The organism is Nocardioides sp. NPDC006303 (assembly GCF_040613175.1).
Taxonomy (GTDB): Bacteria; Actinomycetota; Actinomycetes; order Propionibacteriales; family Nocardioidaceae; genus Nocardioides.
The window spans coordinates 1-81,005 of the sequence record NZ_JBEXRR010000028.1 but is presented as its reverse complement, the minus strand read 5'-3'; the positions used below and the strand labels follow the sequence as shown (position 1 = coordinate 81,005).

77 protein-coding genes and 1 pseudogene are annotated in these 81,005 nt (G+C 69.6%); 55 read left to right on the top strand and 23 right to left on the bottom strand.

What is annotated here, in order from left to right:
* From ABZY89_RS20290 to ABZY89_RS20250, 9 genes are all read left to right on the top strand, one after another.
* On the top strand, positions 1-189 hold a 189-nt coding region (locus ABZY89_RS20290), incomplete at its 5' end, for a hypothetical protein (RefSeq protein WP_355230084.1).
* Between the two features lie 130 nt (positions 190-319).
* Positions 320-997: a hypothetical protein gene (locus ABZY89_RS20285; protein WP_355230083.1), complete on the top strand. Its 678-nt coding sequence runs from the start codon at positions 320-322 to the stop codon at positions 995-997.
* Between the two features lie 65 nt (positions 998-1,062).
* On the top strand, positions 1,063-1,848 hold the full coding sequence (locus ABZY89_RS20280) for a DUF1684 domain-containing protein (RefSeq protein ID WP_355230081.1): 786 nt from the start codon (positions 1,063-1,065) through the stop codon (positions 1,846-1,848).
* A gap of 63 nt (positions 1,849-1,911) precedes the next feature.
* Positions 1,912-2,823 (top strand): GNAT family N-acetyltransferase, encoded by a 912-nt coding sequence (locus ABZY89_RS20275; protein WP_355230079.1) that lies wholly within the window; start codon positions 1,912-1,914, stop codon positions 2,821-2,823.
* A 127-nt stretch (positions 2,824-2,950) separates the two neighbouring features.
* Complete coding sequence (guaB, locus tag ABZY89_RS20270; RefSeq protein ID WP_091051815.1) at positions 2,951-4,450, top strand: IMP dehydrogenase; 1,500 nt, start codon at positions 2,951-2,953, stop codon at positions 4,448-4,450.
* Between the two features lie 137 nt (positions 4,451-4,587).
* Positions 4,588-5,559 (top strand): amino acid ABC transporter permease, encoded by a 972-nt coding sequence (locus ABZY89_RS20265; protein WP_355230077.1) that lies wholly within the window; start codon positions 4,588-4,590, stop codon positions 5,557-5,559.
* Positions 5,556-6,317, top strand: coding sequence for an amino acid ABC transporter ATP-binding protein (locus ABZY89_RS20260; protein ID WP_355230075.1), 762 nt, complete (start codon positions 5,556-5,558; stop codon positions 6,315-6,317). The genes ABZY89_RS20265 and ABZY89_RS20260 overlap by 4 nt, the downstream gene beginning before the upstream one ends.
* Positions 6,318-6,355: 38 nt before the next feature.
* Positions 6,356-7,309 carry a transporter substrate-binding domain-containing protein gene (locus ABZY89_RS20255; RefSeq protein ID WP_355230073.1) on the top strand — a complete coding sequence of 318 codons (954 nt, stop codon included), beginning with the start codon at positions 6,356-6,358 and terminating at the stop codon, positions 7,307-7,309.
* 17 nt (positions 7,310-7,326) lie between these two features.
* Complete coding sequence (locus ABZY89_RS20250) at positions 7,327-8,121, top strand: DUF1684 domain-containing protein (protein WP_355230071.1); 795 nt, start codon at positions 7,327-7,329, stop codon at positions 8,119-8,121.
* Between the two features lie 21 nt (positions 8,122-8,142).
* Here ABZY89_RS20250 and ABZY89_RS20245 read toward each other — a convergent pair whose 3' ends face one another.
* Genes ABZY89_RS20245 through ABZY89_RS20225 form a run of 5 tightly spaced genes read right to left on the bottom strand, consistent with a single transcriptional unit; the run spans position 8,143 to position 14,415 of the window.
* A complete protein-coding gene (locus ABZY89_RS20245) occupies positions 8,143-9,270 on the bottom strand; it encodes an LLM class flavin-dependent oxidoreductase (protein WP_355230069.1) in 1,128 nt (375 codons plus the stop codon).
* Positions 9,267-10,352: an LLM class flavin-dependent oxidoreductase gene (locus tag ABZY89_RS20240; protein ID WP_355230068.1), complete on the bottom strand. Its 1,086-nt coding sequence runs from the start codon at positions 10,350-10,352 to the stop codon at positions 9,267-9,269. Before ABZY89_RS20240 ends, ABZY89_RS20245 begins: the two co-directional genes overlap by 4 nt.
* The gene (locus ABZY89_RS20235; RefSeq protein WP_355230066.1) at positions 10,349-11,728 is read right to left on the bottom strand and encodes an NtaA/DmoA family FMN-dependent monooxygenase; all 1,380 of its coding nucleotides are present in this window, start codon (positions 11,726-11,728) and stop codon (positions 10,349-10,351) included. The genes ABZY89_RS20240 and ABZY89_RS20235 overlap by 4 nt, the downstream gene beginning before the upstream one ends.
* Positions 11,725-12,966, bottom strand: a complete 1,242-nt coding sequence (locus tag ABZY89_RS20230; protein ID WP_355230064.1) for an LLM class flavin-dependent oxidoreductase — start codon at positions 12,964-12,966, stop codon at positions 11,725-11,727. Before ABZY89_RS20230 ends, ABZY89_RS20235 begins: the two co-directional genes overlap by 4 nt.
* 27 nt (positions 12,967-12,993) lie before the next feature.
* Positions 12,994-14,415 carry an MFS transporter gene (locus ABZY89_RS20225; RefSeq protein WP_355230062.1) on the bottom strand — a complete coding sequence of 474 codons (1,422 nt, stop codon included), beginning with the start codon at positions 14,413-14,415 and terminating at the stop codon, positions 12,994-12,996.
* 118 nt (positions 14,416-14,533) lie between these two features.
* Here ABZY89_RS20225 and ABZY89_RS20220 point away from each other — a divergent pair, with 118 nt between their 5' ends.
* Positions 14,534-15,355: a helix-turn-helix transcriptional regulator gene (locus tag ABZY89_RS20220; RefSeq protein ID WP_355230060.1), complete on the top strand. Its 822-nt coding sequence runs from the start codon at positions 14,534-14,536 to the stop codon at positions 15,353-15,355.
* Here ABZY89_RS20220 and ABZY89_RS20215 read toward each other — a convergent pair.
* On the bottom strand, positions 15,352-16,149 hold the full coding sequence (locus ABZY89_RS20215; protein WP_355230058.1) for a helix-turn-helix domain-containing protein: 798 nt from the start codon (positions 16,147-16,149) through the stop codon (positions 15,352-15,354). The two genes, ABZY89_RS20220 and ABZY89_RS20215, sit on opposite strands and share 4 nt — an antisense overlap.
* Before the next feature lie 63 nt (positions 16,150-16,212).
* Between ABZY89_RS20215 and ABZY89_RS20210 the strand changes: the two genes are divergently transcribed.
* Complete coding sequence (locus ABZY89_RS20210; protein ID WP_350665545.1) at positions 16,213-16,686, top strand: DUF3224 domain-containing protein; 474 nt, start codon at positions 16,213-16,215, stop codon at positions 16,684-16,686.
* Here the strand turns inward: ABZY89_RS20210 and ABZY89_RS20205 are convergent.
* The gene (locus ABZY89_RS20205) at positions 16,671-17,348 is read right to left on the bottom strand and encodes a helix-turn-helix domain-containing protein (protein WP_355230056.1); all 678 of its coding nucleotides are present in this window, start codon (positions 17,346-17,348) and stop codon (positions 16,671-16,673) included. The two genes, ABZY89_RS20210 and ABZY89_RS20205, sit on opposite strands and share 16 nt — an antisense overlap.
* A 190-nt stretch (positions 17,349-17,538) precedes the next feature.
* On the opposite strand from ABZY89_RS20205, the gene ABZY89_RS20200 reads away from it, so the two are divergent.
* The 10 genes from ABZY89_RS20200 to ABZY89_RS20155 all read left to right on the top strand — a co-directional run bounded on the left by ABZY89_RS20200 (position 17,539) and on the right by ABZY89_RS20155 (position 27,536).
* A complete protein-coding gene (locus tag ABZY89_RS20200; protein ID WP_355230054.1) occupies positions 17,539-18,360 on the top strand; it encodes a methyltransferase domain-containing protein in 822 nt (273 codons plus the stop codon).
* 72 nt (positions 18,361-18,432) lie between these two features.
* Positions 18,433-19,539, top strand: coding sequence for a GuaB3 family IMP dehydrogenase-related protein (locus ABZY89_RS20195; RefSeq protein ID WP_091051839.1), 1,107 nt, complete (start codon positions 18,433-18,435; stop codon positions 19,537-19,539).
* Positions 19,540-19,844: 305 nt separating this feature from the next.
* Complete coding sequence (locus ABZY89_RS20190; protein ID WP_355230052.1) at positions 19,845-20,600, top strand: SDR family oxidoreductase; 756 nt, start codon at positions 19,845-19,847, stop codon at positions 20,598-20,600.
* Positions 20,600-21,376, top strand: coding sequence for an SDR family oxidoreductase (locus tag ABZY89_RS20185; protein WP_355230050.1), 777 nt, complete (start codon positions 20,600-20,602; stop codon positions 21,374-21,376). The genes ABZY89_RS20190 and ABZY89_RS20185 overlap by 1 nt, the downstream gene beginning before the upstream one ends.
* Positions 21,373-22,356 carry an NADPH:quinone oxidoreductase family protein gene (locus ABZY89_RS20180; RefSeq protein WP_355230048.1) on the top strand — a complete coding sequence of 328 codons (984 nt, stop codon included), beginning with the start codon at positions 21,373-21,375 and terminating at the stop codon, positions 22,354-22,356. Before ABZY89_RS20185 ends, ABZY89_RS20180 begins: the two co-directional genes overlap by 4 nt.
* Positions 22,353-22,988, top strand: a complete 636-nt coding sequence (locus ABZY89_RS20175; RefSeq protein WP_355230046.1) for an HAD family phosphatase — start codon at positions 22,353-22,355, stop codon at positions 22,986-22,988. The genes ABZY89_RS20180 and ABZY89_RS20175 overlap by 4 nt, the downstream gene beginning before the upstream one ends.
* A complete protein-coding gene (locus ABZY89_RS20170; protein ID WP_355230044.1) occupies positions 22,985-24,019 on the top strand; it encodes a phosphotransferase family protein in 1,035 nt (344 codons plus the stop codon). Before ABZY89_RS20175 ends, ABZY89_RS20170 begins: the two co-directional genes overlap by 4 nt.
* A 3-nt stretch (positions 24,020-24,022) precedes the next feature.
* On the top strand, positions 24,023-25,255 hold the full coding sequence (locus ABZY89_RS20165) for an acyl-CoA dehydrogenase family protein (RefSeq protein WP_355230043.1): 1,233 nt from the start codon (positions 24,023-24,025) through the stop codon (positions 25,253-25,255).
* A complete protein-coding gene (locus ABZY89_RS20160; RefSeq protein WP_355230042.1) occupies positions 25,252-26,439 on the top strand; it encodes an acyl-CoA dehydrogenase family protein in 1,188 nt (395 codons plus the stop codon). The genes ABZY89_RS20165 and ABZY89_RS20160 overlap by 4 nt, the downstream gene beginning before the upstream one ends.
* Positions 26,436-27,536, top strand: coding sequence for an acyl-CoA dehydrogenase family protein (locus ABZY89_RS20155; RefSeq protein WP_355230041.1), 1,101 nt, complete (start codon positions 26,436-26,438; stop codon positions 27,534-27,536). Before ABZY89_RS20160 ends, ABZY89_RS20155 begins: the two co-directional genes overlap by 4 nt.
* A 72-nt stretch (positions 27,537-27,608) precedes the next feature.
* Here the strand turns inward: ABZY89_RS20155 and ABZY89_RS20150 are convergent, their stop codons facing one another.
* On the bottom strand, positions 27,609-28,823 hold the full coding sequence (locus ABZY89_RS20150) for a helix-turn-helix domain-containing protein (RefSeq protein WP_355230039.1): 1,215 nt from the start codon (positions 28,821-28,823) through the stop codon (positions 27,609-27,611).
* 146 nt (positions 28,824-28,969) lie between these two features.
* On the opposite strand from ABZY89_RS20150, the gene ABZY89_RS20145 reads away from it, so the two are divergent.
* From ABZY89_RS20145 to ABZY89_RS20050, 20 genes are all read left to right on the top strand, one after another.
* Positions 28,970-29,797, top strand: coding sequence for an ABC transporter ATP-binding protein (locus ABZY89_RS20145; RefSeq protein WP_355230038.1), 828 nt, complete (start codon positions 28,970-28,972; stop codon positions 29,795-29,797).
* Complete coding sequence (locus tag ABZY89_RS20140) at positions 29,797-30,501, top strand: ABC transporter ATP-binding protein (RefSeq protein ID WP_355230037.1); 705 nt, start codon at positions 29,797-29,799, stop codon at positions 30,499-30,501. The genes ABZY89_RS20145 and ABZY89_RS20140 overlap by 1 nt, the downstream gene beginning before the upstream one ends.
* Before the next feature lie 9 nt (positions 30,502-30,510).
* A complete protein-coding gene (locus tag ABZY89_RS20135) occupies positions 30,511-31,389 on the top strand; it encodes a branched-chain amino acid ABC transporter permease (RefSeq protein WP_355230035.1) in 879 nt (292 codons plus the stop codon).
* Positions 31,390-31,392: 3 nt separating this feature from the next.
* Positions 31,393-32,475 carry a branched-chain amino acid ABC transporter permease gene (locus ABZY89_RS20130; RefSeq protein WP_355230033.1) on the top strand — a complete coding sequence of 361 codons (1,083 nt, stop codon included), beginning with the start codon at positions 31,393-31,395 and terminating at the stop codon, positions 32,473-32,475.
* Entirely contained in the window at positions 32,472-33,800 is a 1,329-nt protein-coding gene (locus ABZY89_RS20125; protein WP_355230032.1) for an ABC transporter substrate-binding protein, read from the top strand. The genes ABZY89_RS20130 and ABZY89_RS20125 overlap by 4 nt, the downstream gene beginning before the upstream one ends.
* A 116-nt stretch (positions 33,801-33,916) precedes the next feature.
* Positions 33,917-34,696: an SDR family NAD(P)-dependent oxidoreductase gene (locus ABZY89_RS20120; RefSeq protein ID WP_355230030.1), complete on the top strand. Its 780-nt coding sequence runs from the start codon at positions 33,917-33,919 to the stop codon at positions 34,694-34,696.
* A gap of 10 nt (positions 34,697-34,706) precedes the next feature.
* On the top strand, positions 34,707-35,477 hold the full coding sequence (locus tag ABZY89_RS20115) for a serine hydrolase (RefSeq protein WP_355230028.1): 771 nt from the start codon (positions 34,707-34,709) through the stop codon (positions 35,475-35,477).
* A complete protein-coding gene (locus ABZY89_RS20110; protein ID WP_355230027.1) occupies positions 35,474-36,634 on the top strand; it encodes a dipeptide epimerase in 1,161 nt (386 codons plus the stop codon). Before ABZY89_RS20115 ends, ABZY89_RS20110 begins: the two co-directional genes overlap by 4 nt.
* Complete coding sequence (locus tag ABZY89_RS20105) at positions 36,631-37,212, top strand: C40 family peptidase (protein WP_355230026.1); 582 nt, start codon at positions 36,631-36,633, stop codon at positions 37,210-37,212. Before ABZY89_RS20110 ends, ABZY89_RS20105 begins: the two co-directional genes overlap by 4 nt.
* 98 nt (positions 37,213-37,310) lie before the next feature.
* On the top strand, positions 37,311-39,050 hold the full coding sequence (locus tag ABZY89_RS20100) for a glycerol-3-phosphate dehydrogenase/oxidase (protein ID WP_355020753.1): 1,740 nt from the start codon (positions 37,311-37,313) through the stop codon (positions 39,048-39,050).
* Between the two features lie 43 nt (positions 39,051-39,093).
* On the top strand, positions 39,094-39,693 hold the full coding sequence (locus ABZY89_RS20095) for a hypothetical protein (RefSeq protein ID WP_355020754.1): 600 nt from the start codon (positions 39,094-39,096) through the stop codon (positions 39,691-39,693).
* A 48-nt stretch (positions 39,694-39,741) separates the two neighbouring features.
* Entirely contained in the window at positions 39,742-41,364 is a 1,623-nt protein-coding gene (locus ABZY89_RS20090) for a succinic semialdehyde dehydrogenase (protein ID WP_355230024.1), read from the top strand.
* Positions 41,361-43,079 carry a GMC family oxidoreductase gene (locus tag ABZY89_RS20085; protein ID WP_355230023.1) on the top strand — a complete coding sequence of 573 codons (1,719 nt, stop codon included), beginning with the start codon at positions 41,361-41,363 and terminating at the stop codon, positions 43,077-43,079. The genes ABZY89_RS20090 and ABZY89_RS20085 overlap by 4 nt, the downstream gene beginning before the upstream one ends.
* Positions 43,080-43,326: 247 nt before the next feature.
* Entirely contained in the window at positions 43,327-44,901 is a 1,575-nt protein-coding gene (guaA, locus tag ABZY89_RS20080) for a glutamine-hydrolyzing GMP synthase (protein ID WP_350665591.1), read from the top strand.
* Between the two features lie 36 nt (positions 44,902-44,937).
* Entirely contained in the window at positions 44,938-45,969 is a 1,032-nt protein-coding gene (locus ABZY89_RS20075) for a hypothetical protein (protein ID WP_355230022.1), read from the top strand.
* Positions 45,970-46,036: 67 nt separating this feature from the next.
* Positions 46,037-46,378: a DUF3140 domain-containing protein gene (locus ABZY89_RS20070; RefSeq protein ID WP_355020758.1), complete on the top strand. Its 342-nt coding sequence runs from the start codon at positions 46,037-46,039 to the stop codon at positions 46,376-46,378.
* 7 nt (positions 46,379-46,385) lie between these two features.
* A complete protein-coding gene (locus ABZY89_RS20065; RefSeq protein WP_355230020.1) occupies positions 46,386-47,021 on the top strand; it encodes a UdgX family uracil-DNA binding protein in 636 nt (211 codons plus the stop codon).
* Between the two features lie 76 nt (positions 47,022-47,097).
* A complete protein-coding gene (locus tag ABZY89_RS20060; RefSeq protein WP_355230018.1) occupies positions 47,098-47,469 on the top strand; it encodes a DoxX family protein in 372 nt (123 codons plus the stop codon).
* Between the two features lie 184 nt (positions 47,470-47,653).
* Complete coding sequence (locus ABZY89_RS20055) at positions 47,654-47,926, top strand: EndoU domain-containing protein (protein WP_328527303.1); 273 nt, start codon at positions 47,654-47,656, stop codon at positions 47,924-47,926.
* A gap of 10 nt (positions 47,927-47,936) precedes the next feature.
* On the top strand, positions 47,937-48,200 hold the full coding sequence (locus tag ABZY89_RS20050) for a hypothetical protein (RefSeq protein ID WP_328527302.1): 264 nt from the start codon (positions 47,937-47,939) through the stop codon (positions 48,198-48,200).
* A gap of 30 nt (positions 48,201-48,230) precedes the next feature.
* On the opposite strand, the gene ABZY89_RS20045 is transcribed toward ABZY89_RS20050, so the two are convergent.
* Positions 48,231-48,872, bottom strand: coding sequence for a GntR family transcriptional regulator (locus tag ABZY89_RS20045; protein WP_355230016.1), 642 nt, complete (start codon positions 48,870-48,872; stop codon positions 48,231-48,233).
* A gap of 143 nt (positions 48,873-49,015) precedes the next feature.
* Between ABZY89_RS20045 and ABZY89_RS20040 the strand changes: the two genes are divergently transcribed.
* The 6 genes and pseudogenes from ABZY89_RS20040 (at position 49,016) to ABZY89_RS20015 (ending at position 55,178) form a co-directional block, all read left to right on the top strand.
* A complete protein-coding gene (locus ABZY89_RS20040) occupies positions 49,016-50,272 on the top strand; it encodes an NRAMP family divalent metal transporter (protein WP_355230014.1) in 1,257 nt (418 codons plus the stop codon).
* A gap of 14 nt (positions 50,273-50,286) precedes the next feature.
* Positions 50,287-51,060 carry a 5-oxoprolinase subunit PxpA gene (locus ABZY89_RS20035; RefSeq protein WP_355230013.1) on the top strand — a complete coding sequence of 258 codons (774 nt, stop codon included), beginning with the start codon at positions 50,287-50,289 and terminating at the stop codon, positions 51,058-51,060.
* Positions 51,057-51,851 (top strand): putative hydro-lyase, encoded by a 795-nt coding sequence (locus tag ABZY89_RS20030; RefSeq protein WP_355230012.1) that lies wholly within the window; start codon positions 51,057-51,059, stop codon positions 51,849-51,851. Before ABZY89_RS20035 ends, ABZY89_RS20030 begins: the two co-directional genes overlap by 4 nt.
* Positions 51,848-52,459 (top strand): annotated as a pseudogene (locus tag ABZY89_RS20025) (allophanate hydrolase subunit 1); the annotation flags it as partial. The gene ABZY89_RS20030 and the pseudogene ABZY89_RS20025, both read left to right, overlap by 4 nt.
* Entirely contained in the window at positions 52,433-53,452 is a 1,020-nt protein-coding gene (locus ABZY89_RS20020) for a biotin-dependent carboxyltransferase family protein (RefSeq protein WP_355230086.1), read from the top strand. The pseudogene ABZY89_RS20025 and the gene ABZY89_RS20020, both read left to right, overlap by 27 nt.
* Position 53,453: 1 nt before the next feature.
* On the top strand, positions 53,454-55,178 hold the full coding sequence (locus ABZY89_RS20015; protein ID WP_355230010.1) for a biotin carboxylase N-terminal domain-containing protein: 1,725 nt from the start codon (positions 53,454-53,456) through the stop codon (positions 55,176-55,178).
* On the opposite strand, the gene ABZY89_RS20010 is transcribed toward ABZY89_RS20015, so the two are convergent.
* From ABZY89_RS20010 to ABZY89_RS20000, 3 genes are all read right to left on the bottom strand, one after another.
* On the bottom strand, positions 55,175-56,026 hold the full coding sequence (locus tag ABZY89_RS20010; RefSeq protein ID WP_355230009.1) for an alpha/beta hydrolase: 852 nt from the start codon (positions 56,024-56,026) through the stop codon (positions 55,175-55,177). The two genes, ABZY89_RS20015 and ABZY89_RS20010, sit on opposite strands and share 4 nt — an antisense overlap.
* A gap of 10 nt (positions 56,027-56,036) precedes the next feature.
* Positions 56,037-57,089, bottom strand: coding sequence for an adenosine deaminase (locus ABZY89_RS20005; protein WP_355230007.1), 1,053 nt, complete (start codon positions 57,087-57,089; stop codon positions 56,037-56,039).
* Between the two features lie 188 nt (positions 57,090-57,277).
* Complete coding sequence (locus tag ABZY89_RS20000; RefSeq protein ID WP_355230005.1) at positions 57,278-57,511, bottom strand: hypothetical protein; 234 nt, start codon at positions 57,509-57,511, stop codon at positions 57,278-57,280.
* 67 nt (positions 57,512-57,578) lie between these two features.
* Between ABZY89_RS20000 and ABZY89_RS19995 the strand changes: the two genes are divergently transcribed.
* The gene (locus tag ABZY89_RS19995; RefSeq protein WP_355230004.1) at positions 57,579-57,974 is read left to right on the top strand and encodes a VOC family protein; all 396 of its coding nucleotides are present in this window, start codon (positions 57,579-57,581) and stop codon (positions 57,972-57,974) included.
* Here ABZY89_RS19995 and ABZY89_RS19990 read toward each other — a convergent pair.
* On the bottom strand, positions 57,971-58,432 hold the full coding sequence (locus tag ABZY89_RS19990) for a DUF5709 domain-containing protein (protein WP_355230002.1): 462 nt from the start codon (positions 58,430-58,432) through the stop codon (positions 57,971-57,973). The two genes, ABZY89_RS19995 and ABZY89_RS19990, sit on opposite strands and share 4 nt — an antisense overlap.
* A gap of 127 nt (positions 58,433-58,559) precedes the next feature.
* Between ABZY89_RS19990 and ABZY89_RS19985 the strand changes: the two genes are divergently transcribed.
* Positions 58,560-60,101 (top strand): sulfatase-like hydrolase/transferase, encoded by a 1,542-nt coding sequence (locus tag ABZY89_RS19985; protein WP_355230000.1) that lies wholly within the window; start codon positions 58,560-58,562, stop codon positions 60,099-60,101.
* Here ABZY89_RS19985 and ABZY89_RS19980 read toward each other — a convergent pair.
* From ABZY89_RS19980 to ABZY89_RS19945, 8 genes are all read right to left on the bottom strand, one after another.
* Positions 60,086-61,051, bottom strand: a complete 966-nt coding sequence (locus ABZY89_RS19980; RefSeq protein WP_355229998.1) for a formylglycine-generating enzyme family protein — start codon at positions 61,049-61,051, stop codon at positions 60,086-60,088. The two genes, ABZY89_RS19985 and ABZY89_RS19980, sit on opposite strands and share 16 nt — an antisense overlap.
* Positions 61,052-61,060: 9 nt before the next feature.
* On the bottom strand, positions 61,061-62,278 hold the full coding sequence (locus ABZY89_RS19975; protein WP_355229997.1) for a hypothetical protein: 1,218 nt from the start codon (positions 62,276-62,278) through the stop codon (positions 61,061-61,063).
* 97 nt (positions 62,279-62,375) lie between these two features.
* Positions 62,376-62,912 (bottom strand): DUF1697 domain-containing protein, encoded by a 537-nt coding sequence (locus ABZY89_RS19970; RefSeq protein ID WP_355229996.1) that lies wholly within the window; start codon positions 62,910-62,912, stop codon positions 62,376-62,378.
* 4 nt (positions 62,913-62,916) lie between these two features.
* A complete protein-coding gene (locus ABZY89_RS19965; protein WP_355229994.1) occupies positions 62,917-65,442 on the bottom strand; it encodes a bifunctional FO biosynthesis protein CofGH in 2,526 nt (841 codons plus the stop codon).
* Between the two features lie 37 nt (positions 65,443-65,479).
* Positions 65,480-67,756 (bottom strand): protein kinase, encoded by a 2,277-nt coding sequence (locus tag ABZY89_RS19960; RefSeq protein ID WP_355229992.1) that lies wholly within the window; start codon positions 67,754-67,756, stop codon positions 65,480-65,482.
* Between the two features lie 114 nt (positions 67,757-67,870).
* The gene (locus ABZY89_RS19955; RefSeq protein WP_355229991.1) at positions 67,871-69,055 is read right to left on the bottom strand and encodes a hypothetical protein; all 1,185 of its coding nucleotides are present in this window, start codon (positions 69,053-69,055) and stop codon (positions 67,871-67,873) included.
* A gap of 332 nt (positions 69,056-69,387) precedes the next feature.
* A complete protein-coding gene (locus ABZY89_RS19950) occupies positions 69,388-71,685 on the bottom strand; it encodes an MMPL family transporter (RefSeq protein WP_355229989.1) in 2,298 nt (765 codons plus the stop codon).
* Positions 71,686-71,777: 92 nt separating this feature from the next.
* Entirely contained in the window at positions 71,778-72,818 is a 1,041-nt protein-coding gene (locus tag ABZY89_RS19945) for an LLM class F420-dependent oxidoreductase (protein WP_355229987.1), read from the bottom strand.
* Between the two features lie 23 nt (positions 72,819-72,841).
* On the opposite strand from ABZY89_RS19945, the gene fgd reads away from it, so the two are divergent.
* The 4 genes from fgd to ABZY89_RS19925 all read left to right on the top strand — a co-directional run bounded on the left by fgd (position 72,842) and on the right by ABZY89_RS19925 (position 76,608).
* On the top strand, positions 72,842-73,846 hold the full coding sequence (gene fgd / locus ABZY89_RS19940; RefSeq protein ID WP_355229985.1) for a glucose-6-phosphate dehydrogenase (coenzyme-F420): 1,005 nt from the start codon (positions 72,842-72,844) through the stop codon (positions 73,844-73,846).
* 172 nt (positions 73,847-74,018) lie between these two features.
* Positions 74,019-74,981, top strand: a complete 963-nt coding sequence (locus ABZY89_RS19935) for an RNA polymerase subunit sigma-70 (protein WP_355229983.1) — start codon at positions 74,019-74,021, stop codon at positions 74,979-74,981.
* Between the two features lie 98 nt (positions 74,982-75,079).
* The gene (locus ABZY89_RS19930; RefSeq protein WP_355229981.1) at positions 75,080-75,862 is read left to right on the top strand and encodes an SDR family oxidoreductase; all 783 of its coding nucleotides are present in this window, start codon (positions 75,080-75,082) and stop codon (positions 75,860-75,862) included.
* 20 nt (positions 75,863-75,882) lie between these two features.
* Positions 75,883-76,608 carry a hypothetical protein gene (locus tag ABZY89_RS19925; RefSeq protein ID WP_355229980.1) on the top strand — a complete coding sequence of 242 codons (726 nt, stop codon included), beginning with the start codon at positions 75,883-75,885 and terminating at the stop codon, positions 76,606-76,608.
* A 16-nt stretch (positions 76,609-76,624) separates the two neighbouring features.
* Here ABZY89_RS19925 and ABZY89_RS19920 read toward each other — a convergent pair whose 3' ends face one another.
* The gene (locus tag ABZY89_RS19920; RefSeq protein ID WP_355229978.1) at positions 76,625-77,803 is read right to left on the bottom strand and encodes an alpha/beta fold hydrolase; all 1,179 of its coding nucleotides are present in this window, start codon (positions 77,801-77,803) and stop codon (positions 76,625-76,627) included.
* A gap of 128 nt (positions 77,804-77,931) precedes the next feature.
* Here ABZY89_RS19920 and ABZY89_RS19915 point away from each other — a divergent pair, with 128 nt between their 5' ends.
* On the top strand, positions 77,932-78,810 hold the full coding sequence (locus ABZY89_RS19915; protein WP_355229976.1) for a glycerophosphodiester phosphodiesterase family protein: 879 nt from the start codon (positions 77,932-77,934) through the stop codon (positions 78,808-78,810).
* A gap of 29 nt (positions 78,811-78,839) precedes the next feature.
* The gene (locus ABZY89_RS19910; protein ID WP_355229974.1) at positions 78,840-79,460 is read left to right on the top strand and encodes a helix-turn-helix domain-containing protein; all 621 of its coding nucleotides are present in this window, start codon (positions 78,840-78,842) and stop codon (positions 79,458-79,460) included.
* A 700-nt stretch (positions 79,461-80,160) separates the two neighbouring features.
* On the opposite strand, the gene ABZY89_RS19905 is transcribed toward ABZY89_RS19910, so the two are convergent.
* On the bottom strand, positions 80,161-81,005 hold an 845-nt coding region (locus ABZY89_RS19905; RefSeq protein WP_355229972.1), incomplete at its 5' end, for a DUF222 domain-containing protein.

The following is an 81,005-nucleotide window of genomic DNA, read 5'->3' as shown; positions in this document are numbered from 1 at the left end:
GGTGGTGGTGGTCTTACCGGCATCGATGTGCGCCATGATGCCGATGATGCGGACCACATTGAGGTCCGTGCGCCTCCCGGGGCGGGATGCGCCGACTCGGCGATTTCAGCGAATGACCAGCTCGCCGACACCTTCTGGTCATCGCACCAGGCCATGGTTCACCGCGATGACCGAGACCGCTGCCGATGACGACTGTGTTGGTCTCGACACGCTCGCTTCCCCTCGGGGTCTGAACGAAGTGGCCCCGACCGACGGGAACGCTGGTCGAGCCGCCGGAGCCGCTAGGCGGAGGCGTGTCGAGACCAACACGGTCGAATCGGTGATCGCTGCCCTCCTCGCCCTCCTTCTCCTGAGGCTCCTGTGGAGCCTGATGAGGAACGAGAACCTGCTTCCGGGCGCGGTGGTCGGCTATCTGCTCCACCCGGACGTCCTCGCCGGAGTCTGGCTCACGATCCGGCTGACCGTGCTGGTCTTCGCGGTGGCCTGGGCGATCGGGCTGGTCGCGATCTGGATGGAGAGGTCGGGCAACCCGGTCCTGGGCGGGATCGCGGCGGCGTACGTCTGGGTCTTCGGCAGCATCCCGGTGCTCGTCCAGCTGCTGCTGTGGAGCAACATCGCGCTGATCTTTCCCGACATCACCTTCGCGATCCCGGGGGTGCACATCGACGCGGTCCGGCTGGTCACGCCGGTCTACGCGGCGATCGCGGGGCTGGCGCTGGCGATGGGAGCGTACGCGGCGAAGGCTCTCCCGGGCGGTGACCGACTGACCGCGCTGGGGGATCTCCTGGTGACGACGCTCCAGATGACGAGCCTGGTCTCGGTGCTCTCGATCACCGACCTGCTCGGGGTCGTCCAGGCGCTCGAGGAGCGCAACCACCTGATCGTCCCGCTGCTGGTGGTGGCCGCGATCTGGTACCTCGTCCTGGTCACCACGGCCCGCGGCGCGATCCGGCTGGCCCGGTTCGCTCGCGTGAACGGTCAGGCGCGCCGACGGTAAATCCGAGGTAAAAGTCAGCGACCATTGCAAGACCTGGCAACGCAAGTCTTTGTAGAGTGCAGCGCGTGACTTTCGAGCGGGCTTGGCAACGGTGGCGCGATGAGCGGGAAGCCGACCTGAGAAGCCCCGAAGGTTTCCTGGCGATCACCGGTCTGCACTGGCTGGGCCGCAGGCCGGTGCGGTTCCCCGGCATCCCGGGTGTCTGGTCGACCGGTCCGGAGGGTGCGGTCGTCGAGCTCGGCGAGGGTGAGTGGCTCGAGCTCGGCGGCGCCAAGCTCGCCGGCCGGCACGTCTTCGGTCACGTGGACCCCGTCGGCGTGATCGCGACCTTCGACGGCGGGACGGTCGAGGTCGCCGACCGTTTCGGCACTCCGGTACTGCGGCCGCGGCAGCCCGACGGGCCGTTCCTGCGCGACTACACCGGCACACCGACGTACGCTCCGGACCCGGCTTGGCAGGTCAGGGCCTCCTTCACCGCCTACGAGACGAACCGCCCGATCTCGGTCGGCTCCGTGGTCGAGGGCCGATCGAGCGTCATCGACGCCGTGGGGGAGGTCGCGTTCGAGGTGGGTGGCCGCCCGCAGCGGCTGATCGCCTTCGACGGCGGCGACGGCGAGCTGTGGCTGCTGTTCACCGACGAGACCAGCGGCGTGACGACGTACGCCGCCTGCCGCCAGCTCGCCGTCGATCCGCCAGTCGACGGCACCGTCGTCCTCGACTTCAACCGCGCCAAGAACATGCCCTGCGCCTACACGATCCACGCCACCTGCCCGCTTCCGCCCGCGACCAACCACATCGACGTGCTCGTCGAAGCGGGCGAGCGGACCCCGCCGCGACCGCCCGCGGACTGACTGGGTCCAAGGTTTAACCGTCGGTAACGGACCAGAAACAGCGAAACAGGCAGACTAGGGCTCATGGTGGGGACGATGTTGTGGAGAGTGCGTACGACGCTGCCGGACCGACCGGGCACGCTGGCCGCGCTGGCGCAGCGCTGTGGTGAGGCCGGGGTCAACATCCTGGGGATGCAGATCTTCCCAGGGCTGGCGCAGGTCACCGACGAGTTCGTGCTGCGTACGCCCGAAGGCTGGGGCGAGAAGGAGATCTGCGACCTGATCTCCTCCGCAGGCGGCGGCGCGATCGTCATCCAGACCGCGACCGAGGCGGCTCTGGCCGACCAGCCGACGCGCTACGTGCAGGCGGCCCGGCACGTTCTGGAGCGGCCGATGTCGTTCCCGGAGGTGGTCGCCCAGCTCTTCGACGCCGAGGCCGAGGCCCCGCCCGGGGTCGTACACGACACCATGGAGCTACGGGTCGCCGACGTCGACGTCCAGCTGCACCGCACCGCCCCCTTCACCGCGACCGAGCACGCCCGCGGCTCCGCGATGGCCGACCTGGTCAACGACGTCCTCGACCGCAGCCGCGAGTCGGCGGCGATCGGCACCACCCCGCCCGTACGCCGCCTGGGCACCGGAAGCACCCCCGACCTCGTCGTCACCGGCGAGACCGTCAGCGCCCTGATCGACGGCGTCGCCGTCGGCATCGGCGAGGTCCTGGCCCCGACCGAGGACGACGAGAACGTACGCATCGTCAACCTGCGCGTCGACCCGGCCTGGCAGCGCCGCGGCATCGGCACCCGGCTGCTGGTCGACACCGCCAGGCTCGCGCACATGCTCGGCGCCGACGAGATCCTGCTCACCACCCAGTCCGACAACCAGGCCGTGCTGCCCATGGTTCTCGCCGCCGGGATGCGCGGCCGGATCCGGATGGCCGGTGACCTGCTGACCGTCAAGGTGCCGGTGCGGGATCTCAAGCCGCTGAGCAGGTAGGTAGGAATACCCGGTTAACCGGGTATTCCTGCACTTCTCTGGCGTTGCAACACCCGAGAAGTGCAGGAAAAGCCAGAGAAGTCTCGCCGTTTCGGCGATCTTCGGGGCCCGGCCGTAACATTTCTCCATGGAGATCCCGGAGAAGTTCGCGACGCTCGGCCTCACCTACGACGACGTACTCCTGATGCCTGGATACTCGGATCTGGCGCCGTCTGACATCGATACGACCTCCCGGCTGACCCGCGAGATCAACCTGCGGGTCCCGCTGATCTCCGCGGCGATGGACACCGTGACCGAGTCCCGGATGGCGATCGCGATGGCGCGCCAAGGCGGCATCGGCGTTCTCCACCGCAACCTGAGCATCGAGGATCAGGCCTACCAGGTCGACCTGGTCAAGCGCACCCAGACCGGCATCATCTCCAACCCGGTCACGATCGGCCCCGACGCGACGCTGGAGCAGCTCGACAAGCTCGCCGGTGAATACCGGATCTCCGGATTCCCCGTCGTCGACGTCGACCAGAAGCTGATCGGCATCATCACCAACCGCGACCTCCGGTTCACCCCGGTCGCGGAGTGGGCGACCACGAAGGTCAACGAGGTGATGACCTCGAAGGACCTGATCACCGGCCCCGCCGAGATCTCGCGCGAAGAGGCCACCAAGCTGCTGCGTCAGCACAAGCTCGAGCGGCTTCCGCTGGTCGACACCGACGGCCGCATCACCGGCCTGATCACCGTCAAGGACTTCGTGAAGTCCGAGCAGTTCCCCGACGCCTCCAAGGACGCTCAGGGCCGGCTGCTCGTCGGCGCCGCGATCGGCTACTTCGGCGACGCCTGGGAGCGGGCCACCACCCTGATCGAGGCCGGTGTCGACGTGCTGGTCGCGGACACGGCTCACGGCAACGTACGCATGCTGATCGACATGGTCCGCCGCCTCAAGACCGACCCGGCGACCAAGCACGTCCAGGTCATCGGCGGCAACGTCGCCACCAAGGAAGGCGCGCAGAGCTTCGTCGACGCGGGCGCCGACGCGGTCAAGGTCGGCGTCGGCCCGGGCTCGATCTGCACCACCCGCGTCGTCACCGGCGTCGGCGTGCCGCAGATCTCCGCGGTCTACGAGGCCTCCCTGGCCTGCAAGCCCGCCGGCGTCCCGGTGATCGCCGACGGCGGTCTGCGTTACTCGGGCGAGATCGGCAAGGCCATCGTCGCCGGCGCCGACACGGTGATGCTCGGCTCGATGCTCGCCGGCACCGAGGAGACCCCCGGCGACACGGTCCTGATCAACGGCAAGCAGTTCAAGGCCTACCGTGGCATGGGCTCCATGGGCGCGATGTCGAGCCGCGGCAAGAAGTCCTTCTCCAAGGACCGCTACTTCCAGGCCGAGGTCACCGACGACGACATGATCGTCCCCGAGGGTGTCGAGGGCCAGGTCGCCTACAAGGGCTCGCTGGCCACAGTCGCCCACCAGCTCACCGGCGGCCTGCACCAGACCATGTTCTACGTCGGCGCGCGCACCATCCCCGAGCTCCAGACCCAGGGCCGCTTCATGCGGATCACCTCCGCCTCGCTCAAGGAGTCGCACCCCCACGACGTCCAGGTCACCGCCGAGGCGCCGAACTACCACGTCTGACCGACCGACGCTCTCGCGCGTCGAGCCCCGAACCCATTGGGTTCGGGGCTCGTCCCATTTCTCGGATGCCTCACCCGGGAACATCCGCTACAGATAGAATGTTGAGCAAGTTACTCGACATATAGAGGTGGTCGCGCGTGAGTGTTGATGAGGCCGTACGTCGCCACCCCCTGCTCGCTCGCGACGGAGACGACGAGCTCCTCGCTGCCCGGCTCGTCGGGCGCCGCAAACCGGGACAGTGGATCTCGGCGGTGCTCGCGCTGCTGGTCGTCGCCGGGATCGTGAAGAGCCTGGTGACGAACCCGCGCTACCACTGGGACGTGGTCGGCGCGTTCTTCCTGCGCCCCTCGATCCTCGACGGGCTGGTGCTGACCCTGTGGCTGACCGCCGCGGTGCTCGTGAGCTCCTATCTGCTCGGCATCGTGCTCGCGGTCATGCGGCTCTCCTCGAACCCGGCGCTGAGCTCGGTCAGCGCGGTCTACATCTGGTTCTTCCGGAGCGTGCCGCCACTGCTGCAGCTGCTCTTCTGGTTCCAGATGGCCTCGCTGTATCCGCAGATCAGCCTGGGTATCCCGTTCCTGAAACCGTTTGTCACGATCGAGACGGCTCACCTGTTCAGCGGCCTGCTCGCGGCCTTCGTTGGGCTCACCTTCGACATCGCCGCGTTCGCCGCCGAGATCATCCGCGGCGGCCTGGTCTCGGTGGAAGCGGGCCAGACCGAGGCGGCCAAGGCGCTCGGTCTGTCCAGGGCGCGGATCTTCTGGCGGATCGTGCTGCCGCAGGCGATGCCGGCGATCATCCCGGCCTCCGGCAACCTGCTGATCGGGCTGCTCAAGGGCACCTCGATCGTCTCGGTGATCGCGGTGCAGGACCTGCTCTACTCGGTGCAGCTGATCTACGCGCAGAACTACCTGGTCATCCCGCTGCTCCTGGTCGCGACCATCTGGTACCTGATCCTGGTCACGATCCTGTCGACCATCCAGTTCTTCGTCGAGCGCTACTACGCCCGCGGCAAGGGTGCGCGCACAGGGTTCTGGCGGCTGTGGCGCAGTCAGCTCCCGCTCGTGCCGCGCTCGCCTCGGCGACGTGAGCTGGAGGTGCTCCGATGAGCGAGCCCCTCGTGCGGGTCCGCGGCCTGACCAAGCGGTTCGGCTCCAACACGGTCCTCGACGGCATCGACCTCGACGTCGCCCGGGGCTCGGTGGCGGTGGTCCTGGGGCCGTCGGGCTCGGGCAAGTCCACGTTGCTGCGTACGGTCAACCACCTGGAGAAGCCGGATGCCGGCTTCGTCGAGGTCGACGGCGAGATCATCGGCTACAAGCGTGACGGTCACCAGCTGCGGGAGCTCTCCGACCGGGCGATCACCCGGCAGCGCAGCCGGATCGGGATGGTCTTCCAGCAGTTCAACCTGTTCCCGCACAAGACCGCGCTGGAGAACATCCTGGAGGGGCAGCTGGCCGCAGGCGTACGCCGCCGGGCGGCCGAGGCGCGCGGGCGCGAGCTGCTCGACCGAGTCGGCCTCGCTGATCGGGAGCGGTCCTACCCGCGGCAGATGTCGGGTGGTCAGCAGCAGCGCGTGGCGATCGCCCGCGCGCTCGCGGTCGAACCCGACCTGATGCTCTTCGACGAGCCGACGTCCGCGCTCGACCCCGAGATGGTCGGCGAGGTGCTCGGCGTGATGAAGGACCTCGCCCAGACCGGGATGACGATGATCGTGGTCACCCACGAGATCGGCTTCGCGCGCGAGGTCGCCGACCAGGTCGTCTTCCTCGACGAGGGCCGGCTGGTCGAGGCCGGGGCACCCGGCGACGTACTCGTCTCTCCCACCCATGAGCGCGCTCGGGCGTTCCTCTCCGCTGTGTTGTGAGCCCCCAGACTGTGACCTCCCAGACAAGGAACCGATCCATGAAGCTCAAGCTCGTCCTGGTCGCGATCGCGGCCCTCGCCCTCGCCGGTTGCGGCAACGCCTCCGACACGCTCAGCGACGCCGAGCGCGGGATCGGGGCGGACGGTTCTGCCTCCGCCGAGCCGGCCGCGATCCCGACCCAGGACGTCGTCTCGGACGTCGAGGCGGACCCGGCTCTGACCGAGCGGCTGCCCGCCGACGTACGGAAGTCCAAGACGCTCGTCCTCGGCACCACCGAGGCGACCGGCGAGCAGGGGCTCCCACACGGCGGCTCTGACCAGTCCGGTGAGCAGATCGGTCTCGACATCGACCTGCGCGACGCGCTCGCGGCCAAGCTCGGTGTCACCTGGAAGACGGAGTTCGGCAGCTTCGAGACGATCGTCCCGGGCACCCAGAGCGGCAAGTACGACGTCGGCCAGGCCAACTTCGCGGTCACCTCCGAGCGGATCAGGGTCATCGACTACGCCACCTATCTGCTCGACGGGCAGTCGTTCGTCACCCGCGAGGACAGCGACCTCGACCAGGTCGAGACGCTGACCGACATCTGCGGGCACACGGTGGCGACCTCGCCGGGCTCCAGCTTCCAGCAGATCCTCGAGGACGGTGCCGCGGAGTGCGAGCAGGCGGGCCAGAAGGCTTACGAGGTCGAGTACTTCAAGGACAACGCCGCGATCCTGCTCGGTCTGCAGAACGGCAAGACCGACCTCTACTTCGGGCCGACCCTGTCGCTGAAGTACCTGGTCTCCCACCAGCCCGGTCTGAAGTACCTCGGCGAGCTCAGCCTCACCGACGTCGGCTTCGTCGTCGCCAAGAAGTCGCCGCTGGGCCAGGTTCTCGTCGACGCCGTCAATGCGCTCATCGCCGACGGGACTTACAACAAGATCTTCACGAAATGGGACGTTTCGGACATAAAGCTCGACAAGTCGGAGTTCAATCCGAAGCCGGCATTCTGAACCTTCCGGGAGGACCTATGACCGTCACCGACACCGACACCTTCGTCCAGGACTGGACCGCCTGGCACGAGGAGCACGAGAAGAAGCGCGCCTCGCCCCACGGGTTCCTCGCGATCACCTCGATCCGCTGGCTCGGCGAGGAGCCGGAGACGTACGACGACGTGCCGGGCGCCTGGTCGAGCGGCCCCGAGGGCATCGTGGTTTCGCTGGCACCGGGTGAGTCGCTGGTCGTCGACGGCATCGAGGTCACCGGCCGGCACTCCTTCGGCGTCATCGACGAGCGCGGCGGGATCACCGCCGAGTTCGGCGACGCGGTCGTCGAGATCGCCAAGCGCGGCGGCAACGACATCATCCGCCCCCGCCACCCGGACAATCCGGTCCTGACCGGCTACCAGGGGACCGAGTCGTACGCGCCCGACCCGAGCTGGGCCGTGCCCGGGCGCTTCGTCGCCTACGAGACGCCCGTGCCGACCACCGTCGGCTCGGTCGTCGACGGCCTCGAGCACGTCTACGAGGCCGTCGGCGAGATCGAGTTCGAGGTGGGCGGTGCCGTGCACAGCCTCATCGCCTTCCCCGGCTTCGCGCCCGGCTCCCTGCACGTGCTGTTCGTCGACGAGACCTCGGGCAAGACGACGTACGCCGCCAACCGTTCGCTCTCGGTCGGCGCTCCTGACGCGGACGGCAAGGTGGTGATCGACTTCAACCGCGCGACCAACCTGCCGTGCGCCTACACCGACCACGCCACCTGTCCGCTCCCGCCGGCCGGCAACCGGCTCCCGGTCGCGGTCGAGGCGGGGGAGAAGAAGCCCTGACGTACGCGGCCCGCCGCGGCCTCAGCGACCGCGGCGGGCCCACTCCTCGGCGATCAGCTCATAGGAGCGGACCCGGTCGGCGTGGTCGTGGGTGATGGTCGTGATGACCAGCTCGTCCGCCTCGACGGCGCGCTGGAGGATCTCGAGCTGATCGGCGACCTGCGCAGCGGTGCCGACGAACTGGGTGTCGAGGCGGTCCTGGACCAGGGCCCGGTCCTCCTCGCTCCACTCCCAGGCGCGGGCCTCGTCGGGGGTCGGGAACGGGATGGCTCCCTCGGCGGTGCGGATGGAGCGGACCCAGAGGCCGTAGCCGGTGGCGAGATCGCGGGCTTCCTGCTCGGTCTCGGCGACCACCACGTCGGCGGAGACCGCGACATGGGGCACGGTCAGGGTGTCGGAGGGAGCGAAGGCGGTGCGGTAGGAGCGCGCTGCCTCGAGGACGCCGGAGGGGTTGACGTGGTAGTTCGTCGCGAACCGGAGGCCGCGCTTGCCCGCCACCTCGGCGCTCTCCCCGCCGCTGCTCCCCAGCACCCACAGCTCGAGCTCGGCGCCCTCGCCGGGTACGGCCCGCGCCGGGGTGCCGGCGGCATCTCGGTAGGTGCCGTCGATGAAGGCGAGGATCGTGTCGATCTGCTCGCCGTAGTCGGCGGAGGTCGCCCCGGGCAGCTGCAGGAGCTCCTTCTGGAGCTGGAACCGCGGCGAGCCAAGCAGCCCGCGAGGATCGAACTTCGGCGGGACGAGCAGCCCCTCCGGGGTGCGTCCGTCGACCAGTTCCACCGGGATGACCGCCGGGCCAGAGGCCCCGGGCCTGCCGCCGGAGCGGCCCAGGCCGAGGTCGATCCGACCGGGGAAGGCGGCGTCGAGCAGCCCGAACTCCTCGATCGTCGACAGCGCCGTCCGGTGCCCCATCAGCACCGCGCCGGAGCCCAGCCGGATGCGCGAGGTCGCCGCGCCCAGCAGAGCCAGGACCACCGCCGGCGAAGTGCCGGCGACCCCGGGGTTGAGATGGTGCTCGGCGACCCAGTAGCGGTGGTAGCCGAAGGACTCGGTCGCCTGCGCGAGCGCGATGGCATTGCGTACGGCGTCGGGACCGGAGGCCCCGGAGGACACCGGCACGAGATCGAGGACTGACAGGGGAGTGCGGCTCATCGGTGTGCTCCGATCGTGGGGATGCTCTTGGCCGGGGAGCCCCAACCCCAGGGCGGGTCCGGGAGAGCGGTCCGCAGTGGGGCGGCGACCTCGGTGGCGAAGAGCTCCAGGCTGTCGCGGTGCTGCTGCTCGGTCAGGCCGCTGGCGTCCGCCTGGACGTGGACGACCTGGTGCCCGAAGCGCTCGTGGTAGCGGTGGATCTTCTCGATCACCTGCTGCGGCGAACCGACCAGCGCCGAGGATCTTTCGACGAAGTCCTCCAAGGTCGGGAAGACCGGCTCGAGCCCGAGGCCGGCCTGGAAGGCGAGCTGGCCCTCGAAGACCGGTCGATAGGCGGCGTACGCCTCCTGGCTCGTCCTTGCTACGTAGAGGCCGGCGGTCCCGGCGCCGATCGCGATGTCGGCAGGATCGTGTCCATAGGCGACCCAGCGCTCGCGGTAGTGGTCGACCAGCTCGCCGTAGGGCTCGATCGGGTTGGTGACGTTGGCCGAGAACAGCGGGTCGCCGTAGCGCGCGGCGAGGTCGACGGACTCCTTCGAGGTGGCACTCCCGTGCCACACGCGCACCGGCTGCTGCAGCGGCCGCGGCCAGACCTCCGCCTCGACCAGCTCAGGGCGGAAGCGAGGCGAGGCGGTCACGCGTTCCTGGCGCCACAGCTTGCGGAAGATCTCGTACGACTCCGCGTTCCGGTCCCACTGGTCCTCCGGCGTCACCCGGAACAGGTCACGCTGAGCGGAACCGTTGCCCTTGCCGATGATCAGCTCGAGCCGGCCGCCGGAGAGGTGGTCGAGGGTGGCGTAGTCCTCATAGGCGCGCACCGGGTCCAGCAGCGCCAGCGTCGTCACCGCAGTGAAGAGCCGGATGCGCTGCGTACGGGCGGCGAGGTGGGAGAGGACCACCGTCGGGGAGGAGGAGATGAACGGCCGTTCGTGGCGCTCGCCGACCCCGAACCCGTCGAAGCCGAGCTCCTCGGCGAGGACGGCGTTGGTGACGACCTCCTGGAACCTGTCGTACGTCGCCTTCTGCTGCCCCGTCACCGGATCGGGACGATGCACGATGAGCGTGATCGCCAGGAACCTCATCTGGTCGGCTCCCGCAGGCCGAGGTTCTCGCGGAGCGTGGTCCCTTCGTAGGCCGTGCGGAAGACGCCGCGCTCCTGGAGCAGCGGCACGACATGGTCCACGAAGGGCGCCAGACCGCCGGGGGTGATGTGGGAGACCAGGATGTAGCCGTCGGCGGCGTCGTTCTGCACGTAGGTGTCGATCGTGTCGGCGATCGTCTCCGCTGAGCCGATGAAGCTCTGCCGGCCGGTGACCTCGACGATCGTCTCGCGGGTGCTCAGGCCCTTCGCCTTGGAGATCGCCCGCCAGCGCTCGGCCTGCTCCAACCGGTCGCCGTGCGAACGGGCGCTGGCGCGGCCCTTGGCGATCAGGTCGTCGTCCTCGCTCGGGTCGACCGTGGGCAACGGGCCGTCGGGGTCATGGTCGGAGAGGTCGCGGTTCCACAGCTGCTCGAGCAGCTTGATCGCGGTCGCAGGGGAGACCTGCTGGAGCCTGATCTCGCGGGCCAGCTCGACGGCCTCGGCGTCGGTGTCGGCGAGGACGAAGGTGGCCGCGGGCAGGATCAGCAGGTCATCGTGGCGGCGCTCGTACTTCTCCAGGCGCCCCTTCACGTCGACGTAGAACCGCTGACCGTCCTCGAGATGGCTGTGCCGCGAGAAGATGGCGTCGGCCTTCTGCGCGGCGAACTCGCGACCCTCCTCGGAGTCGCCGGCCTGGAAGATCACCGGGCGCCCCTGCGGGCTGCGGGGGACGTTGAACCGGCCGCTGATGTCGAACTGCGAATCGTGGTGCTCGAACGCGCCCGGCGCCGGCGTCGAAAGCGATGCCGACAGGAAGGCTCCGGAGGCCTTGTCGGCGAGGATCTCGTCGCCCCTCCATGTGTCCCACAGCCGGATCGCGGCGTCGAGGAACGTCTTGGCCCGCTCGTAGCGCTCGCCCTGCGGCAGGTAGCCGCCACGCCGGAAGTTCTCGCCGGTGAACGCGTCCCAGGAGGTGACCACGTTCCAGGCTGCGCGCCCGTCGGAGAGGTGGTCCAGGGAGGCGAACTGGCGGGCCACCTCGTAGGGCTCGTTGAAGGTCGAGTTGATCGTGCCGGTCAGTCCGAGGTGGTCGGTGACCGCCGCGAGCGCGGCCAGGATCGTGAACGTGTCCGGTCGCCCGACCACGTCGAGGTCGTAGATCTTCCCGGCCTGCTCGCGCAGCCGCAGCCCCTCGGCGAGGAACATGAAGTCGAACAGCCCGCGCTCGGCGATCTGCGCGAACTCCACGAACGAGTCGAACTCGATGTGGCTGCCCGACGCCGGGTCGCTCCACACGGTGGTGTTGTTGACGCCGGGGAAGTGGGCGGCGAGGTGGATCTGCTTCTTCGGCCTCTCGTTGCTGCGCGGCGTGCTCATGCGGGCGTCCCCTCGGTGGTGGCGTAGCGGCTGGTGGGACGCGGCAGACCGAGCGCGCCCCGCAGGGTGGCTGCGTCGTACGCATCGTGGAAGAGCCCGCGCCTCTGCAGTTCGGGCACGAGCCGGCGGGTGATCTGCTCCAGGTCGTCGGGGAGCACCGCCGGCCGCAGCCGGAACCCGGAGAGCCCGGCGGCGTGCCAGGTCGCGAGCAGGTCGGCGAGGTCCTCCGGGGTGCCGGCGAAGACCAGGGCATCGGACTCGTACGCGGCACCGGCCGCCTCGTCCAAGCGAGCCAGCCGCTCCCGGGCAGCCTGCTCGGTCTCGTCGAGGAGGACGACGATGTCACCGAAGACGTGGACCGTGTCGGTGCCGCGTCCGGCGGCGTCCTGCGCGGCCCGGATCTCGGCGGTGATCGAGGCGATGTCGGCCGCAGTTCGAGGCGTCACGAACCCGATGTCGGCCGAGGTTCCGACCAGCTCGAACGGCACGCTCTTGAAGGGCGCAGTGCGGTGGGCGAGGGCGGCCACGACCGGCTGTCCCTGCGGTGGCCGCGGGGTGATCGAGGGCCCCTTCACATTGAAGTAGCGGCCCTCGAAGTCGATGTAATGGATCTTGTCCCGGTCGATGAACCGCCCGGTCGCGACGTCGCGGATCTCCGCGTCGTCCTCCCAGGAGTCCCAAAGCCGCCGCAGCACCTCGATGTAGTCGGCCGCCTCAGCGAACGCCTCCCGGATCAGCTCCTGCCCTTCGGGGGAGCCGAGGGCGGCGTACGAGATCTCCGGGAACTCGCGGCGGCCGAACAGCGCCGCATCCCGCGGCCGCGGCGCCACCTGCACACGTACGCCGGCCCGGCCGCGGCTCACGTAGTCCAGTGTCGCGATCGCCTTGCTGAGATGGAACGGCTCGGTGTGGGTGACGACGGCTGTCGGCACGATGCCGATGTGCCTGGTCAGCGGCGCAATCCGGGAGGCGATCAGCACCGCGTCGAGCCGTCCGCGCACCCGGTCGTTGCGGTCGTCGTCCTCGGTGCCGAACGGTGAGTCGGTCTGGATCGAGAGCGAGTCCTCGATCGTGACGAAGTCCAGCAGGCCGGCCTCGGCCTCCTGGACGAGACCGGCCCAATACCCGGGTTTGAGCAGATCACCGGGCCGGGCGTTCGGCTCCCGCCAGGCGGCCGGGTGCCACCCGGCGCCGTCGAGAGCCACGGCGAGTCGAAGACGAGATGGGGGCGCACTCATGAGTAAAAGTCTACTGACTTCATCAACTTAGTGTGGAGAGTTTCGGAGGATGGACCGCGCCCGGGGCAGCCCGACGGCCACGAGCAGCGCCGCGACCAGGACCAGGACCGCGTTGACCGCGATCGCCACCTGGAGTGCCCCGAGCGAGGCGACTCCGCCGGCGGCGGTGGCGACGGTGGACATGATCGGGATGCCGAGCGCGATCGCGACCTGCTGGGTCATCATCGCCAGCCCGGTGGCCAGGCCCTGCTCGTGGTCGGGGAGTCCGGAGGTCGCCGCGACCATGAACCCGACGATCGCGGCGACGTGGCCGATGGCGCCGATGAAGTTCATCAGGCCGATGAACCACAGCCAGCCGACCGAGGGCCCGATCAGCACGAGTGCGCCGGTCGTGACCGCCTGGATCGCGAGCCCGCCCGCCATGGTGTTGCGTACGCCGAAGGCCTCGATCACCCGCGAGCCGACGGATCCGCCGATGATCGCCCCGGCCCCCATCGCGACGAGCATCAGCCCGGTCTGCAGGGCGTCCAGGCCGAGGACGTGCTGGAGATACATCGTCAGCACGAAGACCAGCGACGACTCGAAGGCGAAGGTCGCGAAGCCGGCGATGTTGCCGAAGCCGATGGTGCGGCGGGTGAGGATGTGCAGCGGCACCAGCGGGTGCGGGTGCGTGGACTCGGCCCGCCAGAACGCGACCAGCAGCACCACCGCGACGCCGATCGCGGCCAGCCCCCACACGTCGGCGATGCCCGCCTCCCCCAGGCGGGTCGCGCCGTAGACCAGCGCGAGCAGCCCGGACGTCACCAGTACAGCGCCCGGAAGGTCGAGCCGCGACCGCTCCCGGTCGGCGGAGTCACGCAGCACGAACGGCGCGACGGCGACCACCAGCAACGCGATCGGCACGTTGACCAGGAACGCCCAGCGCCACGACAGCAGATCGGTGAGTACGCCACCCAGCACCGCCCCGGCGGTGAACCCGGTCGACATCACCACGCTGTTCAGCCCCAGAGCACGCTGGCGCAGCGGCCCCTCCGGGAAAGAGACGGTGAGCAAGGAGAGCGCCGCAGGGGTGACCGCAGCGGTCGCGAGACCCTGGGCGACCCGGGCCGTCAGCAGCAGCTCGGGTGAGGTGGCGACCCCGCCGAGCAGCGAGGCTGCGCCCAGCGCGACCATGCCGATCAGGAAGACCCGCCGCCGGCCGACGTAGTCGCCGATCCGGCCGAAGAGCAGCGTGAACCCGGCCGCGCACAGTGCGAAGGCGGTCGCGATCCACTGCACGTCGGCCTCGGCGAAGCCGAGGCTGGCGCCGACGGTCGGCAGCGCCACGTTGAGGATCGAGAAGTCGACGGTGAGGGTGAACTGGGAGGCGAGCAGCAGCAGGAGCACCAGCAGCTGTCCGCGAGTCATGGCGGCCGGGCGTACTGGCTCGGCCTGCGTAGTGAGGGTCATGACATCAACGCTCTGGCAGATGACGTACGCCAGCCAGACACCTGTCCTGCCACCCACCCGCGTGCCTGTCACTGACAGGGTCAGGAAGAAATCGCGGCGCGGCCGCACTATAGGAACCATGACGACCGAGCTCGGAGAGTTCCTGCGCAGCCGCCGGGCGGCGATCAGTCCCGAAGACGCCGGGCTGGTGTCCTACGGCGCCCGCCGTGTCCCAGGGCTGAGGCGTGAGGAACTCGCGATGCTGGCCGGCGTCTCGCCGACCTACTACACGCGGCTCGAGCAGGCCGACCACCACAACGCCTCCGACTCGGTGATCGACTCGCTCGCCCGGGCGCTGCGGCTGAGTGCGGAGGAGCACGACCACCTGCGTCGCCTGGCGCGCCCCGGGACCGCCGCGCCGGCCCGCTACCGCGTCGAGCGGCCCCGGCCGAGCACGGTGCGGCTGATCAATGCCACGCCCGGCCCGGCGCTGCTGATCGACCACCGCAACGACGTGCTCGCCTGGAACCGGCTCGGCCACCTGCTGATCGCTCCCGAGCTGCCTTACGAGCAGCCCGAGGACGTCGAGAACCGGCCCAACCTGACCCGGCGGTTCTTCCTCGAGCCCGGGGGTCGCGACCTGTGGGTGGAGCAGGCCGCCACCGCCTACTCCCACGTGGGCTTCATGCGCTACTCCTCCGGCCTCCACCCCGACGACCACCTGCTCAGCTGCCTGGTCGGCGAGCTGACCCAGAAGAGCGACGAGTTCGCCGAGCTGTGGGCGCAGCACCCGGTCAACGACTGCGGCTACGGCGTCAAGAAGTTCCAGCACCCGCTCGTCGGGCGCTTCGACCTCGAGTACGAGGCGCCGGTGATGCCCGAGACCAGCCACCGGATGTGCCTCTACCACGCCGAGCCGGGCAGCCCCGCGGCCGACGCTCTCGAGCTCCTAGCTCGCTAGAGGTCCTTCGCGTAGGTCGCCGGGGGAGCGCCGACGACGTCCCGGAACGTACGCACCAGGTGGGCCTGGTCGCTGAAGTCCAGCTCCGCGGCGACCGCGGCCCAGTCGACGTCGCCGGAATGGGCGCGGGCGGCGACCTCGAGCACGCGGAACCGCTGCACGACCCACTTCGGGCCGATCCCGACGTACTCGCTGAACAGGCGCTGCAGCGACCGAAGGCTCACGCCGGCACGGTCGGCGAGCTGCTCGGCCCGGGTGATCGAGCGGTCGTCCTCGGCGAGGGTCGCCCAGCGGCGTACGTCCTCGGCGACCGGGTCCGAGGGGAGGCCGACCTCCAGGAGGTAGGACTCCATCGCGGCAGCCATCTCCGCCGGGTCCGTCGAGGTGAGGATCCGCTCGGCCGCCGGCCGGTCGTCGAGATCGAGCAGGTCCTGAGCGGGGACGACCTGGTCGGCGATGGCGCTGACCCGGCTGCCGAGCACCGGGCGGAAGAGGCCGGGCAGGAACGAGACACCGAGCGTGTGGCCGCGGCCGGTCAGATGCCGGATGAACGGGCGCCGGCCGATCCCGTGCACCAGCAGCCGGCCCTGCTCGGCGGCGACGTGGATCCGCGGCTGCGGGATGACCTGCTGATCGTGCGGGTGCTCGAGCTCCCAGCCGACGTACCAGTGATAGTCCACGTGTCCCGCCAGCTCTGGTGAGACCGCGAACCGCTCGGTGTTGATCGTCCGGGCCGCCGTCACCGGGCGCACGATCGCGTCGGGATAGCCCCTGCCCTCGGTGTCGTCGGCCATGCCGCCAACGATATGGCGCGTTCCTTCAATCCCGCGTCCCTGTTTCCGGAGCAGGCTGGAGCCATGACCGAACAGACCACTGACAAGACCTACGGCAACAAGGCGAGCACCACGATGACCGTCGCGCGCTGGCACGAGGCGGCCTACGTCGACATCGACGGCGAGGGCACCAAGATGGGCGACGACGTCTACATCCCCCACCGCGGCCTGACCACCGCCGAGACCGACTACACCTACGCCGGCGAGATCCAGGGCACGGGCGTCGCGCGGATGATCGGCGCCTACGGCAACCCCGCCGGCGGCGCGGTCTTCGAGGCGTACGAGCAGTTCACCGGCTCCATCGCCGGCCAGGAGGGCTCGTGCGTGTGGCGGATCAGCGGGACGTACGCCGACGCCACCGTCCGCTCCCACCTCACCGTCATCCCCGGCCTCGGCACCGGCGGCCTCGAAGGCCTCGTCGGCGAGGCCGACATGGTCCTCTCCGAGGAGGGCGGCGGCGAGGCGTACGGCTTCGTCCTCTCCTACGACTGGAGCTGAACTCGTCCCGCGTCGACCCGGGGGCGGGGGACCCGGGCGGCGGAGGACTGGCCGAGCCAGGAGGGCAGGGCGTGGCGTACTTCCTGGGCGGCGGCGATGGAGACCATCTCGGTGCGGAGCGCCATCGGCCAGGCGAGGTCGCCACGCCAGATCTCGGTGAGCGTACGCAGGCTGGCGGTGAGCCGCGCGTCGACCTCGAACCCGGGGTCGAAGTCGCAGACCTCGGCCTGGTCGGCGGCCACCATCAGCCACCAGCGGGCGACCTTCGGGTCGACGTCGGTGAGCCGGAACTCGACCACCGTGCGCTGCTCCGGCCACACGTCGATCGGGATCGTGCGGCGCATGTCCCACAGGAGCAGGTGGGGATCGAGGTCGGCCTGGCCCAGCGAGCCGACCCAGCGCGCACCCCACTCGTTGAGCGCGGTGACGACCGTGGCGAGCTCCTCGCCGCTGGCGGTGAGGTGGTAGGAGGTCCGCTGCCCCTCGCCGCGCCGCTGGATGATGCCCGCTCGCTCCAGGGTCCGCAGGCGCTTGGAGAGCAGGGCGGGCGACATCTTGGGCACGCCCCGGCGCAGCTCGTTGAAGTGGGTACTGCCGAGCAGAAGCTCGCGTACGACGAGCAGCGTCCACCGCTCGTCGAGCACCTCCATGGCTTTCGCCATCGGACAGAACTGGCCGTATCCCGCCATTGGACCGCCTCCCCCTTGTGCAGCCCGAGATCCCTGTCCGTTCAGTAGACCCCTATCGGTGGCGGGCGGCAAGTACAGATAAGGAACTATCCGCGGTCGCGGCGCGGGGGCGATGCTGGAGGCTCCAGATCTCCTCTCGGGTCAGACGTCCGTGGAGGAAACCATGACCGCAACACCCGTCCAGCCAGACCTGAAGGCCCGCCACCGTGCGATGTGGGGCCTCGGGAACTATGCCCGGGTCGCCGACGAGCTCATTCCCGAGCTCGGCCAGGTGATCGTCGAGGCCTGCGAGATCGGGTCGGGCGACCGCGTACTCGACATCGCCGCCGGCACCGGGAACGCCGCCATCCCCGCCGCCCTCGCCGGCGCGGACGTGACCGCGAGCGACCTGACGCCCGAGCTGCTCGAGGTCGGCCAGGCCCGGGCATCGAGTGAGACAGGTGCCGACTCGATCACCTGGCGCGTCGCCGATGCCGAGGCGCTGCCGTTCGACGACGCCGCCTTCGACGTCGTGATGTCCTGCGTCGGCATCATGTTCGCGCCGTTCCACGAGAAGGCCGCGGCCGAGCTGCTCCGGGTCGTCCGGCCGGGTGGTCGGATCGGCCTGGTCAGTTGGACGCCGGAGGGCTTCATCGGCCAGATGTTCGCGACGATGAAGCCGTTCATGGCGCCGCCGCCCGAGGGCGCGCAGCCGCCGCCGCGATGGGGCGACGAGACCCACGTACGCGGCCTGCTGGGCGACCAGGTGACCTCCGTCCAGGCCGAGAAGCGGATGGTCGGCATCGACTCGTTCGAGACCGGCGCGGAGTTCCGTGACTTCTTCAAGGCCTGCTACGGGCCGACGATCGTCGCCTATCGCGGGATCGCCGAGGACGCCGCGCGGACGGCGGAGCTCGACGCCGCGCTCGCCGAGCTGGGGGACCGCTATGTCACGGCCGGGGTGATGAAGTGGGAGTACCTGCTGCTGACCGCGGTGCGTAGCTAGCCTGGTCGTGCGTGTGGCTCGGTGCGTGTGGCCTTTCCGGTCTCGATCCGGTCCCGTGGAACAATCCGTCATGTGACTGAGATCGAGATCGGCCGGGCCAAGCGAGCACGACGGGCGTACGCCTTCGACGACGTGGCGATCGTGCCGTCCCGGCGCACCCGTGACACCACCGAGGTGAGCACCGACTGGCAGATCGACGCCTACCGCTTCGACATCCCGCTGATCGCGGCGCCGATGGATTCGGTGATGTCGCCCTCGACCGCGATCGCGATGGGCAAGCTCGGCGGCCTCGGGGTGCTCAACCTCGAGGGCGTGTGGACCCGGTACGACGACCCGCAGCCGCTGCTCGACGAGCTGGCCGAGCTGAGCGGTGTCGACGCGACCCGGCGTCTGCAGGAGATCTACGAGGCCCCGATCCGGGCCGAGCTGATCACCGAGCGGCTGCGTGAGGTGCGCGCCTCAGGCGTCACCGTGGCCGGGGCGCTTTCCCCGCAGCGTACGAAGGAGTTCGCCAAGGCCGTCGTCGACGCCGGCGTCGACCTCTTCGTCATCCGTGGCACCACGGTCTCGGCCGAGCACGTCTCCTCGCAGGCCGAGCCGCTCAACCTCAAGGAGTTCATCTACGAGCTCGACGTGCCGGTGATCGTCGGCGGGTGCGCGACCTACCAGGCCGCCCTCCACCTGATGCGCACCGGCGCGGCCGGCGTCCTCGTCGGCTTCGGCGGCGGTGCGGCGCACACGACCCGGACCGTGCTCGGCGTGGCCGTGCCGATGGCCTCCGCGGTGGCCGACGTCGCCGCCGCGCGACGCGACTACCTGGACGAGTCCGGCGGCCGCTACGTCCACGTCATCGCCGACGGCGCCGTCGGCCGCTCCGGCGACATCGCCAAGGCGATCGCCTGCGGTGCCGACGCGGTCATGGTCGGATCGCCTTTCGCTCGTGCCACCGACGCCCCCGGCAAGGGATTCCACTGGGGCAACGAGGCCCACCACGCCGACCTGCCCCGCGGCGAGCGCGTCGCCTTCGAGCCCGTCGGCACCTTCGAGGAGGTCCTCTTCGGTCCTTCGCACGTCGCCAACGGCACCATGAACCTCGTCGGCGCCCTCAAGCGCGCCATGGCCACCACCGGCTACACCGACCTCAAGGAGTTCCAGCGGATCGAGGTTGTCGTCGGCTGACGATCGAGTCCTCGGTTCTGGCGAGCCGAATCCGCAGTTGTGGGTGACGAAACTGTCGTTTCGTCACCCACAACGGCGTTTTCGCCGCCGAGGCGTCACTTCTGCAGGCCGAGTGGTCACGACCGTGCCAACTCGACCTGCATAAGTGACGTCTCGGCCTGCAGAACTGACGTCTCGGCCGACGTACCTGACTTCTCGGCATTGCTTGGACGCCGACCTTCCATGTTCTTGGGCTACCCCGTAGAGTGACCGCTGTCACCACCTAAGCAAGCGCTTAGATTAGCCGAGCACACGAGGGAATGAGCATGTCGAGGTTCGAGGGACGTACGGCGATCATCACCGGGGCCAGCCGGGGCATCGGTCTGGGCATCGCCCAGCGGCTGGTGGACGAGGGGGCGAAGGTCGTCATCACGGCGCGCAAGCCCGAGGCGCTGGCGGAGGCGGTCGAGGGGCTGGGCGGCAAGGAAGTGGCCCTCGGCATCGCCGGCAAGGCCGACGACCCCGGCCACCAGGAGGAGGTCGTCAAGGCTGCGATCGACACCTTCGGCAGCGCCGACCTGCTGGTCAACAACGCCGGCATCAACCCGAAGGCCGGCGGCCTGATCGACATGGACCGCGAGTCGGCCCGCAAGACCGTCGAGGTCAACTGCCTCTCGCCGATCGGCTGGACCCAGCAGGTCTGGCGGGGGTGGATGTCCGAGCACGGCGGTGCGATCGTCAACATCTCCTCGGTGGCCGGCCTGGCCCCGACCCCGCTGATCGCGACGTACGGCGCGAGCAAGGCGATGCTCAGCTACATCACCCAGGAGCTGTCGGTCGAGCTCGGCCCGAAGGTACGCGTCAACGCGATCCTCCCGGCCGTGGTGAAGACGAAGTTCGCAGAGCTCCTCTACGAGGGCCGCGAGCAGGAGGTCTCGGCGGCCTACCCGCTCAAGCGCCTCGGCACCCCGGAGGACATCGCGGGCGTCGCCTCGTTCCTCCTCTCCGAGGACGCCGGCTGGATGACGGGCCAGCTCGTCACCGTGGACGGCGGCCTCACCCTCGCCGGCGGACGCGTCTGATGGCCCCGGCCCCAGGCAGCACCGCCGTCGTCACCGGCGCCGCGGGCGGGATCGGCCGTGCCCTCGCCGCCCGTCTCGTCGCCGAGGGCGTCCGCGTCGTGGTCAACGACATCGACGACGTACGCCTGACGGAGACGGCGAAGGAGATCGGCGCCCACCCGGTGGCAGGTGACGCGGCTTCGGTCGAGGGCGTGGCCCGCCTCGTCGAGGCGGCGAAGGACCACCTCGGCCAGATCGACGCGTGGTACGGAAATGCCGGCATCGACCGTGGCATCGGCCTGGACTGCCCCGAGGAGGACTGGCAGGCGTCGCACGAGGTCAACGTGATGGCCCACGTCCGGGCGGCGCGGCTCCTCGTCCCCGACTGGGTCGAGCGGAAGTCCGGTCGCTACGTGGTGACGGCGAGCGCCGCGGGGCTGCTGATGATGGTCGGTACGCCGACCTACTCGGTCACCAAGCACGCCGCGGTCGCCTTCGCGGAGTGGCTCTCGGCGACCTACCGCCATCACGGGATCGTCGTCCAGGCGATCTGCCCGCAGGGCGTACAGACCGGGATGCTCGAGCGATCGGGACCGATGGCGGGCCTGCTCAGCCGAGACGGAGCGCTGACGCCCGAGCAGGTCGCCGACGCGGCCTGGGAGGCGACGAGCGATGACCGCTTCCTGGTGCTGCCGCACCCGGAGGTGGGCGACTACTACGCCGCGCGCGCCACGCAGACCGACAAGTGGCTCGGCGGGATGAATCGACTCTGGCAGCACGTGGAAGGACAGGTATGAAGGCGTGGCGGATCAGCTCGCTCGGCGAGCCCAAGGACGTGATGCGACTCGAGGAGGTGCCCGACCCGACCCCCGGGGCCGGACAGCTCGTCGTGAAGGTACTGGCCAGCCCCGCCAACTTCCCGGACGTCCTGATGGCCCGAGGTCTCTACCAGGTCAAGCCCGAGCTGCCGTTCACCGCGGGCGTCGAGCTGTGCGGTGAGGTCGTCGCGCTCGGCGAAGGCATCGACGGGTTCCAGGTCGGGGACCGCGTGATCGGCGGCGGATCGCTGCCGTACGGCGGCTTCGGCGAGCTCGCGCTGATGGAGGCCGCGACCACGTTCCCGGCTCCGGAGGCGCTCACCGACGCCGAGGCGTCGAGCCTCTACATCGGCTACCAGACCGGCTGGTTCGCGCTCCACCGCCGCGCCCACATCCAGCCCGGCGAGACGCTGCTCGTGCACGCCGCCGCGGGCGGGGTCGGCAGCGCCGCGATCCAGCTCGGCAAGGCCGCCGGGGCCACCGTGATCGGTGTCGTCGGCGGGCCGGAGAAGGCCGCGGTCGCGAAGCAGCTCGGCGCGGACGTGGTCATCGACCGCCACACCGAGGACTTCGTGAAGGTGGTCAAGGAGGTCACCGGCGGCAAGGGCGCCGACGTGATCTACGACCCGGTCGGCGGCGACACCTACGACCGCTCCACCAAGTGCATCGCCTTCGAGGGCCGGATCCTGATCATCGGCTTCGCCGGCGGGCGCATCCAGGAGGCAGCGCTCAACCACTCGCTGATCAAGAACTACTCGATCGTCGGGCTCCACTGGGGCCTCTACAACGCGCTCGCGCCCGACCTGGTCGCCGAGTGCCACCGCGAGCTCACCCGGATGGCGGCCGAGGGCTCGATCAAGCCGCTGGTCAGCGAGGAGCTGTCCCTGGACGAGGTGGCCGATGGCGTACAGCGCCTTGCCGACGGCACCACCGTCGGACGGGTCGTGTACGTCGCATGAAGGCTGTCATCTTCGACTACGGCGGGGTGCTGACCACGCCCATCGGCGACTCGATCCGGGCCTGGCTGGAGGCTGACGGCATCAAGCCGGAGAGCTTCACGAAGGTGCTCAAGGAGTGGCTGGGTCGCTACGCCGACGCCGGCACCCCGATCCACCGCCTCGAGCTCGGCGAGCTCTCGGTCAAGGAGTTCGACACGCTCCTGGCCGCTCGCCTGGAGACGTACGACGGCAGCCCGGTCCATCCCGAGGGCGTCCTGTCCCGGCTCTTCGCCGGGATGCGGCCCAACCCGGAGATGTTCGCGCTGGCCGAGGAGCTCCGCGACGCCGGGATCCGGCTGGCCCTGCTCTCCAACAGCTGGGGCAACTTCTACCCTCGCAAGCAGGTCGACGCGCTGTTCGAGGTGGTGGTGATCTCCGAGGAGGTCGCGATGCGGAAGCCGGAGGCACCGATCTTCGACCGCACCCTGAGCAAGCTCGGCCTCCCGGCCGAGGAGTGCCTCTTCATCGACGACGCAGAGCCCAACGTCCTCGGCGCCCGGGCGGTCGGTCTCGACGCACTGCTGCACACAGACCCGGCGAGCACCCGCGCAGCGCTCGCCCGAATGATTCCCACACTCGGAGGTGCCGCGTGACGACCGAACCGCTGCCCGGACTCGACCTGGACCGGCTCGGCCCCTGGCTGGCCAAGAACGTGACAGGCGCCGGAGAAGAGCTGAGCGCGACCCACATCTCCGGAGGCAAGTCCAACCTGACGTACGCCGTCTCCGACGGCACCCACGAGTGGATCGTCCGGCGCCCACCGCTGGGGCACGTGCTCGCCACCGCGCACGACATGAAGCGTGAGCACACGGTGATCACGGCGCTGCGCGACACCGACGTGCCGGTGCCGCACACCTACGCGTTCTGCGACGACGAGGAGGTGCTCGGGGCGCCGTTCTACGTGATGGAGAAGGTCGACGGACGGCCCTACCGCTATGCCCGCGAGCTCGAGCCGCTCGGTGCCGAGCGCACCCGGGCGATCTCGGAGCAGCTCATCGACGTGATGGCCTCGCTGCACGCGGTCGACCCGGCCGCGGTCGGGCTGAGCGAGTTCGGCCGCCCCGAAGGGTTCCTGTCGCGGCAGGTCAGGCGCTGGAAGAAGCAGCTCGACGCGTCGTACTCCCGCGACCTCCCCGCAGCCGACGAGCTCCACGCGCTGCTGGAGGCGCGGGTGGGTGCCGCCGAGGCCGCCTCGACGGGGCCGGGGATCGTGCACGGCGACTACCGGCTCGACAACGTGCTGACCTCCGCCGACGACCAGATCAAGGCCGTCGTCGACTGGGAGATGGCCACGCTCGGCGACCCGGTCACCGACCTGGCGATCCTGCTCACCTACCAGCGGATGGCCACGGTCTCCGGCGACGGCACCGTGACCGACGTCAGCAACGCACCCGGCTGGCTCTCCGAGGACGAGATCATCGCCCGCTACGACGCGGCCAGCCCGCGCGACCTGAGCGAGTTCGGCTTCTACCTCGGCCTCGCCGCCTACAAGCTCGCCGCGATCCTCGAGGGGATCCACTACCGCTACCTCAAGGGCCAGACCGTAGGGCCCGGATTCGACAAGATCGGGGACGGGATCCACCCGCTCCTGGACATGGGACTGTCTGCAATGAAGGAGAAGTGACGCATGGATTTCGCACCCGACGCCAGGACCGAGGAGCTCGTCGCCTCGGTATGGGACTTCCAGAAGACGTACGTCGAGCCGAACGAGGCCGTCTTCTCCGAGCAGCTCGCGGCCCAGGACGACAAGTGGGCCTGGGACAGCGTCCCTGTCCTCGGCGAGATCCGTGCCGAGGCCCGCAAGCGCGGCCTGTGGAACCTCTTCCTGCCCGGTGAGGGTGGGGCCGGCCTGACCAACCTGCAGTACGCCCCGCTGGCCGAGATCACCGGCCGCAGCCACCTCGCGCCGGCCGCGTTCAACTGTGCCGCGCCCGACACCGGCAACATGGAGGTGCTGCACGACTTCGGCAACGAGGCGCAGCAGAAGGAGTGGCTGGAGCCGCTCCTGGACGGGCAGATCCGCAGCGCCTTCGCGATGACCGAGCCGGCCGTCGCCTCCTCCGACGCGACCAACATCGAGACCTCGATCGTGCTCGACGGCGACGAGTACGTCATCAACGGCCGCAAGTGGTGGATCACCGGCGCGATGAACCCGAACGCGAAGATCCTCATCGTGATGGGCAAGACCGACCCGTCCGCCGAGCGCCACAAGCAGCAGTCGATGATCCTGGTGCCCCGCGACACCCCGGGCCTCACGATCAAGCGCGGCATGGAGGTCTTCGGCTACGACGACCACGACCACGGTGGCCACGCCGAGCTGATCTTCTCCGACGTACGCGTTCCGGCGGGCAATCTCATCGGGACCGAGGGCATGGGGTTCGCGATCGCGCAGGCGCGCTTGGGCCCCGGTCGCATCCATCACTGCATGCGCTCCATCGGTCTGGCCGAGCGGGCGATCGAGCTGATGTGTGCCCGGGTCGAGGAGCGGGTCGCCTTCGGCAAGCCGCTCTCCGAGCAGGGCGTGATCCGTGACTGGATCGCCGAGTCGCGGGTGCGGATCGAGCAGCTGCGGCTCCTCGTCCTCAAGACCGCCTGGCTGATGGACACGGTCGGCAACAAGGGCGCCCACACCGAGATCCAGGCGATCAAGATCGCCACCCCGGCGACCGTCCAGTGGATCCTCGACAAGGCGATCCAGGCCCACGGTGCCGGTGGTCTCTCCCAGGACTTCCCGCTGGCCAAGTCGTACGCCGGCATCCGCACGCTGCGGTTCGCCGACGGCCCCGACGAGGTGCACAAGAACGCCCTGGCCAAGGCCGAGCTGCGCAAGCAGGCCGCGCGACGAGAGGGGCGGCAGTGACTCCGGACGAGCTGCGCGGCCGGGTAGAGGAGTTCCTGGCCGAGCACCCGGTCGCGACAACCGAGCCGAGCGCGTTCCTGCACGCCCGCTACCAGGCTGGGCTGGCGTGGGTCGCGTTCCCCGAGGGCCATGGCGGTCTCGGCGCCTCCCGCGCCCTGCAGCCGCTGGTGTCCGACCTCTTCGATGCGGCCGGTGCCCCCGATAACAACCCGCGACGCAACGGGATCGGGCTCGGCATGGCCGCGCCGACGATCCTGGCCTACGGCACCCCGGAGCAGAAGTCTCGCTTCCTGGAGCCGCTGTGGTGCGGCGAGGAGATCTGGTGCCAGCTCTTCTCCGAGCCCGGCGCCGGCTCCGACCTCGCCGGCCTGGCGACTCGGGCCGTCCTCGACGGTGACGAGTGGGTCGTCAACGGGCAGAAGGTGTGGACCTCGGGCGCCCACAACGCCGACTTCGCGATCCTCGTCGCCCGCACCGATCCGGACGTCCCGAAACATCGCGGTCTGACCTACTTCTTGTGCGATATGCACGATCCGGGGGTCGAGGTGCGGCCGCTGCGCCAGATCACCGGCGAGGCGGAGTTCAACGAGGTCTTCCTGACCGATGTGCGGATCCCTGACGCCCACCGCCTCGGTGCGGTCGGGCAGGGATGGGAGGTCGCCAACGCCACCCTCAACAACGAGCGTGTCGCCATCGGTGGCGCCGCCATGCCCCGCGAGGGCGGGATGCTCGGCGTGGTCGCCGAGTCGTGGCGTACGCATCCGGAGAACCACACCCCGGAGCTGCGCGACCGACTGCTGAGGCTGTGGGTCGAGTCGGAGGTGGCCCGGCTGACCGGAGCGCGGCTGCGGCAGAAGCTGGCCGTCGGCCAGCCCGGGCCCGAGGGGTCGGCGATGAAGCTGACCTTCGCCAAGGTCAACCAGCAGCTCACCGGGCTCGATCTGGAGCTGCGCGGCGAGGAGGGCCTTCGCTACGAGGACGGCGACGGCTGGGCGATGGTCCGGCCCGAGCACGTCGACTTCGGCGGCCGCGACGCCGTCTATCGCTACCTGCGCGCCAAGGGCAACTCCATCGAGGGCGGCACCTCGGAGATCCTGCGCAACATCGTGGCCGAGCGAGTCCTCGGTCTCCCCGGGGAGCACCGGGTCGACAAGGACGTTTCCTGGAAGGAGATCCCGCGATGAGCAGCACTGTGCCCACCTCTGAGGTCGAACTGCTCGACAACGAGCTCGATGCCGACCTGCGTGCCACGGTCAGGTCGTTCCTGGCCGAGCACTGCGCGCCGGCCGACGTGGTCAAGGCGTACGACGGGGACAGCTCCCTCACCCCAGTCCTCTGGAAGGGGCTCGCCAGCGAGCTCGGGCTCGCGGGGCTGCTGATCCCGGAGTCGTACGGTGGTGCCGGTGCATCCGCCCGCGAGGCCGCTGTGGTCCTGGAGGAGCTGGGCCGGGCGGTTGCCCCGGTGCCGTTCCTGACCAGCTCCGTCGTCGCGACCTCGGTCCTGCTGGCCGGGCCCACCGAGGCCGGTGCGGAGCTGCTGGCCGGACTGGCGTCGGGGGAGCGCACCGCGGCCCTGGCCGTGTCGCTCGCGACCACGACCGTCCAGCCGTTGGAGCCCGTCGAGACTGAGATCCGGTCGGTCGCCGGCGCCCTGGAGGCGGACACGCTCCTGGTGCCGGTGAGGACGCTCGACGGCATCGAGATCCGGGCCGTCCCCGCGGACCGGGCGACGATCGCCCCGGTGAGCTCGCTCGACATGACCCGCCAGCTCGCCGACGTCACCCTCGACCCGGCCGCGGGCGAGGTGGTCGTGGCCGCTGAGCACGGTGCCGAGGGCGTACGTTCCGGTCTGCTGGCCGGGGCCGCGCTGATGGCCTCCGAGCAGGTCGGGGTGGCGCAGTGGTGCCTGACCACGACGGTGGAGTATCTGAAGGTCCGGCGGCAGTTCGGCCGGATCGTCGGTGGCTACCAGGCGCTCAAGCACCGGCTCGCCGACCTCTACACCAACGTCGAAGGTGCCGGCGCCGCTGCGCGCTACGCCGCAGGCGCGCTGGCTCTCGGAGACGCGAAGGAGACCGAGATCGCGACCCATGTCGCCGCCGCGTACTGCGGTGATCTGGCCGTCACCGCGGCCGAGGAGGCGGTGCAGCTGCACGGCGGCATCGGCATGACGTGGGAGCACCCCGCCCACCTCTACCTGAAGCGCGCCAAGGCCGACCAGATCGCGTACGGCCTCCCCGGCCTCCATCGCGACCGTCTGGGGGCCCTGGTCGACATCTGATGCCGAGCCGTCACGCCGGTCGGCCGAGTGGGCACCACGGTGCCACCTCGGCCGACGCCGGCGACGCGTCGGCTACTTCTCCAGCGCCATCAGAGCGAGAGCGAACAGGAGGCGGTCGCGGGGGTCGGAGATGCTCTTCGCGGTGAGGTCCTGGATCTGCTTGATGCGGTAGATGACCGTGTTGCGGTGGCAGATCAGGTCCTCGGCGGCGTGGGTGGGGGAGCCGCCGTGCGCGATGAGGGCGCGGAGCGTCGCCAGCAGCACGTCGGACTGGTGGGTCGGTTGCGCCAGGATCGGGCCGAGGGTGCGGCGTACGAGCAGGTGGGAGACCGCGGGCGAGGCGGTCAGCAGCACCTGTGGCAGACGGTCGTCTACGACCGCGATGTCGGTGCGCCCCCGCGGCACCGTCTCCACCGTGTGCGTGGCGAGCTGGAAGGCGGTGCCGAAGCCGCCGAGGTCGTCGGCGGTGGCGATCCCGACCCGGCCCGAGTTGCAGCAGGCGAGCTGCTCGACCAGATCGGCGACAGCCTCCGCGACCGGGCGAGACCCCAACGGAATCAGCCCGAAGTGGTGGTCGCCGCGTACGTGCCAGAACGACACCAGACCGGCCTTCTCCAGCCGGTCGTCGGGGTTGCGCAGCGGTGAGTCGCGGTTGCCGTCGAAGGCCGCGACCACGCAGGCCATCCGCGCGTCGGCAGCGACCCCGAGGATGTCCTGCACCTCGGCGGCGAACCCGGGGTCGCCACCGCGACCCTCGGCGAGCCCGTCGAGGAGCCGGCCCTGGAGCTGCAGGTCGCGACGCTGCAGCAGCGCCGCCTCCTTCCGGTAGGCCCCCGACATGACCGAGTTCTGCACGTCCAGGTCGGTCCACACCTGGCGCCCGGCGAGCACCATCACCCGGTCGTCGATTCCGAGCTCCTCCTGCTGGTGGACCATCGCCTCCCACAGCATCCGGGTGCCGACGGTGTAGGCGTTGAGGCAGTACTCCAGAGGTACGCCCTGCCGCGCGCGCCGCCGCCCGGTATCGCGCCACAGGTCGACCGGATTGGCTCCCGGGGTCATTCCGGCCATGGCCCGGATGCCACGGCGTACGTGCTCCCTCGTGCTCGAGCGCAGGTCGGCGCGCACCGACGGATCGGCGTTCTGGTGCCACTCCGGCTGGATCGCGATCAGGGTCAGCGTGATGTCGTCGGCGATCGCGTCCGCCTGGCTCACCAGCGAGGCCCAGGCACGCTCCACCAGCGGACGGAGTTCCGCGTCGGGAGATGTGTCACTCGTCACAGCCATGTGCGGAGCGTCCCACGCCCACTGCCGCATCCGCCAGCAAACCAGGGAATCTCAGTCGGAGCGCCCGAAAGATTTTGTGCGCACTGCCCATATCCCCACTTGTGCGGAGAGTCCAAAGTGAGAGCCGTCACATAGGTGAAGGGAGCATGATGCAGATGCCTGGCGAAGACCCGCCGCTGTTCGCGGTCGAGGGGGTCTCGGTCCGGTTCGGGGGCGTACGCGCCCTCGAGAACGTCTCCTTGGAGGTCGCGCCCCATGAGGTGCTCGGCGTCATCGGCCCCAACGGTGCCGGCAAGACCACGTTGTTCAACGTCGTGTGCGGCTTCGTCAGCCCCGCCGAGGGCGAGCTCCGTCTGCGCGGCGAGACGATCCACGACCTCCGCCCGCACCAGCTCGCCGGCCACGGCATCGCCCGGACCCTGCAGGGGCTCGGGCTCTTCGAGCGGATGACGGTGCTCGACAACGTGATGGTCGGCGCCGACCGTCTCGCTCGCGCCGGCTTCGTGCGCGGGCTGCTCGGGCTCGGCCACCGCGACGACGCCCGGCTGGCCGCCAAGGCGCGGGAGGTGCTCGGCGAGCTCGGGATCGAGTCGTACGCCGCCCGCTACCCGGGCAGCCTGCCGTACCCGATCCGGAAGAAGGTCGCGCTCGCGCGCGCCCTGGTGGCCGAGCCGGAGCTGCTGCTCCTCGACGAGCCCGCCAGCGGGCTGAGCGCCGAGGAGATGACCGAGCTCGGCGAGATCATCACCGGCCTGACCGAACGCACCGCCGTGATGCTCGTCGAGCACCACATGGACCTGGTGATGTCGGTCTGCCACCGGATCACGGTGCTCGACTTCGGCCGCGTCATCGCCGCCGGCTCACCCGACGAGATCCGCAACGACCCGGCCGTCCTCGCCGCCTACCTGGGTGACCAGGTCGAGCACGACGACGCCGCCGAGGTGCACGCACTGACCGTTGCCGAGGAGGCCTGATGTTCGCCGTCGAGGATCTGAGCGCTGCGTACGGACCCGTCAAGGCGCTCAACGGCGTCACCTTCACCGCGTCGAGAGGTCAGGTCACCGCGGTCCTGGGCGCCAACGGCGCCGGCAAGACCACGCTGCTGCGCACCGTGTCCGGACTGGTGAAGTCCAGCAAGGGCAGCGTGACGCTGAACGGCAAGGACATCACGCGCACCGCGACCGAGAAGCTGACCTCGTACGGCCTCTCCCACGTCCCGGAGGGGCGCGGCGTGATCGCCGAGCTGACCGTGACCGAGAACCTCCGGCTCGGCGGGCTGCACCGCGCGACCGGCTCCGAGCCGATGCCGGTCGAGCGGGTCTTCGAGCTCTTCCCGCGCCTGGGCGAGCGCCGCGAGGCCACCGCTCACATGCTCTCGGGCGGTGAGCGGCAGATGCTCGTCATCGGCCGCGCGCTGATGGCGCGACCGACCGTACTCCTGCTCGACGAGCCCTCCCTGGGGCTCGCGCCCCGGGTGGTGGCCCAGATCTTCGACCTGCTCCGCGGACTGGTGCAGACCGAAGAGCTCACCGTCGTCCTGGTCGAGCAGAACGCCCGCAGTGCCCTGTCCATCGCTGACCACGGAGTCGTGCTCAACCTCGGCAAGGTCGTCGCCTCGGCGCCGGCAGCCGAGCTGGCCGCCGACGAGCAGCTCCGCCACGCCTATCTCGGGTTCTGAGGAGCAGACATGCAGCAGTTTCTCGACACCACCCTCGGAGGGCTGGTCCTGGGCGCGGTCTACGCCGCGTTCGCGCTGGCCCTGTGCCTGATCTGGCGCTCGACCCGGATCGTCAACTTCGCCCAGGCGGCGATGGCGATGGTGACCACCTACATCGCGCTCTCGCTGATCAACGCCGACGTGCCCTACTGGGTCGCCTTCATGGCTGCGATCGCCGCCGGGTTCGGGCTCGGCGCGGTGATCGAGCGGGTGATCATCCGTCCGGTCGAAGGCAAGGCCGAGCTCAACGCGGTGATCCTCACTCTGGGGCTGTTCATGGTGCTCCACGGTCTGACCGCGATCACCTTCGGCGTCCAGCACCGCGGCTTCCCGGCCCCGGTCAGCACCAACGCGATCAACGTCGGGGACGCCTCGATCGGCATCACCCCGTTCGGCATCCTGACGATCGTCGTGGTCGCCGTCGTGATGGCCGGGCTCGTGATCCTCTTCCGCTTCACCGACCTGGGGCTGCGGATGCGGGCGGCCGCGTTCAACGGCGAGGTGTCCCGGCTCCTGGGCGTACGCGTCGGCCGCATGCTCACCCTCGGCTGGGCGCTCGCCGCGGCCGTGGGCGCGGTGGCCGGGATGCTGATCGCAGGCGGCGACCTGGTGAACCCGGCGTTCATGGACCCGTTCGTGATCTACGGCTTCATCGCCGCCGTGCTGGGCGGCCTCGACTCGCCGCTCGGGTCGGTGATCGGCGGCCTGATCCTCGGGCTCTCGCTCTCCTACGTCACCGGCTACGTCGGTGAGCACCTGGCGCCGCTGGTCGCGCTCGGGATCTTGATGGTGGTGCTGCTGGTACGTCCCAGCGGCCTCTTCGCGGCCGCCACGGCCAGGAGGGTCTGACCCATGGAACGTCTGCGTTCACTCGTCCGTCCGGTGACCTCGGTGCCGCTGGCACGTCACCTCATCGTGGCCCTGATCGCCTTCGTGGTCGCGATGGCCGTGATCGGCAGCTCGAGCCAATATCTCCAGACCCGCTACGCCGAGATGGCCTACTTCGCCATCGCCGCCGGCGGTCTCACGCTCCTGACCGGCCTCTCCGGCCAGCTCTCGCTGGGCCACGGCGCGCTCATGGCCGTCGGGGCGTACGCCGCCACCCTGGTGCTCGAGCGCACCGGCGGCGAGACCCTGGCCGACGTCTTCGTCGCCCTGCTCGTCGCGATCGCGGTCTGTGCCGTGGTCGGGGTGGTGGTCGGGGTCCCGGCGGCGCGGCTGCACGGGCCCTACATCGCCGGCGCGACCCTGACGCTGGCCGTGGCGGTGCCCCGGCTGGCCAACCAGTGGGAGGTCCTCGGCGGCGAGCAGGGACTTCAGGTGCCGGTGCCCCGCGCGACCGACCTCCCGGCCTGGATCCAGGATCTGGTCTGGTTCTTCACCGCCGTCGAGATCGACCAGTACTCCTTCCTCGCCTACCTCGGCTGGCTACTCCTCGCGATCACGTTCGTGGCGCTCGCCAACCTGAGCCGCTCGCGGATCGGTCGTCGCTGGCGTGCGGTGCGGGACGACGACGTCTCCGCCGAGCTGGCCGGCATCCACCTGGGCCGAGCCCGCGTGGTCGCCTTCACCGTCAGCGCCATGGCTGCCGGGCTCGCCGGCGGGCTGATGGCCATGAACGTACGTCTCACGGCGCCGGGCGCGTTCACGATCACGCTCTCGCTGACGCTCCTGGCCGCGGTCGTCCTGGGCGGGCTCGGCAGCCTGACCGGAGCGCTCATCGGGGCCGGCGTACTCGCCTTTCTTCCTCATTTCGCCACCGATCTCGGGGAGTCGGTCGGGCTCAGCGCAACCCAGGCCGCAGAGGTCACCCCGGTGGTCTACGGGCTGGTGCTGATGCTCGTCATCCTCCTCGCTCCGGCAGGGATCGTCGGCAGCCTCAGCACTTTCAAATCGCGCGCATCTCTCGGGTCAACCAAGGAGAAGACAACATGAGAACCACTGCACGCAGAGCCGTACAGGTCGTCTGTGTCCTCACCACTGCCTCGCTCCTCGCGGCCTGTGGTGCGGGGCAGGAAAGGCCGTCCGAGGACGGATCGGCGGTCGGCGTCACCGACACCTCGATCAAGGTCGGTGCGCACTTCCCGCTGACCGGCCCGGCCGCGCCCGGCTACTCGGAGATCCCCTCCGGCCATCAGGCGTTCTATGAGTACGTCAACGACAACGGTGGCGTCCACGGCCGGGACATCGAGATGGTCGTCAAGGACGACGCCTACAACCCGACCAACACCAGCGCCGTCACCAACGACATGATCCTGCAGGACGAGATCTTCGCGATGGTCGGTGGCCTCGGCACCCCCACGCACCGCGCGGTCGTACAGCGCCTCAACGACGACGGCATCCCCGACCTCTTCGTCTCCAGCGGCTCGCTGCAGTGGGGCGACGACCCGGCCGGCTCGCCGATGACGTTCGGCTGGCAGCCGGACTACGAGATCGAGGGCAAGGTCATCGGTCAGTACGTCAAGGAGAACATGCCCGACGCCAAGGTCGGCCTCTTCCTGCAGGACGACGACTTCGGCGAGGACGGCGAGAAGGGCGCGCGTCAGTTCCTCGACGCCCAGATCGTCGACGTACAGAAGTACACGCCGGGTGGGTCGACCGACTTCTCTCCGCAGATGTCCTCGTTCAAGTCCAAGGGCGTCGACCTGGTGATCGGTTTCAACACGCCGTCCTACACCGCGCTGAGCCAGATCGCCGCGCAGGGCGTCGGCTTCAAGTCGAAGTGGTTCTACTCGAACGTCGGCTCGGACCCCGCGCTCGTCGGCGGCCTGCTGGCCTCGATGACCAAGGGCAAGATCCCGGCCGAGCAGGGCGTGAAGCTGATGGACGGGATGATGACGACCGAGTACATCCCCGGCGTCGACGCTCCTGACGACGAGTGGGTCAAGCTGTGGCAGAAGGTCTGGGACGAGTACTCCAAGAAGGGCTCGGAGAAGCTGACCAACTACCGGATCTACGGCATGTCGCAGGCCTACACCTTCGTCCAGGCGCTGCAGGCCAACGGCAAGGACCTCACCCGCGAGTCGATCGTGGAGACCATCGAGAAGGAGGGTTCCTCCTTCGAAGGGCCCGGGCTGGCTCCGTTCCGGTTCTCCGAGGACTCCCACATGGGCATCTCCGGGATGAGCGTGGTCGAGATCAAGAACGGTGCCTCTGAGCCGCTCACGCCGGTCCTCGTCACCGACATCGGCGACGCCGCCATCGAGGAGGACGACAGCGCCGCCTCGGACGCCCCGCCCTCGTCGGGCATCCCGGAGTGACCACGGGCGAGTAATCCGGAACCACCTGATACTGATCAGTAGGTTGCCGCACGTTCACGGACCGGCCTCGGTTACAGTGATTAACCCTCACTAACGCCACTGGAGGTGGTCGGTCCGTGAACGTACTCGCACCCGGGAGCGGGGTGGTTGTGACCGGAGCAGCCCGAGGGATCGGGAAAGCCCTGGCCATGCGGTTCGCAGCGGAGGGGTGTCGCGTCGTCGTTGCCGACATCGACGACGCCGAGCTCCGCTCGGTGGCCGACTCGATCGGTGCCCTTGCGGTCCCCGGCGACGCCGCCTCGGCCGCCGGCACCGCAGCGCTCGTGGACGCTGCCCGGGAGGAGCTCGGCAAGATCGACGCCTGGTACGGCAACGCGGGAGTCGAACGCGGCCGCGGCCTCGAGGCCTCCGACCACGCCTGGATGACCTCGTACGAGGTCAACGTCCTCGCCCACGTACGCGCCGCGCGGCTGCTGCTGCCCGAGTGGGTCGCCCGCGGTGCGGGCCGGTTCGTGGTCACCTCCTCCTCCGCGGGTCTCCTCACGCTGCTCGGCTCGCCGTCCTACGCGGCCACCGAGCACGCCGAGATCGCCTTCGCCGAGTGGCTCGCCGCCACCTACCGGCACCAGGGCGTGGTTGCTCAGGCGATCGTCGCGCGCAGCGTGAAGACGGCGATGCTCGAGCGTTCCTCCGGACTCCCGGGTTTCCGGTCGGCCGAGGGCGCGCTCACCGCCGAGGAGGTCGCCGACGCCGTCTGGGATGCTGGGCAGAGCTCGCAGTTCTGGATCTCGCTCGAGCCCGATGTGGCCGAGGAGTACGCCACGCGTGCCTCGGACGTCGACGCCTGGATCGACGACGTGAACCGTATCCGGCAGGAGCTCGACCGGACCGACTAGTCTCACCGACGTGGAACCTTTGGTCTCGACCTGGCTCAGCGGCCTCGACGGCATCCCGACCCAGGCCCAGAACGTCAACCAGCAGCACTATGCGGCAAGCCTGATGAAGGTGCCCGTCGCGATCGCGGCCTATCGGCTGCGCGACCGCGGGCTGCTGTCTCTGGACGAGCCGATCACGGTGCATCCCGACTTCGACTCCGCCGTCGTCGGGTCGCGTTTCGAGATGGACCCTGCCGAGGACCAGGACCCCGACACCTGGGCGGCGGTCGGGTCTCCGCTGCCGCTGGGTGATCTCGTACGCCGCTCCCTGACCGTCTCCGGCAACCTGGCCGTCAACCTCGTGCTCGAGCGGGTCGGGCTCGAGGAGGTCGCCGCAGTGCTCGCCGACGCCGGCGTGACGCCGATGACGACGGTCTCGCGGGGGATCGAGGACGCGCCCGCGCGCGAGGCCGGGCTGCAGAACCTGGTGACCGCCAACGACATGGGCAAGCTGCTCACCAAGCTCGCCTCCGGCCGGCTGCTGTCGCCCGAGTCGACCGCCGAGCTCGAGGGGATCCTGGTCGCCCAGGAGTATCGCGACGCGATCCCGCTCGGCGTGCCTGAGGACGCGGTCGTCGGCAACAAGACCGGCTGGATCGACGGCGTACGCCACGACATGGCGATCATCCGGCCTGCGGAGGGTGAACCGCAGGTGATGGTCGTGCTCACGACCGGCCTGGACGACGACGAGTCGGAGTTCCGGATCAGCGAGGTCGCGCGCTATCTGTGGTCGACCCTGTGACATGCCCGCACGTCGTCGCGGTGCGCACTCAGCGGGTCCGGGTGCCGCTGCACACCCCCTTCGTGACCGCCCTGCGGCGTACGGAGTTCGCGGAGACGGTCGTCGTCACCGTCGAGGATTCCGACGGTTGCATCGGGTGGGGTGAGGCGCCGCAGGTCTGGAGGGTCACCGGCGACTCGCTCGCTGGGTCGTCCGCGGCGCTCGAGGGTCCCATCTCCGACGTGCTGGTCGATGCCGCCGCCGATCTGACCTCGGCAGGCCTGATCCAGGGCGCGGTCGTCGGCAACCGGTCGGCCAAGATGGCCGCCGACATCGCGCTTCATGATCTTCTCGCCCGGCGGGCAGGGGTTTCGATGAGCGAGCATCTGGCGTCCCTTGCGTCACACCGCTCAGGCTTTTCCTGCACTTCTCGGGCAATGCAACGCCAGAGAAGTGCAGGAATACCCGGTGAACCGGGTATTCCAACGCACCTCACCACCGACATGACCCTCTCCGTAGGCACCCCCGACGAGCTGGCGGAGGCAGCGGCAGCCCGAGCGCGAGACGGGTTCACGACGCTCAAGATCAAGGTCGGGACCGATGCCGCGGGCGATGCCGCGCGGGTGCTCGCGGTCCGCGAGGCGGCGCCGGGGTGCGTACTCCGGCTCGACGCCAACACCGGCTGGCGTGCGGACGAGGCGGTGGCGGTGCTGACGACCCTGGCCGACGAGGATGTCGAGCTCGAGTTCGTCGAGCAGCCGGTCGCCCGGCGTGACCTGGAGGCGATGGCGTACGTCCGGCGTCACCAGCCCTACAAGATCCTGGCCGACGAGTCGGTCTTCGACCTCGAGGACCTCGTCGCCGTCATCCGGGCCGGCGCGGCGGACGCGGTCAACATCAAGCTGGCCAAGTGTGGCGGCCTGACGCCCGCGATCGAGCTGCTGGACATCGCCAAGAGCCACGGCCTCGGCCGCCTTGTCGGCTGCATGATGGAGTCGCACCTCGGCATCGGCGCGGCCGCGGCCCTGGTCGCGGCGGCAGGCATCCCCGGCGAGCAGGATCTCGACGCGGGCTGGTGGGCGAAGATCAGTCCGTATATCGGTGGCATCGGCTACGACGGCCCCCGCATCCTGTTCCCCGACGCCCCCGGCCTCGGCATCGAAGGAGTCCACGCATGACCACCGTGAACCAGCCCACCTTCGTCGTGGCCGAGCCCGCCGACGACGCCGAGCACGAGACCGAGGTCGTCCCCGGCGAGGAGCTCGTCGTCCTGAAGACACAGGGGGACTGGACGTACGTCGTCGTCCCCTCCCACTCCTCGACGAAGGACGAGCGGGGCTATCCCGGCTGGCTGCCGACGGCCGCTCTCGCCTCGCCCGTGGCCACGATGCTCGACAAGGCTCGGAGCTATCTCGGCGTCCCCTACGTCTGGGGCGGCACCACCGACGCCGGCATCGACTGCTCGGGCCTGATCTTCCGAGCCGCGGAGGCCATTGGCATACGTCTCCCGCGAGACGCCCGCGACCAGGCCGCCGCGCTCGAGCCGATCGACCTCGACGACGTCACGGAAGGCGACCTCTACTTCTTCGCCCAGGACCCCGGCGGCCGCATCACCCACGTGGCCATCGCGACTGCGCCCCCGGAGCCCAACGGCGTACGTCCGATGATCCACGCCGACGGCGACAAGATGGTCGTCGTCGAGGAGCCGATGCCTCCCGACCGCCTCGCCACCCTCGTCAGCGCCGCCCGTCTGTGAAGCCCGTCTGTGACGGTTGCGTGACGTATCAAGCGGCGCCGGTGAATTTCTCGCGCGCCAGAAGTGACAATTCGACGTGGTGAGTTAACTTCGAACGTATGACTCGTACAGGGGCACTGAGTCCACACAGCCGCGACCTCGCGATCGGCACGATGGTCGGTGCCGCGGGGGAGACCGAGCTCGACGTACTCGTCGTCGGTGGGGGTGTGACCGGCGCCGGGGTGGCGCTGGACGCGGTCACCAGAGGCCTGAGCACGGGCCTGGTCGAGCAGCGCGACCTGGCCTCGGGAACGAGCTCGCGCAGCTCGAAGCTCGTCCACGGCGGACTCCGCTACCTCGAGATGCTCGACTTCGAGCTGGTCCGCGAGGCGCTCCAGGAGCGCGGTCTGCTGCTCAACACCCTCGCGCCGCACCTGGTCCGGCCGGTGCCGTTCCTCTACCCGCTGACCAACCCCGTGTGGGAGCGCGCCTACATCGGCGCCGGCCTGGCGCTCTACGACGGGATGGCGAGCTTCGGGCCGCTCTCCGGGATGGGCAACTCCGGCCTGCCGCGCCACAGGCACCTCACCCGCCGGGGCGTCGCCCGGATCGCTCCCGACTTCCGCACCGACGCGATCACCGGCGCGATCCAGTACTACGACGCCCAGGTCGACGACGCCCGCCTCGTCATGACGATCGCCCGTACCGCCGCCTCCCACGGCGCCCACATCGCGACCCGCGTCCAGGTGACCGGGTTCCTGCGCGAGGGCGAGCGGGTCGTCGGGGTCCGGGCCCGCGACCTCGAGCACGACCAGGACCTGGTCATCCGGGCCAAGACGGTCGTCAACGCCGCCGGGGTCTGGACCGACGAGATCCAGGCGATGGTCGGCGGCCGCGGGGCCCTGCACGTCAAGGCGTCCAAGGGCATCCACCTCGTCGTCCCGCGTGACCGGATCCGTTCCGAGTCGGGCTTCATCGTCCGCACCGAGAAGTCGGTCCTCTTCGTGATCCCGTGGGGCCGCCACTGGATCATCGGCACCACCGACACCCCGTGGACCTACGACCTCGCCCACCCGGCGGCCTCCAAGACCGACATCGAGTACGTCCTGGAGCACGTCAACGCGATCCTGCGCGTGCCGCTCGACCTCGAGGACGTCGAGGGCGTGTACGCCGGGCTCCGCCCGCTGCTGACCGGCGAGTCCGACCAGACCGCCGCTCTCAGCCGCGAGCACACCGTGGTCACGCCGCTGCCGGGTCTGGTGCTGATCGCCGGCGGAAAGCTGACCACCTACCGGGTGATGGCCAAGGACGCCGTCGACGCCGCGGCCCACTCGCTCGGCACGACCACCAACATGACCCTGCGCGACTCGATCACCGACAAGGTGCGGCTGGTCGGGGCCGAGGGCTTCGAGACCCGCTCCAACCAGCGGGTCCTGCTCGCTCGTCGCTCCGGCCTCCACGTCGCCCGGATCGACCACCTCCTGGGCCGTCACGGCGGCCTGATCGACGACGTGCTCGACCTGATCCAGGAGCGCCGCCCGCTCGCGCTGCCCCTGGAAGGCGCCGAGGACTACCTGGCCGCCGAGGTCGTCTACGCCGTCAACAACGAGGGCGCCCGCCACCTCGACGACGTGCTCGAGCGTCGCACCCGGATCTCGATGGAGACCTTCGACCGCGGCGTGAGCGCTGCCCCAGGGGTCGCCAAGATCATGGCCGACGAGCTCGGCTGGGACGAGCAGCGCGCCAAGGAGGAGATCGACCACTACCTGCGCCGCATCGAGGCCGAACGCCGCTCCCAGCTGCAGGTCACCGACGAGGAGGCAGACCGTGCGCGGCTAGAGGTGGAAGACCTCGTCTGAATTGCCGTGGCGGAGCAACCGGTTGACGTAGCAATCTGACTCCATGTTCTTGGTCGCTGATCCCCCCGAGCCGCTGGCCACCGACGATTTCGTGCTCGCGCCGCTGCGTCCCGAGCTGCTCGACCTGGACACCGAGGCCTACCTGGCCAGCCCGGACGTGATCCGCGACCACAGCTGTGGCAGGTGGCCGCTCGAAGGCTTCGGCAGCGACGACAACCTGCCGCTGGTGATCCGGCACTGGTCCGACCACCAGGCGAAACGGGCCTTCACCTACCTCTTCCTCGACCCCGAGGGCACCTCCTCCCTCGGCTGTCTCTACGTGCAGCCCCTGTTCCCCTACCTCGAGGCGATGGGCGCCGACGCCCAGACCCTGCTCAGGTACGCAGGTGGGTCCACCGCCCGGGTCAGCTACTGGCTCCGCCAGGACCGAGAGCCCGGGCTCACCGCATCGATCGCCGAGCGGCTGGACGAGTGGCTGCGTACGAAATGGCCGTTGGACGCCTACCTCTACCGAGCCGCTCCGGCGGAGGAGTGCACCGTGCATGCGCTCGACCGGCTGCCCGTGGACCGCGTCGTGATCGACCTCCCGGCCGAGCAGCACGACTATCTGTGGTGGGCCGCCGACGTTCGCATCGTGAGTTAGTGGGACGCCTGTCTGGCTTCCGAGACGCCCGTCACATACTCTCGGTACATGAGCGCATCGAACCCGACCTCTTCCGGCGGCCCGATCGTCGAGGGCCCGCTCGATCCTGAGCACGACGCCACGGCGTCCCTGGCCCTCGAGCCTGACTACGTCGCCCGCCTGACCGGCCGCGTCGTGGCGACCACGGGGGAGTCCCGAGAGGTCATCAGTCCGCTCAACGGGGCGCCGCTGGCGCACATCCCGCAGTCGAGCGATGACGATGTCGCCGCGGCCTTCGCCAAGGCCCGGGTCGCGCAGGAGAAGTGGGCCGCGACCCCGGTCGCCGAGCGCGAGCGCATCCTGATCAAGCTGCACGACCTGGTCCTCGATCGGCAGGCCGAGATCCTCGACCTGATCGTGCTGGAGTCGGGCAAGGCCCGCAAGCACGCCTTCGACGAGCCGCTGCACATCGCGCTGACCGCCCGCTACTACGGGCGCCGGAGCAGCAAGATCCTCGACACCGAGCGCAAGCTCGGCGTCATCCCCGTGCTCACCCGGGTCGAGCTCAACCACGTCCCCAAGGGCGTCGTCGGCATCATCAGTCCGTGGAACTACCCGTTCACGATGGCGCTCTGCGACGGTCTGGCCGCGATCGCCGCGGGCAACGCGGTCGTCATCAAGCCGGACTCGCAGACCATGCTCAGCGCGCTCCTCGGCGCCGAGCTGCTGGCCGAGGCCGGGCTCCCGGAGAACCTGTGGACCGTCGTCGCCGGCCCGGGCTCGAAGATCGGCACCAGCATCATCCAGCGCGCCGACTACGTCTGCTTCACCGGCTCGACCAACACCGGCAAGCTCGTCGCCAAGCAGGCCGCGGAGCGCCTGATCGGTGCCAGCCTCGAGCTCGGTGGCAAGAACCCGATGCTGATCCTGAAGGACGCCGACATCGAGAAGGCCGCCGAGGGCGCGACCCGCGCGGTCTTCTCCAACTCCGGCCAGCTGTGCGTGAGCGTCGAGCGGCTCTTCGTCGACGACAAGGTCTACGACCGGTTCGTGGAGCGCTTCGTCGCGCGCACCCAGGCGATGACCCTCGGTGCCACTCTCGGGTGGGAGAACGACATGGGCACCCTGATCTCGCAGGCCCAGGTCGACACCGCCACCGCCCACGTCGAGGACGCCGTGTCGAAGGGGGCCCGCGTGCTCACCGGCGGCAAGGCTCGTCCCGACCTCGCGCCGTTCTTCTTCGAGCCGACCATCCTCGAGGGCGTCACCCCGGAGATGACCTGTTTCGGCAACGAGACCTTCGGCCCGGTCGTCTCGATCTACCGCTTCCACAGCGAGGAGGAGGCGATCGAGCGCGCCAACGACGGCGAGTACGGCCTCAACGGCTCGATCTACAGCCGCGACACCTCCCGCGCCCGCCGCATCGCCCGGCAGATCAAGTGCGGCACGATCAACATCAACGAGGCCTTCGGCGCCACCTTCGCGAGCATCGACGCCCCGATGGGCGGCATGCGCGAGTCCGGCCAGGGCCGTCGCCAGGGTGTCGACGGCATCCTGCGCTACACCGAGACCCAGTCGGTCGCCTCCCAGGCCATCCTGCGCTTCGCCCCGCAGTTCGGGATGAGCGACCAGGCGTACGCCAAGTTCATGACCGCCTCGCTGCGCGTGCTGAAGTCGCTGGGCCGCGCATGAGCAAGAGCCACTACGACGTACTCGTCATCGGGTCGGGCTTCGGTGGATCGGTCAGCGCGCTGCGCCTGACCGAGAAGGGCTACTCCGTCGGAGTGGTCGAGGCGGGTCGCCGGTTCAGCGACGACGAGCTGCCCAACACCTCCTTCGACCTGCGCAAATACCTCTGGGCGCCGGCGATCGGCTGCTACGGAATCCAGCGCATCGACATGGTCAAGGACGCGGTCATCATGGCCGGCGCCGGGGTCGGCGGCGGCTCGCTGGTCTACGCCAACACCCTCTACGAGCCGCTCGACCCGTTCTACGAAGACCCTTCCTGGAGCCACATCACCGACTGGAAGGACGAGCTCGCCCCCTACTACGAGCAGGCCAAGCGGATGCTCGGCGTCACGCTCTACCCCCACCTGACCCCTGCCGACGAGGTCATGCAGAAGGTCGCGGCCGAGGCCGGGCGCGGTGACACCTTCCACAAGGCGCCGGTCGGCGTCTTCTTCGGTGGCCCGGCCCATGTGGCCGGGCAGGAGGTGGCCGACCCCTACTTCGGTGGGGAGGGCCCCGACCGGCGTACGTGCACCAACTGCGGCGAGTGCATGACCGGCTGCCGCCACAACGCGAAGAACACCCTGGTCAAGAACTACCTCTACCTGGCCGAGAAGAACGGCGCCGAGGTGCACCCGCTGACCACGGTGACGCGCGTCTACCCGGCCAAGACCGGAAGCGGGTACGTCATCGAGACCCGCTCCACCAAGGCCAAGCTGGGCATCGGCCGCACGAAGCGGTTCACCGCCGACCAGGTGATCTTCTCGGCGGCCTCGCTCGGCACCCAGAAGCTGCTTCACAAGCTCAAGCGCACCGGCGACCTCCCGCAGATCTCGCCGCGCCTGGGTGAGTTGACCCGCACCAACTCCGAGTCGATCCTGGGCGCGATCGCCCCGGACACCGCCATCGACTACACCGAGGGCGTGGCGATCACCTCCTCGTGGCACCCCGACGAGCACACCCACATCGAGCCGGTCCGCTACGGGCACGGCAGCAACGCGATCGCGGCGATGCAGACGGTGCTCACCGAAGGTGGTCCCCATCGCCTCCGCCGGTGGCTCAAGGAGATGTGGCTGCAGCGGCGGTCGCTGCGTACGTTCTACGACTTCAAGCACTGGTCCGAGCGCACTGTCATCGCGCTGGTCATGCAGGCGCTGGACAACTCGATCACGACCTTCCCGAAGCGCACGATCTTCGGGTGGCGGATGTCGTCGAAGCAGGGCCACGGCAAGCCCAACCCGACCTGGATCCCCGCCGGCCTCGACGCCGTGCGGAAGATGGCCGGGGTGATGAGCTCGGGCGAGAAGCCGGGGTATGCCGGCGGCACGATCGGGGAGCCGTTCAACAAGCCGATGACCGCCCACTTCATCGGCGGCTGCACCATCGGCGACTCGGCGGACACCGGCGTGATCGACCCCTACCAGCGGCTCTACGGCTACGACGGCCTGCACGTCGTGGACGGCTCCGCGATCTCCGCCAACCTGGGCGTGAACCCGTCGCTGACGATCACCGCACAGGCCGAGCGGGCGATGGCGTTCTGGCCCAACAAGGACCAGGCCGACCCGCGGCCGGAGCTGGGTGCGGGCTATGCACGGATCCAGCCCGTCAGGCCGGCCTCGCCCGCGGTGCCCGCGAGCGCGCCGGGTGCCCTGCAGCTGCCCATCGTTGACGTACGTTGACCAACCTGTTGCCTAGGTGACACGAGCTGCGTAGGAATTTTCTGGCAGGAAGTTTTTAGTTGACCCGTAACCGTGGTTAAGAGAGTTCGTTGGAGTGATCAGACCCGGGATTGCTCCCTCCCTAATACATGCCGGGTCTTTCGTCCGGGACAACTTTGCCTCGGGCAATCAGGGCCCGACCACCTCCCTCCCCGGTCGGGCCCTGGTGCATTTCGCGGGCAACGTACGTCGTCGTTAGGATTCGTGCATGACGCAGGCTCCTGGGGCGGAAGAGCACGATCTGGTTCTCGTGGTGGACTTCGGCGCGCAGTATGCGCAGTTGATCGCCCGCCGTGTACGTGAGGCGAAGGTCTACTCCGAGATCGTGCCGCACTCGATGCCGGTCGAGGAGATGCTCGCCAAGAACCCGAAGGCGATCATCCTCTCCGGCGGCCCCTCGAGCGTGTACGCCGAGGGTGCTCCCGCGATCGACAACACCCTGTTCACCGCGGGCACCCCGGTGTTCGGGATGTGCTACGGATTCCAGCTGATGGCCCAGGGCCTAGGCGGGACCGTCGACGACAACGGGGCGCGGGAGTACGGCCGCACGCCGGTCACCGTCGGTGTCTCCGGCACGCTGCTCAAGGACATCCCGCCGGCCCACAACGTGTGGATGTCGCACGGCGACTCGGTCTCCGAGGCGCCCGAGGGCTTCACCGTTCTCGCGAGCACCGCGGACACCCCGGTGGCGGCCTTCGAGAACGTCGAGAAGCAGCTCGCGGGCGTGCAGTGGCACCCCGAGGTGCTCCACTCCGAGCACGGGCAGAAGGTGCTCGAGCACTTCCTGTGGGACATCGCCGGCGCGCGCCAGACCTGGACCATCGGCAACATCGCCGAGGACCAGATCGAGCGGGTCCGCGAGCAGATCGGTGACCACCGCGCGATCTGCGCGCTCTCGGGTGGCGTCGACTCCGCGGTCGCCGCAGCCATCGTCGCCAAGGCGATCGGTGACCGTCTGACCTGCGTCTACGTCGACCACGGTCTGATGCGGAAGAACGAGTCGGTCGCGATCGAGAAGGCGTTCCGGGAGTCGACCGGCGCCGAGCTGAAGATCGTCGACGCCGAGAAGGAGTTCCTCGACGCGCTCGCCGGGGTCACCGACCCGGAGGAGAAGCGCAAGATCATCGGCCGCGAGTTCATCCGCTGCTTCGAGCGTGCCGAGGTCGAGATCCTGGGTGACAGCGACGAGAAGGTCGCCTTCCTCGTCCAGGGCACCCTCTACCCCGACGTCGTCGAGTCGGGTGGCGGTGCCGGCACCTCCAACATCAAGTCCCACCACAACGTCGGCGGCCTCCCCGAGGACCTCGAGTTCGAGCTGGTCGAGCCGCTGCGTGAGCTCTTCAAGGACGAGGTACGCGCCGTCGGCTCCCAGCTCGGCCTGCCCGACGAGATCGTCCAGCGCCAGCCGTTCCCCGGCCCCGGCCTGGGCATCCGCATCATCGGCGAGGTCACCAAGGAGCGGCTCGACATCCTGCGCGAGGCCGACGCGATCGCCCGCGAGGAGATGACCCTCGCCGGTCTCGACCGCGACATCTGGCAGATGCCGGTCGTGCTGCTCGCCGACGTCCGCTCGGTCGGCGTCCAGGGCGACGGCCGCACCTACGGTCACCCCGTCGTGCTCCGCCCGGTCACCTCCGAGGACGCGATGACCGCTGACTGGGCCCGGCTGCCCTACGAGGTAATGGAGCGCATCTCGACCCGGATCACCAACGAGGTGAGCGAAATCAACCGCGTCACCGTCGACATCACCTCGAAGCCTCCCGGCACCATCGAGTGGGAATGATTCGTTGAGCGGTCTCGGCCGTGGACAATGTCGTCCATGACTGAGCCGGATCTCGCTCGACGACTCCTCGACGCACATGTCGCCCATGAGATGGCGGCGATGCGCGGCGTACGCTTCCTCGATCTCGTCACCGGCGAGATCGACTTCGCGCTGCGCGCTGCCAGTGAGCTGACGCTCGACCAGGTGATGCCTCGCGACCTGATCAAGGAGGTCGCGCTGAAGTACGTCAGCACTTTCCGGCTCCCGGGTGCGATCCCGGAGGTCGCCGGGGCGCTCGCGACGAGGCTCAAGGCGCATCCCGCCAACGACACACCGCTGGGCAAGGTGGTCAGCCGGCCCCGGATCGCCGAGCTCGTCGAGGCCCTGGTCGAGATGCGTACGTTGCGCCAGCAGGTCCTGCGCAGCCTTGCCGACAACTCCGGGATCCAGGCCGGCGTCGGCACCTTGATGCGCGGCACGGCCAGGGGTGCCGTAGACACGGGACGAAGGCTCGCCGACAACCTTCCGGGCGGCTCGCTCGGCTTCTCGATCGCCGAACGAGTCGCCGGCCGGATGGCGGACACGGTGAAGGGCACCCCGGTCGGCGCGGCCGTCGACCAGAGCGCTCGCGAGCTCGCGGAGCGGGGCGCCGGCGCGCTGCTCGGCTACCTCAGCGACACCGCCGCGAGCTCGGTCACCGACGAGGAGGTGCACGACGCGCTCCTGGAGGTCTGGGACGCGCTCGCGACCCGTCCGGTGCGCGAGCTCGCCGATCTGGTCGATGACGAGCAGCTGGTCGCGCTCTTCGTCGGGCTCTACCAGGTCTGGCTCGACGTCCGGGACTCCGAATACCTGCAGGCCCTGGTCGACACGGGTGTCGACTTCTTCTTCGACACCTATGGAAGCTTCACCCTCGACCGGCTGCTGGAGGAGTGGGGACTGGGCCGCGACGACCTGGTCGAGGAGGCGCTCCGCTTCGGCCCGCCGGTGATCGAGGCGCTCGCCGAGGCCGGCGTCCTCGAGCAGCTGATCCGCCGCCGGCTCTCGAGCTTCTACGACTCTCCGGAGGCCCAGGCTCTCCTGGGGTGACGCCCCGTGTGTTCGGCCGCTGCGCTGGGTACCGGATCGGAGCAGTCGATCAGGTAGGAGGCACGAGATGGCCGAGACGATCGTCGACGACAGGCTCTGGGAGAACTTCCATCGCGCGGTGAACATGACCTCGCGGGACCTGCGGCAGTGGCTCGCAGTGCAAGGCGCGGGGGAGACGACCGAGACCGAACCGGACCGAGCCGGCAGCGAGCTCGGCCACCGGGTGGCCGACATCCTCGGCAAGCGCCGGGCCGACGTGACCCCGGACGACGTGGACGTGATGCGGCGCGTCGTCGACAAGGTCACCGACCTGCGCGGCGGGGACACCGGCGAGTGGGAGCCGACCGCGGGCGATGCGCAGTGGCGGCGTCGTCTGATGAACGTCGGCCACGACCCGCTCGCGCCGTGAGTGCCGCGTGAGTGCCGCGGAGTGGGTGCCGAAGTCGCCAACGCTGTCCGATCTGCGAAGCGCGGTCCAGGAGTGCCGCGGCTGCGAGCTCTACCGCGACGCGACCCAGGGCGTGATGGGCGAGGGGCGTACGCCCGCCCCGCTGATGCTGCTCGGTGAGCAGCCCGGTGACCGCGAGGACCGCGAGGGCGAGCCTTTCGTCGGTCCGGCGGGCGGCATCCTCCACGAGGCGCTCGCCGATGCCGGGATCGAGCCGGAGGAGACGTACACGACGAACGTCGTCAAGCACTTCCGCCACCGACTCTCGGGCAAGCGCCGCATCCACCAGTCACCCACGAGCAAGCAGGTCGGCGCCTGCGCCCCGTGGCTGGCGGCGGAGCTGGATCTGGTACGTCCCAGCGGCGTCGTCCTGCTCGGCGGCACCGCCGGCAAGGCGCTGTACGGCTCGTCCTTCCGCGTCGGCGAGGCACGCGGCCACCTCCTCGACTGGCCCGAGCCCATCGCCACGGAGACCCTCGACCCCTGGGTCCTCGCGACGACCCACCCCTCCGCCGTCCTCAGGGCGGAGGACGAGAGGCAGGCGACGTACGACGGTCTGGTCGCCGATCTGAAGGTCGCCGCCGCTGCTCTCGAGAAAAAGTGAAGAGGGATGTCGAGATCGACGGTGCACGCTCGACGCGTGGGTAAGAGCAACACCACCCACCCCTGAGGAGATCGAGATGAGCACCAACGCACAACGAGCCGGCTGGGTCATCACCGTCCTGGTCACCCTGTTCCTCGGCTTCGACATCGTCACGCACCTGCTACAGGTCGAGCCCGTCATGGACTTCAACGACAAGATCGGCGCTCCGGGCTGGTTCCCCGTCGTATGCGGTGTCGTCCTCGGCCTGTCGCTGGTCGCCTACCACGTCCCGGCCACCCGGGCGATGGGGACGATCCTGATCACCGCCTACCTCGGCGGCGCGGTCACGGTGAATCTGGTCTTCGGGCAGCCGGCCTTCAATACCGTCTTCGCCATCGCCACCGCGGTCCTCGTGTGGGCCGGCGCCTGGCCCCGCGACGAGCGGCTGCGAGCTCTGGCTAGCGCGTGAGGCGGACGAACGTCGTGTCGGTTGTACGCCGACATGACCGGCTTGCAGCGACTGGACTCGAGGTGACCGAGAATGTCGGTGGCCCGGACTACCGTTCCTGTGCGTGAGATGGAGCTACCCGACGATGACGGACGGCACGAGTGTGCCGCTCCGTCCGTCGGAGCGCCCACATATCTCAGCGTGGATGAGCGCCCACATCCTCGAGCGGCACCAAGCCACGTCCGAGTCCGAACGGGAGTGGCCCAGGAAGTCTAAGTTTCCCGCTGACTGGAGTGCAGTTCAGATCATCGCTGCGGTAGACCTCGCACTCGCAGACCCCGACCGTCCGCCGACGCGTCTCGGCGACAAGATTCGCTTCGAGCGGGTTGTCGACGGTCAACTCGTCCGCGTGCAGGTGCGGGACGACATGGAGCCACCCGAGATCTGGAACGCCTATCCCGTGGACAGTGAGGGCTAGCATGGTTGTCATGAACGTCGAGGACTTCGCCTATGGCGTGCTGATGGAGGCACTGCCGTCCATCCCCGCTGATGTGCTCGAGGTCATCGCGGACGATATCGACGCAGGTGAATACCTGACGTCCTTGATCGAACTGATCGAACGAGCCCCGGAGACCGTCTCCGTGGCGGTCGTCGATGCCCTGGAGGGCCATCTCGAGACCCTTCCCGAAGGGCCGCACCGCAGGGTTGGTGCCGATGCGGTGGCCCGACTCCGGCACCTCAAGAGCGCCTGACCTCACCGGCAGCCTTCGAGCGCCTATCGCTTAGCCGCGGCGCAGTCGCGTGAACGCTCCGAGCACGGTCTGCTCGGAGAGGATGAGGTAGTCGCGTAGCTCCTCAGCGGCCGCAGGTCCTCCCTGCTCGAGGAAGGTCTCGAGCAGGGAGCGGTTGCGTGTGACGAACGGTGCGTGCAGCGCCTCGGGGTTGTCGATCTCGAGGAACGCGAGCCGCAGCTCAGCGGCGATGTCGCGGAACAGGCGCTCCAGGCGCGGGCTGTCGGCGAGGGCGACGATGGCGTCGTGGAACGCCATGTTGGCGGTGCCGACCGTGCGCCAGTCGCGCGCCTCGAGGCTGGTCTCGCCCAGGTCCACTGCCTCGCGCATGGCCGTCACCGCGGGATGCAGCGGGGAGCCCGCGGCCAGGGCGGCGGGCTCGACATATCGCCGTGCCCGATAGATGTCGACGACGTCCGCCACGGTGGGGGAGGCGACCGAGACCCCGCGATGGGGCACGTGCTCGATGAGGCCCTGCTCGGCCAGCACGCGGAACGCCTCACGAAGGGTGTTGCGCGAGACCCCGAGCTTCTCGGCCAGGGAGATCTCCGACAGCCGGGTGCCGGGCGCGAACTCGCCGTCGATGATCCGCCGGCGCAGGGCGTTCGTCAGGGTGTCCTCGACATCGGGCATGACCGCATCCTAGGGGAATCGCATCCGCGGACAATCGAAACACCATTTTAACAACGGTGGGTGTTGTTGTAGAACAATCTATGCCATCTTGTACTACACAAGAGAGTGTGGTGCCAGCCACACAGCGATGGCAGGAGTCCCCCATGACCGAGACGACCAGCGCCGAGCGCGCGAAGAGCTTCGCCCGTTCCCGCCGAGGACCCATCCTCGGCGCCATCTTCCTGATGGCCACCTCGGCCATCGGCCCCGGCTTCATCACCCAGACCGCGACCTTCACCGCGCAGCTCGGCGCGGCGTTCGCCTTCGCGATCCTGGCCTCGATCCTGATCGACTTCGCGCTGCAGATGAACGTGTGGCGCATGATCACCGTCGCCGGCAAACGGGCCGGCGACCTGGCGAACGAGGCGGTGCCGTACTCCGGTCATCTGCTGGCGACGCTCATCGTGATCGGTGGCCTGGCGTTCAACATCGGCAACATCGCGGGTGCCGGTCTCGGTCTGAACGCTCTGCTGGGCATCGAGCCGAAGGTCGGCGGCCTGCTCTCGGCGCTGCTCGCCATCGGCATCTTCATGTACAAGCGGGCAGGCCGCGTCGTCGACATGGTCGTGCTCGTGCTCGGTCTGCTGATGATCGGGCTGACGCTCTTCGTCGCGATCGCGTCGCAGCCTCCGGTCGGCGACGCGCTGCGCCAGACCTTCGTGCCCGACACGCTCAACTTCGCGACGATCACCACGATCGTGGGCGGCACCGTCGGCGGCTACATCACCTACGCGGGTGCCCACCGCTACCTCGACTCCGGCCTGACCGGCCCCGAGCACGTCCCGGCCGTGCACCGCGCCTCGATGAGCGGCATCCTCGTCACCGGGATCATGCGCTACGTACTCTTCCTCGCGATCCTCGGTGTCGTGGCCTCCGGCGTCACCCTCGACTTCTCGGGCCAGGCGGCCAACCCTGCCGGTCAGGCGTTCGGCGCCGTGCTCGGTGACGCGGGCATCCGCATCTTCGGCGCGATCTTCTGGGCCGCGGCGATCACCTCGGTCATCGGCGCCGCCTACACCTCGGCCACCTTCATCTCGACGTTCTCGAAGAAGCTCGGAGCCGGGTGGCCGCTGCAGCTCGCGACCGTCGCCTTCATCGTGGTCTCCCTCGTCCTCTACCTGCTGATCGGCGCCGCACCCGCGGCTATCCTGGTCTTCGTCGGCGGCTTCAACGGTCTGATCCTCCCGATCGGCATGACGATCTTCATGTACATCGGCTGGTTCCGTCAGCGCGACGTCCTCCGCGGCTACCGCTACCCGGTGTGGCTGCTGGTCCTGGGGACGATCGCGACCCTGCTCAGCTGGTACATGGGCATCGTCTCGATCCGCCCGATCTTCGCCTTCATCGGCATTGGAGTGTGAGCACCATGAACAACATGGCAGCAACCATCGACCTGAACTCCGACCTCGGCGAGAACGCACCCGACCGGGTGGTCGCGGACGATGCGGCGATGCTCGCGATCGTCTCGAGCGCCAACGTCGCCTGCGGGTTCCACGCCGGCACCCCCGAAGGGATCCGTACGACGCTCGCCGACGCCGTGGCCAACGGCGTCACGATCGGCGCGCACCCCGGCTACCGCGACTACGAGGGCTTCGGACGCCGCGTCATGGACATCGACTCCGCGACGCTGCAGGCACATGTCGAGTACCAGCTCGGCGCGCTGATCGGCCTGACCTCGTCGGTCGGCGGCGCCGTCCGCTACGTGAAGCCGCACGGCGCGCTCTACAACACGATCGCCCGCGACGAGCGACAGGCGCGTGACGTGGTCGCCGCGGTCAAGGCGATCGACCCGTCCCTCGTGCTGCTCGGGCTCGCGGGCGGCGTCGTGCTCGAGGTCGCCGAGAATGCAGGGCTCTCGACGGCCGCGGAGGCCTTCGCGGACCGCGCCTACACGCCCGGCGGCGAGCTGGTCTCGCGCGCCGAGCCCGGTGCGGTCCTGCACGACGCCGACGCCGTCGCGGCCCGCATGCTGCGGCTCGCGCGCGAGGGTGTGGTCGAGGCGATCGACGGCACCCACGTCGCCGTACGCGCCGACTCGATCTGCGTGCACGGCGACAGCGACGGGGCGATCCGGATGGCTGCCGCGACCCGCGCCCTGCTCGAGGCCGAGGGCATCGTGATCGCTCCGTTCGCCGGAGCCGCGGCATGACCGCGAGCATCACCCAGCTCGCCGCGGCTCGCGCCGCGCGCACCTCCTACCGGGCGGGCGAGGTCGCACCGACGAGTGGCGTCGCCCACGGCCTGGTGCAGGCGAACCTGATCTCCGTGCCGGCCGACTGGGCGTTCGAGGTGCTGCTCTTCGCGCAGCGCAACCCGAAGCCGTGCCCGGTGCTCGAGGTGCTGGACCCGGGCGCCTACGAGTCGACCCTGGCGCCCGGCTCCGACCTGCGCACCGACATCCCGGCGTACCGGATCTGGCGTGGTGGTGTGCTCACCGAGGAGGTCACGGACGCGAGCGCGGCGTGGGAGGAGCACCCCGACCTGGTCTCGTTCCTGATCGGCTGCAGCTTCACGTTCGAGTCGGGCCTGGCCGATGCCGAGATCCCGATCCGTCACCAGGAGCTCGGCCGCAACGTCCCGATGTACCGCACGTCGCGCCCGTGCGCTCCCGCCGGGCGCCTGCGCGGCGACATGGTGGTCTCGATGCGCCCGATCCCCGCTGATCGCGTCGCCGATGCGGTACGCATCTCCGGGCGCTATCCGGCGGTGCACGGTGCGCCGGTGCATGTCGGTGACCCGGCGTCGCTCGGCATCGCCGACCTCGCCGCTCCCGAGTTCGGGGACCCGCCGGAGGTGCGCGACGGCGAGGTGCCGGTGTTCTGGGCCTGCGGGGTCACCCCGCAGGCCGCGATCATGGACTCGCGCCCACCGTTCGCGCTCACCCACGCGCCCGGTCACATGTTCATCACCGACGTACGGGATGCGGAGTATCTGGCGTGAGGCGCGTTCTCATCGCATCGGACCAGGCGCTGCTGGTCGAGGAGGACGACCTCGAGGGCGCGATGCGGCTGCACGCGGCGCTCGTGGCCGCGCCGCCGACCGGCGTCGTCGAGCTGGTGCCCGCCGCCCGGACGGTGCTCGTCCGGTTCGACCCGACGCTGGTCGACGAGGTGAGCCTCGCGAAGGAGCTGGGTCGGGTCGAAGCCGTCCATGGTGGCCTCCCTGCCACCGGTTCGGTGACCATCGGCGTCCGCTACGACGGGCAGGACCTCGACGAGGTCGCCGACCTGCTCAGGGTCAGCGTCGACCAGGTCGTTGCGCGCCACGCGGCCGCGACCTGGCGGGTGGCCTTCACCGGCTACGCGCCCGGCTTCGGCTATCTCGTGGGCGACGACCCGCTCTTCGACGTACCGCGGCGCTCCTCTCCGCGCACCCGGATCCCCGCCGGCTCGGTGGGGCTGGCCGGGACGTTCTCGGGCGTCTACCCCCGCGAGAGCCCCGGTGGCTGGCAGCTGATCGGGCGTACTGACGCCCCGATGTGGGATCTGCACCGGGATCCGCCCGCTTTGCTCGCGCCCGGGATGACCGTGCGGTTCGAGCGGATCGAGCGGGAGTCGGTCCCGGTGACAGCGTCCGCTCCCTCGGTCGACGCCGCGGAGCATCCGTTCGCAGTCGAGGTCGTACGTCCCGGCCTGCAGTTGGTGCTCGAGGACCTCGGCCGCCCCGGCCATGCTGCCCTCGGCGTCTCCGCGTCGGGAACGGCCGACCGCCGCGCCCTGCGGGCCGCGAACCGCGCCGTGGGGAACGCTCCGGGAGCGGCAGGTTTCGAGCTCGCCGGCGGCGGTGCGGTCCTGCGCTTCACCGGCCCGGCGGTCGTGGCCGTCGCGGGCGCCCCCGCCGAGACGACGATCGTACGCACCGACGGACCGCCGCTCCCCGTCGATCACGGCGCCGCCACCGCGCTCGAGGACGGCGAGGAGCTGCGTCTCGGCGCGGTGAGCGCCGGCCTGCGCGCCGTGATCGCGGTGCGCGGCGGCCTGGATCTTCCGCCCGCGCTCGGCAGCCTCTCCAGCGACACTCTCGCGGGCCTCGGCCCCGGCGACCTCGGCGGACGGCCCCTGCGCACGGGCGACGTCGTGCCGCTGCACGGGCCCGCGGCCGCACCCCATGCGGTGGACCCGAACCCCGCTCCCGCCGACCCGCTGCCCGCACCCGGCGAAACGGTCGAGCTGCGCATCGTGCTCGGCCCGCGCGAGGACTGGTTCACCCCGGCCGGCGTACGCACCCTCGTCGAGCAGGAGTGGACCGTCACGCCCCGTTCCGACCGGGTCGGCGTACGTCTCGAGGGCGCCGTCCCGCTCGAGCGGGACGTCGCAGGCGAGCTGCCGAGCGAGGGGGCGGTGACAGGCGCGATCCAGGTGCCACCCGACGGCCAGCCCGTGCTGTTCCTTCCGGACCACCCGCTCACCGGCGGCTACCCGATCATCGGCGCGGTCATCGACCGCGACCTGGACCTGGCCGGGCAGCTGCCGCCCGGGGTCCGCATCCGCTTCCGACCCGTCGCGCCTGATGCGTCGACGGCCGAGCTCCGAGGAGACTGACATGCGCAGGGTGCTCATCGCCAACAGGGGAGAGATCGCCGTCCGCGTCGTGCGGGCGGTTGCCGAGGCCGGCCTCGTGTCGGTCGCCGTCTACGCCGACCAGGACGCCGACGCACTGCACGTGCGTCTTGCCGACGAGGCGTACGTGCTCGGCGGGTCCACCGCCACCGAGTCCTACCTCAGCATCGAGTGGCTGATGGCCGCGGCGCAGGCCTCCGGCGCCGACGCGGTGCATCCGGGCTACGGGTTCCTGTCGGAGAGCGCCGCGTTCGCGCGCGCCGTCGAAGCCGCCGGCCTGATCTGGATCGGCCCGAGTCCCGAGAGTATCGACAGCCTCGGCGACAAGATCACCGCCCGCCGGATCGCGCAGAGCGTCGGCGCACCGCTGGTGGCGGGCACCGACCGGCCGCTGGAGTCGGCCGACGAGGCGGTCGCGTTCGCGCGCGAGCACGGGCTCCCCATCGCGATCAAGGCCGCCTTCGGCGGCGGCGGGCGCGGCCTGAAGGTCGCCCGCGAGCTCGACGACGTCGCCGATGCCTTCGACTCAGCCTCGCGCGAGGCGCTGGCTGCGTTCGGTCGCGGTGAGTGCTTCGTCGAGCGGTTCCTGGAGCGTCCGCGGCACATCGAGGCGCAGGTGCTCGGCGACGGCACCGGGCACGTCGTGGTGGTCGGCGACCGGGACTGCTCGCTGCAGCGCCGCAACCAGAAGCTCGTCGAGGAGGCGCCCGCGCCGGGGCTGACGGACGAGCAGCGCCGCCGCATCCACGACGCCGCGCGCGACATCTGCGCCGCCGTCTCCTACCGCGGGGCCGGGACCGTCGAGTTCCTGATGGGCGAGGACGGGGTGATCTCGTTCCTCGAGGTCAACACCCGCCTGCAGGTCGAGCACCCGATCACCGAGGCCGTCACCGGCGTCGACCTCGTCGCGGAGCAGCTGCGCATCGCCGCGGGCGAGGGTCTCTCCTTCTCGGAGACGCCGGCGCCGACGGGCCATGCGATCGAGCTGCGGATCAACGCCGAGGACCCCGGCCGCGGCTTCCTGCCGAGCCCCGGCGTCGTGACGGGCCTCCGGGTCCCCGCCGGGCCGGGGGTCCGATGGGACGCCGGGATCGAGGCGGGCGACACGGTGCAGAGCGCCTTCGACTCGCTGATCGCCAAGCTGATCGTGCATGCGCCGGACCGGGACACCGCCGTCGTACGTGCCCGCCGCGCGCTCCGCGAGCTCAGCGTCGAGGGGGTCGCGACCGTCGTACCCTTCGCTCGCGTGCTGCTCGACGACCCGGCCTTCTCGACCGCCGGGTTCGCGGTGCACACACAGTGGATCGAGACCACTCTGATGCCGCGCCTGGAGGCGCAGCGGCGACCCGAGCCGGCGCCCGTGCAGCCTCTTCGGCGGGTGCCGATCGAGATCGACGGACGCCGGGTGATGCTCGGGCTTCCGGATGACCTCCTGCGTGGTCTCGCGGCGGGCGGGTCGATGACGGCCGATCCAGGGTCAGCGGCCGTCGCCGACCCCGCTGTGCTCGAGGCAACCGTTCCCGGCGTACTCGTCGACTGGCTCGTCCCCGACGGCGAGCAGGTCACCGAGGGCCAGGACGTCGCGGTCATCGACGCCATGAAGATGGAGACCCGCGTCGCCGCACATCGTGCAGGCGTGCTCTCCCGCGGCACCGACGTGGGTGGGACGGTCGCGATCGGGGACGTGCTCGGGAAGATCGAGGTCTAGCTTGTGTGATCGATGATCGCCGGGATGACCTTGTCCCAGGTGGAGGGCGGGGGCGGCTCGTGGCCGACGCCGTCGAGGACGAGGAGCGTCGCGTCGGGGATGTCGCGGGCGAGGATCTCGGCGTGGCCGATCGGAAACAGCGGGTCGCGGGTGCCGTGGATGACCAGCGTCGGGGCGGCGATGTCGGCCAGGGTCGCCTCGACCGGCTCGCCGTCGCTCATCGCCTGGTGGTTGGCGAAGCTCGGCCGCATGTCCGGCGTGCGGCGTACGACCCGTTCGATGACTGCCCGCATCCTGGCCTCGTCGAAGCCCTCCGGGACGAACGCCCGCTGGTCCTCCACCAGCATCGACACCAGAGCCTCGTGGTCGTCGGGATCCGGGACCGTGGTGGTGGCCGCCTTCGCGAAGAAGTCGGCCAGCTCCTCGCCGATCGGCGGCAGGTCGGGTACGCCGTCGAAGGCCGGTGAGGACTCGTTGAGGATCAGCGTCTCGACCCGCTCCGGATAGAGCACCGCCGCGCACTGGGCCAGCGCCCCGCCCATCGAGATGCCGAAGATGTGTCCCTTGTCGAGGCCGAAGGCGTCGAGCAGAGCCGGGATGTCCGCGATCATGTCGCGCCCGGTGTAGCCCGGCTCTCCCGGTGGCCAGGTTGTCGAGCGGCCGGTGTCGCGGTGGTCGTAGCGGATCACGAACCTCCGGCCCGCGGCCAGCGCCTGGCAGAATTCATCCTCCCAGTAGTCCATCGAGGCGCTCATCCCACCGACGAGCAGGATCGGCGGGTCCGCCGGACTCCCGAACGTCTCGACGCACAGCTCGATCCCGTTGACCGCCAGAGTCAGTTCGCCCATGCCGACCACCTTAAGACGTGGCGTACGCGTCGATCTCGGTGTGCAGATTGGCCTTGATGTCGTCCGGGGCATAGGAGACGTCGACCGCGGCACGCGCGAGGTCGGCGATGCCGGCGGCGTCGAGGCCGAGAAGGTCGGTCGCGATCTCGTACTCCTGGTTGAGCGTGGTCGCGAACATCGGCGGGTCGTCGGAGTTGATCGTGACCGGCACGCCGGCGTCGACGAACGTCTTCAGCGGGTGCTCCTCGAGCGTCGCGACGGCGCCGGTGGCGACGTTGGACGAGGGGCAGACCTCGAGCGGGATCCGGTGCTCGGCGAGGTGGGCGAGCAGGGCGGGATCCTGGGCTGCCGAGGTGCCGTGGCCGATCCGCTCGGCCTTCAGCACGGTCAGGGCGTCCCAGATCGTCTGCGGTCCGGTCGTCTCGCCGGCGTGCGGCAGCGAGCGGAGGCCCGCGGCACGGGCCGCGTCGAAGTGCCTCTCGAACTGCGGCCGGGGAACCCCCACCTCCGGCCCGCCGAGCCCGAATCCGACGAGCGCCTCCGGGCCGTGGTCGACGGCGTACGCCAGGGTCGCATCGGCCGCCGGAATCCCGGACTCGCCCGGGATGTCGTAGATCCAGCGAAGCGTGATGCCGAAGTCGCGCTCGGCGCCCACCCGGGCGTCCTCGAGCGCCTCGGTGTAGGCCTCGATCGCCATGCCGGTGTGCCCGGTCTGCCCGGGCTCGCGCACGGCCAGGTCCGGGCGTACGGAGGTGTAGGGCGTGCAGGTCAGCTCGGCGTAACGGACCTGCTGGGTCTGCGCCAGGTCGCGCGCGATCTCGTAGGTCAGATAGCGGATGTCCTCCGGCGTACGGACCAGGTCGACGACCGAGAGGTAGACCTCGATGAAGTGCGCGAAGTCGCTGAACGTGAAGTACTCCCGCAGGAGCTCGATGTCCGTCGGCACCGTCCCAGGATGCCGCGCAGCCAGCTCCGAGACGATCCGCGGCGAAGCCGACCCGACGTGGTGGACATGGAGCTCGGCCTTGGGCAGCCCGGCGATGAAGGTCTTCAGGTCACTCACGCCCCCGATCCTCACACGCTCGCTCCCGCTCCCGCGACTCCGTTTTCTGCGGCTGTACAAGACGATGACACCTCGTGAATTCGTTCACCAAGTGTCATCGGCATGTGCAGTGCTCGGAGACATTGATGCTTTCGATCAAGTGCCCGACGAAAGCTGGACGTGAGGCGGATTCAGCCGGTCATCGCGCCTTAAGCGGCGTAGGTCACTTTGTCTGGCCACATCCCTGTGGCTATTGCTTCCTTGTACGCCTTCACGAGGATCTTCGCGGCAGCTGGATCTAGGCCGGAGTCAGGAGCAGAAAGCCGCGCCTGGATCTCGGCCTTGATGATCTCCACCTCGCCAGATCGCTCGGCACCGGGCCACTCGAATGCGTACTTGATCGACCGATCGTCCTCGAAGACCTTCTTGCCCTCAATGAGCATGCCCATTATTTCGGCCCTACCTCTCGCTCTCAGTTAGATCGGACCAGATCGAGGCTAGGGTGAAGACATGCGGGCGATCCACCACTGGGACCTCTGGGTCGACGACTTCGAGACCGCCTCGGGGGAGTGGGGCTGGCTCTTCGGTGAGCTCGGCTGGGAGGCCGGCGAGAAGGGCCACTTCTGGGAGGCACCGGACGGGACGTACGTCTTCATGGAGCACTCCACGGACCAGCACGGCACGCAGGACCGGCTCCGGCCCGGCGTCAACCACATCGCGTTCATGATCGATGACCGAGACCAGCTCGACAGGATCCGGGCGGCGTCGACCGAGCACGGCTGGCACGAGATGTACGCCGACCGCTACCCGCACGCAGGCGGAGACGAGCACACGGCGCTCTACCTGGAGAGCTCTGAGGGGTTCGAGGTCGAGATCGTGCTGGAGATCGACGACCTCACCGCCTAGCGGTAGTCGTCCCCGTCGTCGTCGCTCTCGTCGATGATGTGGATGGCGGCCTCCTCCGCGGAGGCGCCGGCGCCGTCGATGCCGGCATCGATCCCGTACAGCTCGGACTCCGCGTCCTCGCCCTCGCCGCGGTCAGGGTCGACCAGCCGGCCCGCTCGCTGGTTGCCGACCTCGCGGCCGTCAGGGTCGTCGCTCTCCTCGGCATCGTCGTACTCGACCGCGTAGGGATCCGGCTCAGGCACCTCCTGATGGCGGCGCTGGTCGATGCACTCCCGGTGCTCCTCCTCCCAGGGCGTGTTGCCGTAGTCGGTGGAGTAGTGGTCGGCGGTGACGATGCCGTGGTCGAGCTCGTCGCGCACCTCACCTTCGAGAACGTCCCCGGAGAGCGCGTCCTCCCCGGTGATCTGGTCCTCGTCGTCGACACTGTAGTCGCCGTAGTTCTCGCGCGATTCGCTCACTTGAGTCTCCTGATCAGCCGGGCATTGGGGTCATCACGGCCCCCTTCGGTAACGTTAACCCGGTCCGGTATGGAGTGGAACCGGACGGAAACATACGACGCGGGGATCGACCAAGGGAGCAGACCAGATGGCGCCTCGCGCCCGATTGGCGGTGGCGGCCGTTGCCGTGCTCGCCGGCGCCTCGATCGCGCTCGGCGCGATGCCTGAATCGGCCGGTCCGCTGGGGTCTCTGGGGTCTCTGGCCGGGAACGCCTTCGCGCGCGACAACGACGGCGTGGTGCCCTCGACGCCGACATCGACGCCCGACTGGGCGCCCTACTCCACCCAGCCCAACATCCTCATGATCACGGCCGACGACCTCGCCTACGAGGATCTCGAGTTCATGCCCCACACCCGCAGCCTCCTGGCCGCGCAGGGCACCTCGCTGACCGAGGCGATCGCTCCCACGCCGATCTGCGTGCCGGCCCGTGCGTCGCTGCTGACCGGGCAGTACAGCCAGAACCACCACACGGTGACGATCAACGGCGAACGCGGTGGCTACCAGTCGATGGACCACACCGGCACGCTGCCCGAGGCGCTGCAGGACGCCGGCTACGACACTCTCTTCGCCGGCAAGTACCTCAACGGCTACGGCCTCGACGGGACGGCCAAGGACGTGCCGCCCGGATGGACCGACTGGCGGGCGACGACCGACATGTCGACCTACAACTTCATCCGGCCGCGGATCAACCACAACGGCAAGCTCACGACCTACAACCGCTACACAACGTACGTCATGCGGGACCAGGCCAACGAGATGATCTCGGCGCCGGAGCGCGCCGACAAGCCGTGGTACATGTGGCTCAACTACGTGGCACCGCACCACGGCGGTCCCGACGAGCCGGAAGACCCGGAGGGCACCAGCACGACCAGGCCGGCGGACGAGGACAAGCACTCCTTCGACGGTCTCGAGCTGCCGGACACTCCCTACATGTTCCGCACCCCGACCGATGCGCCCCGGATCTCGGCCTCGCGCAAGCACTTCGACGCGCAGGGCCGCGCCGAGCTGCGGATCGCGCACGAGCAGCGGGTCGAGGCCGTCCAGTCGCTCGACCGCGCGGTCGCCAGCCACGTACTCCGTCTTCAGGAGACCGGCCAGCTCGACAACACCATCATCATCTTCTCCTCGGACAACGGCTACACCACCGGCGGCCACAACATCAACGGCAAGCTGATGCACTACCGCGAGACGCAGCGGATCCCGGTGATCCTGCGCGGCCCGGGCATCCCGGCCGGACGGACCCTGGCCACCGGGGTCGGCAACCCCGACATCGCCACCACGATCATGGCGGTCGCCGGCGCCGAGCCGGGGCGGGCCCAGGACGGCGTCAACATCATGCCGTGGCTCGAGGCCCCCGCGCAGGACCGGGTGATCCCGCTCTCCGCCTGGCGGGTCAACGACGGCTACAAGCAGATCTACTCGGGGATCCGCTTCGGTGATTGGACCTACGCCCGCTTCTCCGACGGCAGCGAAGAGCTCTACGACCTGGCCGAGGACCCCTACCAGATCCGCTCGCTCGCGCTGCTCCCCGAGTACGCCGATGAGCTGGCCGAGCTGCGTGGGCTGAGCGAGAAGTACGCCGACTGTGCCGGTGACACCTGCCCGAAGGAGTTCTACCCCGCCGACTGATCGCCCAGGTCGGCCGCGCAGCGGAACCCCAGGTTGCCCGCGGTCGAGTCGGGCGGGCTGCTGGAGCGCGCCGAGAGCCGGTAGCGGTGGCAGTAGGAGTCGTGGCAGAGGTAGGAGCCGCCGCGCATGACCCGGGTCAGGCCCTCGGCCGGGCCGCGCGGGTCCGAGGAGGAGCCGGAGTCGACGAGGTCGGCGTAGTACGTCGGCGAGAACCAGTCCGCGCACCACTCCCAGACGTTGCCGATCATCTGGAACAGCCCGAAGCCGTTGGGTTCGTACGTCCGCACCGGCGCGGTCGTGACGAACCCGTCGTCGGCGGTGTTGGTGTCGGGGAAGACTCCCTGCCAGACGTTGGCGTGGTGGGTGCCGTCCTGCTCCAGGTCGTCACCCCACGGGAAGCGTGAGCCGGCGATGCCGCCACGGGCGGCGTACTCCCACTCGGCCTCGGTCGGCAGCCTCGTCCCGGCCCATTCGCAGTAGGCCAGCGCGTCGTCGTGAGAGACGTGCACGACCGGGTGGTTGCCGCGGCGGCCGACGTTGGAGCCGGGGCCCTCCGGGGCCCGCCAGGACGCGGCGCGTACGCCGAGCCACCAGGGTGCCTCCGGAGAGCGGCCCAGGACGTCGCGCGGCGATCCTTCGAAGGCCAGGTGGAAGACGGCCGAGAAGCCCTCTCGTTCGGCCGTGGTGACGTGTCCGGTCGCCTTCACGAACCGGGCGAACTCCTCGTTGGTGACCGCGGTCGCGTCCAGCCGGAAGCCGGGCAGGTCGACCGAGTGCACCGGACCTTCGCCGTCGGCCTGGTAGCCCTCGCCGAACGAGTCCCCGGCGGCGTACGTCCCACCGGGGAGGTCGACAAGGGTCCGGCGGCGCTTGCGGGGCAGCGCCGGCGGGCGCTGGGCCGGGTCGGGGCTGGGCCCGCGGGTCGCGCCGAAGGTGAGATCAGAAGGCACGCCCCCAGCCTACGAGCCGCTGAACGTCGCCTTCAGACTGCCCGCGCTCGCGACGATCTTCCCCTTCTTGCCGGTGACCATCAGGCCGGGCGTGCGGGCCTTGCCGCTGGCGTCGGCCTTGATCTTGACCGTGCAGGTCGGTTTCTTGCCGGCGCACTTGAAGTCACCCGTCGGCCGGTAGGTAACCGTCATCGTCTGGTTGTCGGCCAACCCCTCGAGGTAGGCCGCCATGTAGGTGCACTTCGGCTTCCCCTTCGGGCACGAGCGCTCGACCGTGTGCCACTCCATCCGGGCCGCGGCCGCCTTGCCGCAGAGCTTGGCCGGCTCGCCGGCGCGGACCGTGCCCCAGGCGTACGTCACCTTGGTGGTCGCCTCCACGCACACCTCGGTGCCGCCCTTGGCGACCGGCAGGGTGTAGGTGAGCTCCGGATCCTCGCCGGCGGTCGGCTGGGTGGCGCCGTCATCGATGGAGGCGATGCCGGAGGTGACCGCCGGGGCGGTGACCTTCAGCGTGACCTCGCGGTAGCCCGCCGCGGCGGCTCCGGTCGGTGCCTCGGGTGTGCGGGCGTAGCAGCTGTCGAGGTGGGTGATCGCGTCGACGTTCTTGGCGGCGAGGTCCTCGTCGGTGAGCCGCAGGTTGGTGACGGCCAGGACGCCGGCGATCGCGGGGCGGCCGACCTCCCGGAGGCATCGGGGATCATCGAGCGTCCAGGCGTCCGCGACCTGCCTGCTCCAGCTGTTGGCGCCACCATCGGCGCAGTCGAGCAGCTGCGCGTACCACTGCGAGCCCAGCGCCGAGGGCCACTCCCCGGCATAGCTGAACCCGCTGCCGGCCTTGGTGACCACTCCGGCATCGGTGAGTGCGGCGCTGCCCTTGTCCTTGACCATGGCGTCCGCGGCGCAGCGGATCTGCTCGGGGTCGGCCCAGGCCGGGGTGTCACCGGCGAGGGCGAGAGTGCGCGCGACGTCCTTCTCGGCACCGCGCAGCGGACCGATCTCGCCGGTGAAGTAGGCCCACGCCGAGGTGCCGAGGAAGGCCACCGCGACGAGTACGCCGACGCTCACGAGCCAGCGAAGCGCCAGGCGTACGGGGCGGCCCCGGTCGCGCCGCCGCCGTGGCAGCGGCGGCAGCCCGAGCCGTCGCCGACGGGCCTCCTCAGCCGCCGCGTTGGCGAGCTCGGTGGGTTTCGGTTGTTGCTGAGCGGTGCTGCCGGTGGGGTCGGACATCTCACTCTTCTCGAGACGGTTCAGCGAGGATCGTAGAGGGTAGTCGTTTCCGATACCCCCTGCCACTCCCTGGTGGCTTCCGCCTCAACGACGCGGACTACTTCCACGTTGCGGCGACCCTCAACAGCCGGTCGATGGAGCCGCGGGTCCTCGTCGTGGCCACGCCACCGGTGGCCCGTTCCAGTTCGAAGGTGGGACTCCCCGCGGAGTTGCGGGGTTTGCGCATCAGGCTCAGGGCGATCCCGTCTCCGATGTGCAGCACGTCGACGTCGTCTTTGGAGTTGGTCCACGGCGTCGACCAGCTCGGCTCCTTGCCGCCCCGGAAGAACGTCACGGTCTCGCGGTACGTGCGGGGGGACTGGTGCTTCTCGAACACCCCCAGCGCAAGCACACGTTCCAGATCTGCCAGCGGCCTCACGATGGCCGCGTCGTCGTACCCTGCCAGGGAGCCCAGTTCGCCGGCTGCCGCAGCCACGACCTTCTCGGGGGCCGCGGCTTCGAGCAACACCGTCCCGTTCGTCTGGAACGACCTCACGCGCAAGGCGCCGCCCCGCTCGAGCGCACCCTCCAGTTGCTCCCGGTTCGGCGACCCGGCATGACCGAGGTTGAGGTTCCGGTAGAACACGACGTGCATCAGGTCATCGGCCTTCGTACAAGGTCGTCCGCTCGCGTACGTCGCGGCCGATGCCTGCACCGATCTCCTCGAGCTCGGCGACGGTTTTTGCCGAGCCGTGCTCGGAGCCCGCCATCCGGGAGATGGTCTCCTCCATCAGGGTGCCGCCGAGGTCGTTGGCGCCGGCTTGGAGCATGGCCCTGGTGCCGTCGATGCCGAGCTTGACCCAGCTCGTCTGGATGTTGTCGATGCGGCCGTGGAGCATGATCCGGGCCAGGGCGTGGACGGCGAGGTTGTCGCGCATGGTCGGGCCCGGGCGGGCTGCGCCGGCGAGGTAGATCGGTGCGCTGGTGTGCACGAAGGGGAGGGGTACGAACTCGGTGAATCCGGCGTTTCCGTGCTCGCGGGCCTGGTCCTGGATGCCGGCCAGGACGCGGAGGTGACCGACCCAGTGGCGCGGGTTGTCGACGTGGCCGTACATCATCGTCGAGGTCGTCGGGATGCCGACGCGGTGGGCGGTGGAGACGATCTCGATCCAGGTCTTGGCGGGTAGCTTGCCCTTGGTCAGGACCCAGCGGACCTCGTCGTCGAGGATCTCGGCGGCGGTGCCGGGGAGCGAACCCAGCCCGGCCTCGCGGACCTTGATCAGGAAGTCCTCGATGGAGAGTCCGGTGCGGGAGGTGCCGTTGACGATCTCCATCGGGGAGAAGGCGTGCACGTGCATCTCGGGCACCCGCTGCTTGACCGCCTGGACGAGGTCGAAGTACGCCGTCGACGGGAGCTCGGGGTCGATCCCGCCCTGCATGCAGACCTCGGTGGCACCGAGGTCCCAGGCCTCCTCGGCGCGGTCGGCGACCTGGTCCAGATCGAGGGAGTACGCATCCGCGTCCGTCTTGCGCTGGGCGAAGGCGCAGAACCGGCAGCCGACGTAGCAGACGTTGGTGAAGTTGATGTTGCGGTTGACGACGTACGTCACGGTGTCGCCGTTGACCTGTTGGCGCAGGTCGTCGGCGAGCTTGGTGACCTGGCGCAGCAGGTCGCCCTCGGCGGTCATCAGGGTCAGAGCGTGCTCGTCGGAGAGGTTGCCGGGGTCCTTCTCGGCCGCGGCGAGTGCCTCGTGTCCCTCGGCATGGAGTACGGCCGGAGCACCGGTCGCGGTGGCTGCCTCCCGAACGGCGTCCCAGTCGCCGTAGACCGTCTCGAAGTCGTCCCTGCGGTCGTTGGTGCGACCCTCGGTGTCGACCGAGGCGTGCAGGTCGACCCGGCCGGCCGCGGTGAAGCCGCCGTCGGGCTCCTGCCACGGGTGCCCTTCGGGCCGGATGCCGTCACGGGCCAGCCCGTCGTCGTCGGCGAGGGCCTCGACGTGGGACAGGACGCGCGGGTCGATCCATGCCTGCCCCTCGCGCAGGGTGCCGTTGACGTACTCGGGGTGGACGGTCAGCCGCGGCCGCAGCCTGAAGCCGGCCTCGGCGGACACCTGGCGCAGCGCGTCCAGCGAGGGCCAGGGGCGCTCGGGGTTGACGTGGTCGGGCGTCAGCGGCGAGACGCCGCCCCAGTCGTCGATCCCGGCACCGAGCAGCGCACGGCACTCGTCGAGGTCGACCAGGTTGGGTGGTGCCTGGACCCGGGCCTTGGGGCCGAGGACGATCCGGGTGACCGCGATCGCGGCCAGATACTCATCCAGCCCCAGGTCGTCGACGTGGCGCATCGCGGTCGACGGCTTGGCCCGGAAGTTCTGCACGATGATCTCCTGCAGCCCTGCGTAGGCCTTGTGCACCTTCCGCAGCGCGAAGATCGTCTCCGCACGCTCGGTGAGCGTCTCACCGATGCCGACCAGGAGTCCGGAGGTGAACGGGATCGAGAGACGACCGGCGTCCTCGAGCACCCGCAGGCGCACCGCCGGGTCCTTGTCGGGTGAGCCGTAGTGGGCCTCGCCCTTGGTCTCGAACAGCCGTCGGCTGGTGGTCTCCAGCATCATCCCCATCGAGGGGGAGACCGGCTTGAGCCGGTTCATCTCCTCCCACGACATCACCCCGGGGTTGAGGTGGGGCAGCAGTCCGGTCTCCTCGAGCACCCGGATCGCCATCGCCCGCACATAGTCCAGGGTCGACTCATAGCCACGGGACTCCAGCCACTCCCGTGCCTCGGGCCAGCGGTCCTCGGGCCGGTCCCCGAGGGTGAACAGCGCCTCCAGACAACCGAGCTTGGCGCCCTCGGCGGCGATCTCGAGGATCTCGTCGGGGCTCAGGTAGGGTTCGCGGCCCTCACGCTCGGCCTGCCCCGGCGTCTCCACGAACGTGCAGTAGTGACATCGGTCCCGGCACAGCTTGGTCACCGGGATGAAGACCTTCGGCGAGTACGTCACCGTCTCGGGTCGCCCGGCCGCGACCAGCCCGGCGTCGCGTACCTTCGCCGCGGCGGTGGTCAGTCGTTCGAGGTCATCGCCCCTGGCCGCGAGGAGTGCCGAAGCCTCCGCCACGTCCAGGGCTGCGCCGCGTTCGGCCCGGGCCAGCGCCCGGCGGATCTGCTGAGGTGTCGGCTGCTCGCTCATCACCAAGCAGCCTAGTATGGGCCGCCCAGTTGTCGAACTAGTTGTCGATCTGGGCGCTCGCTCCGGGGGCCGTGGCGACGAACCTGTCCGTCCAGTCCTGCGGGCCCGACCACTGGACGACGGCGCCCCGGCCGTCGCCGGCGGGAGTGCCTGGGTAGGTGCACTGAGCGCCCTTCGCATCCGAGCACTTACCGCCGTTGCGGGTGAGCTTCACGTTGAACTTCTTGCCGGGCTCGAAGCCCTCGAAGTTGAGCTGCCAGGTGTTGCACGCGATCTTCCGCTTCGTGTAGGTCGGGTCGGTGCACTTGTCGAGCTTGTCCCAGACGAGCTTTTTCGGCTCGGCCTTGCCACACGCGTCGGCGTCGGTGGCCTTCTCGGTGCCCCAGGCAAAGGTGACGGTGGTCTTGACCGCGATGCAGCCCTCGACGCCACCCTCGGTGACGGGGAGCTCGTAGGTGGAACCCTTGAGCTCGTCGTAGCTGCCGCTGCCCTTCTTGGCGATGCCGATCACCGACTCGCCGCCGGGAGCGGTGGGCTCCTGTACGTCGAAGTCGACCTGCATATACGCAGGCTTGGGGGTCACCTTGGCGCCGAGCGCGTCGGCCTTGACGTAGCACGCGTCGAGGGCCTTGACGGCCTTCTCGCTGGCTGGGCCGGCGGCGCCGGTGTCGCCGTCCTTGAGGAGGTCCCCGACCGCGAGGAGGCCGGCCATGGAGGTCTTGTCGACCTCCTTCTCCATACAGCGGGTGTCGCCGACCTTCCAGTTGTCGCCGATCTCAGTCGCCCAGGACTCGGTGCAGTCGAGCATGCCCTGGGTGAACTTCATCGCGTCGTCGGCGGGCCATTCGCCGGTGTAGGTCCAGTCGTCGCCCGCGTCCACGACCCCGTGGGAGCGCAGTTCGGCGGCGGGAACCTTCCCGACCAGGGTCTCGGCCGCGCAGGTCATCTGGTCCTCGGTGGCCCAGCCCGGCTTGGGTACGCCACTGGCGATCGCCTCGGCCGCCTTGGCGTCGTCGCCGTGGAGGCCGAAGATGCCGAAACCCTGGGTGAAGATGCCGACGCCGAGGAGCAGTACCGCGGCGACCCCGCCGCCGACGATGGTGAGGAGCTTCTTCTTGTCGCCGCCCTCGCCCTGGCCGGCGCTGGAGTGGTGCGACGGTAGCCATTCGGGCTGCCCGCCGCCGGCACCGGTGCTGCCGGTCGAGGATGCTGCCGCCGCGGCGGCAGCCGCCTGGGGCAGACCCTTGCCGCTGTGCACGACCGTGGAGTCGGTCTCGTTGGCGAGCGGGGCGGGGGTCGGGGTGCCTTCGCCCGGGCGTTTGACGATCGTCGGCTGGGCTTCGGCCTCGGGCGCCGGGGTGCCGCCGCCGGAGGTTCCGCTGGAAGTCGTGTCGTAGCTGACACCGGGTCGGGAACCGAGATCGGCAGCGCCGGCTCCGGCGGCAGCGCCTACGACACCACCACCGAGTCCGGACTCCTCGAGCCGGTCGGCGGCCTTGTCGAGGGCCTTGGCGAGCTCGGCGGCGGTCCGGAAGCGGTTCTCCGGCTTCTTCGCCAGCGCCCGCTGGATGATCGGGTTGATCAGGTCGGCGCCAGGCGTCGAAGCGAGCAGCCGGGGCACCGGGTTGTTGATGTGGGCGCTCATCAGCTCGAAGTCGGTGCCGGTGTAGGGGGCCTTGCCGGTCAGGCAGGCCCACAGCAGACAGCCGGCGGCGTAGATGTCGCCCGCCGCGGTCGCCTGCTCACCCATGTGACGTTCGGGCGACATGTAGGGCAGCGAGCCCACCACCGAGCCGGCCCGGGTCACGTTGGAGTCGCCCTCGGTCGCGATGCCGAAGTCGGTGAGGTAGGGGACGAGCTCGCCCTCCTGGCGCTCCCACAGGAGCACGTTGGACGGCTTCACGTCGCGGTGGACCACACCGGCGCGGTGCGCGTCGAAGAGGGCGTCGCTGACGTCACCGACCAGGCGCAGCGCCTGGACGGTCTCCAGCGCACCATTGGTCTTGAGCCAGCCGTGCAGGTCGCCATCGGGGACGTACTCGGTGACGAGGTAGACGGTGCCCTCGACCTCGCCGTATTCGATGATCTGCACGATGTTGCGCGAGCGCAGCTTGGCCAGGATGTTGGCTTCCCGCTCGAAGCGGGTGATGAAGTCCTTGTCGACCGTGAGCGAGGGCAGCACCAGCTTCAGCGCCACCTTGCGTCGCAGTGCCGGGTCCTTCGCCTGGTAGACGACACCCATGCCACCTTGACCCAGGACCCGCTCGATCACGTAGCGACCGAACTGCTCGCCTTCCTGGGGGAACGCAACCATCTTTAGAACCTCGCCCTGATTTTTTTACCCGATTCCCGACCTCTGCCGAAACCCTAGCGTCCCCTTAACGATCGTCGCGCGGCAACGCCACGGGCGAGACCAATTGTTAAGGCGTTAGTTGGGAAGGACAGCCTTGAGGCCGTCGACCTCGGCGGTGAACCGGTCCTTCCAGCCCTTGGGTGCGGTCCAGTTGGTCCACGTGCCGCTCGGCTTGGTGACGAAGGCCCTGTCCGAGCACGATCCGGAGGCCGACCGGCAGTCCCCGCCGTTGAGCTTCAGCTTGATCGTGACGCTGGAGAGGAGTTCATAGCCCTCGTAGTGGAGCGTCCAGGAGCTGCACGGGGCGTACTTCGGCTGGGCACACGACTTGTCCTTCGTCCACCACAGCCTGCGGTCCTTCGCCTTCCCGCAGGCCTCGCTCTCGCTGGTCTTGGTGGTGCCCCAGGGGTAGTTGATCGAGGCCTGGAAGGTCGCGCAGCCCTCCTGGCCGCCTTCGCGTACGGGGATGTTGATCTTCCCGCCGGTCACCGGGGCCCACTCCGAGGAGTCGGCGGACTTCGCCTGCACGACCACCTCGCTGCCTTCGACGGTCGGCGAGGTGACCGCGAAGTCGACGCCGAGCACGGCGGGGGTGGCCGTCGCGGCCGGCGCGGTGAGCTCGTCGCTGACGTAGCACTCATCGAGCGCGGCGACCGCCTTGTCGGCCTGCTTCGTGACGCCGGCGTCCTCGACCTCCATGACCTGAGTGGTGATCAGGCCGGCCATGGCGGTCTCGTCGACGTCGCCGAGGCAGTCGGTGTCGGTCAGTGCCCACTCCTTGCCGATCGCCTTGCTCCAGTCACCCGAGCAGGAGAGCAGACCCTCGGAGTACGTCGTCGCCTGCTGTCCCCGCCACGCGCCGGTGTAGGTCACCGACTCGCCGGAGATCTGGATCAGCCCGGCCTTGCGCAGGGCGTCGCTGCGCTCGTCCTTGACCAGCTGCTCGGCGGCACACTTGGCGTCGCCGGCCGAGGCCCAGGCCGGCTTCGGCGCGTCCGCGGCGATCGCGGTCACCGCCTTCTTGTCCTCGGCGCTCAGCGGGCCGAACCCGAGACGCCCGGTGAAGAACGCCCACGCCCCGGTGCCGAGCAGTGCGACGAGCACCACCGCGCCGGCGGCACCCAGCCCGATCAGCAGTCCCTTGTTGCTCTTCTTCGGCTGCTGGTGGTGCGGCGGCAGCCCATAGCCCGAGGCGTACGCAACCGGCGGCTGCCCCAGAGGCGGGCCGTAGCCGCTGGGCGGCGCCGCCGGCATCGCCATCGTGGGTGGCGGCGGGGGCGGTGCCGTCGGCGGCTGAGCAGGCGGACGTGAGGAGGGAGGGGGCGACGAGGGGGGAGGCGACGACGGGGGAGGCGGAGGCGGCGGCGGAGTGGGGCTCGCGCTGGGGATCCGGGTCGCGTCCGGGTCGATGGGGTTCGCCGGCTCAGGCGCCGGAGGCGGCGTGGGCCGCGGCGTACCCGGTCTCGTCTTGTCCTGGTCGTCTGGCCCCATGTCGCACGCCCCGCATGTCAGTGAAGTGGAGCGACCGGGCCGAGCGACCCGAGTCGTAGGGCACATCGTAAAGACACTTCGCCGAATTCGCAGCCGGGGCCTCAGTACTGGCCAGGATTGCGGGGCCGGTGCTGCTGTTGCGGGTGACCGCGGAGGTCCCGAGGGGGCCTTGGGCCGCGCATGGGCGGGGGCTGGCGGAGCTGGTGATCAAGTGGATGATGGGGCTGGTGATGGGCGGGGGCCATCGGTCTCCGACCGGCCACCGGATGCGGCGAACGAATTCTCGTTCGCCCGCGGGCGAGCCTGCTCGGCCACCAGATGACGTCGCCCAGATCGAGGTTGATGGCGGTGACCAGGATGGAGCGGACGACGAGGGTGTCGAGGAGTACGCCGAGGGCGATCGCCAGGCCGATCTCGATGAAGCTCACGTGCGGCAGCGTGGTGAGCACCGCGAACGTCGCGGCCAGGACGATGCCGGCGCTGGTGATGACCCCGCCGGTCGCCGAGAGGGCGACCAGGGAGGCGCGCCGGGTGTCGCCGTGCTCGACGACCTCCTCGCGGACCCGGTGCATCAGGAAGATGTTGTAGTCGATGCCCAGCGCGACCAGGAAGACGAAGACGAACAGCGGGAACTCGCGGCCCTGCCCGGCGAACCCCATCGCGTCGAAGATGATCGCCGAGAGGCCGAGCGCGGCGCCGAAGCTGAGCACGACCGTGGCCATCAGCAGCAGCGGGGAGAGGACCGAGCGGAGCAGGATCATCAAGATGATCAGCACCAGCCCGAGCACCAGCGGCATCACGACCTTGGTGTCCCGGTCGGTCGCCGAGGCCATGTCGAGCTGGATCGCGGCGGTGCCGGTGGCGAGCGCGTCGGCGCCTTCGACCGAGTGGACGACCCCGCGTACGTCCTCGACGGTGTCGAACGACGCCTTCGACATCGGGTCGGTGGCCAGCGGGACCGCGGTCAGCGCGACCTCGTGGGTGCCGTCGGTGACCGGGGTGACGCCCTCGTAGCCGGCCTTCGTGAGCGACTCGACGACGTCCTTCTCGGTGCCCGGGGCCGAGACGACCTGGATCGGGTTGGAGGGGTCGCCGAGGTCGTGCTCCTCGAGTACCCGGTCGCCGATCAGCGACGGGAAGTCCTTGGTGTAGGTCTCCGAGCTGTCCAGCGTGGTGATGTTGAGCATCGAGAGCCCGCCGCAGCAGGCCAGCAGCACCGCGGCGGTGCCGATCCAGACCGCCCGGGGCCGCTTCCGGATCCAGCCGCCGAGCCGCGCCCAGATGCCGCCGGACTTCTCGCCGGAGGTGCCGTACGCCGGCTTGACCGGCCAGAACACCCAGCGACCCGTGATCACCAGCAGGGCCGGGAGCAGGGTCAGCATCACGACCAGGCCGGCGACGATGCCGATCGCACAGACCGGGCCGAGGCTGGCCGTCGACCCCATGGTGGCGACCATCAGGCCGAGCATGCCGACGGTGACCGTGCCGGCCGAGGCGATGATCGCGGGCGCTGACCCGCGCAGCGCCGCCGCCATCGCCTTGTGCCGGTCCTCGTGACGGCCCAGCTCCTCGCGATAGCGGGCGATGAGCAGCAGCGCGTAGTCGGTGCCGGCGCCGAAGACGAGCACGTCGAGGATCGCCCGGTTCATCTGGTTGAGGGTCAGCCCGGCGTACATCGCGCAGAGATAGACGACGCCCATCGACACGACCAGTGCGACCAGCACCGAGACGAGCGGGAGGAACCACAGCACCGGGCTGCGGTAGGTGATCAGCAGGATCACGATGACCACGCCCGCGGCGGCGTAGAGCAGCGCACCGCCGATGCCGGCGCCCGCCTCCATCTGGTCGGCCGTGGAACCACCCGCGCCGCCGATGTAGACGTCGACGCCGTCGATCTTCGTCATCTCGACCAGGTCGTCGCGCAGCTCGAGCAGCGCGGTCGGGTCCTCGTCGGCGTAGTTGACCACGAGCGAGACCGTGGCGACCTCGCCGTCGGCGGAGACCAGGCCGTGCTTCTGGCCCTTCTTCTCCCCGGTCGGATAGGCGATCGCCGGCATCACCGGCTGATCGGGTTTGCTCTCCTGGGTGACCACGCCATCAAGCGACGCGATCTCCGGGATCTGCAGCACGATCGCGGTGTAGTCGGACTTCGTCAGACCACCCTCGCGGTGGTAGACGATCGTCGTGGTGAGGTCGTCGGGGTCCTGCACCTTGGCGAGCTCGTCGATCGCCTGGGTCGACTCCGCGTTGGCCGGGAGCCAGTCGGAGTTGTCGTGGGACTCGACGTCGCCGAGCTTGCCGGTCAGCGGACCCATCAGGACCAGCATCACCAGCCAGAAGCCGAGCACGACCCACTTGGTGACGGGCCCGGTGATGGCGCTGACGATCCGCTCAGACATGCGTCCATGCAACCAATGCCCGTGGGGGCAGCGTCACATCGGGACGGTCGGGGCCGTCGTGGGTGTAAGGGAGTTCACACGGCCGGCCAGGGTCAGACCAGCCACTCCTTGACCTGGGCGATCGACGCGAGACCGTCGGTGCCGAAGGCGGGGGTGACCTGGAGGCTGGTCACACCGGCCTCCTTGAACGCCGCGATCCGCTCCTTCACGAACGACTCCGTTCCAACCAGGTTGCCGGCCTCGAGCCAGGCGTCGGGGACCTCGGCCTCGGCGTCGCGCTTGTGGCCGTCGAGGTAGAGGTCCTGGATCTTCTTGGCCGCGTCCCCGAAGCCGTACTTCACGGCCATGTCGTTGTAGAAGTTCTTGCCGCGGGCACCCATGCCGCCGACGTACAGAGCCAGCAGTCCGCGCATCGTGTCGCGGTGGCGCTTGGCCTCGTCGGGGTCGTCGGTGATCGCGAGGAGGCCGCCGGCGGAGATCTCGAGCGGCTTCAGGTCGGCCGAGCGCTTGGCCAGGCCCTTGTCGATGGCCTCGCCCCAGACCTCGCGGGCCTTGTCGGGCAGGAACTGGAACGGCAGCCAGCCGTCGGCGATCTCGGCCGTCATGGCGACGTTGTTGTCACCGAGCGCGGCCACCCAGATCGGGGTGTCGGCACGCTCGGGCCGGTTGAGCAGCTTGAGCGGCTTGCCGAGGCCGGTGCCCTGGTCGGCCGGCAGCGGGATCTTGTAGAGGCCGTCGCTCTTCAGCCGCTCGCCCCGCAGGCCGGCGCGCAGCAGCCCGATGATCTCGCGGGTGCGGGTCAACGGCTTGTCGTACGCCACCCCGTGGAAGCCCTCGATGACCTGGGGCCCGCTCGCGCCGAGGCCCAGGATCGCGCGGCCGCCGGAGACGTTGTCGAGACCGGCCGCGGTCTGGAGCAGCGCTCCCGGCGTACGGCTGTAGATGTTGAGGATGCCCGCGCCGAGCTCGACGGTCTCGGTCTTGGCGGCCAGGTAGCCGAGCAGCGAGACCGCGTCGAAGCCGTACGGCTCGGCGACCCAGAGCTGGTCGAGCCCCGCCTTCTCCAGGCCGACGACCTGGTCAGCGGTCTCCCGCGGGTTGCCGAAGTAGGTCAAGGGCATCGCAAGCTTCATGCCGAGGAGGCTACCGTGACCGTGTGACGGAGATCAGGTTCGGATACAAGGCGTCCAACGAGCAGTTCGCACCCACGGAGCTGCTGAACTACGGCGTGATGGCGGAGGAGCAGGGTTTCGACTCGGTCTTCATCTCCGACCATCTCCAGCCCTGGAGACACGACGGCGGTCACGCGCCGTTCGCGATGACCTGGCTGGGCGCGCTCGGTGCGCGCACGGAGCGGATCGTGATGGGCACCTCGGTGCTCACCCCGACGTTCCGCTACCACCCGGCGATCGTGGCGCAGTCCTTCGCAACCCTGGGCTCGCTCTTCCCCGACCGCGTCGTGCTCGGCATGGGCACCGGTGAGGCGATGAACGAGGCTCCGTTGGGCATCGAGTGGCCCGAGGGCAAGGTGCGTTTCGCCCGGTTCCGCGAGGCCGTGCGGGTGATCAAGAAGCTCTGGTCCGAGGACCGGGTCACCTTCGAGGGCGACTACTACCAGCTCGACCGGGCGACCATCTACGACAAGCCGTCCACGCCGGTCCCGATCTACCTGGCCGGCAGCGGCCCGGCCGCGACCAAGTACGCCGGCCGTGCCGGTGACGGCTACATCACCACCTCGGGCAAGGGCACCGAGCTCTACACCGACACGCTGCTCCCGGCCGTACGGACCGGCATCGAGCTCTCCGAGCGCAAGCCGGAGGACGTGGACATGATGATCGAGGTCAAGGTCTCCTTCGACCACGACCTGGAGCAGGCGATGGAGGCGACCCGGTTCTGGGGCGCTCTCGGTCTCACCCCCGAGCAGAAGCACTCCGTCGAGGACCCGGTGGAGATGCAGCGTCTCGCCGACGCGCTCCCGACCGAGGCGACCGCCAAGCGGTTCATCGTGTCGACCGACCCCGACGAGCACGTCGCGCGGATCAAGGAATACCTCGACATGGGCTTCACCCACCTGGTCTTCCACGCCCCTGGCCCGGACCAGGCGAAGTTCCTCAAGCTCTACGGTGAGGAGATCCTCCCCAAGCTCCGCGGCCTCGTCTGAGAACGCACCAGGGCCCCGGCCGGGAGCCCAATTCACTCGCACAGCGGCCGGGACCCTGGGAGGACCGCCCCACATACTTCCTACGTCGTGCGGATGGGGTGCGTTGCAGCAGTTTGACATTGCTTGCAAAATCGGTCTCGCGACGGCCGTCCCGGGTTTACGCTCGCCAGCCATGGAACCGTTCGTGGATGCCGCAGAACAGCACCGGCGCGAGCTGCGCGTGCACTGTTACCGGATGGTGGCGAGCTTCGACGAGGCCGAGGACCTGGTGCAGGAGACCCTGGTCAAGGCCTGGGAGCGGCGCGACCAGCTGACCGACCCCGGTGCGATGCGGGCGTGGCTCTACCGGATCGCGACCAACACCTGCCTCGACTTCCTGCGCCGAAACGAACGGCGGCCGAGGACGTACGCCGCCCTGCCGGGGTTCGACCACGGGACCGGAGAGCCCCCGGAGCTGCTGGAGTGGCTCCAGCCGTTCCCGGACTCGCTGCTCGAGCCGGAGCGCCCGGAGGAGGAGGCGGTCGCGCGGGAGACGATCGAGCTGGTCTTCCTCACCGCGATCCAGCACCTGACCCCGCAGCAGCGGGCGGTCTTCGTCTTCCGCGAGGTGCTCGGCTGGTCGGCCGCCGACACCGCGGCCGCGCTCGACGTCACCGTCGCCACCGTGAACTCGCTGCTGCAGCGAGCCAAGCCGGCGCTGCGCCGGCACCTGCCCGAGGACCGGTCGACCTGGCGTACCGAGGGGCCGACCGAGGAGGAGCGGAAGGTCATCGACGCCTACATCGCCGCCGGGGCGAGCAACTGGCGCGAGGGCATCGCCGACCTGCTGACCAGCGACGCCGTGCTCACCATGCCGCCGAACCCGTTCTGGTTCACCACCCGCGACGCGCTGCTGTCGTTCGTGCTGCCCAACCTCGACCCGTCCTCGCCGACCTACCTGGGCGAATGGAAGTTCATCCCGGCGCAGGCCAACCGGATGCCCGCGGTCGCGGGTTACGTACGCCGCCCGGGCACGACGATCTACCGGCCACAGACGCTCGACGTGCTCCGGATCGTCGACGGCCGGCTCGCCCAGATCACCACCTTCGAGCCGCATCTCTTCCCCGCCTTCGGGCTCCCGCAGGCGCTGACCTGAAAAAGTTTTGCGCCTACCCGATGAGTTGCTGGCGCTGCGTACGTCTTAAACGGGCAGATCACGCACACCGGGTGCGCGAGGACAGCTCAGGAGACATCATGAACGCACAGCTTCAGGACCGAACCGCCATCGTCTGGGGCGGCGCGGGCGACATCGGCTCGACGACCGCGAAGGCCTTCGCCGAGGCGGGTGCCACTGTCTACCTCGCCGGCCGCACCGAGGCCACCCTCGCCGCCAGGGCCGAGGAGGTCGGCGCGGCCGGCTACGGGGTGGTCGACATCCTCGACGAGGACGCCGTGGTCGCCTTCGTGGAGCGGGTCGTCGCCGAGACCGGCTCGCTCGACATCTCGTTCAACGTCGCCGACCGCGGCGACATCCAGGGGCAGGCGCTCCTGGAGATCTCGGCCGCCGACTACACCCAGCCGGTCGTACGCGGCATCGCCGGCTCCTTCCACACCGCCCGCGCGGCCGCCCGGCAGATGGTGGCGCAGGGCCGCGGCGTCGTGCTCGCGCTCGACTCCGGCTCCGCACGCGGCTCGGCGCCCGGCATGGGCGGCACCAGCGCCGCCGACGGTGCCCTCGACGCGCTGGTCCGTGATCTCGCCGCTGAGGTCGGCCACTCCGGCGTACGCGTCGTGGGGATCTGGACCGCCGGGATCACCGAGACGTTCACCGCGGAGAAGTTCGAGCGGGTCCTCGGGACGCGGCTTCCGGAGGAGGCCCTCGACGGGATCCGGGCGAACCTCGACGGCATGCGGATGACCAAGCGTTCGCCGCGCCTGAAGGAGGTCGCCGACACCGCGACGTTCCTCGCCTCCGACGGCGCCGGCGCGATCACCGGCACCTGGCTCAACGTGTCCAGTGGGATGTACCCGAGCTGAACCGGGTTATGGTTCCCGGCATGTCCTGGACCAGGGGTGAGCCGCTCACCGACGTACATCGGGAGCGGCTCATCGCTGCGGGGCTCGAGCCGGAGGTGCTTGCCGGGCTCGAGCTCAGCGAGATCACCGGGCCGTTGCCGGAGTGGTGGCACGAGGGCGGCAACGCGCTCTACCTGCGCGACGGGTTCCCCCTCGACGAGCGGCTGATCGAGCTGCTCGGGTTCTACCCGTTCTCCGACGCACTGATCGTGGTCGCGACCGACATCACCTCGATGCAGGCGCTGCTGGTCGGCGGCGACTCGCCGACCATCTTCATCGGCCCGGACACCAGCATGGTCTGGGGCGAGATCTACTGCGGCGGCGGTTCGGCGGTGATCCTCTCCGGTGGTCTCGTCGCGACCTCGCGCGCCCAGATCGACGCCCGCAACGGCGGCTCGATCGTGGCTGCCCGCGACCAGCTCTGGGCGGCCAACGTCTACGTCGCGACCGACGACATGCACCGGCTCGAGGACGCTGAGACGGGGCAGCGGATCAATCCGTACGGCGCCAACATCCGCTTCGGCGAGCACGTCTGGCTCGGCCGCGACGTGATCGTCACCGGCCACGCCGAGATCGGTGACGGTGCCGTCGTCGGCATGCGCGCGATGGTCCGCAACCAGAAGGTGGAGCCGCGTACGGCCGTGGCCGGCGTCCCCGCCCGACTGATCCGCGAGAACGTCGTCTGGTCCGGCGAGGACACCCCCTGATCCCTGTCCCGTGTGCTCAGAGGTCGAGCAGCGGCACGAGAGCGCGAGCGAACTCTGCGGGAACCGCACTTGCGCCCACGTGGTTGCCGGGCATGTCGATCAAGGGTTGACCCAGCAGAGCGGCCAGGGCCTGGGCCGCCCGACGCGCCATCTGGTGATGGCTCAGCGTGCCGGCGCACACGGTCAGCCGGGCTCGACGTACGGCCTCGATGTCGGGCTCGTAGAAGACGCTGGGGCCGGCCATCTGGCCGAGGAAGTAGCGGTTCTTCTCGAGTTCCTCGGTCGGTAGGTCCGGCAGCGCGATATGCGCGGGAGGCACCTGATCCCGGCCTGTGTGGTGGGCGGCGCCGCTGAGGTCGAAGAACTCCTGCACGGCCTGCTGAGGATCAGTCGTCGCGACAGCGAACGCCGAGGCAGCGCGGTCAGCGAGGGCGGAATCGTCCAGGAGAATGATCAGGGGCGGCTCGTGCAGCACGGCCGATCCGATGATCTCGGGATGCTGCTTGGCGAGCTCGAGAAGGGTCACAGCTCCGCCGCTCGTACCGACGAAGAACGCCGGCGCACCGGTGAATGCGTCGACCAGCGCGGCAAGGTCTCCAGCGAGGACTTCGGGCGTCGGCCCAGCCATTCCAGGCGTCACGCGACTGGCCCCGATGCCGCGAGGATCATGGGTGACGACGGTGAACTGCTCCGCCAGCTCCTCCGCGAGAGCTGCGAACCCAGCTCGTCCTGCCGGCGCTCCTACGAGGAAGAGTAGCGGCCCCGCGCCCTGGACGCTGTAGGTGATCTCCGTGTCGGGCCGCTCGAGGACGTTCATCGAGCCGGTTGCCTGATCGGTGTAGTCCGCGATCTTGCGGCTGATCACCTCGAGGGCCCGGTCCAACGCCTCACGTCGTTCTTCGACACGACGGCGATGCGCGGTGAGCAGCTCCAGCCGCAACCGCGACGGGTCGGTGACCTCGGCGTCGGCTCCGGTGAACTGCGCGATGTCGGCCAGGGGCATCCCGGTTTCGCGTAAGTGGACCAGCATGCGGATCAGGTCGACATCAGCCGCGACGTACTGACGGCGCCCAGAAGCGTCACGCCGAGGGGCAGGCAGGATCCCCTGCCTCTCGAAGTACCGCAGTGTGTCGGGCTCGAGGCCGGTACGCGCGGCGACCTCGCCGATGCCGAACTGCACTTCTTGCTCACTCATGGCGCAAGCCTCCGACCTGGACCTCGGTTCAGGTCAAATGGATCTCCGACCGAACGGCCCGCCGTTCGTAACGTCCCATTCACATTGCGCCCGCCGCGGCGTCGCTGCCGCCACGCACGCTTGACGCCATGGCATCGGCCCACCGCCCCCTTGTGATCGGCCATCGCGGAGCTCCCGGCTATCTGCCGGAGCACTCCCTGGAGTCCTACCGTCTGGCGCTGCGCCAAGGCGTGGACGCGCTCGAGACCGACGTGGTGATGACGAGCGACGGAGTGATGGTGCTCCGCCACGAGAACGAGCTCACCCGCACCACGGACGTGGCCTCGCGCCCGGAGTTCGCGGAGCGGCGTACGACCAAGGTCATCAGCGGCAAGAAGTGGACTGGCTGGTTCACCGAGGACTTCACCTTCTCCGAGCTGCTCAGCCTCGGGGCGCCGACGACGAGCCAGCCGATCATCACCCTCGACACGTTGCTGCTGCTGGTCGCAGACGAGTCGCAGCGCCGCGGGCGTCGGGTCGGGCTGCACGTAGAGGTCAAGCACCCGACGTACTTCGCCTCCATCGGCCTGCCCGTCACCGAGACCCTGCTCCAGACCCTCGCGGACCACGGCGTCGACGGCTGGAACAGCCTTCCGGGCCTGCCCACCCAGCGGCTGTGGCTGCAGAGCTTCGACGAGGCGTGGGTGCGGGAGATGAGCACCCGCACCGACCTTCCGCTGGTGCAGCTGGTCGACAAGAAGTGGGGTGCGGTCGACTGCGCGGAGATCGCGACGTACGCCCAGGCCATCGGCCCCAAGAAGTCGATGGTCCGCAAGAAGGGGCAGCCGCCCACCGGCTTGGCCGACGAGGCTCACCGGCACGGTCTGCTGGTCTTCGTGTGGACGCTGAAAGCAGGCCGCGACCAGGCGAATCGCCTCTTCGAGGCCGGTGTGGACGGGGTGTTCGCCGACTACCCGAACCGCCCGATCGCGGCCTTGGCCGACATCACACAGGTACAAACCGCCTGAGCAGGGCGCCCGCACGTAGGGTGTGGGGCATGCCGCCCCTCAACGCGGACCGCGCGGTCCTGATCGCTGCTCGGGAGGTCCTGCTCAGGGACCCCCGCGCGACCATGGCCGCGGTCGCAGAGGAGGCCGGGATGGGAGTGGCCGGGCTCTATCGCCGCTACGCCAACAAGCAGGCGCTGCTGCGGGCCGTCGCCGCCGACAGCTACCGCCGCTACATCGCCTTCGCGGAGGCGGCTCTGAGCGACACCGACGACCCGTGGCACGCGTTCACGGGCTTCCTGGGCCAGGTGCTCGACGACGGACTCCCGCGGCTCACCCTCGCCCTGCGCGACGAGGTCAGCTTCGACCAGGTCCTGCGTGAGCTGGACAACCTCGCCGTACACACCACCAACCGCCTCCTGCGCGGCGCCCGCGGCAGCGGCATCCTCCGCCCCGACGTCACCCGCGCCGACATCACCGTTCTCCTCGAGCAGATCAGCCGCATCGACGTAGGAGATGACGTACGCAGCGCCGCCCTGCGCCGCCGATACCTCGCCCTTGTCTGCGACGGCCTGCGCGCCGAGGCAGCCAGCCGCCGCCTCCCCGGTCCGCCTCCGCATGAGGCCGAGCTGATCGGGCGGTGGGCGGGGGAGATCTCCAGCGTCTCCTAGCTTGCCGGTTGGCTTCTGGGGCCGACTCGTGTCGAGTCCTTGGGTTGGTCTCGGGAGGGCGCGCGGAGGTGACCGTGGCTTCGTTTCGGCGTTCGCCGCCGACCCTTGGTTCGATTGTTTCTCGATCACGCACCGCGTCAAGGACGGCCTTCGGCCGCCGGCTTCGCCGGTCGCCTGCGGCCATCCTTGACCCGGCACCCGATCGAGAAAGATTTGGCCTGTATCGGGTCGGCGGCGAGGGTGTGGCGCAGCGGATTCAGTTTGGGTGCGGGCTTGGGGCTATGGGCTGGTCGTGTGCGGACGGGTCGGTGCCTCGTGGGTGCCTATGGCAGTGGGCGGGACCTTGTGAATCGTTCACAAGCGGGCCGTCGCTTTGGCTGGGTCGGGTTCGGTGCCGGCGGGTCACGAGTTCCCCACTTATCTGAAGAGTTCCCCACGGGCGTGGAGGTTCCCCATCCTCCGGAGCGTGGGGAACCTTCACTGCCGTGGGGAGATGTCCCCATCAGCAGGGAAGCGGCGAGGGTGAAGTGGAGAGAGCTGGCCGGAACGCTCGTGGGGCACCGGGACGGACGGCTTCAGCGAGAGCTGCGACCGGTCGGCGGCGGGGTCGTCGGGCCCGGCGGGTGAGACCCGGCGGGTGAGACCCGGCGGGTGAGACCCGGCGGGTGAGACCCGGTGTAGTGATTCCTGGCCTCGCCGGTTAGGGGCGGCGGGTGAACCGGATGCTGCCGTCGGGTAGCCGCTCATGGACGTAGGCAGGGTTGTGCGCCAAGCGGTGATGATGCGGGCAGAGCAATGCCCCGTCTTTCAGATCTGTCTTCCCGCCGGCGGCCCAGGGGTCGAGGTGGTGGGCGTCGCACCATTCCGGCGGCATGTCACAGCCCTCGGCCTGGCAGCACTTCTGCTGCAGCCGGAGTGCTTTGCGTTGGATGGGCTGGAAGAACCGGCTGCCCCGGCCAGCATCGAGAACCTCGCTGTCGCCGCCGAGGACCCAAGGGATGATCGTCGCGTTGCACGCCATCCGCCGTGCCTCGGCCGCGGTGATCGTGGTGCCGTTGGTCTCGTCATAGCCCAGGGTGGCGATGCCGAGGTCTTTGCGGAGTTCCTCGAGGGAGATGACCACGTTGATGGTGGTCGCATCGCCACCGTGCCGGGGCAGCGCCGCCGGGTCCACGGTCTCCAACAACCGGGCGAACCCCTGGCCCATCAGCCGCTCCCACGGCGGCAGCGGCGCGCCCTTGCCAACGAGCTGCTGTTTGCGGGGTTGGGCGTAGGCCTCGACCAGCCGCTTGAACCTCATCCCCATCGAGACCGGCAACACACCCTCGAACCCGACGGTGCCGTCGTGGTTGTCCCAGACCCGCAGTGCAGTCTTCTGGTGGGCGCGTTCTTCCTCAGCGAGGAGGGCTTTGGCTTCGGCGTCCTCGAATCGGGCCGGGTCGATCTCGGCCAGGATCCTTTTCCCGACGACGCGGAGCTCGTTCGCGGTCAACCCGGTGGCGTAGTCGACCAGCAGCTTCTCGGCGAGGACCAGGTCCTCGGCAC

Bases quoted from the DNA above. Each gene is read 5' to 3' on its own strand.
- ABZY89_RS20275 (WP_355230079.1), top strand. From the start codon at position 1,912: ATGGTGGGGACGATGTTGTGGAGAGTGCGTACGACGCTGCCGGACCGA.
- guaB (WP_091051815.1), top strand. From the start codon at position 2,951: ATGGAGATCCCGGAGAAGTTCGCGACGCTCGGCCTCACCTACGACGAC.
- ABZY89_RS20260 (WP_355230075.1), top strand. From the start codon at position 5,556: ATGAGCGAGCCCCTCGTGCGGGTCCGCGGCCTGACCAAGCGGTTCGGC.
- ABZY89_RS20255 (WP_355230073.1), top strand. From the start codon at position 6,356: ATGAAGCTCAAGCTCGTCCTGGTCGCGATCGCGGCCCTCGCCCTCGCC.
- ABZY89_RS20250 (WP_355230071.1), top strand. From the start codon at position 7,327: ATGACCGTCACCGACACCGACACCTTCGTCCAGGACTGGACCGCCTGG.
- ABZY89_RS20245 (WP_355230069.1), bottom strand. From the start codon at position 9,270: ATGAGCCGCACTCCCCTGTCAGTCCTCGATCTCGTGCCGGTGTCCTCC.
- ABZY89_RS20240 (WP_355230068.1), bottom strand. From the start codon at position 10,352: ATGAGGTTCCTGGCGATCACGCTCATCGTGCATCGTCCCGATCCGGTG.
- ABZY89_RS20235 (WP_355230066.1), bottom strand. From the start codon at position 11,728: ATGAGCACGCCGCGCAGCAACGAGAGGCCGAAGAAGCAGATCCACCTC.
- ABZY89_RS20230 (WP_355230064.1), bottom strand. From the start codon at position 12,966: ATGAGTGCGCCCCCATCTCGTCTTCGACTCGCCGTGGCTCTCGACGGC.
- ABZY89_RS20225 (WP_355230062.1), bottom strand. From the start codon at position 14,415: ATGACCCTCACTACGCAGGCCGAGCCAGTACGCCCGGCCGCCATGACT.
- ABZY89_RS20220 (WP_355230060.1), top strand. From the start codon at position 14,534: ATGACGACCGAGCTCGGAGAGTTCCTGCGCAGCCGCCGGGCGGCGATC.
- ABZY89_RS20215 (WP_355230058.1), bottom strand. From the start codon at position 16,149: ATGGCCGACGACACCGAGGGCAGGGGCTATCCCGACGCGATCGTGCGC.
- ABZY89_RS20210 (WP_350665545.1), top strand. From the start codon at position 16,213: ATGACCGAACAGACCACTGACAAGACCTACGGCAACAAGGCGAGCACC.
- ABZY89_RS20205 (WP_355230056.1), bottom strand. From the start codon at position 17,348: ATGGCGAAAGCCATGGAGGTGCTCGACGAGCGGTGGACGCTGCTCGTC.
- ABZY89_RS20200 (WP_355230054.1), top strand. From the start codon at position 17,539: ATGACCGCAACACCCGTCCAGCCAGACCTGAAGGCCCGCCACCGTGCG.
- ABZY89_RS20190 (WP_355230052.1), top strand. From the start codon at position 19,845: ATGTCGAGGTTCGAGGGACGTACGGCGATCATCACCGGGGCCAGCCGG.
- ABZY89_RS20185 (WP_355230050.1), top strand. From the start codon at position 20,600: ATGGCCCCGGCCCCAGGCAGCACCGCCGTCGTCACCGGCGCCGCGGGC.
- ABZY89_RS20180 (WP_355230048.1), top strand. From the start codon at position 21,373: ATGAAGGCGTGGCGGATCAGCTCGCTCGGCGAGCCCAAGGACGTGATG.
- ABZY89_RS20175 (WP_355230046.1), top strand. From the start codon at position 22,353: ATGAAGGCTGTCATCTTCGACTACGGCGGGGTGCTGACCACGCCCATC.
- ABZY89_RS20165 (WP_355230043.1), top strand. From the start codon at position 24,023: ATGGATTTCGCACCCGACGCCAGGACCGAGGAGCTCGTCGCCTCGGTA.
- ABZY89_RS20155 (WP_355230041.1), top strand. From the start codon at position 26,436: ATGAGCAGCACTGTGCCCACCTCTGAGGTCGAACTGCTCGACAACGAG.
- ABZY89_RS20150 (WP_355230039.1), bottom strand. From the start codon at position 28,823: ATGGCTGTGACGAGTGACACATCTCCCGACGCGGAACTCCGTCCGCTG.
- ABZY89_RS20145 (WP_355230038.1), top strand. From the start codon at position 28,970: ATGATGCAGATGCCTGGCGAAGACCCGCCGCTGTTCGCGGTCGAGGGG.
- ABZY89_RS20140 (WP_355230037.1), top strand. From the start codon at position 29,797: ATGTTCGCCGTCGAGGATCTGAGCGCTGCGTACGGACCCGTCAAGGCG.
- ABZY89_RS20135 (WP_355230035.1), top strand. From the start codon at position 30,511: ATGCAGCAGTTTCTCGACACCACCCTCGGAGGGCTGGTCCTGGGCGCG.
- ABZY89_RS20130 (WP_355230033.1), top strand. From the start codon at position 31,393: ATGGAACGTCTGCGTTCACTCGTCCGTCCGGTGACCTCGGTGCCGCTG.
- ABZY89_RS20125 (WP_355230032.1), top strand. From the start codon at position 32,472: ATGAGAACCACTGCACGCAGAGCCGTACAGGTCGTCTGTGTCCTCACC.
- ABZY89_RS20105 (WP_355230026.1), top strand. From the start codon at position 36,631: ATGACCACCGTGAACCAGCCCACCTTCGTCGTGGCCGAGCCCGCCGAC.
- ABZY89_RS20100 (WP_355020753.1), top strand. From the start codon at position 37,311: ATGACTCGTACAGGGGCACTGAGTCCACACAGCCGCGACCTCGCGATC.
- ABZY89_RS20095 (WP_355020754.1), top strand. From the start codon at position 39,094: ATGTTCTTGGTCGCTGATCCCCCCGAGCCGCTGGCCACCGACGATTTC.
- ABZY89_RS20090 (WP_355230024.1), top strand. From the start codon at position 39,742: ATGAGCGCATCGAACCCGACCTCTTCCGGCGGCCCGATCGTCGAGGGC.
- ABZY89_RS20085 (WP_355230023.1), top strand. From the start codon at position 41,361: ATGAGCAAGAGCCACTACGACGTACTCGTCATCGGGTCGGGCTTCGGT.
- guaA (WP_350665591.1), top strand. From the start codon at position 43,327: ATGACGCAGGCTCCTGGGGCGGAAGAGCACGATCTGGTTCTCGTGGTG.
- ABZY89_RS20075 (WP_355230022.1), top strand. From the start codon at position 44,938: ATGACTGAGCCGGATCTCGCTCGACGACTCCTCGACGCACATGTCGCC.
- ABZY89_RS20070 (WP_355020758.1), top strand. From the start codon at position 46,037: ATGGCCGAGACGATCGTCGACGACAGGCTCTGGGAGAACTTCCATCGC.
- ABZY89_RS20060 (WP_355230018.1), top strand. From the start codon at position 47,098: ATGAGCACCAACGCACAACGAGCCGGCTGGGTCATCACCGTCCTGGTC.
- ABZY89_RS20055 (WP_328527303.1), top strand. From the start codon at position 47,654: ATGAGCGCCCACATCCTCGAGCGGCACCAAGCCACGTCCGAGTCCGAA.
- ABZY89_RS20050 (WP_328527302.1), top strand. From the start codon at position 47,937: ATGAACGTCGAGGACTTCGCCTATGGCGTGCTGATGGAGGCACTGCCG.
- ABZY89_RS20045 (WP_355230016.1), bottom strand. From the start codon at position 48,872: ATGCCCGATGTCGAGGACACCCTGACGAACGCCCTGCGCCGGCGGATC.
- ABZY89_RS20040 (WP_355230014.1), top strand. From the start codon at position 49,016: ATGACCGAGACGACCAGCGCCGAGCGCGCGAAGAGCTTCGCCCGTTCC.
- ABZY89_RS20035 (WP_355230013.1), top strand. From the start codon at position 50,287: ATGGCAGCAACCATCGACCTGAACTCCGACCTCGGCGAGAACGCACCC.
- ABZY89_RS20030 (WP_355230012.1), top strand. From the start codon at position 51,057: ATGACCGCGAGCATCACCCAGCTCGCCGCGGCTCGCGCCGCGCGCACC.
- ABZY89_RS20020 (WP_355230086.1), top strand. From the start codon at position 52,433: ATGACCGTGCGGTTCGAGCGGATCGAGCGGGAGTCGGTCCCGGTGACA.
- ABZY89_RS20015 (WP_355230010.1), top strand. From the start codon at position 53,454: ATGCGCAGGGTGCTCATCGCCAACAGGGGAGAGATCGCCGTCCGCGTC.
- ABZY89_RS20010 (WP_355230009.1), bottom strand. From the start codon at position 56,026: ATGGGCGAACTGACTCTGGCGGTCAACGGGATCGAGCTGTGCGTCGAG.
- ABZY89_RS20000 (WP_355230005.1), bottom strand. From the start codon at position 57,511: ATGCTCATTGAGGGCAAGAAGGTCTTCGAGGACGATCGGTCGATCAAG.
- ABZY89_RS19995 (WP_355230004.1), top strand. From the start codon at position 57,579: ATGCGGGCGATCCACCACTGGGACCTCTGGGTCGACGACTTCGAGACC.
- ABZY89_RS19985 (WP_355230000.1), top strand. From the start codon at position 58,560: ATGGCGCCTCGCGCCCGATTGGCGGTGGCGGCCGTTGCCGTGCTCGCC.
- ABZY89_RS19975 (WP_355229997.1), bottom strand. From the start codon at position 62,278: ATGTCCGACCCCACCGGCAGCACCGCTCAGCAACAACCGAAACCCACC.
- ABZY89_RS19970 (WP_355229996.1), bottom strand. From the start codon at position 62,912: ATGCACGTCGTGTTCTACCGGAACCTCAACCTCGGTCATGCCGGGTCG.
- ABZY89_RS19965 (WP_355229994.1), bottom strand. From the start codon at position 65,442: ATGAGCGAGCAGCCGACACCTCAGCAGATCCGCCGGGCGCTGGCCCGG.
- ABZY89_RS19960 (WP_355229992.1), bottom strand. From the start codon at position 67,756: ATGGTTGCGTTCCCCCAGGAAGGCGAGCAGTTCGGTCGCTACGTGATC.
- ABZY89_RS19955 (WP_355229991.1), bottom strand. From the start codon at position 69,055: ATGGCGATGCCGGCGGCGCCGCCCAGCGGCTACGGCCCGCCTCTGGGG.
- ABZY89_RS19950 (WP_355229989.1), bottom strand. From the start codon at position 71,685: ATGTCTGAGCGGATCGTCAGCGCCATCACCGGGCCCGTCACCAAGTGG.
- ABZY89_RS19945 (WP_355229987.1), bottom strand. From the start codon at position 72,818: ATGAAGCTTGCGATGCCCTTGACCTACTTCGGCAACCCGCGGGAGACC.
- ABZY89_RS19935 (WP_355229983.1), top strand. From the start codon at position 74,019: ATGGAACCGTTCGTGGATGCCGCAGAACAGCACCGGCGCGAGCTGCGC.
- ABZY89_RS19930 (WP_355229981.1), top strand. From the start codon at position 75,080: ATGAACGCACAGCTTCAGGACCGAACCGCCATCGTCTGGGGCGGCGCG.
- ABZY89_RS19925 (WP_355229980.1), top strand. From the start codon at position 75,883: ATGTCCTGGACCAGGGGTGAGCCGCTCACCGACGTACATCGGGAGCGG.
- ABZY89_RS19920 (WP_355229978.1), bottom strand. From the start codon at position 77,803: ATGAGTGAGCAAGAAGTGCAGTTCGGCATCGGCGAGGTCGCCGCGCGT.
- ABZY89_RS19915 (WP_355229976.1), top strand. From the start codon at position 77,932: ATGGCATCGGCCCACCGCCCCCTTGTGATCGGCCATCGCGGAGCTCCC.
- ABZY89_RS19910 (WP_355229974.1), top strand. From the start codon at position 78,840: ATGCCGCCCCTCAACGCGGACCGCGCGGTCCTGATCGCTGCTCGGGAG.